Here is a 112,560-nt window from a genome sequence, read left to right as displayed (position 1 = left end):
TTCGGGTCACCGTTCTACATCTTCCTGTTCCGCCAGTTCTTCGCCCGGATGCCCTCCGAACTGGCGGACGCCGCGGTCGTCGACGGTTGCGGGTGGTTCCGCATGTTCCTCTCGGTCTACCTACCCCTGGCCCGGCCTGCGGTGGTGGCGGTCTCGATCCTGCTGTTCATGGGCTACTGGAACAACTTCCTCGGGCCTGCCATCTACATCAACTCCGACCAATGGAAGACCCTGCCCCTGGCCCTGGCCGGCTTCCAATCCGTCAACGGCACCGACACCCCCTTGCTGATGGCAACCTCAGTCCTCATCACCCTCCCCTGCCTGGCCATCTTCTTCTTCGCCCAGAAACAAATCACCAACGGCATAACCTTCACCGGCGGCCGCTAGGTACGACGCCCCGCGTCGCCGCCGTTGATCAGGCGAGTTCGGCGCAGATGTTGTGGGCGATGGTGCCGTGGTGGGACTCGATGGTGTTGGCGGGGGTGAAGGTGACGCGGCCGCGGGTCACGATCAGGAAGGTGCTGCCGACGTTCTGGCTGGCGGGTTGTCCGACGAGGGCGGTCCCGGTCAGAACCAGCCGGCCGGTCTCGGCGTCGATGAAGGTCGGGCCTGAGATGTTGTAGCGGCGCGATTCGTTGGTCTCGAGGTTCGTCACCGTCGCGGTCGCCGCCCCGGTGACGATCAGGTTGCCGCTCGCCGTACCGGGCCTGACGGTCGAGGAGCTGACACCTGCGATCCGGAGGGCGAACGGGCAGAACTCGCCGGCAGGTGCGACGACTTCGAAAGACGTTCCGTGCTGCCGCCGTGCTCATAGCTCGTTTGGCGAGTCAATGCCTCGTACTCCGCGCGGGCGATGCGGAGTACGAGGCATCGTCGCTGCAGCGGGTCAGTCTGTGGTGGCTTGTTCGCGGGCGGCGAGGATCTCCAGGTAGTGGGGGTTGTGCATGATGCCAAGGACGTTGCCGAAGGGGTCGACGACCGAGGCGGTGGTGAAGTCGCTGTCGCCGTGGGAGGTGATGGGGAGGTACTCCTTGGCGCCCATCGCCAGGAGCTTCTCGAAGGTGCGGGCGAGGTCGTCGACGTGCCAGTGCATCACCGCGCCGCCGGGGGCGTTCGACGCGCCGGGCGGGGCGTACTTGCGGTCGATGAAGCCGAGTTCGTCGCCGTCGTCGCCCACCCGGAACTCCATGTACGCCGGGGTGGCGGGCGCGGCCGGGAACGCGTAGTACGGCTCCTGTCCGAGCAACTCGGTGTACCAGTCCCGCGCGGCGGCGAGGTCGTCGGCGTAGAAGCTGATGGTGGCGAATCCTCGGAACATCGGCACTCCCTGAGTCGGTCTCGAGGCGGTGTTTCCACCTCGGTGAACACCATCATCACCCGCAGAAGTGCTCACCCAATGAGCACTTTTCCAGGCAATTCTTCAAGTCCTCCCGTCTTGAGCTCGCGCGCCTACTCGCAGTGGCTCTACTAGTAGTAATACATCAACGGCTCCCGCTTCCGCGTGTGAAGTTTCCCCTTGTGGATAACGAGAATCGAGCCTTTGGTTGAGTTGCGATCGGGTCATCACTCAGGGTAGTGTCGAACGCATGTTCGACAGGGATGTGGCTGAGTTGGGTGCGACCGAGACGCTGACCTCGGCCGCCGAGCTACATGGGCTGCGCACGCGGGCCGAGGTGCGGCTGATCGAGCTCGCGCAGCACTTCGCCGACCTGCACCCCGACCCCGCGACGGTGCCCGGCCGGGTGTTGTTGGCCGGTGGCGAACGCGGTGTGGTGTATGGCGGTGCGGGGTGTCCTGGTGTCGCGGAGTTCGCGGTCGCCGAGTTCGGGGCGGTGATCGGCCGCTCGGCGGGTTCGGCGGCGGTCTTCATCGGTCAGTCGCTCGCGTTGCGTCATCGGCTGCCGCGGATCTGGGCCCAGGTCAAGGGCGGTCACGGTGAGCCGTGGAAGGCCCGCACTGTCGCGACGGCGTGTTTGGCGCTGTCGGTGGAGGCCGCCGAGATTGTCGACCGTCGGGTCGCGGGGATTATCGATACCGTGACGCCGGTGCGGTTGGACAGGATCGTGAAGGCGGCTGTCCAGCAGGCCGACCCGGACGCGGCGCGGGCTGCGGCCGAGGCCAGAGCCAAGGAGCGCGGTGTCTGGGCGGGTCGCGCCGACGATCACGGCACCACCACGCTGTATGTCCGGGCGGCCACCGGCGACGTGATCCATTTCAAGGCGACCATTCGCCAGATCGCCGATGCGCTCGCGCAACTCGGCGATACCGACACCTTGCCGCTGCGCAAGGCCAAGGCGATCGGGATCATCGCCGACCCGGCCCTGACCAACGAACTCCTCACCGTCGCCCACCACCTCACCCCAACCACCACCACAGCCGACGGCGGAGCCGAGGCCGGAGCCGTCGGGACCACCGCACCTGCATCAGCAGAGGCAGAACCAGCCAAGGCCGGCACAGGTGCCGCGGCCAACCCCACTCCAGATACCACCGACCAGCCCGCGCATCCCGCCGACCTCCCGGTCCCGTTGGCAGACGAGACCGCGGATTTTGCGGGTGGTGGGGAGGATGGGGCGGCGGGACGGTTCGTTGTCGATGAGCCTGGCGAGCACGATGAGGCCGACCGGGAACCGCCGCACCCCAGTGACCCGGACTACGACCGCCAGTCTTGTTCGGCTGGTCTACCTGATCCAGAGTCGGTGGACGACCGTTGCGCGGAGTCCGCTGAACCTGCTCGAGTTGCTGGTCCAGAGATGGACAGTGCCGCGCGCCGGGAGGTCGCGAGGAAGCTGGCGGCGATCAGACAAGGTGCCTACAGCAGCCAGGGTTCCGGGGTGGCTGGGCGTGGGCCTGCCCGCACGACGGTCTATGTGCATATCACCGACGAGACGCTGTTGGCCGGCGGTGGGGTCGCGCGGGTGGAGCGCTTCGGTCCCGTGTTCGCGGCCCGGCTGGAGGAGTTGCTCGGCCATGACCGGATCGTCGTCAAGCCGGTGATCGATCTGAACGGCAAGGTCGGCGTCGACGCGTACGAGATTCCGCGCCGGATCCGGGAGCGGGTCAAGCTCACCCATCCGGTCGAGCAGTTCGTGTTCGGCGCCGCCGAGACCACCGACAGCCTCGATCTGGACCACATCGCGCCGTTCGACTTCGGCGCGACCGGGCCGCCACGGCAGACCAGCACCGACAACCTCACCCCGCTGCGGCGCTACAGCCACCGGGTCAAGACCCACGGCGGTTGGCGGGTACACCGCCTGGACGACGGTGCACTGGAGTGGACCACCAAGCACGGCTTCAAATTCCGCGTAGACCCCACCGGAACCCATCCACTCGCGAACCCCACCGGAACCCATCCACTCGTGGACCCCATCGGTACCCATCCACTCGTGGACCCCATCGGTACCCATCCACTCGTGGACCCCATCGGTACCCATCCACTCGTGGACCCCATCGGTACCCATCCACTCGTGGACCCCATCGGTACCCATCCACTCGCGGACCCCACCGGCACCTCCCGTCCACTCGGGGGTCGGTAGCGGCAGGCGGACCGGTAGCGCTTGTACGGCGACGGCCCGGATGATCGCGAACGTGCCGGCATCGGAGTCGAGGCCCGGGGGACAGCGTCCGGGCGACAGCTTGGAACGGCATCAGCGCACCTGAGTAGCGGGCGGGGTCTGGTCCCGCATTAGCAGGGCAGCTGAGTCGTGAACCTGGGTGCAGCTAGGTGCCGGGCTCGGTGGTCGGATCGTCAAGACCTGTGAAGCAAAGGGCCCGGTTATCGGTGCTGTTCGGCCAGTCGGCGGCGGGCGGCAGCACGAACCCGGCGCGTTCTTCCCTCGTCGGCGAGCAGGTGCAGAGCAGCAGATGAGGTCAGCACCTGCGCAGCTGTGCGCTGGAACCAGTCGGAGGCAGCGAGGAGATCCTCTGCTGACCAGGAGTCGTTGATGGCGATCGACCTCAACAACGTCCATTCCCGTAGCCGGTGGACCAGGAACTCTCTGTCTACGATCACGGTGGACAGGGCATCGGACCAGCCAGGAAATGCCGCGTCGGAAAGCAACTGGGCCGCTCGTCGATCCAGATGACGGACGACCGCCGACTGCGCCATCGTCTTGTCCGGATCACGCAGGACCGTCCGCACCAGGCCGGCTTCGTCCTCGGGGAGGACGTCGGCCAGTTCCTGCAGATAGCGACCGAACCGCAGATGCTCGACAGGTACTTCCTCCGTGGTCTCGCTCCCGCCGTGCATGCCGTGGCTCCCTCGGGTCGTTCAACAAGCCGGGAGCTTAAGGGAGCGGGGGATCGTCCTGGGGGATTAGGGAGTGGCAGGCGGCTCGAGGGTGAGGTCTCGCTGCATCGTCTGAGCGAGGTCCTCCAGCGCGTGGTCGACGCGGGGACGGACGAACTCGCCCCTCGCCGACACGATCGGGGTCGCCGTGCCCCCCGACATCACCGAGCGCGTGGCGCTGGCCGCCAAGCTCGCGGACGACCTGCCGCTGCGGCTTCACCTGCACGACACCCGCGATACCGGCGTCGCGAACGCCGTGGCCGCAGTACAGGCCGGCGTCACAACGCTGGACGCCAGCATCGGCGGAGCCGGTGGCTGCCCATTCGCCCCGGCAGCAACCGGCAACGTCGCCACGGAGGATCTCATCTATCTCTTCAACCGCATGGGCCGAACCACTGGGCTCGACCTGACGCAAACCATCGCCGCTGCCGGCTGGCTCCAACACCAACTCGGCAAACCCCTGCCCAGCGCTCTACTCAGCGCCGGCGACTTCCCCTCCTGACCGCCGCCAGTCGCGTGGGGTCATGCCGTAGGCGTGGCGGAAGCGGCGGGTGAAGTGGCCGGGATCCGCGAAGCCCCAGCGGGCGGCTATCGCGGCGATCGGTAGGTGCCGGGCAGCGGGGGAGGTGAGGTGGCGGCGGGCGCCCTCGAGGCGTTCGTTGATGAGCCACTGCTCGAAGCTGAGGTGGTGGCTGGCGAACAGCTTGTAGAGGTACCTCAGCGAGATGTAGTGCTCCGACGCCACCCGCGCCGGGGTGAGATCCGGATCGGCCAGGTGCTGACGTACGTACCAGGTGATCCGCGTGAAGAGGACGTCGGCCATCGCCGGGCGATGGTTTCGGTCGTCGTCGGCCGCTGAGGCGAGCAGAGCACGGACGAGATTGGTGGTCGCGGCGCCGAGCATCGGTCCGGAACGAGTGCCTTGCAGTGCGTCACTGATCGGTGGCAGCCCGCTCAGGTGGTGGAGCATCAGGTCATACACCGGGCTACTGGGCAGCCGCGAGGCCGCGGCACGGACGGTCTCGACACTCAACCCGAGATCGCTGTAGTCGATCTGGAACGCAAGAGACGCTCCGTGACCGCTCCAGGCGAATTCGTAAGGAGAGGTCAGGTCCACCAGCATCAGTTCACCGGTGTGCACCTGTTGAACGTGCTTGTCCTGACTGAATGCGCCGGTGCCGATCACTTGTACTGCGAGGGCGAGACGCTCGGGGGCTCCCTGCCGTACGTGCTTGGTGGTGCGGACCAATCGGATGCCGGAGCCTTCGTTGCGGAACAGATCCGGCGCTCCGAGCTGCCAGAAATCCATCCGGGCATGGACATCGCCGTGCCGATCCTCGTGCTCCACCCGCGACGGGACGCTCGCGGACATCATCGCCGCGTAGAAGGCCTCGGCGCGATCCTGGGGCGGCAGGTCGGTCGTGTCGAGGATGACCGCCATCGCCAGCCTCCGCTTCAGGGGGTAGGCGAACTGTGCACCAGCAGCCCGGAACCGTGCAGTCAGATCCTATGTCGGGCCGCTTTCCGCTGGCTATGTTTGCGCCCACGGTGCCTGGGGGGCCCTCACGTTCCCTTGCTCGAAGGAGAGTCATGTTCCTGCGCAAACGGCGTCTAGCCCACCTTCTCCTCGCGGTCGCGATGATCTTCGGCATCGCCGGATCGGCGTCCGCGGTCTCGCAGCACGGCCCGAAACCGACCATCGTGCTCGTGCACGGCGCTTTCGCCGACGCCTCCGGCTGGAACGACGTGATCCGCAATCTCCAGCGCAAGGGCTACCCGGTGCTGGCGCCCGCGAACCCGCTCCGCGGCGTCGACCCCGACTCGGCGTACCTGCGCAGCGTTCTCGCGACGGTGAAGGGCCCGATCGTGCTGGTCGGACACTCGTACGGCGGGTTCGTGCTGACCAACGCGGCCACTGGCAACAAGAACGTGAAGGCGCTGGTCTACATCGCCGCCTTCGCACCGGATCTGGGTGACACCGTCGGCGGCCTGTCCGGGCAGTTCCCCGGCAGCCAATTGACCCCGGACGCGCTGGACATCCGGCCGTACCCGGGTGGTGCCGACGGCTATATCAAGCTCTCGCTGTTCCGGAAGGTGTTCGCGGCCGACGTGTCCGCGTCCACCGCCGCCGTGATGGCGGTCTCGCAGCGCCCGGCCGATCTGGGCACGCTGGAGCAGCCCTCCGGAGTACCGGCGTGGAAGACGATCCCGTCGTGGACCCTCGTCGCCGCGAACGACCAGGTCATCCCGCCCGCCGCGCAGCGCTTCATGGCGAAGCGGGCCGGCGCCCACATCGTCGAGGTGAAGGCGTCGCACGTCGCGATGATCTCGAAGCCCGGCCCGACGACCGACCTCATCCTCGCCGCTGCCAGGAGAACCTCCTGATGCCGCGCCGCACCGACACACGCCGTCCTGACCGAAAGGGATTCTGATCATGGCTGCTCCGGACACGATCGTCTTGGTGCACGGCTTCTGGATGACGCCGCGAAGCTGGGAGAACTGGGTCAAGCACTACGAGGAGCGCGGCTTCCGCGTGCTCGCGCCCGGGTACCCGGGCTTCGAGGTGGAGGTCGAGTCGCTGAACGCCGACCCGACGCCGATCCTCAAGCTGACCGTGCCGATGATCATCGAGCACATCGAGTCGGTGATCCGGGAACTGCCCTCGCCGCCGATCATCATCGGTCACTCCGCGGGTGGCGCGTTCACCCAGATCCTGCTCGACCACGGCTTCGGCGCGGCCGGCGTGGCGATGAACTCGGCGCCGACCGAAGGCGTCCGCGTCGTACCGCTGTCGCAGGTGAAGTCGACCTTGCCGGTGCTGAAGAGCCCTGCGAACCGGCACAAGGCGATCCCGTTGTCGCTGGAGGAGTTCAAGTACGCCTTCACCAACACCTTCACCGACGAGGAGTCGAAGGCCCTGTACGAGCGGTACGCGATCCCGGCGAACGGCGGGATCCTGTGGGGGAGCGTGCTGGCGAACTTCCAGCCCGGGCACCAGGACACCTGGGTCGACTACCACAACGATCACCGGGCGCCGCTGCTGTTCGTCTCCGGCTCCGAGGACCACATCATGCCGCCCCACGTGCAGCGCTCGAACGCCAAGCACTACAAGTCGGACACCGTGACCGAGGTGAAGTTGTACGAGGGGTACGCGCACCTGCTGCCCGCGCAGGCCGGCTGGGAGACGATCGCCGACGAGGTCCTCGACTGGGCCCTGAGCCACGCGGCGACCGACAAGCCGTGACCGACGTCCGAATCACGCACATCGGCGGCCCGACCACCCTGATCGAGGTCGAAGGTTGGCGTCTCCTCACAGACCCGACCTTCGACCCGCCGGGCCGCCGGTACTCGTTCGGCTGGGGTTCGGCCTCCACCAAGGTGGTCGGTCCGGCCGAGCCTGCGGCGGACCTGCCGCCGGTCGACGCAGTACTGCTGACCCACGATCACCACGCCGACAACCTCGACGACGCCGGCCGGGCCCTGCTGCCTGGTGTCGGTGCTGTCGTGACCACCGTGGCAGGCGCCCGTCGGCTCGGCGGTAGCGCCGTGGGTCTTTCGCCCTGGTCGGTCCACTCGCTGGCGAAGCCCGGCCTGCCCACGCTCGAGATCACCGCGACTCCCTGCCGCCACGGCCCTCCGCTGAGCCGCCCGATCACCGGAGAAGTCACCGGCTTCGCCCTTCGCTGGCCCGGCCAGCAACACGGCGCCTTGTGGATCTCCGGCGACACAGTCCTGTACTCCGGTGTGCGCGAGGTCGCCAGCCGCGTGAACGTCGGCACGATGTTGCTTCACCTAGGCGCGGTCCAATTCAACGTCACCGGGCCTCTGCGCTACACGATGTCCGGACCCGAAGGCGTCGAACTCTGCGAACTCCTCCGGCCGCACACGGTCATCCCCGTCCACTACGAAGGCTGGAGCCACTTCACCCAGGGCCGCGACACCATCGAGAAGGCCTTCGCCGCGGCTCCTCCCGATGTCCGCGACTCGCTGACCTGGCTCACTTTGGGGGCCCCGAAGACGCTGGCGGTCTGATCCCCTGGCTGGTTCTGCTGGACCTAGGTTGAGGGCGGCCTGGTTCGATGCGACATGCTGCGCGAGGCTCGGTCGCATGACTGATTGGGAACTGGGCAAGGTCCGTCTCGGCATCGACGGACCGGTGGTGGGCCGGCAGGGCTTCGGCGCGATGGCGATGAACACCGGGTACTACGGGCCGACCGACGAGGCCGCCGCGCGGGCGACGCTCGAGCAGGCGCTGGAGGTCGGGATCACGCTCTTCGACACGGCGGACGCCTACGGCGACGGCGCGAACGAGCAGTTCCTCGCGCCGTTCCTGGCCGCGCACCGCGACGAGGTGGTGATCGCGACGAAGTTCGGCCTCGCTGATCGGGCGCGGGGAATCGTGAACGACCCGGCGTCGATCCGCGCTGCCGCCGAGGCCAGCCTGCGCCGGCTGGGTGTCGACCAAATCGACGTGTACTACATGCACCGCCGCGACGTGAACGTGCCGATCGAGGAGACCGTCGCCACTATGGCCGAGTTGGTCAAAGCCGGCAAAGTAGGTCACCTGGGCCTCAGCGAGGTGACCGCCGACGAGCTGCGCGCCGCGTACGCCGTACATCCGATCGCTGCTGTGCAGTCGGAGTGGTCGCTGTTCAGCCGCGACATCGAGACCCAGGTCGCGCCGGCGGCTGCCGAGCTCGGTACTGCGCTCGTCCCGTACTCGCCGTTGGGCCGAGGCGTCCTCACCGGCGCGGTGCCCTCGACGGACCACCTCGAGAGCAACGACGTACGCCGGAGCATGCCGCGGTTCTCTGGAGGCAACGACACGGCCAACCACGACCTGCTGGCTCCACTGCGGGCTATTGCCGCTGCGCGTGGTGCGACGCTCGCGCAGATCGCGCTGGCCTGGTTGCACGCGCAGGAGCGGGTGTTCGGCCTTCCCGTCGTACCGATCCCCGGTACGCGCAGCAGCGCGCGGGTGGTCGAGAACGCGCGCGGCGCGCTCATCACGCTGACCGACGAGGAACTGGCGCAGCTCGAACCGCTCGCCGACAGCGTGGCGGGCAGCCGCTACGCCGACATGACGTTCACCTCGGCTGGACGCGAGTAGGTCTGGCAGGGCCAGGCTGAGTTGGGCCGCCGGGCATACGGTGGAAGGGTGAATGCTCAGCTCGGCGACTTCCTCCGGTCCCGGCGCGCTCGCCTCAATCCGGGCGATGTCGGCCTGGTGCAGCACGGACAGCGACGCGTGCCCGGTCTGCGGCGCGAGGAGGTTGCGCAGCTCGCTGGCGTGAGCAGCGACTACTACACCCGCCTGGAGCAGGGGCGCGGTCGGCAGGTGTCGGACGCGGTGCTGGACGCGATCAGCCGCGCGCTGCGGCTCACCACCACTGAGAACGCGTACCTGCACGACCTCGCCCGGCCCCAGCGCTCCGACGGCGGGTCGCGGCCGATCATCCGCGCCAGCGTGCACCAGTTGCTCGACAGCCTGCGTGATGTCCCCGCGATCGTGGTCGACTACCGGATGGTGATCGTCACGGCGAATGCCCTCGGCAACGCTGTGTTCAGCCTCACCGAGGATCCGCGGACGCGCGACCGGGCCCGGAAATTCTTTCTTGATCCGGCGTCACGCGACTTCTTCCCCGACTGGTCGGCTGATGCCGAGACCGTGACCGCCGAGCTCCGGGTCCAGACCGCGCGCCACCCACATGACCGCTGGCTCGCGGAATTGGTGGGTGACCTGAGCATCAACAGCCCTGAGTTCCGCGCGCTGTGGGCCGACCACACGGTCAAGGAGAAGACGTTGGGCCGGAAACGCCTCAACCACCCGCTGGTCGGCTCGCTCGAACTCACCTACGAGCGCTTGTCCATTGCCCAGGACAACGAACAGACCCTGATCACGCACCTCGCCGCCCCGGACTCGCCGACCGCCGAACGCCTCGCGATGCTGGCCAGCTGGACCGCCGCCGGGGATCTGCCGGTCAGGCCCGGGCGAGAACCTGCTCATCGGCCGTCTTCTTCTCGGCGTCCGGAGGCGCGTCCGTGATCGCACGTTCGCGCCGGGCCAGGAGGATGAACGGCAGAACGAGCAACTGGATGCCGGCGCCGACGACGTACGCCGGGCCGAAGCCCCAGACATCGGCCGCCTTGCCGAGCGCGGGCTGGATGACGACGCCACCGCCAGAGGCGAGCAGGTTGTCCGAGGACAGTACCGTCGCGCGCTGGTCCGACGGGATCAGGCCGTTGAGGAATGCCTGCCTGACCGGCATGGCGGCCGCGAACATGGTGGCCCAGATCGCCAGCAGCACGAGCGCCGCCCAGAAGTTCGACACCAGACCGATCAGCACCAGCGACACCGCGATGAGCACGGAGGTGATCAGCAGTACCGAAGTACGCCGCCGGAACGCCCGGCTCACCAGCGATGCCGAGGCGCCACCGGCGATCTGTGCCCCGGCGACAAGTGCAGCGGCCAGCCCGGCAATCGCGTACGAGTCGCTGCTGCCATAAAGCTCGAGCAGGTAGGGCTGGGCGGCGTAGAACCCGTACCCGCTGACGCCCGCGGCGAAGGGGGCGGCGAGCATCAACCACCGCACCGGCGGATTGCCCAGTCCGTGACGCATGGACGCCCGCAGGATCCCGCGCATCTCGGCGGTCACCGACACCCGCGGCTTCGGCGCGAAGCCGACATCATGCATCGCCCGCCACGCCACCACGAAGGTGAGAGCGAGCAGCACCGCCCGCACGACGTACGGCACACCGAGGTTGGTCGTCTGAGCCAACACCCCACCGGCGATCGTGCCACCCATCATGGCGACCCCACCAGCTACTTGGCCCTTGGCGAAGGCCGCCTCCAGCGACCCTTGATACCCAGTGGCGTTCAACCCATCCACAAGCCACGCCTCGGTGGCCCCACTGAAGAACGTGAACCCCAGCCCCAACAACACCGACGCCCCCGCCCAGGCGGCAAACGGCGCCTGCGTCTGCCACAGCAGCAGATACAACAACGTCGCCCCCACCAACGTGGCCGCCCCCAGCAGATACGACATACGCCGCCCGACGGTGTCGGCAACGACGCCCGTAGGCACCTCGAACAGCACCATCCCCGCAGTGAAGAACGCATTGGCCGCAAACGCCTCGCCCACACTCAACCCGGCATCAAGCAGGAAGAGCGTATTGATGCCCCAGATCATCGACGAAGCACTAGTCGACACCACCACGAGCACCAAATACGTCCGCATAACCCGCTCCGCCGGACCCTTCATCACGAGCCTCTTCCGTCGCATAGCCACCACCCAGAACTGGGCTGTCACCTGCAACGTCGGAGCAGGGACGTTCCCCTCGACGTCCCTGTTCAGAGGCAGCGCGTTTACAGCGACATGATGCGGTCGCACGAACCCGGGGTGGGTGGGTCGAGCGGCGACGCAGGAGTCGCGAAGCGGGCCGAAGTACCAGCTACTTCTGGTAGAGGGCTTCTACGTCTGCGGCGTGCTTTTCCATCACGATGTGGCGGCGGAGGGAGAGTTTGAGGGAGAGTTCGCCGTTCTCCTGGGTCCAGTCGGTTTCCAGGATGGTGAACTTCTTGATGCCTTCGGCCTTCGAGACCGCGGTGTTGGCGTCGTCGACGGCGGACTGGATCTCGGCGATCAGGTCCTTGTCGGTCGCCAGGGTGGACATGTCGTTGGGCTTGCCGTTCTTGGCGGCCCAGGCGCCGATCGTCTCGGGGTCGATGGTGACGAGGGCGGCGATGAAGGGTTTGCCGTCGCCGACGACCATGCACTGGCTGACCAGGGGGTGCAGGCGGATGCGGTCCTCCAGGACGGCGGGGGCCACGTTCTTGCCGCCGGCCGTCACCAGGATCTCCTTCTTGCGGCCGGTGATCTTGATGAAGCCGTCGACGTCGAACTCGCCCAGGTCGCCGGTGTGGAACCAGCCGTCGGCGTCGATCGCGGCGGCCGTGGCCTCGTCGTTCTTCCAGTAGCCGAGCATCACCTGGCCGCCCTTGAAGCAGAGCTCGCCGTCCTCGGCGACGCCGACGGTGACGCCGGGCAGCGGCTTGCCGACGGTGCCGATGCGGATGTCGTCGGGCAGGTTCACGGCCAGCGCGGCGGTGGTCTCGGTGAGGCCGTAGCCCTCCAGGACCGGTACGCCGATGCCGCGGAAGAAGTGGCCGAGGCGGTCGCCGAGGGGAGCGCCGCCGGAGACGGCATAGTCGACCTGGCCGCCCAGGACGTTGCGGAGCTTGGCGTAGACGAGCTTGTCGAACAGGGTGTGCCTAGCCTTCAGGCCGAAGCTCGGGCCACCCTTGTCGAGCGCATGGGAGTACGCGATCGCGGTCTCCGCGGCGGCGTCGAAGATCTTGCCCTTGCCGGATGCGTGCGCGGTCTGGCTGGCGGTGTTGAACACCTTCTCGAAGACGCGCGGCACGCTGAGGATGAAGGTCGGCTTGAACTCGCCGAGGTCCGCGACCAGGTTCTTGACGTCCGCGGTGTGGCCGACCTTGACCCGCATCATCACGCAGCCGACCTGGATGATCCGGGCGAACACGTGCGCCAACGGCAGGAACAGCAGGGTGGAGGCGCCCGTCAGCTTGAACAGGCCCGGCAGTACCTTCACCGCGGTGCCGAGCTCGTCCATGAAGTTCGCGTGGCTGAGCTTGCAGCCCTTGGGACGGCCGGTGGTGCCGGAGGTGTAGATCAGCGTCGACAGGTCGGAGGGGACGACCGCGGTACGGCGCTTGTCCAGTTCGGCGTCGGAGATGTCCTGGCCGAGCACGGTGAGCTCGTCGACCGCGCCGGACTCGATCTGCCAGACCTCTTGCAGCGAAGGCGCCTCGGTCCGGGCGGACTCGACGACGGCGCCGTGCGCGGCGTTCTCGACGATCGCGACGACGGCCTCGGAGTCGGTCAGGATCCACTGGATCTGGGACGCGGAGGACGTCTCGTAGATCGGCACAGTGGCCGCGCCGACGCTCCAGATCGCGTAGTCGATCAGGATCCACTCGTACCGTGTGGCACTCAGCAGCGCGACGCGGTCGCCGTGCTTCACCCCGGCCGCGATCAGGCCCTTCGCCACCCCGCTCACCTGGCGGGCGAACTCGGCCGCCGAGATGTCCAGCCAGCCGCCTTCGACCCGGCGGCTGAAGACCGCGGTGTCAGGATGGGAGGACGCGTTCGCCCAGACGGGATCGCTCAGGCTGCCGGTGGTCGGTGGCTCGATCACCGCGGGGGTGGTGTACTCACGCATTCCGCGTCTCCTCAGTCGGTCACGAATAGTCGACTCCGGCGCACGCTACAGTCACCTACCCGGAAGTAGCCAGATGAGAGTGACCCAGGGAACTAGCTATGCCATCGCTCGACATCAGTTGCGACGACTTGGTCGTTGCTGATCCAGCCTACGTCGCGGATCGTCTCGGTGAGGACACCCTCTGGCGCGAGTGGTGGCCCGAGCTGACCCTGACCCCGTCGGAGCGCCGCGGCCTGGAGGGCGTCCGGTGGGCCGTCACCGGCGCCGCGATCGGTACTGCGGAGTGGTGGCTCGAGCAGGTCCGCGACGGCGTGGTGGTGCACTGGTACCTCCGGGTCGACCCGGTACGCCGGACCGGCCGCCGGGGGCTCGCGAAGCTGCAGGAGCAGTACGTCGCGCGGTACCGGGACAACATCTGGCAGTTCAAGGACGAAGTCGAAGGTGGCCGCGCCGCGGGCGAGCGCAGGTCCGGCTGGGAACCCGCGATAGTCTCCGGGGAGGGCGGCGGCGCCCCTTCCAAGTCCCGGCAGCGGAGAGGTGAATCGATGGCAGAGCAGACCACCTCGACCATCGTCGTGAACGCGACCCCGAAGGCGATCATGGCAGTGATCGCGGACTTCGAGGCGTATCCGGAGTGGGCCGACTCGATGCGCGAGACCGAGGTGCTGTCCACCGACGAGGCCGGCCGGCCGAAACAGGTGCGGTTCAAGGTGGATGCCGGGGCGATCTCCGACGAGTACACGCTGGACTACGTGTGGTCCCGCAACGAGGTCACCTGGACGCTCGTCCAGGCCAAGATGGTGAAAGGCATGGACGGCGCCTATGTGTTGCGCGACCTGGGCGACGAGGGCACCGAGGTGACGTACCGGCTCGCGGTCGACGTGGCCATCCCGATGATCGGGATGCTCAAGCGCAAGGCCGAGAAGGTCATCATCGACACCGCCCTGAAGGGGCTCAAGAAGCGCGTCGAGTCCTGACCCGTGACCCGGGTTCTGCTGTACACAGGGAAAGGCGGCGTGGGGAAGACCACGTCCGCGGCCGGCACCGCCACGCTCGCCGCGCTGCGCGGCCTGCGCACGCTGGTGCTGTCCACCGATGCCGCGCACTCGCTGTCGGACGCGTTCGACAGCGCCGTCGGCCAGGAGCCGACCGAGATCGATGACCTGCTGTTCGTCCAGCAGATCGACGCGCAGCGCCGGTTCGAGCGCTCCTGGGGCGACATCCAGGCGTACCTGCGCTCGGTCCTGCACGTGGTCGGGGTCGACCCGATCGAGGCCGACGAGCTGACCGTGTTGCCGGGCGCGGAGGAGGTCCTCGCGCTGCTCGAGGTGCGTGACCACGTCCGCTCCGGCCGCTGGGACGTGGTCGTGGTCGACTGCGCCCCGACCGCCGAGACGTTGCGGCTGCTCGCGCTGCCGGAGGCGCTGAACTGGTACATGGACCGGATCTTCAACGTCGAGCGCAAGGTGGTCCGCACCTTCCGGCCGTTGCTGAGCAAGGCCGCCGGCATCCCGATGCCGGACGACAACGTGTTCGACGCGTTGCGCCGGTTGCACCGCGACCTGGCCGACATCCGCGCGCTGCTGGCAGGGCCTGACGCCTCCGTGCGGCTCGTGCTGACCCCCGAGGCGGTCGTGGTCGCCGAGGCGCGCCGCTCGCTCACAACCTTGTCCCTGTACGGCTACCGCGTGGACGGGGTCGTGGCGAACCGGGTGTTCCCGGCCGCCGGCGCCGACAACTGGCGGCGGCAGTGGGTCGCTGCCCAGCGCGGGATCCTCGAGGACGTCGCCGACTCGTTCCGCCCGCTGCCGATCTGGGAGTCGCCGTACCGCGCCTGCGAGCCGGTCGGTGTCGAGGAGCTCGCGGCCTTCGCCGTGGAGATGTACGGCAAGGACGACCCGTTCGCGCGGGCCACCGACGAGACCTCGCTGTGGGTGGATCGCCACATCGACACCGACGGCCGGACCTACACGCTGACCATGCCGTTGCCGCTGGCATCCGCCAGTGACCTGGAGCTGGCCCGGCACGGCGACGAACTGATCATCACGATCGGCTCGTACCGCCGGGTGCTGCCGCTGCCGGCCGCGCTGGCGCGGGGTGTCGTCGCCGGGGCACGGCTGGAGGACGGACGCTTGCAGGTGCGGTTCGCGCCTCGCGAGCCGTTGCCGAAGCCCTCCGAGCTGCCGCTCGGGACTGGCCCGCTGGAGTCGGCGCAGGGACTGGCCCAGCAGGAGCTGCTGCCGGAGGGGTTGGCACAGGAGATCCGGGAACAGATGAGCCAGCAGCTCGATCCCGGCCCGGCCGCGATCACGGAGGGAACCAGGTGAGCAAGGAGCCGGTGGGAACCGTCGCCGAGGAGGCCGCGAAGCTGTTCGCCGTCCTCCAGCAGGCCGCACGCCAGCAGGACCCAGCGCCGCCGCGGGAGGAACCCGAAGCGGACGAGCCGGCTGCGGCCGAACCCGGAGTACAGGACGAGCAGGAGCACGGTACGGCGCGCTGTGGTGCGGCTGAGTGCCAGTGGTGTCCCGTCTGCCAGCTGATCGCGAAGGTGCGGCACACCAGCCCGGAGACGATCGATCAGCTGTCGATGGCGGCTGCCGGGGTGCTCGGATCGGTGCGGTCGTTGCTGGAGGCCGCCGCGGAGGCTGCGCGACAGGCCCGTGCGGACGCGGAGGCGCGGACAGCCGGGGCACAGGACACGGAACGGCCCGCCCGGTCCCGGGTGGACAGGATCGACGTGAGTGAGGACCCCGAACCATGGGACTGAGCATCGGCATCGACGTCGGTGGTACGAAGATCGCCGCCGGTGTGGTGGGTGCGGACGGCAAGATCGGCGCCCGCGCGTACCGCGACACCCCGGCGGACTCCACCGACGAGACCGCGCAGGCGATCTGCGACGCGGCCGCCGAGCTGATCAAGGACCACGAGGTCGAGGCGGTCGGGATCGGCGCCGCCGGGTTCGTCTCCTCGGACCGCTCGACGGTGCTGTTCGCCCCGAACCTTGCCTGGCGAGACGAGCCGCTGGGTCAGCGCGTCAGCGAAGTACTGAAGGTGCCGGTCGTGGTGGAGAACGACGCGAACGCGGCGGCCTGGGGTGAGTTCGCCTTCGGCGCCGCGAAGCACGTCGAGCACATGGTCTGCGTGACGGTCGGTACCGGCATCGGCGGCGGCGTCGTGATCGAAGGCGAGCTGCTGCGCGGCGCACAGGGCGTGGCGGCCGAGCTCGGGCACATGCGGGTGGTGCCCGGCGGGCATCGCTGCGGCTGTGGCGCGCGGGGCTGCTGGGAGCAGTACGCCTCCGGCCGGGCGCTGGTCCGCGAGGCCAGGGCGCAGGCGGAGTCCGGCTCGCTGGCCGCGGCGCAGATGCTCAGCGTCTGCGGGATCACGGACCCGGCGGAGCTGACCGGCCCGATGATCACCGAGGCCGCTGCGATCGGCGACCCCTGTGCGGTCGAGCTGCTGGACGACCTCGGCCGGTGGCTGGGGGAGGGCCTGGCGAGTATCGCGACGCTGTTCGACCCGAGCACGATCGTGATCGGCGGCGGGGTCAGCGCGGCGAAGGAACTACTGTTGAAGTCGGCGCAGGTCGCGTTCGAGAAGAACCTGCCGGCCAAGTCCAACCGGCCGCACCCCAGCTTCGGCCTGGCGGAACTGGGCAACGACGCCGGCATCATCGGCGCCGCGGACCTGGCCCGCCGCCCGGCCGGCCGTTAGGAGGGTCGATGGCTCTGACACAGGCGTTGACGATCGGGATCGACATCGGTGGCACCAAGGTGGCCGCCGGAGTGGTCGACCCGGAGGGCAACATCCTGGACCGGTTACGCCGGGACACCCCGACGAAGGACCCCCGGGAGACCGAGGACGCGATCGCCGAGATCGTGCACGACCTGGAGTCGCGGCACGACGTGATCGCGGTCGGGATCGGCGCGGCCGGGTTCGTCGACGGCACCCGGTCGTCCGTGCTGTTCGCCCCGCACCTCGCCTGGCGGCACGAACCGCTGCGCGACGCGGTCGAACGTCGCCTCGGGCTGCCCGTAGTGGTCGAGAACGACGCGAACGCGGCGGCCTGGTCGGAGTGGCGCTTCGGCGGCGGCCAGGGGGAGAGTCACCTGGTCTGCGTCACGCTCGGCACCGGGATCGGCGGCGCGATCCTCAATGACGGCGCCCTGCAGCGGGGCAAGTTCGGCATCGCCGGCGAGTTCGGGCACATGCAGGTCGTGCCCGGCGGGCATCGGTGCGAGTGCGGCAACCGCGGCTGCTGGGAGCAGTACGCCTCGGGCAACGCGTTGACCCGCGAGGCCCGGGAGCTGGCCCTGTCCGGCTCCCCGGTCGCGCACAACCTGCTCCGCGCGGCGGACGGTGATCCCCGCAAGATCAACGGTCCGATGGTGACCGAGCTGGCGAAGGACGGCGACCCGGTCGCGGTCGAGCTGCTCGAGGATGTCGGCCGCTGGCTGGGCATCGGCCTGGCGAACCTCGCGGCCGCGCTCGACCCCGGCACATTCGTCATCGGCGGCGGCGTCTCCGATGCCGGCGAGTTGCTGCTCGCTCCCGCCCGGGAGGCGTTCAAGCGCACGCTGACCGGCCGTGGATTCCGCCCGGAGGCGCGGATCGTGCGCGCCGTACTGGGTCCGGAGGCCGGCATGGTCGGGGCCGCGGACCTCGCCCGCGAAGAGGCCACCTGGCTGCGGCGGGTGCGGGTCAAGACGACCGCGGTGACGGCGAAGACCGCAGCCCGCAGCGGCCGGTCCACCCGGCTGGAGCGGGCCGCCCGCAAGTCGGTCGGCCGACGTACCGGGATGCGTACCGCGGCACCGGAGCCCGAGCGGGAGTTGCAAGACGAGTCTGAGGTATGACGGCAGGCCCGTCGCTGCGGGTGCTGTCGTACAACGTGCACCGCTGGGGTGATGATCGCGACGCGCTAGCCCGGGTCGTTCGCGCCTGCGCGCCCGATGTCGCACTGATCCAGGAGGCGCCGACCTGGTGGGGGACCAGGCGCAAGCGCGAGGCGATGGCGGCGACGTTCGGCCTCCGGTACGTCGCGGCGTCCGCGCGCAACGCGATCCTGGTTGCCGACGGCACCGAGCTTGGGGATCCCTTGCACTGGCGGGTCTGGCGGCCGTTCGTACGCCGCCGCCTCCGGCTGATCGCCACCCAGCTCCCGGGCGGAGCGGTCGGCGGCCGGGTCAACCTCGGCGGCGTGGACCTCGCGATGGTTGTGTGTCACCTCGGACTCCACATCGGAGGTCGCCAGCGCGAACTCGAGCAGGTGCTGAAGGGCTGCAACTCCTTCAACCTGCCCTACCTCCTCGTCGGCGACCTCAACGAGGAACCGGACGGCCCGGTCTGGGAACGCCTTGCGGCTGAGGGACTGACCGACCTCGGCGCCGAGGCCGGCCCGACGTACCACTCGAACAACCCCGTCAAGCGAATCGACGGCGCGCTGCTCTCCCCGGGCCTCGACGGTCACGTGATTCCGCTCGACTCGGTCGAAGGGGTCACCCGCGACGACCTGGCCGCGGGCTCGGACCACCTGCCGATGCTGCTCGAGATCAGCCCGGCTGGAACTCCAGCAGCGGATCGCTGACAGCCTCGCGCCAGTCATGGAGGCAAGTGCAGCAAGCACTGCTTCCGCACCGCAACTGGTTATCGGAAACCCTTTGTGTGCTGGGGATCCCGGCGGCAGGATGGCGGGATGAGCGAGCTGAAGAGACCGGTTGTGCTGGTGACGGGAGTGGGTCGCCGGGTCGGCATCGGGGCCGGGATCGCGGAGCGGCTGGCGGCGACCGGGTGGGACGTCGCCTTCACCTACCTGAGCCGGTACGACGACCGCATGCCGTGGGGCCAGGACACCGCCGCCCGCGACGAGATCACCGAGGTGCTCGAGACGCATGGCGCGCGGGTGTTCACGGTCGAGGGCGACTTCGAGAACACCGCCGCGCCGGCAGAGGTGTTCCGCGCGACCAACAAGGCCCTGGGACCGGTGCAGGCACTGGTGATGTCGCACTGCGAGTCCGTGGACAGCGGGATCCTCGACACCACGATCGAGAGTTTCGACCGGCACTTCGCGGTGAACGCCCGGGCCGGCTGGCTGCTGATCAAGGCATTCGCCGAGCAGTACGCCGCGCCGTACGGGGACGGCCGGATCGTGGCGCTCACCAGCGACCACACGGTTCACAACCTGCCGTACGGCGCGAGCAAGGGCGCGCTGGACAGGATCACTCTCGCGGCAGGTCAGGAGCTCAGCCACCTTGGCATCACCGCCAACGTGATCAACCCCGGCCCGATCGACACCGGCTGGATGACGCCCGAGATGGTCGAGCAGTTCACCGCCGAGAACCCGCTGAAGCGAGCCGGCCGGCCCACTGACACGGCGAATCTGGTCGCCTTCCTCTGCTCACCCGAAGGCGGTTGGATCAACAGCCAGCTCCTGACCAGCAACGGCGGCTGGCGGGCGGGCTAGGCCTTCCTGCGGTTCAAGAAGGCGAGCATCGCCTCCTGGGCGGCGGGGGAGCCGAACAGTCCGGCGGAGAGCTCGGCCAGGTCGGTGCCGCGGGCATCGATGTCGGCGAGGAGCTCCCGGTTGAGCAGCTTCTTGGTCTCCCTGAGCCCCTGCGGCACACCCTTGAGCAGTGACTTCAGTACTGCGGCCAGCGCGGCGTCCAGGTCGTCGTCCGGGACGGCGCGGGTGACCAGCCCCAGCCGGGCCGCCTCGGCGCCGCCGAATCCGTCGCCGGTCAGGAACGTCAGAGACGCGGCGCGATCGGTCAGCCGGGGAATCACGGTGAGGGAGATCGTGGCAGCGACGAGCCCGAGCCGGACCTCGGTCAGGGCGAATGTGGAACTCTCACCGGCGACACTGATGTCGGCGGCCGCGACGATCCCGATCCCCCCGGCACGCACCGGCCCGGCCACGCGAGCCACCACGGGCTTGGAGTTCGCCACGATCGCCCGCTGCACGTCCACCATCCGCTGGGCGCCGACCCCCATCCCGACCGTCGTCGCCTCGGACAGGTCGGCACCTGAGCAGAACACGTCGAGCGCGGAGCGGATCACGATCACCCGCACCGCGTCGTCGGCGTCAGCGGCCGCCAGGTGAGCGAGGAGCTCGCTGGTCAGCTGCTGGGAGAGCGCGTTCTTGTTGTGCGGCGAGTCCAGCGTGATCGTCGCAACGCCCTCGTCGACACCCAGGTGCACCAGTACGGTCATACCGACATCCTGCCCGCTGCAGGTCCGCGTCGCCGTAACCAGCCCCACACGCGGCTAGTCGACGTACAGGCAGAACGGATGGCCGTCCGGGTCGAGCATGACCCGCACGTCCTTCTGAGGCTGGTACGCCGCCAGTTCGGCGCCGGCCTCGACCGCGTGCGAGACCGCCTCGTCCAGGTCGTCCACCTCGAGGTCGAGGTGGATCGACATCTGCGGCTTGCCCTGCTCGGCGGGCCACACGGGTCTCTCGTAAAGCTCCTCGCGCTGGAAGGCCAGGTTGTACCCCGCCTCCTTGGACGGTGCCAGGGTCACCCAGTCGGGTTCGTCGGCATGCAGCGTCCAGCCGAGCAACCGCTGGTAGAAGCGGCCGAGCTTCTGTGGGTCCGGCGAGTTGAGCGCGACGCCGAACCAGTGCGCCTTCGTTCTCAGTGCCATGCCCCCAGCCTGGACCAGACCACCGACAGTTTGGCCGCCAGAGAACTACTTGCTGTCTCCTGTGTAGTCGGGGGCCAGTTCACGGGCGAGGTGCTCGATGAACAGGCCGACGTCGGTGACGATGCCGCGGGCCTGCGAGGAGCCGCGGTCGGCCAGCTTCGTCACGGTCGCCGGGTTGATGTCCACGCAGGTGAGCGGGATCGAGGCCGGCAGGATGTTGCCGGTAGCAACGGAGTGGAGCATGGTCGCCGCCATCAGGCAGTAGCCGACGCCGGGCAGTTCGGCCCGCATGGCGCGCTGGCCCTCCAACACGTCGGTGTAGACGTCCGGCAGCGGGCCGTCGTCACGCACCGAGCCGACCAGCACGAAGCTCTTCCCGTTCTTCACCAGCGAGTGCATCACGCCCGAGGTCAGCACGCCCTTGTCGACGGCCTCGGCGATCGAGCCGGCCTTGCGGATCGTGTTGATCGCGCGGATGTGGTGCTCGTGACCGTGCTCCACCCCACGACCGCGGGCCAGGTCGACGCCCAGCGACGTACCGTAGAGCGACGACTCGATGTCGTGCGTCGCGAGCGCGTTCCCGGCGAACAGCACGTCGACGTACCCGGCTTCGACCAGGGCGACCATGGCCGGCGCGGCGCCGGTGTGGACGATGCCGGGACCGCCGACCCAGAGCACCTTCTGGCCGTTCGCCTTGGCCTCGCGCATGCCGTCCGCGACCTGCATGACGAGCACCCGCTGGGGCTTCTCGCTGGACACGTCGGACTCCATGAAGCCGAACGACTCCTCGGTGTTCGCGACCAGCGGGGGAGTGACCTTGACGCCCTGCGCGCTCGAGATGATCCTCATCCCGGCCTTCACCTCGGACATCGGGATGGTCCGGACCGATTCGCCCTCGACCAGCAGGCCGCAGTCCATCTCCGGGTTCCGCACCTGCACCCAGTGGCCGCTCAGCCGCACGCTGGTCGGCAGGTTCGTGGTGGAGTAGAAGCCGTCCGGGAAGACGCCGTCCTGGGTCACCTCGGAGATCTCCGGCGTGCCCGGGTCGACCAGGTTCGCGCCCTTGGTCTGGATCCGCATCAGCAGCCGCTGCAGGGCTTCCTCGTCCTCCGCGCCGACCGTCATCCGGACCGTCGACGGGTCGTCCTTGTCGTAGCCCAGGTCGAACCGGTCCAGCGTGTACTCGCCGCCGTACCCGCGGATGTCGTCCAGGACGCGGGACAGCAGCCCGGAATCCATCAGGTGGCCGGTGATCTCCACCGTCTCGGTGACCTGCACGGGTGCCTCCTCCGCCTCAGCTCGTCGGATTGTCCGACGATCCGAACTCTAGCGTCAGACGACCGCGCCGTCGTCGGGCGTGTCATCTGGTGGAAGGCGGTCCTTCATCCGGATCACCAGGGTGAGGAAGCCGGCGATGAAGCCGACCACCGCGATCGTGGTGATCCGGCCGGTGCCGAAGTCCAGCAGCGCGGCCAGGATCAGCAGCACCGGGCCGCCGAGCAGGCCGAGCCAGGCGGCCCGGCTGATCCAGTCCAGCTTCGGTCCGCGCGGCGGTTCCGGCGGGACGAAGTGGTCGTGCGGGTCCTCGGTCCGGCGGGCCGGCGGTTCCTCGGGCGGGTCCTCGTCGGTGTCGCCGACGACCAGCCCGGCCGGTACGTCGATCAGCGGCTCGTAGTTCTCGTCCACGTCCTCGCTGGCCGGCCACCGCGGTTCCGGGTTCGCGTCGTGCCCCGGCGCGGACGGCGCGTTGAACTGCTCGACCAGCGACGCCCGCTCGGCGTCCTCGGTACTGCGCTCGATCACCGCGCGAGCGTCGTCCTCAGCACCAGAGGCGACGAAGATCTCCTCGAAGCCGGCCGGGATCTTCGCCGCGGCCTCATCCGCCTTCGCGGGCGCCGGACTCGGGGTCTCGGCGGTCGACGTGCCTTCGCCGGCGGGCTCGGCCTGGGCCTCGGCGGCCGACGGACCGGGCTCGCCCGGCGCACCGGAGTACGCGGCGATGCCGGCCTCGGCCAGCGCGGCGAGGACGGGCTCGGCGACGAGCGGATCGATCCCGCCCAGCGACGTGTAGGCCGAAGCGGTCAGGCCGTTGTCACGCATCGGTACCGACCCGCCGGATGAAGGCCGTCGAGTCGGCGAAGATGCGCGGTGCGTCGTTGTCCAGAGTGGCCACGTGATAGCTGTCCTCGAGCAGGGTCTCGGTCACGTCGCGGGACGAGATCGACGCCAGCACCGTCCGGCCCGAGCTCGGCTCCACGACGTGATCGACAGTACTGCGGAACAGAAGAACCGGCTGCGTCACCTTGCCCAGATCGTCCCGGGTGAGCTGCCAGAGCTGCGACAGCGAGTGGAGCGCGCGCAGCGGCATCCGGTCGTAGGCGCCCTCGTCGACACCGGGTTTCTTGATGTCGTTCGAGATGCCCGGGAAGGACGGGACCAGCCGCTGCAGCACCGGGAGCAGCACCAGCCGCTTGTCGTCGGTGCGCACGGACGGGTTGACCAGGATCAGCCCGGCGATGTCGGCGCCGTGCTCCTCGGCCAGCCGGAGTGTCAGGCAGCCACCCATCGACAGCCCGGCGACGAACACCCGATCGTGCTCCTTGCGGAGCCGCTCGAGCTCGTTGTCGAGGACGGCGTACCAGTCCTGCCAGCGGGTGGTGTTCATCTCCCGCCAGTGAGTGCCGTGCCCAGGCAGCCGCGGTACGGCGACGCCGTACCCCTCGGCGGCGAGGTGCTCGGCGAATGGGCGCATCGACCGCGGTGATCCGGTGAAGCCGTGGCTCAGCAGGATCCCGGTCGAGGCGTTCTCACCGGATCCTGGGCTGCGGAACTCTTCCGCATGAGCTTGCACTGGCACGGGTGCTCCTAGACGGTCGCGGACATCCTGAGACGCCAATGGTCGCAGCCGCGGAGCCACCCGCCCACCCCGGCGCGGGTGTCGTTCGGGTCTCGTGACCGACGTCGCACCCAGTCTGCAACCAGATGCCAACACAGAGTGCTACTCGCGTATTCCTGGCGGTGACGTTGCCCGAGGAGGAGAGTGGAACGTAGGGTGTCGGCCGAGTGACGGAGGTGAAGGCGTTGCTGTACCTGTTCCTCAGGCGGTTCTTCGTCGGACCGATTACGAAGCTCCTCTTCCGTCCCAGGGTCGAGGGGCTGGAGAACATTCCCTCGTCAGGGCCGGCGCTGCTGGTCAGCAATCACCTGGCCTTCTGCGACTCGGTGTTCCTGCCGGTCGCGGTGCCCCGGCAGATCGTCTTCCCGGCCAAGTCGGAGTACTTCACCGCGCCCGGGCTGAAGGGCCGGCTGGTCGCCACCTTCTTCCGCTCGGTCGGGCAGATCCCCATCGACCGGTCCGGCGGCCGGGCCTCGCTGGCCGCGCTCAACACCGGTCTGGAGATCCTGCAGAAGGGCGAGCTCTTCGGCATCTACCCCGAGGGCACCCGCTCACCGGACGGTCGGCTCTACAAGGGCAAGACCGGCGTGGCCCGGATGGCGATCGTGGCCGGCGTGCCGGTCATCCCGGTCGCGATGATCGACACCGAGAAGCTGAACCCGCCCGGCACGGTCTGGCCGCAGTGGCTGATCCGCGAGCCCGGCCGGCGGCTGCCGCGCCTGGTCCGTCCCGGCGTCTCGATCGGCAAGCCGCTGGACTTCTCCCGCTACGAGGGGATGGAGCGCGACCGGTTCGTGCTGCGCTCGGTCACGGATGAGATCATGTACGCGCTGATGGAGCTGTCCGGCCAGGAGTACGTCGACATGTACGCCGAGAAGGCCAAGGAGCTCATCAAGGCCGGCGAGTCCGTCGACGACCACATCAAGCCCCGCCACGGCGACACCAAGGCCTCCTGACCGTACCGGTGGAGACCGATCTGAACGTGCTCGGCGAGCCGTTGGAGGAGTGCGGCACCGACCCGATCACCGGGTTCTTCCGCGACGGGTGCTGCACCACCGGCCCCGAGGACCTCGGCAGCCACACGGTCTGCGCGGTGATGACCACGGAGTTCCTCGCCCACCAGAGCGCGGTCGGCAACGACCTGGTCACCCCGCGGCCCGAGTTCGGCTTCGCGGGGCTCAAGCCGGGCGACCGCTGGTGCGTAGTCGCTGCGCGCTGGCTGCAGGCGTACCACGCGGGCGCCGCCGCTCCGGTGGTCCTCGCCTCCACCCACGCCCGATCCCTCGAAACCATCCCGCTGACGGTCCTCCGCAGCCACGCGGTCGACGTACCGCCGGATCCCAGCTCGCTGGCCAGGTGAGACGGGAACGCGGGCCTGGGGACGGCTGGAATAGGGTTGGGCCATGCAATTTGCCACGTTGAGTGCGGGGGTCGTGCCCGGGGTTCCGAGTCTCGAGGAGCTGCGGGCGCTGAAGCCGCTGCAGCAGCCCGAGTGGCCGGATCCGGTGGCGCTGGACCAGGTGATCGGGCAGCTGAGGAAGTTGCCGCCGCTGGTGTTCGCCGGTGAGTGCGACGACCTGACCACCAAGATCGGGGCCGTCGCGCGCGGTGAGGCGTTCATGCTGCAGGGCGGGGACTGCGCCGAGACCTTCGACGGGGTGACCGCCGAGAACATCCGGGCCAAGCTCCGGGTGCTGCTGCAGATGGCCGTGGTGCTCCAGTACGCGGCGAGCGTGCCGGTGGTGAAGGTCGGCCGGATCGCCGGTCAGTACGCGAAGCCCCGCAGCTCCGGCGATGAGACCCGCGACGGCGTCACCCTCCCGTCGTACCGGGGTGATGCGGTCAACGGGCTGGAGTTCACCGAGGAGTCGCGGATCCCGGATCCGGAGCGCCTGCGCGGCGTCTACAACGCGGCCGCCGCCACGCTGAACCTGACCCGCGCGTTCACCACCGGTGGGTACGCCGACCTGCACCAGGTGCACGCCTGGAACACCGACTTCGTGAAGTCCTCCCCGGTCGGGCAGAAGTACGAGCGGCTCGCCTCCGAGATCGAGCGGGCGCTGGCCTTCATGCGGGCCTGCGGAGCCATCGCGGACGAGTTCAAGACGGTCGACTTCTACGCGTCGCACGAGGCGCTCATCCTCGAGTACGAGCACGCCCTGACCCGGATCGACTCCCGCACCGAGCAGCCGTACGACGTGTCCGGCCACCTGCTGTGGGTGGGGGAGCGCACCCGGCAACTGGACGGGGCGCACGTGGAGTTCCTGGCCTCGCTGACCAACCCGCTGGGCGTGAAGATCGGCCCGACCACGACCCCGGAGTACATCCGGGCCCTGATCGACAAGCTGAACCCGAAGGGCATCGAGGGCCGGCTGACCTTCATCACCCGGATGGGCGCGGGCAAGATCCGCGACGGGCTGCCGCCGCTGCTGGAGGCCGTCCGCGACCACGGCTCGCCGATCGCCTGGGTCTGCGACCCGATGCACGGCAACACCTACGAGACCCCGAACGGCTACAAGACCCGCAACTTCGACGACGTGATCAACGAGGTACAGGGCTTCTTCGACGCGCACGAGCAGGTCGGCACCTGGCCGGGCGGCATGCACATCGAGCTCACCGGCGACGACGTCACCGAGTGCCTCGGCGGCGGCGAGGCATTGGTCGCGGAAGACCTGGTGAACCGGTACGAGACGGCCTGCGACCCGCGGCTGAACCGGCACCAGTCGCTCGAGCTCGCCTTCCTGGTGGCCGAGCGGCTGCGGAGCGCCCAGGCATGATCGACCTCCGCTCCGACACCGTCACCAAGCCCTCGGCGGGGATGCTGGCCGCGATGACCAGCGCCCCGGTCGGCGACGACGTGTACGGCGAGGACCCCACCGTCACCGAGCTCGAGAACGAGATCGCCGCGCTGCTCGGGCACGAGGCCGGGTTGTTCACGGTGACCGGCTCGCTGGCCAACATCCTCGGCGTCCGCGCCCTGGCGGCTGCGGGCACCGAGGTGCTCTGCGAGGCGAGCGCGCACATCGCCCGCGCCGAGCTGGGCGCCCACGCCGCGATCAGCGGCATCACCACTCGCACGTGGAGCGCACCCGGCGGCCAGATCGACCTCGACCAGATCCGCGCCCTGATCGCCCCCGACCTCGGCCCGTACTTCGTGACGACGTCCGCCGTGTCCGTCGAGAACACGCACAACTTCGGCGGCGGCACGATCCAGACCTCATACGACTTACTCGCTGACGAGCTGGAGGTGCTCGGTCTGCCGCTTCACCTGGACGGGGCTCGGCTGTGGAATGCGTCGGTGGCGTCCGGAGTACCGCTGTCGGCCTATGCGTCTCGCGCTGCGGCTGCGAGTGTTTGCCTGTCGAAGGGACTCGGTGCTCCGGTCGGCTCCGTTTTGGTCGGCTCTACGGAGCTGATCAAGGAGGCGCGGGTCTGGCGGAAGCGCCTGGGCGCGGGGTGGCGGCAGGCCGGCGTACTGGCTGCCGCGGGTCTCTACGCGGTACGGAACAACGTCGAGCGCCTGGCCGAGGACCACGCCCACGCGCGGCAGATCGCCGAGCTGCTGGCAGACGCCGCACCCGGCTCGGTCAAGCCCGACCAGGTGGACACGAACATCGTCGTCGCCGACATCGCAACCACCGGCAAATCAGTCGCCGAGGTCATCGAAGCAACCAAAGCCCAGGGAGTCCTGATCGGCGGAGTAGGCGCCACCCAACTCCGCCTGGTAACCCACCTGGACGCCTCAGCGGCGGACTGCCGCCAGGCCGCCGAAACCATCGCCCGCCTCCTCCAGTAATCCGCGCCGGCAAGGTTGGTCTCGGGCTGGCAAGTCCCGCGGGCTAGCTGCGGTTGATTGTGGCGAGCCAAGCTGGTGCGCCGTTGTCGTCGTGGAATCTCGTCTGGACTCGGTCTGGTTTGATGGCGGCGAGGTTCCATCCCGTGCTGGAGTTGAAGGCTGTTCTCAGGTCTTCCTGAGTGACGGGGTGCGGGCCGGTGTCGGGGCCGTCGTCGCTGAAGCACAACACGTAGAGGGTCCCGTCGTGCTCGGTCACCGACGCGAGACTCGCGACGTATCCAGGTCGCTCGTCGCTGATGAAGGTGTGGAACAGCCCGCAGTCCAGCACCGTCTCGAACCGGCGCCCCAAGCGGTCCAGGTGGAAGGCGTCAGCCGTAGCGAACTCAGCCTCGATCCCACGGTCCTCGGCCTTCGCTCGGGCCATCGCCACTGCCGTCTCAGCCACATCAACGCCCAGAACCTTGAATCCCAACCCGGCGACATGGAGGGCGTTCTCACCGGTCCCGCAGCCTGCATCTAGGACCGCTCCGGCGATCGCGCCTTCGGATGCCAAACGCACTATCGCCGGCTGCGGATGGCCGACATCCCAAGGCGCAGGGTCATCGTCGTGGTACGACGCGTCCCACGGCCGTCCCGTCAGTCGTTCGTGACTGGTCGGCTGCCGCCCGCCGAACGGATCGTCAGCGAGGTTCCCTGATCGCTCAGACAACGTCGTCCCCTTCCTCCACCCGAGCTTGCTTCCCCATCGTGGCACGCAAACTGAGTGTTGGCTCAGTCGTGGATTCCGGTTGCTGGCAATCGGTTTCCTCTGGCCGGGATCCACGAATGAGTGACCGCTCATCGGCAAGGCTCCGATGTCGTTCACCCCGGGAGTGGGAGCCCGCCGGGCACTTTGGTGTAGCCGAGTTGCTCGATGACGCGTCCGCCGCTCACGCGGCTCACGTTCACGCCGAGCACTGATTCCGCGTCCGTGGGCCCGAAGCGGTAGCGCCACCGGACCGTTGCCCAGGCGCCATCGGAGAAGACGTGGTCGACCTCGAAGGTGCTGGCCTCGTCGGCCATCAGCTCCGCCCAGAAGTCCACGCACGCCTCCTTTCCGACGTACGCGGTGCCGTCCGGTGCCGGTTGCGCCGACACCATCAGGCACTCGTCGTGGACCAGCGCGGCCATCGCCTCGGTGTCGCGGCGCCGGAAAGCGTCGTTGAACAGGCGGATGGTTTCGGCGGTCTCAGTGGTCGAAGGAGCGTCCGGTGCAGTCATTTCGAGGATCCTCCAGGAGTAGACTGATTGGTCTATCGGTACCGTATAGACCGATCGATCTACTTTGCAAGGGGAGAGAGCCGAATATGAATGGCAAGGCCGAGACCGCGGGGCCTCGGGAGCGACTGCTCCTCGCTGCCGAGAGACTCCTCTACTCGCGTGGCGGCTCGGTGGGCGTGAGCGCCTTGCTGGAGGAGGCGAACGTCGCCCGTAGATCGCTCTACGAGCACTTCGGCGGCAAGGACGGCCTGGTGGCCGCTGTGCTACGTCGTACCGCCGATGAGGATCTGGCGTGGTACGAGAGCGCTCTGGGTGACGGTGATTCGCCCCGAGGCCGGCTCCTGGCGCTGTTCGACCGGCTGGACGAGCTTGTGTCGAACGCGGACTTCCGCGGCTGCCGGTACCTTGCGATCGACCTAGCCTTCGCGGATCAGGACCATCCGGCCCATGCCGAGACGGATGCGTACCGGGGGCGGATCCGTGCCCTGCTGGTCCGCGAGCTCGAGGCCCTCGGTCATGCCCGGCCCGAGCACGCTGCGGAGCAACTGCACCTGCTGATCGAGGGAACACTGGTCATGGGCGCCACCCAGAATCAGCAGCACCCCGCCCGGGCCGCCCGAGACCTCGCCGCGATCGTGCTAGACGGCTAACCTCGTCGACACTTGTTGCGTACACCCGGGTGAGTGTTGGCTCAGTCGTGGATTCCGGTGGCTGGCAATCGGTTTCCCCAGGCCGAGATCCACGAATGAGTGACCGCTCATCGGCATGGCCGCCGATGAGCTGCCGTCGCCCCTCGAACGCGTCGAGCAGCGTGAGCGGCCCGTCGGGCCCGATCAGCGGGGTCTTGGCGTCCATCTCGACCATGGTTAGGCGCCGCCGGGCCGCGGCGCACTGCCGCGAGATAGGCTGCGGTTGTCGGGTCGGAGCGTTCGGGGAGAGCCGTGCGAGAGATCGTCGTGTTCAGCGGAAGTGCCCATTCCAGTCTTGCCGAGCAGATCTGTAGGGATCTCGGCGTGCGGCTGTCTCCGGTGGAGATCCATCGGTTCAGCAATGACTGCTTACAGGTTCAGTTGCAGGTGAATTGCCGCCAGCGCGACGTGTACATCGTCCAGCCGCTGGTTCCGCCGACGCAGGAACACTTGATGGAGTTGCTCCTGATGATCGATGCGGCGCGCGGCGCGTCGGCCGCGCAGATCACGGCGGTGATCCCGCACTACGCATACGCGAGATCCGACAAGAAGGACGCCTCGCGGATCTCCATCGGCGCCCGCCTGGTCGCCGACCTGCTGGTCGCGGCCGGGGTCGACCGGGTGCTGACGATGACGCTGCACGCGCCGCAGGTGCACGGGTTCTTCTCGGTGCCGGTGGATCACCTGACGGCGATCGGCGTACTGGCGGAGCACTTCCGCGGTACGGACCTCACGAACACCGTCGTGGTCAGCCCGGACCTGGGCAATGCGAAGACCGCAACCCAGTTCGCGCGGCTGCTCGGGCTGCCGGTGGCGGCGGGTAGCAAGCAGCGGTTGTCCGACGACCGGGTCGTGATCGACGCGATCGTCGGCGACGTGGCCGGCAAGCGGGCGATCATCCTGGACGACGAGATCGCCACCGGTGGGTCGATCATCGAGCTGCTCGACCGGCTGAAGGATCTCGGTTGCACACAGGCGGCGGTGGCGACCACGCACGGCCTGTTCGCGGGCAAGGCGGTCGAGCGGCTGCGGTCGCACCCCTCGATCACCGAGGTGATCAGCACCGACACGGTGCCGCGGCCGGACGGTTTCCCCGAGCTGCAGGTCAGCTCGGTTTCGGGCCTGTTTGCCGAGGCGATCAAGCGCATCCACGAGGGCGAGTCCGTCAGCAGCCTCTTCGACGGCGTCGACCCGACGCACGCGCCACCACAGCCCAAACTGCCCTTCTAGAAGTCGATCCGCATCACATAGCGCCTGAGCGTCGGATGGCTGACCTCCAGGAAGCCGGCCTCCTCGAAGACGCTGTAGCTGCCTACGTACAGCTCGCCCCAGGTCACCTCTTTGCCGGCCGGCGGCATCATCGGGTACGCCTCCAGCGCCTTGGCGCCGCGTTCACGGGCGAAGTCGATGGTGGCCCGGGCCAGGCCGTAGGTGACCCCGCGGCGGCGGTAGCCCACCCGGGTGACGATGCACGAGACGACCCACACGGAGTCGTCCTCCTTGTCCTCGTTCCGGCCGGCCCACGGCACGCGGGTTCGCCCGAAGTACTTCGGGTACGCCGTCCGCGGCTCGACCGCGCCCCAGCCGACGGGTTCGTCGTCGAGGTAGGCGACGATGCCGCTCGTAGTACGGGCGTCCGGGTTGTCGCAGTTGGTCTGTTCGCGCAGGGATGCGGCGCGTTCCGCCTCGGTGGTGGTCTGCCACATCCAGCCCGGCGCCTTGAACCGCTGGCAGTGGCATTGCCCGGCATCGCTGGTGCCGAAGACGGCCCGCAACTCCTCCCAGGTCGCTTCGTTCGCGGGCTTGAACGTGAGCTTGTCGTCGATCACGTCCGGCAGATTACTATCGAACGCGGACGATCCCCTTCCGGGAATGCGGGTTTACTAGTGATCGTGGACGAGACGAGCCCCACTGCCAAGGCGTTGCTGGCGCTCGAGTTGATCCAGAACAGCCCGGGCGTCACCGGCGAGCGGTTGGGCCGACGGCTCGGCGTCACCGACAGAGCGGCCCGCCGGTACGTCGGGATCCTGCGCGAGGCCGGCATCCCGATCGAGTCCACCCCCGGCCGGTACGGCGGGTATCGCGTCGGCCGGGGATTCCGGCTGCCGCCGCTGATGTTCTCCACGGCAGAGGCGCTCGGGTTGATGATGGCCGCACTCGAGGGACACCACCGGGCGTCGGACCCGGCCGATCCGGCGGGCAGCGCGCTCGACAAGATCATCCGGGTCCTGCCGACCGCCGTCGCCGAATCGGCCGAGGCGATCCGCCAGTTGATCGCCACGCCCAGAGGCGACGAGACCGCCTATCCCGACCCGGAGACCACCGCCGCGCTCGTCCAGGCCTGCGTCAACCGCCACCGGCTGCGGCTCGGCTACCGCCGCGGAGACGACGACCTGGCAATGGAGGTCGACCCTTGGGCGGTCTCGATCCGCCACGGTCGGTGGTACCTGCTGTGCTGGTCCCACACGAAGAACGCCCGCCGCGTACTGCGGGTCGACCGCGTCACCACGATCGACGTCCTGCCGGACACGTTCGTCCCACCGGCGGACCTCGATCCGATCCGGGCGATCCTGGAGCACTTCTCGGAGGGCTGGAAGTACCAGGTCGAGGTCCTCATCGACGCGCCGATCACGGACGTCGAGCGATGGATCGCCCGCAACCTCGGCCGCCTGGAGGAGGTGGACGCCACCCACACCCGCCTCTTCGGCAGCACCGACGAACCGGACTGGTACGCCTACCGGTTAGCAGGAATCCCGGTCGCCTTCCAGGTAGTCAACCCACCCGAACTCCGCGACGCCATGCACACCCTCGCCCAGAACCTGCTCAACGCAGCCGGAACAGCGGGCGGACGCTAGCCAAGCTCGAATGTCGTGGTCCCGAAGATCCCGTCCTGGTCGACAACGGGAGCCGGTCCCGCGTACATCCGGGCGCACTCGAAGACCGGCTCGAACCCGAGCCCCTCGACCAGCCTGATCGCCTTCCGATTGACGTCAGGAACATCGATCGCCACCTCGACACCCGACGCGAGACCGCTCACCAGCGCCAGCGCGATCTCATCCGAAGCCGCATAGAGCGGGCCGATGCGCATCCCCGACTCGGCCGCCCGAAGCACCCCGAAACCAACCAGCCGACCATCGCGCAAAGCCGCCAGCGACGTATGACCGGGCAGGCCCACCCACAGAGACAGGAACGCGTCCCGCTCAGCAGGAAAGAACCGCCGATCGTAAGCGGCCAACTCCCGGAACGGCACCGACCGGCCGTCGACCAACTCGACGTCGCTGGAGCCGGCGTCCGCTGCGGGCACCCCGGCGTACCGGACATGCGTGAAGGCCCGTCGGAATCCCGACTTCTGGTAGTTGTCCTGCTGGTCGACGACGCCGTCCAGCCCGACGGTCCGCCCGGCGAGCAGTTCCATCACCGCCTGCCACAGCCGGAGGCCGTAGCCCCGAGCACGCAGATCCGGCCGAACGAGGTAGAACCCGAGGAAGCCGTAGTCTGCGCCGTACCGAACGCCAGAGCATGAGGCAACCAGTTCATCGTCCAGCCGGCCGACGAGGTAGCCGGCGGGATCGGCCGCCGCGAAGGCCAGGACGTCGGACTGCCCTGGGTTCCATCCCTCGTCGGCGGCCCACTGCCGCAGGGTCAAGAGGTCGGCTGTACTCGCCGTCGATATCCGGAGATCGCCCACCTCTCGACCCTAGCGGTCACCCTTCACAGCAGAGCCGGTGCAGCCACTCCGGCTCGTGCCACCAGTACTCCGAATCGTGGGCGTGCGCCTTCTCCCTGGTCAGTGGAACCGGTGCCGTCGCGGCCAGGACCGCAGGAGCGGACGTGGTCTTTCCGGCGAACGGTGCAAGGAGTTCCTCGACGGTGTGGAGTCTGCCGGCGACCATCACCTGCTGTACCGCGGCCGCGTGGCGGATGTCGGCCAGCGGGTTGCCCCGCACGAACGACAGATCCGCCTGCGCCCCTGGCCGCACGACGCCGAGTTGGTCCTCGACGTTCAGCCACTTCGCCGGATTGCGAGTGGCCGTGGTCAGCGCCTCGTACGGGGTGAAGCCGCCGCCCACCATCGCGCGGAGGTTGGCGTGCAGCGAGACGGCGACGTTGTCCAAGGGAGCGTCCGTGCCGGCGATCACCAGCCCACCGCCCCGGTGGATCCGCAGCACCATGTCGACGTTGCCCGCGAGTTGGGTTCGGGTGGTCGCCCCGGCCGGTCCCGCGGCCGTGGCCACCTCGGTCCTGAGGGCGGCGTACTCCCACGACGGGTAGAGCGTCGTGGTCCGCGGGTCGTCGAGCAGGGACGGGTCGTCCACGTGCACCATCGTCGACGTGAACAGTGTCGGCATGACGGACAGCCCGGCCTTCGTGAAGAGCGTGATCACGTCGGCATACGCCCGGCCGAGTCTGCTGACGGTGTGCGAGTAACCGAGGCGGTTGGTGGCACCCGTGTGCTCCATCCCGTCCATGCCGAGATGCTCGGCCGGGTAGAGGTAGTGCGACGACAACTGCAGACCGAGGCGATGCACCGCCGCGATCGCCCGGCGCTGGTACTCGATCGGCAGCCGGACGTAGGTCTTCACCAGGTCGTAGGCGAGCCCTTCGACCCGGTCGATCTCGAGTGCGAGTTGCTCGAGGGACAGCGTCGGCCGCATGAAGTTGTAGTAGACCCGCGACCCGTCGATCGCCTCGCCGGTGGCGAAGTACCGCGGGCCTAGCAGAGACCCGTGCGAGAGCGCTTCCCGCGTCTCCTGCATCTGGTAGACGGGATCGCCGGGAGAGCGCGTACTCGTGATCCCGTAGGACAGCCAGAGGTTGCCCTGGCGCGCACCCCAGGCCCGCCCGCGCAGGTGCCAGTGGTTGTGCGCGTCGATCAGCCCGGGCATCACCGTCAGCCCGGACGCGTCGATGTCCGCCTTGCCGTTGTGCGGTCGGACCGCCGCGATCTTGCCGCCGTCGAGTACGACGTCAACGTCCTCGCGGAGGTCCTTCGCCCGACCGTCCCAGAGTGCTCCGGCATGGATGGTCACATGCTGGTTCACCGACGCCCGTTGCCAGTGCAGGTCGACCTTCACGGTCTTCGGACGTGATCCGTGCAGGTCGGTACGGCGCAACTGCCCGTTGTGCAGGTAGAGCAACGTCCGCTCGTCCTGCCAGACCGGCGAGTCCGTCACCTCGGAGGTGACCGCCCGGGGTTTCCCGGTGAACCGGCCGCGCCGATCCACCGGAACGACGTACAGGAGACTCTCGACGACGAAGGCGAGCCACTTGCCGTCGGGGGAGAACGCGGGCCCGTCGTCCCCCCGGGTGGCGAGCGACCTGAACGGCATCGGCTCGACGTACTCGAAGGCGGTGCTCGCGACGTCGACATACAGGAGTTGGCTGGTGCCTTCGCGGAAGCGCTTGGAGAACGGCTTCACCGCGGCCAGCACGATCGTGCGGCCGTCGGCTGACCAGCTCACCCGGCCCGGCTGGAACAGCGTCGGGGTGAGCTGGCGGACCTGACCCGAGCCCAGGTCGAGCACCCAGGCGATGCCGTCCTGGTCCTGGTACGCGACCTGCCGGCCGTCCGGGGAGTAACGCGGCGCGGTCTGTGCCCCGGGCAACGACGAGAGCTTGGAATCGGCGCCTGTGGCGAGGTCATGCAGCCACAGGTCGGCGGTGCCGTCCCGATCGCTTGCGTAGAGCAACTTCTTGCCGTCCGGCGAGAAGTCCGGGTCCGAGTTGAAGTAGCCGTCGGCAACGAGCTTGCGTGGTTGCCCGCGGCCGCTCGTTGCTGCGAGCCACAGTGCGTTGAGCGCGCGGAACGCGAGCCACCGCCCGTCCGGCGAGACCGTCGGACTCGCGATGCCGAGCACCGGACGGCGCTTCGTCGAGTCGAGATCCCGCGCCTTCGGCCGCGGTCGCCGCGATGTCACGGGTACTACGGCGGTGAACGCGACGACGGTGTGTGCGCCGCCGACGCGATGCTTCAGCACCTTGCCGTCCGCGGCATAGAAGATCTCCTCGGCCGAGGACCAAGAAGGCGGTACCGCGAAGACATCCTTGCCGCTGGTCACGGCGGTGTCGCCGATCACCAGGTCCACGGTCGGACCACCGAGCCGGACGTAGGCGAGTTGTCCGCTGGGGGAGTAGGCCGGCCCGAAGAGCGTGATCCCGGCCTTCGCCGCGACCGTGGTACGTCGCTGGCCGGTGGTCAGGTCAAGCTCGATGATCGCGGTCGTATCGGTGGTGAAGGCGATCTTCCTGCCGTCCGGGGACACCGCCGGCTCCGCCTCCTCTGCCGGGTCGTCGGTGAGCGCGACGATCGCGGCCGTGCCGACGTCCAGCCGGTGGATCCCGTAACTGCCGTTGCCGCCGCGATCCGAGGAGAAGACCAGGGATCGTCCGTCCGGCGTGAAATGCGGTTCGCGGTGGTCGAAGCGCCCGGTGGTCAACTGGTGCAACCCTGTGCCGTCCGGGCGGATCGACCAGAGGTGGAAGTTGCCGTCCCGGTAGGACTGGAACACGATCTGCCGTCCGTCCGGCGACCAGCACGGCCGGGTGGCGTCCTGCAGGTCGTCGGTGAGGCGCTTGGACGAGCCGCCGGTGGCAGGCGTCACCCAGATCGCGGTCACAAGGTCGAAGGCGAGCCACTTGCCGTCGGGGGAGACGGCGACCATGAGGTTGGTGCCCTCGGTCAAGGTGGCCTGCTGGGCGGTCGTAGTACTGGCTTCGGTACTGCGGACGCCGGCGGTCGCTGAGGTGGCGGGCAGGGTTCCGGCGGCGGCCAGGCCGCCGGTGAGTTGGAGGGCGCGGCGTCGGGAAACGCTCCACGCGTTGGGGCGCTCGATGTCGTCGTGGTGGTTCACAGTGGATCCAATCCCTAGGGGCGGTGGGACGGGACAGAATCTGCCAGTAGCGTCGAGGCCTGTTGAGACTGTCGCACAGGCCGGTCGGTGAACGGCTGGTGCGCTGCGACGAACGGCCGCGCTCTATCGTCAGCGCCATGAATTCTGTGTCGCCCCGCCTCCGCGCGGGCATCGCGGGCGTGGCCTGCCTGGTGATCGCGCTCGCCGCCGCACTCGCGGTCGACAGCCGGCTCGACCGGCACTGGGTGCTGCGGGGGATCACCTTGCTGCTCGCGTTGGGTTGTGTCGCGGTGCTGGCCGACCGAAGTGGGCGAAAGGCCCGGCCGATCATCGGGTTCGTCGGCGTGCTGATGTTCGGCCTGGTGTTCCCGGTGACGTCGACGACCTGGGCGACGCCGCCGGAGATCGACTTCGCGCTGGCGGTCGCCGACGACGCGACCGCCGCGGCAAACAAGGACGCCCGGAGCATCGTGTCGGTGGAGGATGTGCGGGTCGCGGCCGAGGCGCGGGGCGGCGCGGTCGGCTCGCTCAAGACCGACCGGACGCCCGAGGTCCGCGGGGCCGACGCCTATCCGCTGATCGTCCGCCCGAAGAAGGACCAGGGCCGCCCGTGGGCCTGCCTCTCCTTCGACAACGGCATCGAGGCCAAGATCCGCTCCTGCTAGCTGCTGTACTCCGCGGCGAGTTCCTCGGCTCGTTCCGCGCCTGGGCCGGAGCTGCTGGGTCCGAGTTTGACCACCAGGTGAGAAATCGATTTCCATTCCACCAATCCAGCCGTCGCGGAACCTAGGCTCTCCCGCATGACTCTTGGGAACCTGTCCGGAATCAGCGCGGTCGTCGACGTCCAGACCCGCTCCATCAGCGCCGAGAACCCGACCGGGGAGCCCGGTCAGGGCGGCCGCCGGACCGAGGGGACCGGCGCCCGTGCGGCGCGTGACCTCGGCCTCGGCTGGAAGGTGTCGCCGTCCATCGAGATCGCCCCCGGCGAGACCGTGACCCTGGCCGACATCGCCGGCCCGGGCTGCATCTCCCACATCTGGCTGACCACCCACACCGACCACTGGCGCCGCCTGGTGCTGCGCGGCCACTGGGACGGGGACGAGGCGCCCGCGATCGAAGCGCCGGTGGGGGACTTCTTCTGCTCCGGCTGGGGCCGGTTCGCACAGGTGAACTCGCTGCCGGTCGCCGTGAACCCCAACGGCGGCTTCAACTGCTACTGGGAGATGCCGTTCCGCTCGCAGGCCCAACTGACGCTGGAGAACACCCACGACGAGGCGGTGATCGTCTACTTCCAGGTCGACTACTGGCTCGGCGAGGTACCCGAGGGATCGGCATACCTGCACACGCAGTGGCGGCGGAGCAACCCACTGACCGCCAAGACCGTGCACACGTTGCTCGACGGCGTGGAAGGACCCGGGCACTACGTCGGGACGTACCTCGCGTGGGGTGTGAACAGCACCGGCTGGTGGGGCGAGGGCGAGGTGAAGTTCTACCTGGACGACGACGAGGAGTTCCCGACGATCTGCGGCACTGGCACCGAGGACTACTTCGGCGGCGCCTGGAACTTCGACCTCGGCCGGGACCGCGGCGGTTACACCGAGTTCAGTACGCCGTACCTCGGTCTGCCGCAGGTGATCCGCCCGGACGGGCTGTACCAGAGCCAGCAGCGGTTCGGGATGTACCGGTTCCACCTGCCCGACCCGATCCGCTTCCGGACCAAGCTGCGGGTGGACGTCCAAGCGCTCGGCTGGCGCTCGGGTGGTCGCTACCTGCCGTTGCAGGACGACATCGCCTCGACCGCGTTCTTCTACTCGACGGCGACGAGCACGACCAGGCCGGAAGCGCCGACCCACGACGTGATGGAGATCTGCTGATTCTCTAAGGGATGGGCAGCGGGTGGTTCAAAGCGGAGGCGGTGAGGATCACCAGCGAGGTGGTCCACGCCAGCGGCGCCTCGCCGGCGGGGGAGAGGTCGCGGTTCACCTTCTCCGGCAGGGCTCCGGTGGGAGTCCGGTGCTCATCCAGCCAAGCAAGCAAGGCTTCTGCGGTACTACGGTCGCCCCGGGCCGCCGCGCTCAACGCGAACAGCGCGGTCTGGGGCGTCCAGGAGACGCCGTCCGTCCGCCACTGCTCGCCTGGGGTGACACCTCCGTTGGGCTGGGTCAGAACCTGATGAGCGCGCTCGATCGCCGCTGTCACCGCGTCACGCCGCGGCGCGAACGGCGGGCCGAGGATGGTCACGATGGCGTCTGCTCCGCCTTCGAGGCCGATCGGCTCGACTCCTGGCTCGACGAAGCTCACGGCCTCGGCCGGAGTCCGCGGGTAGTCGGGGCCGAAGTGCCGATCGGTCGCCGCTGACAACCTGTCCAGCGCGGCCTGCCAGGAGCTGACCTCGTCCGTGTGGCCCAGCTTGGTGGCGATCGCTACGCCGGAACGAAGGCCGGTCAGTAGGGGAGCGATGGTGCCCAAGGTCACCTCGGACTCGGGCCGCTCCCAGTAGTCCGGCGATGCCGCCGGCAGATCGTCCGGTCCGAGCTCGGCGACGATCTGGTCGCCGGACTCCTTCACCATCGGCCAGTACTTCGCCAGCTCGATGCCGTCGGCACAGAACCACGTTGCCCACAGCACCCATCCGGACCCGTCGAGCTGCGGTTCCCGCCCGTCCTGGAGCTCGCCGCCCTCCGGTGCGGAGTACCGGGCGCCCCACCGGCCGGCGGTCGGCCTGATCCGGTCGAGGAATCCCAGCACCCGGCCGGCCTCGGAGTACTGCTTGACCGAGCAACGGGCGGCGGCGACGAACGACGCGTCCCGCGGCCAGACGTACCGCCAGGGTCCGTCCCAGCCGGCCAGGGTCGCGCCGTCCGGCAGAGTCAGCGCGTCCAGGTCGGCCAGTGCGTGCCGGACCAGGTCGTACGGGACGCCGGTGGCCGGCATCTGACGCCCAGGGACGCCCTCGGCGACGAGCTGGGGTTGCGGGTTGCGCTCGAGGTTCGACAGCGTGCCGGCCGCGAGGAACGCGAGCAGGACGGCGATCACGGCAAGCGGGAACCACCGCACCCGCCGCGCGCTGTCGTCCCGCATCTCCGGCCCTCTCCTGCTACTGGACGAGGTGCTGGACCTCGGCCTCGATCTTGCGGCGAGGGGCCAGTTCGACCAGGTACATCGCCGACATCACCAGCGCGCCGCCGATCAGCATCCGCGCGGTCACACTCTCCGATCCGAAGAGTACGGCGAACGCGGAGGCGAAGACGGGTTCCATCGTCATCGCGATCGCGGCCCGGGTCGGGGTCAGGTGCGCCTGGGCCCAGGTCTGCACGATCAGCGCGAGCGCTCCGGCGATCAGCGCCATGTAGATCACCCGGAGCCAGTCGCCGCTACCACTGGGCAGGGTGAAGCCGCCCGGGAGCGCACCGATCGCACAGACGACCGTGATCACCACCATCTGCAGGGCGGACAGGCCGAAGGCGTTCGAGGGCGTCGACCAGGCACCGAGACCGATGATGTGCAACGCGTAGAGGCCTGCGGAGGCGAGGGTGAGCAGCTCGCCCGTGCCCATGCTGAAGCCGTTCAAGGACAGGACGCCCAGGCCGACCGTCGCGAGGGTGACCGCTACCCAGGCCCAGCGCCCGATCTTGTGCCGCAGGATGACCGCGGCCAGGAGCGGGGTGAACACGACGTACATGCCGGTGACGAAGCCGGAGACGCTGGCCGAGGTGTGCCGCAGGCCTTCGGTCTGGACCAGCTGCGCGATGCCGTAGGTGATGCCGAGGGCGATGCCCCGGCCGCGATCCAGCCGGCTGAGCCGGGAGATCGCGGGCGGATGGATGGCGATCAGGGCGATCGACGCGATCGCGAACCGCAGCGCCAGGTAGTCGGCGACGTCCATCCGCGTGAGCAGATCCTTGGTCAGGAAGAACGTCGAACCCCAAGCCGCGGCCACCGCGAGCAGGGCCAGTACGGCGATGCGGGGGTGAGTCACCCGCAAAGCTTCTCAGACACCTGTCTGGCTCAGGTCGTCTGGTGCTCCACCACACAGTCGGGGCCCGGGAAGACCAGCGCTTCATGGCCGTCCTCGAACCGGATCAGGTAGGGCGGGGCGCCGTTCTCGCCGCGGACCTCGAGTACCTGGCCGAGCCGGTCGTGGTCGCCGACCTTCCGGCCCCGGACGTGCAAGCGGTCACCGATCTCGGCATGCATCTCCGATCACCTCCAGGTCGTTCAGCCTAGGCCTGAAGTCTCTTCGCCGGTAGACGCCAGGAGCCCGATGAGGAGGTGGATCAGACGATGGTCACGATGACCGTGCTGCCGGGCTTCGCCTTCTTCCCCGCGCCCGGGTTCTGACCGGCCACCAGGTTCAGCCCGAGGTGGTACGGCGCCTGCTCGACCTTCACCTGGAACCCCGCCTCGGTGAGGATCTTCTGCGCCTCCGCGAGCCCCTTGCTCCGCACGTTCGGTACTTCGCGCTCCGCCGGGCCCTTCGAGACGACCAGCCGCACCTTGTCCTTGGCGAACAACGTGCCGCTGCTCGGGGTCTGGCTGATCACCTGACCCTCGGGGATCTTCTCGTCGGTCTGGTCCGTCCGGGCGACCCCGAACCCGGCCTTCCTCAGCGTCCGGGTGGCTTCCTTGACCTGCTTGCCGACGGTGTTCGGCACGTCGATCGGCTTCTTGCCCAGGCTGACCCAGAGGTTCACCGTCGCGCCGGGCTTCACCACCGTGTCGAACTTCGGCGTGAAGGTGACCACTCGGCCGGCCGGCACGCTCTCGTTGTAGTTCTCGGTGATCTGCCCGGTGACGAGCTTGATCGAGTCGAGCGCGCGCTTGGCCGCCTCCTGGTCGAGCCCCGCGAGCTGCGGCACGCGGTACCGCTCGGGGCCCTTGGAGACGGTGAGCCCGATCTCGCCCTCCTTGCGGACCCTGGCTCCGGGCGCCGGGTCGGTGTCCATCACCTGTCCGCGCGGCACGTCCTCCGAGAAGTCCTGGTTCGACAGGGTCGTGGTCAGCCCGACCTCGGCCGCCTTGGCGTTCGCCTGTGTAGCGGTCAGCCTGAGCAGCTCCGGGGTGGACGTGTAGCGGTGAACGCCGTAGTACCAGGCGGCCGAGCCGACGCCGATCGCGAGCGCCAGCACGGCGATCAGCGCGATCAGCCCGCGGCCCTTCGGGCGTTGCCGCGGCTGCGGTCGCTGGTTCAGTCGCATTGCCGGCTGTGGCTGCCGTGACGGCTGCTGAGGCGGCTCGAACGGTACGACGATCGTGTCGTTGCGCGGTGGATCGAAGTACCCGTTGTCGCGGGAGTACCCGTCGTCGTACCCGCTGTCCTGGCGCATCTGCTGGATCGGCACGGTCAGGTCGCCGGTCAGCTCCGGGTCGTCCGGCAGCCCTTCCTCGAGCGCGCTGCGGACCCTGTGCACCTGGCGGCTGAACACCCGGGCGTCCGCCGGCCGGAGATCCCGGTCCCGCGCGGTCGCCCGCTGCACCAGCGCGTCGACGTACGGCGGGATGCCCGGGCAGAGCTTCGAGGGCGGCGGCACATCGGCATGGACGTGCGCGTACGCGACCTGGATCGGGGTGTCGCCGGTGTGCGGCTTGCTGCCGGTGAGGAGTTCGTAGAGCAGGATGCCGGCCGAGTAGACGTCGGAGCGGGCGTCCGCGCTGCCGTCCGTGACGAGCTCGGGTGCGAGGTAGGACACCGTGCCCATCAGAAGACCCTGGGTGGCGGTGTTGCCGGTCGTGGTGACGGCCCGGGCGAGCCCGAAATCGGCGACCTTCACCGTGCCATCGTTCGAGATCAGCACGTTCTCGGGCTTGATGTCGCGGTGCACGATGCCCGCGTCGTGCGCGGCCGACAGCGCCGACAGCACCGGCGCGAGCAGGGCCAGCGCCCGGGCGGGGGACAGCGGAGCCTGCTGGCGGATGACGTCACGCAGCGTGCGACCGGGCACGTACTCCATCGCGAGGAACAGCGTCCCGTTGTCGTCGCCCTGGTCGAACACGGCGACCACGTTCGGGTGGGACAGCCGTGCGGCGGCCCGGGCCTCGGCCACGAACCGGCGGCCGAACTCGGCGTCGTCACCGAGGCCGAGGTGCATCACCTTGAGCGCGACGAGGCGGTCCAGCCGCATGTCCAGCGCCTCGTAAACGGTCGCCATGCCGCCCTTGGCGACGCGCGCACCCACGCGGTACCGTCCGTCGAGCACTCGCCCGACAAGGCGGTCGCCGACCTGGGTGTCTACGTCATCCGTCACGTGCGGTGAGCCGCCTCTCGAAGCCTGTCTGCTCTGAGAGTGTAAATAAGGGGTCAGGCAGTGGCTTCGTCGCCGCGCCGGGACCACCCTCGGTCACGGCTCATCCACGCTCAGGCGGCCGGGTTCCAGCCCTTCTCGAGCTGCGCCTTCAGCCGCAGCACGTTCTTCACGTAGAGCTTCGTATCCGGGTACATCCCGTTGCGGCGGACCCCGCCGAGCCCCTGGTAGTAGCCGGCCACGGCGATGTCGAGCTTGACCGCGGCGGTCAGCCGGCTGAGCAGCACCACCCCGGCGGTCACGTTGTCCTGCGGTTTCAGCAGATCGAGCCTGCGGCCGACGATGCTGGACGCGAACTGGCCGGTAGAGGGGATCACCTGCATCGCCCCGATCGCGTTCGCGGGAGAGACCACCCGGTGCTTCCAGCCGGACTCCTGCCAGGAGACGGCCAGCGCGAGCTCCGGGTCGACGCCGTACCGCTTCGAGGTGGAGATGATCACTGTCCGCAGCTGCCCGCGGGTCGGCAGCTTCCGCTTCTTCAGCGTGGCCCGGTTCCGGTTCGCCGCGGCGACCACGTGGTCGGCGTACGTGCGGCCCGCGAAGGTGTTGTCCTTCGTCTTCTTCGCGACGGGCTTCGCGACCGGCTTCGGCTTGAGCTTGACCGGCACCTGCAAGGGCTTGCCCGCATAGATGTGATCGGTCGCCTTCAGCCCGTTCGCCGCCAGCAGGCTGGCCTGCGAGCACCTGTACCGCTTGGCGATCTTGCTGATCGTGTCACCCGGCTTGACCACGTAGGTGACCCGGCCGAGCCGCGAGCGCTTCGTCGTCGGCTTCGGCTTCGGCCTGCCTGTCGAGGCCTGGCCCGGAAGCTTCAGCGTCTCACCGGCGTAGATGGCGTTGCCGTTGCCGGGCAGGCTGTTCAGCGCGACCAGTGCCTTGACGGTCGTGCCGTACCGCGCGGCGATGTGGCTGAGCGTGTCGCCTTTCTTCACCTTGTAATGGCTGAAGCCCGGCGAGCCGGCGGTGATCACCCCGGCGGCGAGCAGCGGGACCGCGATCCCGGTCAGTACCTGGACGACGGTGCGTCGCCTGCTGCGGGATCGGCTGCACGGTCGGCTGGGTGGCCGCTGGTTCTGGACGTCGTGCTCGGGTTCGGGTGGTCGGGCGTGCGTGGTACTCATATCCATCTCCCCGTGTGAACGTCCCCTGACGGTAAGTGGTGGTACAGATGTGACAACAGGGGCGCGGGGGTCAGTTGTTACGGCTGTGATCCAATGTTTACAATTCAACGCTGAACTACACGGTTGTGGTTCACAATCTCAGCACGCAGCGCGTTCGGATGCACGCGGAAACCGTTCAGCTGCGAGCCTTCCGGCTCAGTCATTTGCTCCCGGCAACTGGTGCCCCGGGCAACTGAGGCCGGGTCGCGACCGGGTCAGAACGAGGCGCGGCCCTCCAGTGGGGACGAGGCCTGGGCGGTGTGGTGTCGCCGCGGGATCCGGCCGGCCAGGCGAGCGTTCCGGCCGGCGGTGACGGCGTCCCGCATCGCGGCGGCCATCAGCGCGGGGCGCTCGGCCCGGGTGACAGCGGTGGCGAGGAGGACTGCGTCACAGCCGAGCTCCATCGCCAGCGCGGCATCGCTGGCGGTCCCGATCCCGGCGTCGAGCACGATCGGCACCTTGGCGGCTTCGACGATCATGCTGATGTTGTGCGGGTTGCGGATGCCCAGGCCCGAACCGATCGGCGAGCCGAGCGGCATCACCGCGACACAGCCCACCTGCTCCAGCCGGCGGGCGAGGATCGGATCGTCGTTCGTGTAGGCGAGAACCGAGAAACCGTCCGCGGCCAGGATCTCCGCCGCGTCCAGGAGTTCGACCGGGTCGGGCAGCAGGGTGTGGTCGTCGGCAACGACCTCCAGCTTGATCAGGTCGGTCTCCAGGGCTTCACGGGCCAGGCGTGCCGTCAGCACGGCCTCGCCGGCGGTGAAACACCCGGCCGTGTTCGGCAGCACGGCGATGGCGTGCTTGCGCAGTACGTCGAGGACGGAACCCTGCTGGCTCGGGTCGAGCCGCCGGAGCGCCACGGTGGTGAGCTGCGTCCCGGACGCGACCAGCGCTTCCTCCAGTACTTCGAGGCTCGGCGCGCCGCCGGTTCCCATCACCAGCCGGGAGGTCAGCTCGCGTCCCGCGATCACCAGGGTGTCGTCACTCATCGGGTCTCCTCAACCGCCCTGGACCGCGGTGAGGATCTCCACCCGGTCGCCTTCGCCCAGTGTGGTCCCGGTCCAGTCGGCCCGGGTCACCACCGCCTCGTTCACAGCGACAGCCACTCCGATCGGGCTGCGGGCCCAGCGGTCGACCACCTCGGCAACAGAGGTACCTGCCGCGATCTGCTCGGTCCTGCCGTTCACGAGCACCTTCACACCGCTGTCCATGGCCTCACTCACCTGGCTACCTTAGGCATCTCGCCGTCGGTGTCCGCACGCCGGGCATCCGCATGCTGGGCAGGGCCGAATCTGGCGGCCAGGAACGGCTGTGCCAACTCTGGAAGTACCCCAGTACGAATAGTTTCGGCTATCAACTGGGCCGTGATCGGAGTCAGCAGTACTCCGTTGCGGTAATGCCCGGTGGCCCACAGAAGCCCGTCGAGCCCGGAGGCGCCCAGGATCGGCGCGTTGTCCGGTGTGGCCGGGCGAAGGCCCGCCACCGTCTCCACGAGTTCCAGCTCGTCCGTGATGGGCAGGACCGTCCGGGCGTCACGCAGCAGGGCGAACACCCCGCCGGCCAGGACGCGGGTGTCGTAGCCGAGCTCGGAGGTGGTCGCGCCGACCACCAGCTCGCCACCTGGCCGGGGGACCAGGTAGACGGAGAACCCTCGGGCGGTCGCCCGTACTGTGTGGTGCAGGGCAGGGCGGTAGGCCTCAGGGACCCGCAGGCGCAGGATTTCGCCCTTGAGCGGCCGGACCGGCACTCGGAGTTCCTGCGGGATCCCTTCCAGCTGCGAGGACCACGGACCAGCCGCTGCAACGATCCGGTCCGCCATCAGCGACTGGCCGTCTTCCAGTTGCACGCCGACGGCCGCAGTACCGGAGGTGAGGACGCGGGCGACTCGCTGGCGGATGAAGGTGACGCCGACCAGCTCGGCTGCGCGCAAGAGGGTGGCGACGGCCTGGCGGTTGTCCACCGAGTGGTCGCCGGGCACCCAGACGCCACCGGAGACCCCTGCGGCCAGCAGTGGTTCCCGTTTGCGTGCCTCGCGGCCGGAGAGCTCCTCGACGTCGAGTCCGAGCCGGCGCTGGTAGTCCGCGAGCCGGTGGAGTGCCGCCGCGTCGTCGACGTCGTACGCGACTGAGAGGGTGCCGGTGCGGTTGAGCCCGGCGGACTGGCCGGTGAGGGCTTCGAGCTCCTCCGCGAAGGAGGGCCAGGCCGCGACGCCGGCCAGATTCAGGGCCAGCAGGGCGTCCTCGCCGTACTCGACCTCGGTGACCGGCGCGAGCATGCCGGCCGCGACCGAGGAGGTCTGACTGCCGGGTGTCGGGTCGCATACCGTCACCTGGATACCGTCTGCCGCGAGTCGCCAGGCGGTGGCCAGACCGATCAGTCCGGCGCCGATGATCACGACATCGGAGGATTTCTCAGCCATGCGCCAACAGTACGGCCGGTCTTCCATGGCAGGCTGGGCGGTGTGACTGAGCACACCGCCGACGCAGGATTGCGTGACCGACTGGCCGATGCCCGGCTCTACCTGTGCACCGACGCACGGGAGAAGCAGGGCGACCTCGAGCAGTTCCTCGATGCCGCTCTGAGCGGTGGCGTCGACATCGTGCAACTCCGTCAGAAGGACCTGGAGGCAGCGGACGAACTCGCCGCGCTGGAGGTGTTCGCGGACGCCTGCAAGCGGCACGGCAAGCTCCTGGCCGTCAACGACCGTGCCGACATCGCCTTCACCGCCGGAGCAGACGTGCTGCACCTCGGCCAGCGAGACCTCCCGGTCCAGGCCGCGCGTGCGATCACCGGGCTCGAGCCGGTGATCGGCCGCTCGACCCACACCTTCAGCCAGGTGAACGCAGCCATCGCCGAACAGGGCTCGGACTACTTCTGCGTCGGCCCGACCTGGGAGACGCCGACCAAGCCCGGCCGGAGCGCCGCCGGCCTTGAACTCGTCTCGTACGCCGCCAGCCGGCCGCCGGTGAAGCCCTGGTTCGCCATCGGCGGGATCGACCTCGGCAGGCTCGACCAGGTGATCGAGGCCGGCGCGGAGCGCGTGGTCGTCGTACGGGCCATCACCGAGGCGGACGACCCGGCCGTGGCGGCCGGCGAGTTCAGCAGGCGCCTGCGAGGTGCCGGGTGATGAACAACCCGAAGGTGGCGCGGATCATCGCCGCCGTGGTGATCGCGATGCTGGTGATCACCCTCGCCGCCGCGCTGTTCGGCTGCAGTGCGAGTAAGCCGGCCACCAGCGCGCCAAGCACCGACCCGGACAGCGGCCTCGCCGTCGTGGCCGTGGCCGGTCTTCCCCAGGAAGCGCAGCAGGGCGATGAGCGTTATTACACCGACGATCACTACAAGTCGTTCCGCCGGATCGCGGCGGACGGGGGAACGCCCAATGACTGACCTGCGCGCCCTGCTGGACGCCGGGCTGCCGCCGGGTGTGTACCGCAGGCGCTGCGATCTGCCCTCCGACGAGGTACGGCGCGTCGTGGTGAAGGAAGGCTGGAACTTCGTCCTCCTCGACACCACCCAGGTGCACGACAAGGCCGGGTTCCTGGACGTCTGCGCCACCGCGTTCGATCTGCCGCGCTGGTTCGGCCGGAACTGGGACGCCCTGGCCGACTCGCTGAGCGACAGGTCCACCGGCGAGCCCGAGGTGGTGCTGTGGGACGGCTGGCGCGAACTGCTCGACCACGACCACGAGACGGTCGACGTAGTCCTCCAGATCTTCGCCGAGGACGCCAACGAGTCAGGCCAGCTCCGAGTCTTCCTCCGCGAAGCTGACGACGTCCCGGACCTCCTCAGCGCAGTACAGATCGTCTAGGTCCGGTGGGTTCCTCGATGAGCCAGCCGGCGTTCTCAGTGGCGGGAGTGAGTCAGGCGCTCGGCGTACCGGTGGCAGGCGTGGACGTGGTCGAGACTTTTGCGGCGTCGTCCGCCGAGGTGGCGCGACTCCGCGTCGAGTTGGCCAATGGTCGCGCTCTCACCGTGATCGGCAAGCACGCGACGGGCGCCGGGGCGGTCGGGGCCCGCCGCGAGGTCCGGTTCTTCGAGCAGCTCGCGCCGCAGTGGGACCACCCGGCGCCGCACTTGCTGGGTGTCACCGACACCGGCGAGGATCGCATCCTGTTGCTGACCGAGGACCTGGACGCGGCCGGCTATCGCCTCGTCGGAGGTGGCGTCTCGGAGGATCAGATGCGGGGCACGATCGAGACCTTGGTCGGCTTGCACGCGCGATTCTGGGACGACGTCCCGTTCGAGCTGCTCGACGCTGCCCACCCGGAGCCGTCGGCGACCCGGTCTGTCCAGGCCTGGCCGCCGGAAGTGATCACGATGCATGCCGCGGCCGTGCGGTCGGAGGCGGCGAGCTTCTTTGCCGAGGCCATTGAGCTCACGGCCGCGGAACGCACGCTGCTCGAGGAGATTCTCGACGCCTGGGAGCCCCAGTTCCTCGCGCGCGTCGCCGGCGGCCGGGCGATCACCCTGATCCACGGCGACTTTCACTTTCTCGGCAACGTGTTCTTCGCGCCCGACGATGCGCGGCCGAAGGTGATCGACTGGTCGGAGCTGAAGCCCGGGCTCGGGCCGCACGATCTCGCCTTCTGCCTGACCGTGGTGCCCTGTGACGATCGGCTCGCGCGGGACCGGGTGCTGCTGCGGCACTACTGGGACGGCTTGTGCGGCGCCGGTGTCCAGAACTACAGCTGGGAGCTCTGCGAGTGGGACTTCCGGTTCTCGGTGATCAGCAATCTGTTCCAGTCGGTCTTCCAGCACAGCATCGGGTGGTACCGGAAGTCCGTGGCCGCGATCGAGGCACTCGACTGCCGCACGGTGCTCGCCGAGCCACCGCCAGTGCGCTGACGGCCGGACGTCCTCAGCGCAGTACCGGTGGTCTCGGCGTTGAGGCGAGGGTCGGGCGGCCGAAGCGAGCCGGTACGCCGTCGCTGAAGGCCAGGTGGTCGGGCGGGCGCTTGCTGAGCTCGCCTAGTCCGACAGAGGCGAGCAGGCCGTTGTCCTCGAATCGCTCCTGCGCAGCCTCACGCAGTACCCAGGCGGGGTGTTCGTTCGGCAGGTACCAGGTGCGGCCTGCGCGGGCCACGTGCAGGCCCCAGCGAGCGGTCAGGAAGTGCTCGAGCGGCCCTGGCTCCAACCTGCGGCCTATTCGCGTCACGACCGTGCTGCTCGCGGTCGTTCCGGGCCAGCGCAGGGTCGAGGTGTAGGTGTGCAGGTCGCCCCGCTGCTCGTGGCGCATCCGGGCCCAGCGGTAGGGAAGTCCGAAGGTACTTCGGGCTGCCGCCACCACTGCCGCTCGATCGGCGTCCAGGCTGAGGAACACCACACCTCGGCGACCGGTCGTGTCGACTGAGTAGAGCCGGATGTTGGACTCCAGGAACGTGCCGAGCCAGGGGACCGGCGGTCCTTGCAGGAGTCCGCTGTCGACCATCCTGAACGGCACCAGCCCGACGTAGGTCAATCCCTCGAAAGTGTCCGGCCTGGTGCCGGGCGGGAAGAACCTGGCGATCTCGTCCGGATCGACGGCCCAGTGCAGGAAGGAAAGATCTCGCCAGTCCTGCCTGATGACGTGGGGCCGGGCCAGCTCAGGCGCCCGCGCCGTCACTTCCTCCGCCATACCGAGAATCTAGCCGCTCGTCGAAGGCCGCCAGGTCAGGCACGAACCAGAGGCTGCGGCCCTCGTTCGTCTCCCGGACCCAGTCGCGGAACGCCTCGCTGGCGTGCTCGTGCACCGACACGTCCCCGACGATCGCCAGCTTCATCCGGTAGTTGACGAACTTCTGCGCGATGGCGCCCGCCACCCCGGTCTGGAGCCGGAAGAAGTCGGCTGGCAACAGGTCGACCGGCAGCAGGACCCATTCCGCCTGGTGCTCGTAGTGCGCCTCGGCGATCAGGTCGACGGCGTCCCGGTCGTCGTGCATGACTTTGCCGGCGGTGAAGGCGATAGGCAGCGTGGTCATGGGCTGTAAACTACCTCAAACGTCCCTATCGAGTCATTTATAGGGAATTCTAAGGAAGGCGAGCGGAATCTAGTGGCGCAGGAGTTGTACTCGGTCGAGCAAGTGGCGGACCGGCTCGGGCTGCACGTGCGGACGATCCGGAACTACGTCCGCGATGGTCGCCTGAAGGCCGTCCGGATCGGCAAGCAGTACCGGATCTCCCGTGAGGATCTGGAGGCCTTCACCGGTACCAGTACCGCGGCGTCCGACGCCGAGTCCGGCCCACGCCACGTCGAGGTGTCGAGCATCGTCCAGGTGGACGCGATCGACCGGGCCGGCGTGGATCGGATCACCACCCACGTGATGGCGTCCCTCAACCAGGGTGGCATCGGCCACCTGCGCGTCGAGGCGGCGTACGACGAGGACCGCGCCACGCTCAAGCTGATCGTGCTGGGCGAGCCGGAGGCTTCCGCCGATCTCCTCCGGCTGATCGCCCTGCTGGCGAAGGCCTCCTAGCAAAAGGCTCTTAGACGTGCCGGGCGGTGGCGGCGATGGCGAGGTCGGCCAGTGCCTTGCGCGAGGCCTCGTCGTCGATCGGTGACCGCTCGAGCGCGTCCAGGGCGTCCTCGGTGCGCTCGGTGATCAGGTTCTCGCAGGCCTGGACCGCGCGGCTGTCCTGCAGGATCTCGCGCAGCAACTGGATCTCGTCGTCATCGAGGTCCGCGCGGCCGAAGAGCCGGTCGAACTCGGTCAATTGGACCTCTGAAGCGTGCTCGACGGCGTAGGCGGTGAGCACGGTGCGCTTGCCTTCGCGCAGGTCGTCGCCGGCCGGCTTGCCTGTCACGGTGGGGTCGCCGAAGACGCCGAGCAGGTCGTCGCGCAACTGGAACGCCTCACCCAGCGGGAGCCCGTACGCCGACAGCGAGTCGACCAGGTGCTGCCCGCCACCACCGAGCGCGGCACCGATGTGCAGCGGGCGCTCGACCGTGTAGGTGGCCGACTTGTACCGGAGCACTCGCAGGGCCCGGTCCATGTCCGCCTCGCCGGAGGCCTGCGCGACCAGGTCGAGGTACTGCCCGGCCGTCACCTCGACCCGCACCGCGTCGAAGAACTTGGAGGCACTCGCCAGCGCGGCCGCGTCGAACCCGGAGGTGTGCATCATCTCGTCGGCCCAGATCAGGCAGAGGTCACCCAGCAGGATGGCCGCGCCGATCCCGAAGCCGACGGGATCCCCGCCCTTTCCGGAGGCCTCGGACCGGGCCTGCTGCAGCCCTTCGAACCGCCGGTGCGCGGCTGGCGCCCCGCGGCGTACGTCCGAGGAGTCCATCACGTCGTCATGCACCAGGGCGCTGACGTGCAGCATCTCCAGGCTGGCGGCGGCCTTCAGGATCGGCAGCTCGGGATCGCCGCCGGCGGCCCGGAAGCCCCAGTAGCAGAAGGACGGCCGCAGCCGCTTGCCGCCACTGGTCGCGTCGCGCGCGGCCTGGACCTGCTCGGTCAGCTCAGGCCCGATGGCGGCGAGCCGTTCCTGCTGGATGTCCAGGAAGCTGGTCAGGGCGCGCTGGATCTCGGTCGGGATGTCCGCGTCGGCATACACGTCTCGGAGGGTAGTCGGTCACGGCGCGGAGGCCCACGTCCCGGTAGTCTTGCCGAATGGCAACCGGTCTCCCGTCCACGCGTCCCGGCAACACGCCGACGATCCGTGAGCTGCTCTCGACCGGGCAGCCTTCGTTCTCCTTCGAGTTCTTCCCACCGAAGACGCCCGAGGCCGAGGAGGTGCTGTGGCGGTCGATCCGCGAGATCGAGCAGCTCCGGCCGACCTTCGTCTCGATCACGTACGGCGCCGGCGGGACCACGCGCGACGGCACCATCCGGGTCACCGAGCGGGTCGCGCAGGACACCTCGCTCACCCCGCTCGGGCATCTCACCTGTGTCTCGCACTCGCGCGACGAGCTGAGGTCCGTGATCGGCGCGTACGCCGGGTCGGGCGTCCGCAACATCCTGGCGCTGCGCGGTGACCCCAAGGGCGGACCTTCGCAGCCCTGGGTCGCGCACACCGAAGGCCTGAACCACGCGGTGGAACTGGTCGAGCTGGTCCGATCGCTCGGCGACTTCTGTGTCGGCGTGGCGGCGTTCCCCGACAAGCATCCCGAGGCGTCCGACCTCGAGGCCGACGCTCAGGTGCTCGCGGCCAAGGCAGCGGCCGGCGCGGACTACGCGATCACCCAGATGTTCTTCGGCGCGGACGACTACTTCCGGCTGATCGACCGGGCTGCTGCGCTCGGCTGCGACATCCCGGTCCTGCCGGGCGTCATGCCGGTCACGAACATCAAGCAGATTGAGCGGATGGCCGAGCTGACCGGCATGGCGCTGCCCAAGCCGGTGACCGACCGGCTGAACGCGGTTGCCGAGGACCCCGCGGCGGTCCGTGCCGTCGGCATCGAGATCGCCACCGAGCTGTCCGACAAGCTGCTCGCCGGCGGCGCACCCGGCATCCACTTCATAACCCTGAACCGGTCGACGGCGACGCGTCAGGTCTTCCGCAACCTCCAGTCCGCGGTCGTCTGACCTTCGCCGCACCATCGGGGCGTTCGACGCTCTATCCTGAGCCGATGGCTGACCCGTCGGACCTGCTGATCGACCGCACCCTGGTGCTGCTCCGGCATGCGAAGGCGGTGCCGCCCGAGACGATGCCCGACCTGGACCGGCCGCTCTCGGACCGCGGCCGGGCCGATGCCGCCGCGGCCGGCCGCTATCTGGTTGCTCAGGGCATCGAGCCGGACCTGGTGCTGTGCTCGCCGTCGACCCGCACCCGGGAGACCTGGGAGTACGCCGCCGGAGCCGGCGTGATCGCGACGGACGTCTGGTACGACCGTCGCATCTACAGCGCGGACAGCGAAGAACTCCTCGACGTCCTGCACGACGTGCCGGCCGATGTCCGCACCGTGATCCTGGTCGGCCATGGGCCGGGCGTCCCCTGGCTGGCCGACGAGCTCACGCTGGACGGCACGAGTCCCCAGCGGGTCGAGCTCACCCAGAAGTACCCGACCAGCGGCCTGGCCGTGCTGCACCACACCACTCGCTGGTCGGACCTGGCCGCCGACGACGCCGACCTCGTGGACTACGTCATCCCGCGTGGCTAGTGCCCTTACTGGGGCAGCCAGTGCGTTGTGCTGTTGACGGTGATCATCCGCTGGGTGGCGCGGGTCAGGACGACGTAGAGGGCGCGGACGCCGCCCAGGGTGTCGCTGACGATCCGGTCGGGCTCGACCACCACGACGGCGTCGTACTCGAGACCCTTGGACTCGAGGGGGCTCAGGGCAACCACCCGCGGGTCGCCGAGCTCGGCGAGCGACGGCTCGATCGAGGGTCGGAGTCTCGGCGGCACGATGACCCCGACGGTTCCCTCCACCAGTTGCAGGAGCTCGCCCGCCGCGTCGGCCGCTGCCTCGGCCACCTTGCCCGCGTCGAAGATCCGGTGCTCCGGCTCCACCCCGGTACGCCGTACCGCATCGGGCAGGTCCGCGTCCGGGATCTGGCGGCGGATCACCTCACCGGCGAAGGAGTAGATCTCGGCCGAGTTCCGGTAGTTCGTCGACAGCCGGAACGTGTGCCGCTGCAGGTGCGACAGCATCGAGTCCATCGCCGCGCGGGCCTCGTCCGGGTCGGGCCAGGAGCTCTGCGCCGGGTCGCCGACGATCGTCCAGCTCGCCTGCGGCCCCCGCCGCGTCACCATCCGCCACTGCATGGGGGAGAGGTCCTGCGCCTCGTCGACGAGCACGTGCGCGTACTCCTCGGGCTCGTCGGCCTCGGCGGCGGCAGTCGCCCGCGCGCGGCGCTCCGAGGTGGTCAGCACCTCGTTCACGCCGTCCGACAAGCCCTCGAGCCAGTCGAACTCCTCGTCCTTGCCGGCCTCCTGGACCGGCGGCCGCCCGAGCACGTTGGTGAGCTCGTCCAGCAGTGCCACGTCCGCGATGGTGAACTCGTCCGTACTACGAACAGCCGCTGCCAGCTGGTCGATCTCAGCCGGGGTGAAGTCGCCCCGGGACCACCGCTGCGCGCGCCGGGGGTCACCCAGCCAGCGCAGTACGGCGCCGGGCGTCAGGACGGGCCACCAGGACGCGAAGAACGTCTTGAAGGCCGGCAGATCCGTGACGATGTCGCCGAACGACTCGCGGTCGGCGTACACGCCGTTGCGCAGGTCCTCGGGGAAGCGGGTCCACAGCGCCGCGACGAGCGCCTTGCGAGCCTCCGAGCCGGCCCGGTTGCGCGGAGTACGGCGCAGGGCGTTGCGGCGGACGTTGTCGAGCTGGTTCGCGTCCAGCTCGACGGTGGCGCCGCCGACGAAGACCCGCAGGGTGGTCGGAGCACCGGGCACTCGGTCGCGTGCGGCTCGGGAGAGGAGGCCGCGCATCCGCAGGGAACCCTTGATCGCCGCGACCTCTGCCTCGTCCACAGCGGTGGCCCTGACGCCGTCCACGAGCTCACCGACGGCCCGGAGGGACACGGTGTTCTCGCCGAGGCTGGGTAGCACCCGCTCGATGTAGGCCATGAAGGCGGCCGACGGACCGACCACGAGCACGCCGCCGCGCTCGAACCGCCTGCGGTCGGAGTACAGCAGGTAGGCCGCGCGGTGCAGCGCGACCACCGTCTTGCCGGTGCCGGGGCCGCCGCCGATGACGGTGACGCCGCGGGCAGGTGCGCGGATCGCCTTGTCCTGCTCGGCCTGGATCGTGGCGACGATGTCGCGCATCGTGTGACCACGAGCACGCGACAGTGACGCCATCAGCGCGCCCTCACCCATCACCGGCAGATCCTCGGGAGCCCGCTCCGGAGCCAGCAGGTCGTCCTCGATGCCGACGATCCGCGGGCCCTTGTTGCGCAGCACCCGGCGCCGCACGACGCCGAGCCGGTCGGTCGAGGTCGCCCGGTAGAACGGTTCCGCGGCCGGTGCACGCCAGTCGATCACCAGCGGCTCGTACTCCTCGTCGCGGACGCCGATCCGCCCGACGTACAGCTTCTCCAGGTCCTCGGCGGTCGCGGCGGGCTCGTTCTCGTCGCCCTGGTCGGAGTCGAGCCGGCCGAACACCAGGCCCTCGTGCTCGGCGTCCAGCTCGGCGATCCGGCGGGCGGCGGCGAACACCAGCACGTCCCGCTCGTACAGGCCGGTCTGCTCCTCGTCACGGACCCGGCCGACGTTCTGCGCCTGACCGCGCTGGTGCCCTTCGACCGCGATCCGGGAGGCGGATCGAGCGGCTTCGGCGACCCTCGTGTACACCCGGTCGACGTGCTGCTGCTCAGCTTCGAGCTCAGCCCGTTCGACGTTCTCGAGATCGGTCGACGTGGGGGATTGATCCACCGGGGTCCTCTCTACTGCCGGGCCTGCCCACCTTCGAGTTGGCCCCGACACGGAACACATGAACGGTCAATCTTAGTGCGCCGGGTTCGCCGACCCCAGGCCGGTCAGGCTTTTCCGACGGCGTCGGCGACGATCGCCGCGCCCAGGGTGGTCGCCGGGACACCTGTGCCCGGGTGAGCGCCCGCGCCCACGCAGTACAGGCCCTTGACCGGGGAGACGTTCGCAGCGCGTCGCCGGGCGGTCCGGAAGCCCTCCCAGGCCACTCCGGCCAGCCAGGAGGCGGAGGTCTGTCTGGAGACCACCTTGTCCCGGATGTGCAGGCCACGAGCGACCAGGAGGTCCAGTACGTCGTCGGTGGGGTAGCCGTGGACCAGGACCGACCATGCGTGGTGTCCGGCCGGGGCTTGGCCGCCGGTACGAACCACGACGGTCGGGCTGCCGTGCAGCACCGTCTCGAACGGCAGGTCCGGTACGGGATCCTTCAGCCCCAGGTGGACGACGTACGCGGCCTGGGCCTGGTGGGTCGAGAGGACCTTGCGGCGGACCTTCTTGGCGGCCGGGTCGTCCACCAGTCGGCCGTAGAGGTCCTTGGGGTCGATGTCGCTGACCACGATCTCGGCGGGCAGTTCTGTGCCGTCCGCCAGCCTCACGCCGGTCACCGTGCCGCTGTTGGTGGTCACCGCGACCACCTCGGCACCCGTGTGGATGTCGATCTTGCGCTCGCTGGCTCGCTGCGCCAGGGCATCCGCGAGGACGCCGAACCCGCCCTGGACGGTCCACCGGCCGAAGGTGCGCTCGAGGTACGACCAGACCCCGACGTACGCGGGTGTGAGCTTCGGGTCGGACCCGTGCTGCGTCGCGTAGTACCGCAGTACTGTGCGCGCCCGCTCGTCGTCGAGGCTCCGTTGGGCGACGCGCTGCAGCGACTGCCAGGGTTTGAGCTGCAGGACCGCCTTGGGTGGGATGCGGTTGTGTAGCGGTGGTTCGAGCGAGGTCTTGCGGAGGATCTGCCAGGTCTCGCCATACCCGTCGACCAGCGAGGTCCATCGCTTCGCGGCCTTCTCCCCGGCAAGGTCGGTCCAGGCCGCAGCCTGGGGCGCGCGGTCGCCGATTGGCAGGTCGAGAATCGACCCGTCGCTGAACAGGTGCCGCCGCGGCTCGGTGATGGGCTCCAGCTGCACCAGCCTCTCGATCGGCCGGCCACTCTTGCGGAACAGGTCGCGGAGCGCGGCCGGCAGCGTAGTACTGGCTGCTCCTGCGTCCCAGCAGAAGCCGTCGGCCTCGACCCGGCCGATTGCGCCGCCGAGTCGGTCACTCTCCTCGCAGATGGTGACCTGATGCCCGAGCTTGGCCAGCCGTACGGCGGTGGCGAGACCGGCGAGGCCGGCCCCGATGACGATCACGCGAGCCATCAGACGGCACTGCTCCCGGTTGCTGGGGTGGTTCGTCGTTCTCGCCAGGCCCTGAACCTGGCCAGGCCGCGGCGGATCGCGCGGAAGGCGAAGTACACGCCGATCAGTCCGAGCAGCAGTAGGACGGCCGCGATGATGAGCGCCGCCGTCGGGTGGAACACGGCCAGCGACACCACGCCGATGACCGCGACGTCCTCGCCGGACGATGCCGCGATGTTGCTCGCGGGTTCGGGGGAGGTGTTGATCGCGAGCCGGAGGCTGGATTTCACCAGGTGTGACAGCAACGCGACCACACCGCCGGTGGCCGCGATGAACGCCTGGTTCAGGGTGCTCGCGTCGCCGGCTACCAGCAGGGCGATGATCGCCCCGACCGTCGGCCGGATCAAGGTGGAGATCCCGTCCCAGGCGGAGTCGAGGTAGGGGATCTTGTCGGCGACGAACTCGAAGACGAACAAGGCGCCGGCCGCGATCAGCACCGCGTTGCCGGTCAGCCCCACCGGGACCTCGTCGACGCCGCCGAAGCGGCCGAGCAGACCGAGGATCAGCACGCAGGCGTAGGCGTTGATGCCGCTCGCCCAGCCCGTCGTGAACGCCAACGGCAACGCTTCCATGGTCGTGCTCCGTAACCCTCTGTCGCTACCCCGATAGGACGCCGCGTGTGGTCAGAATCGAACCGCCCGACCCCAGTTTTGGTTAACCGTTGACATCCACGTTCCCACGACCCAAAGTAATGAGATTGCCGGTCTGAGTGACCGGCCTTCCCATCAGGGTCAGGGAGAACCACATGCGTCGTCGTTCGAAGATTCTCGCCGCACTGGCAGCGGTAGCGCTGCCCATGACCGTGACCGGCGTGTCGTCCGGCGGTCCGCCCGCGGCGGTCGCCTCCACTCCCGGACCTGCGTCCGCCGTCGCCGCCGGCGCCTTCAAGGCCGCCTCGCAGCAGTACGGCGTACCGGAGTCCGTACTGCTGGCTGTCTCTTATGCCGAGACCAGGTGGGACGACCACCAGGGCAAGGCGAGCACGTCGGGCGGTTACGGACCGATGCACCTCACCGCGGTCGCACCCGCCGAAGCGGTCGACCTGTCGGGCGGCGAGAAGGTCGCCAAGGGCGAGTCGCTGCGCACCCTCGACAAAGCTTCCGAGCTGACCGGACTCGACCCGGCGGCGCTGCGGAACGACACCGCCGCCAACATCGCCGGTGGCGCGGCACTGCTCGCGGAGTATCAGCGCTCGCTCAAGCTGCCCGTCGGCGCGAGCACGTCCGCAGCCGACTGGTACGGCGCGATCAGCTCGTACGCCGGGGCTGCGGACAAGACGAGCGCCTCCGCCTTCGCCGACGACGTCTACGCGATCATGGCGCGCGGAGCGGCCCGGACCACCAACACCGGCCAGCAGATCGTGATGCCCGCGCTGCAGGTGGCGCCAGCCAAGTCACAACTCGCCCGTACTGCGCTGCCGGCCGGAACCAAGGCCGCCGGGGCGACGGAGTGCCCCACGACGATCACCTGTGAGTGGCTGCCGGCTCCGTACCAGGTCACGACTCCTGGTGACTACGGCAACCACGACCTCGCGAACCGGCCGAAGACCGGCAAGATCGACTACATCGTCATCCACGACACCGAAGGCGGCTGGCAGGGCACGCTGAACCTGGTGCAGGACCCGACGTACGTCTCGTGGCAGTACACGATGCGCTCGTCCGACGGGCACGTCTGGCAGCACGTGAAGGCCAACGACGTCGCCTGGCACGCGGGCAACTGGTACGTGAACATGCACAGCATCGGGATCGAGCACGAGGGCTTCGCGGCCCAGGGCGCGACCTGGTTCACCGAGTCGCTCTACCGCAACTCGGCCAAGCTGGTCCGTTACCTGGCCGCCAAGAACGACATCCCGCTGGACCGCGCGCACATCATCGGCCACGACCAGGTGCCGGGCACGATCCCGTCCACCGTCGCGGGCATGCACTGGGATCCGGGACCCTACTGGGACTGGGAGCACTACTTCGACCTGCTCGGCGCGCCGATCTACGGCCACAACGTCTTCCCGGTCAAGGCCGGCTCGATCGTCACGATCAAACCCGGCTTCGCCGACAACGTGCAGGTCGTGACCAACTGCAACGCCGACGGCACCTGCGCCCCGCAGGGCACGAACTTCGTCTACCTCCGGCAGGCGCCGGACGACGCTGCTCCGCTGGTGAAGGACCTCGGACTGCGGCCTGGTTCGAGTGCCAGCACCACGCAGGTGTCGGACATCGGAGCACGCGCGGCCGCCGGTTCGCAGTACGTGGTGGCCGAGCGGTCGGGTGACTGGGTGGCCGTCTGGTACCTGGGCGCCAAGGGTTGGTTCAAGAGCCCGGCTGGTACGCCGGATGCTTTTGCCAAGCCTGGTCTCGTGGTGAAGCCGAAGGCTGGCAGGACGTCCGTGCCGGTCTACGGCCGGGCCTACCCGGAGCAGTCCGCTTACCCGGCCGGTATTCCGTACCAGACCGTCACGCCGCTGCAGTACACGATCGGCGAGGGTCAGGCTTACCCGGTGGGCGACGCGTCCATCGAGACGGACTACTACCGCGCCACGACCTTCGACGGACAGCCGCCGACGGACCACGTGCAGGTGCTCGGCAACGACCAGTACTACCAGATCTGGTTCGGCCACCGCATGGCCTATGTCCGCGCCGCCGACGTGGATCTGCGCCCGGCCGTCTAGCATCCGCCGCATGACCTCAGACGAAGCCGTCCAGCTCCTGCTGGACGGCTTCGTCGCTTCTGTCCGTGGGCTCCTGCCGGTCCGGGCTGTGTGGGTGCACGGATCTCTTGCTCTCGGCGACTTCCAGGTCGGACGGAGCGACTTCGATCTGGTCGCTGTGCTGGACGGGCCGATCGCGGATCCCTCGGCGCTGTGTGCTCTTCATCTGTCGCTGGAGAAGGTGCACCCGCTGGCGGAGAAGCTGCACTGCAGTTACGTGCAGGTCGACCAGTTGGCCGATGCTTCGCTGCGTCACCCGACCTGGGCGCAGCAGCGGTACTTCGATCGGCCAGTGGGCGCGGTGACCCGGCGTGAGCTCGCCCTCGGCGATCGGAGCCTCTTCGGCCCGCCGCCGTCGTCCTTGCTGCCGGCAACCACCGACGAGGAGCTGGCCGCCTTCATCCGCGACGACCTCGAACACTTCTGGTATCCGGCCACCCGCAAGCTGACCCCGTGGTACACCGACATCTGGGTAGACCTAGGCCTCATCACAGTCGCCCGCGCCGGCATAACCCTCACCACCGGCCACCTAATCACCAAACAAGCAGCCCTAGCCCTCCTCCCATCCCTAGGCGCCCCCCAGTCAGTAGTCACCGACATCCACCACCGCCGCTACGCCGCGCCCACCCAGCACGCCGCGCCCACCCAGCACGCCGCGCCCACCCAGGGCACCGGCCCGAACCAAGGCGCCGCCCCGACCGAGGGCATCGCGCCCACCCAGGGCGTCACACCTACGCGCCATCCGGCTCTCGGCCGGTACGCCGCACTGGCGCTACCCTCCCCGCTCTGGCGCCTGCGACGCGGCCAACTGGCCCGCTCCTTCGTACGCAGGCAGATCGCCGAGCTCCTCGACCTCTAGCTCTGCCCGCCCAGCCGTCGGCTCGCTCCCGGCCGAAGGGTGCCAGCGGTGGATACGGGCGCGGGCACACCCAATCGGGACTGCGGACACCCAATCGGGACCGCGGACACCCAATCGGGACCGCGGACACCCAATCGGGACCGCGGACACCCAATCGGGACCGCGGACACCCAATCGGGACCGCGGACACCCAACTGGGACCGCGAACAACTTGTGTCCTGTTCGAGGTCCCCAGACGATGTCCGAACCCAGCACAGGCGCTCGGCCGAGGAGGCACCGCGGGTGCGCGTGGTGGTCGGTCAGGCCGGACATCCACCGCTCACCAACCACGCTCGATCCTCAGGCATGCCGCCTGGCCACCCCAGGCTTTCGGCTATCGGGGCGAGGTTGCTGAGTGGTGGCCGTCCGCTCGATCAACCAACCCCGCCTACGCCGCGACCCGATTCCCGGGTAGACCTACGGCCCGACTTCCAAGCCCGCAACAGCCGCAACCGTCGCCCCAGCCTGATGTGCCACCAATCCCCTGGCCGAGGCCCAGGGTGGTCACACGAGTTGGTCGCACGAGGTACCTCTAGTGCGACTCTCCAGCTCAGCTGTGCCTTTGCTGGAGGCGCACCTTGACCTCTTCGCCGGCCTGGCTCTTGCCGATCAGCTTGCAGAGGGCAATCTTCAGCGGCATCCAGTGCGGCCCCTTGCCGGACGGCATCAAGGTGACGGCGAACGGATGCCCGTCGATCGTGCCACTCACCTTGACGGCCCGCCGGGTGCCGAGCAGCTCGGCGGAGTCCGGGACGGTCAGGAACGTCGCGAACGCCCCGTCCTTCTCCAGTGCCGCGGTGAACTCGGTGTCGAGCGGTTGAGGGGTCTGCTGCACAGCCATGCCGGTCTCCTGTCATCGGTTGCGATCGACAGGTAGGACTCCCGGCGCGAGCCGAACTCATCGCTCCCGGCTCGATTGGCCAGTTGCTCTCGGCCCAACTCGTCAGTTGACCGTGACCGGCGTGCCGTTCGTGAGGTCCAGGAGTTCCTTGTAGCTGGTCGGGAAGACCGAGTGGGGGATCCCCGCCGCGGCCCAGACCTCGCCGTACTGCTCGAGCGCCGTGTCGACCAGCGTTCGCACCTGATGCGGGTGCCCGACCGGCGCGACGCCGCCGATCGACTGGCCGGTGTGCTCCTTGACGAACTCCGGCGTCGCCCGGCGCAGCTTGGCGATGCCGAGCTCGGCCGCGATCTTCGCGGTGTCCACCCGGTGCGCACCCGAGGTGAGGATCAGTACAGGCGAACCGTCGCCGTCGAAGATCAGGCTGTTCGCGATCGCGCCGACCTCGCAGCCGAGCTCCGCTGCCGCGGCCGCCGCGGTCGGGACCGCCTCGTCGAGGATCTTGATCTCGCCGGTAGCACCGGCCGCGGCCAATGCATCGGCGACCCGCTGGACGTTGGGATGCTTGCTCACGCTCGAAACCCTACTTCTCGTAGATCTTGATCAGTCGTCGGTACGCGGCCGGGTTGCTGAGGACGTCCGTGTTGTCCGCGAACTGGTCGACCGACCCCACCAGTCCGAGCTCCATCACCCGGGGATCCCGCACCTTCGCCAGACACGCCTCGACGAACCGGTCCGCGCCGATCACCTGCGCCGGGCGATCGAAGAACTGCCTGGGCTGTGGGTCCAGCGGCTCGGTGAGCCCGAGGTCGTTGTGCCTGCGCGCGACCTTCTCGTACGCCGAGACCAGCGCGCGTTCGCGATCCGCCAGGGTGTCGGCGGCGAGGGTGGTCTCCAGGTCGCGGTCGAGCCCGTCGCCGTGGTCGAGCCCGGCGAACGCAGTACCGAGCCATTTCGTGTACGGCGCGTAGGTCCGCGCCATGAGCAGGGCGAGTCGCATCACGTCGCGGACCAGGCGTGCGGCGACGATCCGCGAGCCGAGGTGGTCGCCGACTTCCGCGGTGCGCTGGACGAACGCCTCCTCCTGCGCGATCCGGGACCACTGGCAGGCGAGCAGCCAGGTCCAGACGTCGTCCGGATACCACCTGAGAGCCTCACGGATCGGCCTCAGGCGGCCGTCGTCGGCGTACACGGGGCCGGCCACGACGCCGAGCAGTTTCTGCTGTGGGGTGATCAGCCAGTCTTCCGTGGTCATGCCGTTGTCGACGCCGTTGTCGATGCCCAGGTCGTCCTTCAGCCAGGCCTGGACAGTGGTGATGGTGACGTGGTGGGTCGGCTGCTGGGTGTCCCAGCCAAAGCGGACGGGATGACCGCGGTAATGCTCGGGGAGACCGTCTTCGATCAGCTTGGCGGCGCGGGGGACCTGCTCCTCGTCGACGAAGACGTGGAGTCGTGGACCCCAGCCGTGGTCCGTGGAACGGGCGGTGTCGTAGCCGAGCACATCGGAGCCCCAGCCCAGCAAGCCTGCTGCATAAGGGATTCCGGCCAGCAACGGACGGAGCACCTCGTCGTGGAACCCGGCGCTGAGGTCTCTCGCGGAGATGAAGTCGCTGTCTGTTGCCATGGACCGACACTAATTCGCGCGGTCGGTCGACAACATCCGGTTTTCCGCAGAGTCGGGGTGTGGTTCTCCTCAAACCTTCAGGAGTTCCGCGGCGCCGAAGGAGACGTTGAACCGGTTGCACCAGATCGAGACGCTGGTGAAGTCGGCGAGCTCGACTGAGGCGGGGATCGGGTAGTTCTGGTTGCCGCGATTGCCCTTGAGTTGGCCGAGGCTGCGATACCGGCCGTCGTCGAACACGTGCCAGCCGGCCTTCCCCTCCAGTACCGGCGCGTCGCTGAGCCAGACCTCGAGGTCAGGACCGTCGGAGGTGTCGAGGCCCTCCAGTCGCAGGACCCGGCTGCCGTCAGCCAGCCGGACGATGGACGCGATGCCCTGAGTGTCGTGTTCATGGGTGATGAAGCGGCCGGTGGAGAGGCGTTCGGGGCCCCGGGGCTGGGGCTGGGCGGATGTCTTGGCAGGTGCCTCGGTCGGATTGGCGGAGGGGGTGCCGCTCCGCTCGCCGGAAATTGTCGGTGGCGCCGCAGAGGATGTGGTCATGGAGATTGGATCGGCGCCAGGCAGCGCTTCGTCGACCACCGTGTCGGTGAAGAGCCGCCACGGCTGGAAGAGCGGCAGCGCGACGGCTGCGACCACGGCGGCGACCGCCACCGCGGTCACGGCGACGGCGCGTCGGCTCGGCGTCGGCATCGGTCTCCTCGCCTCGATTCGGTCGGTGCGACCAGTCTGGCGGCAGGACCGCCCGCGCAGGGTCGTCCCGGGCTTACGGCCCGTTGACGATTGTCGGCGGGCAGGGTTAGGCTTCAAGCGTTCGAACAGATGTTCGATTGCCACCGAGTCGGAATCGTCGGGAGACCGGCCACGGGCGATCAGAGCAGCTGGAGGACTCCGGTGCGGAGTTGCGGCCGCATCGGTAACCGGTGGTCCCGGTGGGCCGGGCGCCGAGGTGGACCTCGACCCCCACCTCGCGTCCACCCACCGGGCCGCTGACCAGGGGAAGAAGTTCGCGCACAGGAGGCGATGGAGCATGTGGGAGTTCGACGAAGCCGTTGAGGTGCGTTCAGGCGTAGTGGACGGCATCGAGACTCCAGAGCAGTTCCTGTGGCGCGGGCGGTTGTGGCGGGTTTGCGCAGTCGAAGCCCACTGGGTGGAGACGGCGGCCTGGTGGGAGCGCGGCGTGATCGGTTCCGGTGTCGGCGTCGCTCCGGCCGTGGCGGGATCTTCGACTGTCGCGGGATCATCCGCGGCCGTCGGTGTGTTGGATGCAGATTGGGGGCCGCAGCGGGCGGTCTACCGAGTGGAGGCGGGGTGCGGCCGGCACGGTCGGCGGGAGATGTTCGATCTCGCGCACGACCCCGACTCCGGACGCTGGCAACTGGAGAGGGTGACGGACCGATGACAGTTTCACCGGTTGCACCGGCGGCCGCTGGTTCGGCCAGCCGCGATCTTTCCCGGGCCCGGATGGCGCTGTCCGAGGCGCGGGAGACCGACGACCACCTGATCCGCTACTCGAGCGCCCACGTGGCAGCCCTACGGGTGGCCGCCGCGGTCCTCGCGGTTCGTGCCCGCCCGGTCCGTTCCGGCCCGCGTCGCCGCGTCCAGCGCAACGCCTGGGTGCTGCTGGCCGAGGTTGCCCCCGAGTTCGGCGAATGGGCCACCTTCTTCGCCGCCGGCGCCACCCAACGCGCGGCCGCCGAAGCGGGCCTGGAGCGAGCAGTCACCATGCGTGAAGCCGACGATCTGGTCCGAGCCGTGGAAACCTTCTACGCCCTGGTCGAATCCAGCCTCCACCTGACCACCCAGTCCGTCCTCCCCGCCTCCTCCGACCCCCAATCAGTCCTAGCCCAGCCCTGGATGCAAGCCAGCTAGCACTTGGGTCCGCCCAATCGCCACTTGCCCGGCGTCCACCTGCCTCCAGCTCTTCCGGCTGCCCTGTGCCCGGCTCAGCGCCCGGCTGCCGCTCGTTTGGTCCAGTCGGGCCGGACCTCGTCCTGCTCTGGGAGGAGGTCGGCCGGACGGTGCAGGTCAGCTGCTGGGGAAGCGACTTGGTGGGTGGGGTTGGCGGGTGGGGGAGTTGGGGTTGGTGGGAAGTAGGGTGTTGCCCGCAGCGGATCCGTAGCCGAGGAGGGCATTCACGATGGTCGACCGACGTCGCCGCTCGGTACGTACGGCGCTGGTCGCCGAGGCCCTCCGCGTGGCACTCGCCGGCAGGGCGCGTACCGATCCCGGAGCAGGTCTCGACATCGTCGACCTCGGCGGTGGGACCGGTGGGTTCGCAGTACCGCTCGCAGTCGAGGGTCACCGCGTCACCGTCATCGATCCCAGTCCGGACGCATTGGCGTCTCTGGAGCGGCGCGCGAGTGACGAAGGCGTGAGCAAGCTCGTCCGTGGTGTCCAGGGTGATGCCAATGAGCTCCCTGGGCTGGCGGGGGACTCGAGTGCTGATGCCGTCTTGTGCCATGGAGTTCTCGAGGTTGTCGACGATCCCGCCCAGGCGCTTCAGGCGATGGCTTCCGTACTGCGAGAAGGTGGCGTGCTCAGCCTGTTGGTTGCCCAGCGCAACGCTGTGGTCCTGGCTCGCGCCCTCGCCGGTCACCTGACCGAAGCCCGCGTCGCACTCCAGGACGCCAACGGCCGCTGGGGCCCGAACGATCCCATGCCCCGCCGCTTCGACGAAGCCGGCATCACCGCTCAGCTGGCAGAAGCCGGATTCATGGTCCACACCATCCACGGAGTCCGCACCTTCGCCGACCTCGTCCCCTCGGCCTTCGTCGACTCCGAGCCAGGAGCCCCCGAAGCCCTCGCCGAACTGGAACGCGCCGCCAGCCAACACCCCGCCTTCCGGGCCCTAGCCCCCCAACTCCACATCCTCGCCACCCGCTAGACCCCCTTGCCCAACCTGCGGGCATCCATCTTTACCTCGAGCACCGCGTCTCCAGCCGAGCTCACCAGCTGACCCACCCGGCTGCCGCCTGGCCCCGTCGGGGCAGTCGGGTCTGGTGATGGCAGCAGTGGTTGGGTGCCGTCCGCCGGGTGCAGCGGCCGGGTGGTCGTTGTGGGGGTGCTGCAGTGGGGGCTTGGGTGGGACAGATGGTTACTGACTGTGGTCAGAAGGGGATGGGGCGACACGCCGGGGTGGTGGGTTGGTGGGGGCGGGGAAGGGTGGGAATTGGGGGTTTGGGCGGGTGGGGAGGGGTGGTTACGGGGTGGAGTTGTGCGACCGTGACGCGCGGGACAGGCGGTCAGGGTTTCGTGGACCGCACGGGCGGCCTAGACTGGACTCGGCCTATCGAGATCGCGCTCACCATGGAGGGATCGACGGTGCCCCTCTCGGAAGAAGAGCAGCGCCAGTTCGAGCAGCTCGAACGTGCCCTCGCTGCGGAAGACCCGAAGTTCGTCTCCGCCATGCGAGGCACAAATGTGCGCTTGTATTACAAGCGCCGGGCAGTGCTTGCCGGCGTTGGATTTGTGCTGGGCATCGGAATCCTGATGGCCGGCGCGATCATTCCCAACACCATCATCGGAGTCATCGGCTTCATAGTGATGGTTGCCTGTCTGTACATCGCGGCGCTGAGCATGAAGCGCCTGAGCGGTACGAGTGAAGACGATGACATGCCACCGCCTCCGCCGCCGTCCAAGCGGCACAGAACCAGACATGAGTCGTCCGGCAGCTTCATGGAGCGGATGGAAGACCGTTGGCGGCGTCGCCGCGACGAGGACCTCTGACGCGCCCCACAGTCTGACCTGAGTATCACCCGAACCACACCCACGCCCCGGCGCAGGGTGTGGTTCTGCTTTCCCCAGTACTCCGACACGCAGCGTCGCCAAGCGCCGTTCTGATCTCCCCGGTACTCCGACCCGCAGCGCCGCCGTCAGGCTGAGCCCTCCGAGGCGCCTGCCGGTGAGTGCTGCGTCCCTGAGGCCGACGTGAGAGTCCCTGGGGTCCGCTCGGGTCGTTGAGCTGATCGCCCGCGCGACTGCTCGTCCGGCTAGCGGATCTCGCGGTGCCCCCGAAGGGTGTCGGCTAAAGTACGCGGATGCCTGGGCGCGGCTCCGGCACCCCCGGCTGGCGGGGCAGCGGCCGGTTCTCGGTGGCCAGGTTGCCTGCGTCAGGGGGAAAGCAGCAGCCCCGCTCCGGTGGGAGCGGGGCTGCTTTGGGTCTGGTTAGCTGGCTCGGCGGGGGAGCAGGGCGGAGCGGATGCGGGCTAGGAGGAGGTCGAACTCGTCGAGGAGGTCGGAGGCCTCAGCGCTGCCTCGGTTGAGGTACCAGCGCCACGAGGGAGGCAGGATGCGGGCTCGCCAGCGGCGGGAGAGCTTGGCCTGACTCCACAGGGCCTTGCGGACCGCGGCGGCCTCTGTGCGGAGGTCCACCTCCGCGTCGGCCTGGCCGGCGTACCGGATGGACTCGACGCCTCGGGCCAGTTTCAGCGCCTGCGCGTGGTTCTCGGCGGGGAGCTTGGTGGTCAGCCAGATGCCGAGTTGCCGCGGGGTGGCGATCTCGGACCAGTCGAGTCCCAGGTCGCGCGACGTGTCGCGGACCTCGGCCCACAGGCCTTCCACCCCGATGCGACCCGGTAGGCGGGCGAAGCGGCGGCGGCGGGTCAGGCTACGGATCAGCCAGGGGATGCACAGCAGCGCGATCGCGCCGACGCCCAGGCCGACCGCTTTACCGCCACCGTTGGTCCACCAGTTGCCGGGGTCGATCACGCCGATGCCGTTGTCCTCCGGCAGTTCGCGCGGGTTGGCCGGCTTGCTGATGCCCGGGTCCTCGCTCTGGCCCGGGGACACCGGTCCGGTGCTCGGCGAGATGCTCGGCGTGTTGGTGCCCGGCGGTACTGCGTTCGTCCAGGTCGGGGGATTGGCCACTCGGGCCGACGGCGTCGGCTCGAAGCGGATCCAGCCGTAGCCCTGGAAGTACAGCTCGGGCCAGGCGTGCATGTCGTGCATCTTGACGGTGTTCTGGTTGTCCTTGCCGGGCTGGCCTGGCAGGAAGCCGATGCCGACCCGGGCAGGAATCCCGAGGATGCGGGCCATCAGCGCCATGCCGGTCGCGAACTGCTCGCAGTACCCGGTCTTGTTGTCCGTCAGGAAGGCTTCCAGCGCGCGCATCCCGCTCTCGCTGCTGGCCGCCGTGCTGTAGGTGAAGCCGCCGCTGGTCCGGAACCACTCCTGCAGCATGGCCGCTTCCTGGAAGTGGTTGCCGTTCGAACCCCGCGTGACCCGGCTCGCCAGATCCCTGATGCTCCTGGGCGTCCGGCTCGGGACCGAGCTGGTGAACTGGTCCGGCGCGGTGCCGTTGATGGCGTCGTTCAGCTGCTGGGCGGTCGGCGCCAGCTCGTAGTAGCTGAGCTCGTACTTCTGCCCGCCGACGACCTGCCCGTTCGCGGAGACGACGTCCAGCGAGCTGGTGTCGAAGCGCCACCGGTTCTTCAGCGAGATCGTCCGCAGCGGATACGGCACCGGCGCGAACTGGGAGCGGAAGTTCCGGGTCACCTCGATCTTCATCTTCGTCTGCCCCAGCTTGCCGAGGTCGCCGGAGAAGCCGGGCGGGGGGCTCAGCGGCGAGTTGGTGATCTTCTGGCCCTCCTGGCGCGGGGAGAGCCGCCAGGTCCGGCCGTCGAACAGGTCGAGCGAGGTGAGACGCAGGTACGTCGGCTTGCCCGTGTAGGTCAGCGCGGTCACGTTGTCGCCGCGCTTCAGGTTCTTGCCCATGTCGAGCATCGGGTCGGCCGTCGTGATGGAGGCGCCGATACCGCCCCCGGCTCCACCACCGGCCAGCCCGTTCCCGACCACACCTTCCGGCAGTGCGGGGAGCAGGGCCGGCAGCAGGGTGGCAAGGGCAACCACGGTCAGGCCGATCCGGCGGCCGGCCTGCCCGAGCGCCGAGGCCTCGATCGGCTCGGACGCGTCGAGGTGTGAGACACCGGAGATCCGGCGACCCCAGCGACTGAGTCTGGTCCGGCCCTCGGCCGACAGGAGCACGATGTAGCCGACGGCCGGCGGGATGAACAGCAGAGCCGGCAGTCCGCCGTGCACGGTCGCGGCAGGCACCGTGTACATGGTCAGCAACAACAGCCCCGCCCACGCCGCCTGCTTGAGCTGTACTGCGACCAGGTGGATCAGCAGCCCGGCGGCCGCGATTACGGAGGCGGCGAACAACGTCAGGTGCGAGTCCGGCGGCAGCGGCGCGCTGAAGCGGTTGATCGAGTCCATGGCGTTGACCATCTGGTCGTTGAACTCGATCACCGTCGCCTTCCAGGGGAACAGCCCGAACTTCAGCGTGTCCCGCAGGAAGAAGAAGGAGATCAGCTCGACCAGGACGGCCAGCTGCACGACCGGTACGACGAACCGGGGGACGCGCCAGTTCTGCAGCAGGATCCCTGTGCCGGTGACGGCGCCGCAGAGGAACGCGCTGATGAAGAGGAACGGTCCGGAGAAGACCGGGGTGAGCACCAGGGCGCCCAGCACGGTCGCCACCCAGGCGGCGAGGGAGATCCTGACGTGGCCGGTCATGCGATCCTTCCGCTCCGCAGTCCCAGGGTGGACCACACGGTCGGGAGATGGTCACCGCGCTGCACTCTGGCGACCCGCCAGCCGTTGCGGCGCAGTTCGTTCTCGGTGGCGTCGGTCTGAGCGGTCAGCCGGGCCGACTTCTCGGTTCCCTCCGCACCTACTGCCCAGCTTGCCGCATCGAGCAAGAGCGCCACCCCGGTCGCCTGGCTGGTCCGCCAGCGGTTGAGCGAGGTGATGTCCTCGGAGCCGCAGGCGCCGACGATCGCGACCACCAGGCTCGGCTCCTGGTAGTGCCGGTCGACGGTCAGCAGCGGACCGATCTCGGCGTACTTGTGCTCCTCCACCGTCGCGCACTCGGTCAGCAACTGCTGGGTGGTGAGCGGCTGGTGCACTGCGGCCGAGCTGCGGTGGCTGATCGCGGAGAGCGTGGTCGGTCCGCCGAGCAGGGTGGTCGCGTAGCCGCGGCGGATCCGGTCCGCGCCGACCGAGGCGGCCGCGCTGACGGCCCACTCGAGGCTGGACGACGGACCGTGCCCGTGGTGCGAGATGGTCCGCGCGTCCAGGAAGATCGAGCACCGACTCTGCCAGGGCTGCTCCTCCCGGCGGACCATCAACGAACCACGGCGTGCGGTCGACCGCCAGTGCACCCGGCGCAGGTCGTCGCCGTCGCGGTACTCGCGAACAGTGGCGTCCTCCTCACCCGCGGACGCGATCGCCCGCGGCCGGTTCTCGCCGGACCCCGCGCGGTCGGCGCCGAGCCGTACCTCGGGCAGCTTGAACACCCGCGGTGTCACCAGCAGGTGCTGGCTGCGGGTGAACGTCCGGCTGGTCTCCACCAGCCCGAAGGGGTCTGCGACCGTCAGCATCAACGGCCCGACCTGGAACAGGCCCCGGACGTCGGACTTCACCGGGTAGGAGACCGTACGCCGCCAGTTGGGGCTGACGCGGTCGACGACGAACCGCGGCCGGTGGCCCAGGACATAAGGGATGCGGTCCTCCAGCAGCAACAGCCCGGCGGGCATCCGGCCCTGGTTGCTGAGGGCCAGCTCGACGGTCGCCTGGCTGCCCACCGAGACCTGGTCCGGGGTGAGGCTGCGCCGGACCTGAAGCCGCAGCCGGGTCCGGCCGACCACCAGTGCCGCGATGATCGGCAGGGCCACCAGCAGGATGCCGACCCGCAGCAGGTCCTTCTGGCCGAGCAGGAGCGCACACAACGAAGCGGTGATCCCGGCTGCGACGAATGCCCGCCCCCGGGTGGTCAGTCCGCGCAGTGCCTGCCGCATGTCTCAGTCCCGACGAGTGCGGGGCAGCGGCACCGAGGCCACCAGCCCGGAGATGATGTCGGCGGCGCCCCGCCCACCGAGGTGGGCTTCGGCCGCCGGCAGGACGCGGTGAGCCAGCACCGGTACGGCGAGCTCCTGGATGTCGTCCGGGAGCACGAACTCGCGCGAGTCGAGCGCCGCCGCGGCCCGGGCGGCCCGGACCAGGTGCAGCGTGGCTCGTGGGCTCGCGCCCAGCCGCAACTCCTGCGACCGTCTGGTAGCCCCGACCAGGGCGACGGCGTACTCCTTGACCGACTCGGACACGTGCACCGAGTGCACGGTCTTCACCAGGCGCAGGATCTCCTGCCCGTCGGTCACCGGCTGGAGATCATCGAGGGGCTCGTTGGCGGCGTGCCCGTCGAGCATCCGCAGCTCGGCGGCCGGCTCGGGGTACCCCATCGAGAGCCGGGCCATGAAGCGGTCGCGCTGGGCCTCGGGGAGGGGATAGGTGCCCTCCATCTCGATCGGGTTCTGCGTCGCGATCACCATGAACGGCGCCTCGAGGTGGTACGTCGTGGTGTCGACGGTGACCTGGCGCTCCTCCATCGACTCCAGCAACGCGGCCTGGGTCTTGGGCGAGGCGCGGTTGATCTCGTCACCGACGACGATGTTCGCGAACACCGCTCCCGGCTTGAACTCGAAGTCGCGGACCTCCTGGTTGAAGACCGACACGCCGGTGATGTCCGACGGGAGCAGGTCCGGCGTGAACTGGATCCGCCGGACCGTGCAGTCGATCGACCGGGCCAGCGCCTTCGCGAGCATCGTCTTACCGACGCCCGGTACGTCCTCGATGAGTAGATGTCCTTCGGCCAGCAGCACGGTCACGGCTACTTCGACCACGTCGGGTTTGCCCTCGATCACTGTCTCGATGGCTCGGCGGACCCGTCCCGCCACCTCTGTCAGCTCGTCGAAATCCATGGCCGAGCTGGTCGCGGTGGTGCTCACCCTTGGTCCTCCCCATTGGTTGATGGCCGACTCATTCTCACCTGGCTCAGGGGTCCGGCCTAGATCTCCGCGCGTTTCGTTACCAGTCGTTTCGGCGTTCATCGAAATGGCCCTCACCCGTTGTTGCTGATCTGTGACCTCCAGCGTACGGGGGAGCGAAACGGGGCGTATTTGGTTGACGGTGGGGCAAAGTGGAGTAAGGTGGAGCGCAGTGGTACTGGAATGGTGGACAACAAGCTCGACCTGAGTCGGAGGGTCCGCAACGGGGAGGTGGAGCGTGTTCCTCGGAACTCACTTCCCCAAGCTCGACGACAAAGGCCGGCTGTTCCTGCCGGCGAAGTTCCGGGACGAACTGGCGGAGGGTCTGGTGATCACGCGCGGGCAGGAGCGGTCGCTGTTCGTGTGGCCCGAAGTGGAGTTCGTCCAACTGACAGAGCAGTTGAAGCAGGCCCCGATCACCAACAAGGGTGCGCGGGACTACCTGAGGATGTTGTTCGCCGGCGCCTCGAACGAGGTGCCGGACAAGCAGGGCCGGGTCACCATCCCGCCGATGCTGCGCGATTACGCCGGACTGGATCGCGATTGCGTCGTCATCGGGGCGATGAACAGGGTGGAGATCTGGAACACGGAGAACTGGAACAGGTACTCCGCGGAACAGGAGCAGGCATTCGCCGACCTGTCCGAGGAGGTACTGCCCGGCATCTTCTAGAAGCTGCCCGCGAGCAGAGCCGGAGCGTCCGGTGAGATCACGGGTCCGACTTCCGACCTCCGGACTTGGCGTCACTTCCCCGGCGCCAAGCCGACGAGGTACTTCCCCGGAAGGCGTACCCGCGATCTGACCGGACGACGCACCGCTCCACCGCGACGGCCGCTCAGCCGCCCAGCACCACAACGCACCACCCGGCACCACCCAGCCGGATCCAGGCCCGCCGCACACCGGGCCCAGGAACCGGTCACCAGCAGGACGCAGTGCAAGAGAACCCGCGGGGGCTGGGTCGCTCCCGCGGCTATGGAAGGGTCGAGATGGACGGTGCTGAGCGCGGTGCGAAGGGTTCGGTGGGCTGACGCCATGCCGACTCCCGAGCCCTCCTCGCGCCACGTCCCGGTGATGCTCGACCGCGTCGTCGCCATCCTCGCTCCCGCCCTCGCACACCCCGGTGCCGTCCTCGTCGACGCCACCCTGGGGCTCGGCGGTCACTCCGAGGCCTTCCTGCGCACTTGCCCCGAAGCCCACCTGATCGGGCTCGACCGCGACCCCGAAGCACTCCGCCTGGCCGGCGAGCGCCTCGCGCCGTACGCCGAGCGCACCACGCTGGTGCACGCCGTGTACGACGAGCTGCCCCAGGTGCTCGAGCGGCTGGGCATCCCCGCGATCGACGGGATCCTCTTCGACCTCGGTGTCTCCTCCATGCAGCTGGACGAGGCGGACCGCGGCTTCGCCTACGCGCAGGACGCGCCGCTCGACATGCGGATGGACAGCACCGCGCCGACCACGGCCGCGGACATCCTGAACACCTACAGCGCGGCCGACCTGGCCCGGATCCTGTTCCAGTACGGCGAGGAGAAGTTCGCCCGCCGGATCGCGGACCGGATCGTCAAGGCCCGTGAGGCCGAGCCCTTCACCAACAGCGCCCGGCTGTCCGAGCTGGTCCGCGACGCGATCCCGCAGGCGGCCCGCCGGACCGGGGGACACCCGGCCAAGCGGACCTTCCAGGCGCTGCGGATCGAGGTCAACGGCGAGCTCGAGGTACTGCGGCGCGCGCTGCCCTCGGCGATCGCGGCGCTCGCGCTGCACGGCCGGATCGTGGTGATGAGCTACCACTCGCTGGAGGACCGGATCGCCAAGCAGACGCTGGCGGCCGGCACCAAGACCGACGTGCCCGATGACCTGCCGGTGATTCCGGCCGGTCACGAGCCCTACCTCAAGCTGCTGACCCGTGGAGCCGAGCGGCCCACCGACGAAGAGCTCGCGGAGAACCCGCGCTCGGCCTCGGTCCGGGTGCGGGCGGCCGAACGCGTTCGCGAGAAGGGCTTGGTGGCCTGATGAGCACAGTGTTCAGCCCGTCCAAGGCGCGGGTCACCCCGGCGCCGGCTGCGAAGGCGGAGCCGAAGCTCAGGGTGGTGTACGGCGCGCCGTTCCGGCCGCCGCGGATGCCGTTCGTCATCTTCGTGCTGTCGCTGCTCGCAGCCGGCCTGGTTGGCCTGCTGCTGCTCAACACCGAGTTGCAGCGCGGCACGTTCCAAGTGACCAGCCTGAACCAGCAGGCGGACCACCTGCGCGACCAGCAGGAGCAGCTGGAGCGGCAGGTCCGCACGCTCGAGTCGCCGCAGAACCTGGCCGACCGCGCCCTGAAGATGGGCATGGTTCCGAACCCGAACCCGGTCTTCCTGCGGCTGTCCGACGGGCAGGTGCTCGGCGTGCCGGCCGAGGGCAAGGCCGGCACCGGTACGGCGATGTTCGGCCCGGGTACGCCGACCGGCGCCACTCCCTCCACACCGGTGGTCCCGAAGCCGCCTGCCGTCACGCCCAAGCCGCCCGCCACCGGCACCACGAACCCGCCCGCGAGCACCACCACGCCGAACACGGGGACCGCCAACCGGGCGAACAAGCCGCCGCCCAGCACGACCACGAAGCCGCCGGCCGGCACGACCACGAAGCCGCCGGCCGGTACCACCAAGAAGCCGCCGGCCAACAAGCCGCCCGCGACACCAGGAACCACGACATCGGGAAACACGACAGGGGCAGGCGCCAACACAGCGACCGGGGGCTGATCGGATGACGGAGCGACGGGGCAACGAGCCGCCACGCAGACGTGGCGGTGATCCGGAGCGGGGCGACCCGCTCCGGCGGGCCTCGCCCCGCCGTCCGGCCGCTACGGAGAGCGGGCGGTCCAATGCGCAGCGTCCCGCTCGCACCGGCGAACCCGGCAAGGGGGAGCCGCGGAGGCGCACCGGGGAGCCGCGCGGGGAAGCACCCCGCGTCCCACGGAAGGCGGCCGATGGCAAGGCAGCCCCCAGGAAGACAGCACCGCGTGCTGATGGACCGCGCAAGGCCACGGGAGAGCCTCGCAAGTCCGCAAGCCGCGCAGGTGAGCCCCGCAGGAACCCGAACGCCCCGCGGAATACTGCCGCCCGGAAGGCTGCGGATCCGAGGAAGAGCGCCGCGGCGAAGAAGGCTGCTCCGGGGCGTCCACGGAAGGCCGCGACTGGTGCGACAGGCAACGGCCGCGCCGCGCCGCGCCGTGCCGGGGGCCAGCCGCCCAGGAAGCGTCCGCCGCAGAACAGGCGGCCACCGCGCGAGCCGAGGCCGAAGCGTCCGCCGCGGACGCTGAAGCTCGGTCGTCCCGCGCTGCGGTTGCGGGTGACCTTCGGCGTGATGGCGTTCGTGCTGTCACTGTTCGCGGGTCGGCTGATCCTGCTGCAGGGTGTCGACCCCGACTCGTACGCGCTGGCGGCGACGAAGGAGAACACCAAGCCCTTCGTGCTGCACGCATCCCGTGGCGCGATCCTGGACCGCAACGGCGTGCCGCTGTCGGTGTCGGAGGACGCGGTGGCGGTCACCGCCGACCCGACCCAGACGACCGCCGTCGCACCTCAGCTCGCGTCCCTGCTGGCGGGCAAGATCGCCGGTACGTCGTACACCAAGCTGCTGGCGGACCTGACCCGCAAGGGCCGCTACGTGCTGCTCGCGCACCAGGTCAGCCCGCAGACGTGGAACCAGATCGAAGCCGAGCTCAAGGCCCGCAACGTCAAGATCAACGAGGCGAACAAGGGGCTTCCGAAGGAGCAGAAGGCGCCGCTGCTGGCCGGCCTCTACACCGAGTCCGACCCGATTCGCAGCCACCCGAACGGCACGATCGCCGCGAACGTGGTCGGCATCGTCGGCGCCGAGGGCAAGGGTCTGGCCGGGCTCGAGTACGGCCTGAACGACAAGCTGTCCGGCCAGGACGGCAAGGCGATGTACGAAGTGGATGCCAAGGGCAACAAGATCCCGAACGCGGACCACACCGTGGAGGAGCCGAAGCCGGGCGTCACCGCGCAGCTCACCCTGGACGCCGACCTGCAGTGGTTCGCGGAGAAGCGGATCGAGCAGGCGGTCAAGCAGTACAAGGCGGCCTCCGGCACCGTGGTCACCATGGACGTCAAGTCCGGTGAGGTGCTCGCGATGGCCAACTACCCGACCTACGACCCGAACAAGCCGGTCAAGGCGGCGGCGCTGAAGAACCCCGCGCTCGAGCAGGTCTACGAGCCGGGCAGCGTGCAGAAGGTCGTCACGATGGCCGCACTGGCCGATGCCGGCAAGATCTCGCTGGACACCAAGCTCAAGGTGCCCGGCAGCATCTCCGTGCAGCGGCGGACGATCCGGGACCACTTCGACCACGGCACGCTGAACCTCACCATCGCCGGCGTGATCGCCAAGTCGTCGAACATCGGCACGATCATCGCGTCGCAGCAGATGCGGATCCCCGAGTTCGTGCACTATCTGAAGGACTTCGGCTTCGGCGAGCCGACCGGGCTGAACTTCCCCGGCGAGAGCCGCGGCCTGATGCCCCCGGGTGACGAGTGGAGCGAACTGACCCGGTCGAACGTCGCGTTCGGTCAGGGTCTGTCCGCGAACGCCGTGCAGATGACCGCCGCGGTGAACGCGGTCGCCAACGGCGGTGTCTACATGCCGCCCAAGCTGGTGAAGAACTACGTCGACGGCAACGGCACCACGATCCCGAACACGGTCGCGCCGCCGCGCCGGGTGGTCAGCGACTCCGCGGCCAAGCAGGTCTCGATGATGATGGAGGCCGTCACCGCCAAGGGTGGTACGGCGACCCAGGCCGCGATCGACGGCTACCGCGTGGCCGGCAAGACCGGTACGGCGCAGGAAGTGGACTCGGCCTGCGGCTGCTACCGCAAGTGGGCGACTTCTTTCGCCGGATTCGCTCCGGCCGACAACCCGCGCTTCGTTACGTACGTCGTACTGCAGAACCCGACGAACGGGCGCAGCGGTGGTGGTCAGGGAGGTCCGGTGTTCCGCGATGTGATGAGTTACGCCCTGCAGAAGTACGTCGTCCCGCCGACCGGTGCGAAGCAGCCTGTCGTGCCGCTGACCTGGTGACGCTGGGTCAGGTAGGTGTGACAAGGCCCGGAGCGGTAGCCTCTGGGCCCGTGTCCACCCCAACCGCCGCAGGCGGAGCCGTTGCGGCGATCAGGCCTCAGCGGACCGTACCTGTCGGCCTTGCCGAGCTAGCCCGAACCGCCGGAGCCCACGTTCCGACGGACATCTCTGACGTCTCAGTGACCGGCGTGTCGCTCGACTCCCGCTCGATCCTGCCGGGAGACCTGTACGCCGCGCTGCCGGGCGCGATCACGCACGGAGCGGGCTTCTCGGCCAACGCGCACGCCGCGGGAGCGGTCGCGATCCTCACCGACCCGGCAGGCGAGGAGCGGGCGCGGGCCACTGGCCTGCCCGTGCTGGTCGCGGCCAAGCCGCGCGAGGTGCTCGGCGCCGTCGCCTCGAAGATCTACGGCGAGCCGACGAAGGAACTGCGCCTACTCGGCGTCACCGGCACCAACGGCAAGACCACCACCAGCTACCTGCTCGACTCGGTACTGCGGAACGTCGGCCGGACCGCGCTGATCGGCACGATCGAGACGCGGATCGGCGACGAGGTGGTGAAGAGCGTCCGCACCACGCCGGAAGCCACCGATCTGCAGGCGTTGTTCGCGGTGATGCGGGAGAGGGCCGTCGCCTCCTGCGCGATGGAGGTGTCCAGCCACGCGCTGGCGATGGGCCGGGTGGACGGCGCGCGCTACGCGGTCGCCGGGTTCACCAACCTGACCCAGGACCACCTGGACTTCCACAAGACCTTCGAGGAGTACTTCGCCGCGAAGGCATCGCTGTTCACGCCCGAGCGCTGCGACCTGGCCGTCGTGAACATCGACGACGAGTACGGCCGCCGCCTCGCCACGCAGACAGTGGTTCCGCTCGTCACGGTGTCGACCACCGGTGACGCCGACTGGACCGTCAGCGGGACGCATCAGTCGGAGCACGGCACCACGGTCGTCGACATCCAAGGGCCGTCGGAGTCGCTGACCGTCGAGATCGGGCTGCCGGGCGACTTCAATGTGGCGAACGCGCTGCTGGCGGTGGCGATGCTGCGGCAGCTCGACGTACCGGCTGAGGTGATCGCCGCGGGGCTGCAGCACGCGGCGGTGCCGGGGCGGATGGAGACCTTCTCCCGCGCCGACGGACTGTCCGTGATCGTCGACTACGCGCACACGCCGGATGCCGTCGAGTTGGCGCTGGTCGCTGCGCGCACGGCCACCAAGGGCCGGTTGTTCGCCGTGGTCGGCTGCGGCGGGGATCGCGACCCGTGGAAGCGGCCCGCGATGGGGGCGGCGGCGGCCCGGGCTGCGGACGTGGTGATCGTGACCGACGACAACCCGCGCAGCGAGGACCCGGCGGCGATCCGCGCGGCGGCGATCGAGGGAGCGCGAGCGGCGGTGCCGGACGTAGATCTGCGTGAGGTGGGTGACCGTCGGCAGGCGATCGCCACCGCGATCGAGCTGGCCGGCCCGGGCGACACCGTGGTGGTGCTCGGCAAGGGCCACGAGACAGGGCAGGACGTCGGCGGCGTGATCCACCCGTTCGACGATCGCGAGACCGTGCGTGAATTGATGGCGGCGACCCAGGAGACAGCACTGTGATCCCAGTCAGTTGCGGCCAGATCGCCGAAGCGGTGGGCGGTGAGCTCGCCGGTGTCGATCCGGCGGCCGTCGTCGACGCCGCGGTGGTGATCGACTCCCGCAAGATCGAGCCGGGCGGCCTGTTCGTCGCGCTCCCGGGCGAGCACGTCGACGGGCACGACTACGTGGCCGCCGTGGCCGAGGCAGGCGCGACCGTCTCGATCACGGCCCGGCCGATCGATGGCAGCCCGTGCATCGTGGTGGACGACGTACAGATCGCGCTCGGCGAGCTGGCGAAGTACGTGATCGCCCAGCTGCCGGACCTGACCGTGATCGGGCTGACCGGATCGCAGGGCAAGACCAGCACCAAGGACCTGATCGCCCAGCTGCTCCAGCCGTACGGCCCGACGGTTGCGCCGGTCGGCTCGTTCAACAACGAGCTCGGCCACCCGCTGACCGCGCTGCAGGCGGACGAGAACACCCGGTACCTGGTCGCGGAGATGGGCGCCCGGCACGTCGGCGACATCACCTACCTGTGCCGGATCACCCCGCCGAAGGTCGGCCTGGTGCTGAATGTCGGCTACTCGCACATCGGCGAGTTCGGCAGCCAGGACGCGATCGCCGTCGCCAAGGGCGAGCTGATCGAGGCCGTCGCGCCGGGCGGGACCGCGGTACTGAACGCCGACGACCCCCGGGTCGCCGCGATGGCGAGCCGGACCGAGCAGACGGTGATGACCTTCGGCGAGGCGCCCGCGGCCGACGTACGGGCCGGTGAGCCGAAGCTGGACGGCGACGGGCGGGCCGCCTTCACGCTGCAGCTCGACGGGGAGCAGCACCTCGTTCAGCTGCAGCTGGTCGGCGAGCACCACGTGGCGAACGCGCTCGCAGCCGCGACCGTGGCGCGGGCGCTGGGCCTCACTCCGCAGCAGATCGCCGACGGCCTCAACGCCGCCACTCTGGTGTCCAGCGCCCGGATGGAGGTCACCCGGCGGGCGGACGACGTGACTGTGATCAACGACGCCTACAACGCGAACCCGGACTCGGTCCGGGCCGCGCTCAAGTCGCTGGTCGCCATCGGCCGGAGCCGGGGCGCCCGGACCTGGGCGGTGCTCGGCGAGATGCTCGAGCTCGGCGACACCAGCAAGCAGGAGCATGACGCGGTGGGCCGGCTGGCCGTCCGGCTGGACGTGAACCGCCTGGTCGCGGTCGGCGAGGGGGCCCGGCCGATCCACCTGGGCGCTTCACTGGAAGGATCGTGGGGCAACGAGTCGGCCTTCGTGGAGACCATCGACGATGCGCTGCAGCTGCTCCGGACGGAATTGCGGCCGGGAGACCTGGTTCTGGTGAAGTCGTCGAAGGCGGCCGGCCTGAGACGGCTGGCCGACGCCCTGCTCGAGGAGGACTCGCAGTGATCTCCATCCTGCTCGCGGGCGCTGTGTCGATGGCGCTCACGCTGCTCGGCACCCGGCTGGCGATCAACCTGCTGGCCAGGCGCGGCTACGGCCAGCTGATCCGCGACGACGGCCCGACCTCGCACCACACCAAGCGCGGCACGCCCACGATGGGCGGCGCGGTGTTCATCATCGCCACCATCGTCGGGTACTTCGCGGCGAAGCTGTTCACGATGACCACGCCGAGCGCCTCGGCGCTGCTGGTGCTGTTCCTGTTCGCGGGGATGGGCGCGGTCGGCTTCCTGGACGACTTCATCAAGATCGTCCGGCAGCGCAGCCTCGGCCTGCGCAGCAAGGCGAAGCTGGCCGGCCAGACGGTGGTCGCGGTCGCGTTCGCCGTACTGGCGCTGCAGTTCCCCGACGACCGCGGTCAGAGCCCGGCATCGCCGTTCATCTCGTTCATCCGCGACATCCCGTGGCTGCACCTGGCGCCGGTGCTCGTGGTGATCTGGATCCTGCTGCTGATCGCCGGTATGTCGAACGGCGTCAACCTCGCCGACGGTCTGGACGGCCTGGCCACGGGCGCCTCGATGATGGTGTTCGGCGCCTACACCCTGATCTGCATCTGGCAGTTCAACCAGAGCTGCGCGACCGCCCCGGGCTCCAAGTGTTACGAGGTACGAGACCCGCACGACCTCGCCGTTGTCGCGGCGGCGCTGACCGGCGCCTTGTTCGGCTTCCTGTGGTGGAACGCGTCACCGGCCAAGATCTTCATGGGCGACACCGGATCGCTGTCGCTGGGCGGCGCGGTGGCCGGCTTCGGCGTGATGACCCGGACCGAGCTGCTGGTCCTGCTGCTCGGCGGCCTGTTCGTCATCATCACCGCCTCGGTGATCCTGCAGGTCGGGTGGTTCAAGATCACCAAGCACACCTCCGGCGTGGGCAAACGGCTGTTCCGGATGGCGCCCCTGCAGCACCACTTCGAGATGCTCGGCTGGGAACAGGTCAACGTGGTGATCCGGTTCTGGATCATCTCCGGCCTGTGTGTCGCCACCGGGCTCGGCTTGTTCTACGCGGAATGGGTGGCCGGATGACAGACCTGCGGGACCGGAACGGCAGGGGCTGGGCGACCACCCGGTTCGTCGTTCTCGGCTTCGGTACGGCGGGCTACGCGTGCGCGGACTCCTTGCTGCAGGTGGGCGCGGAGTACGTCACGGTCCTCGACGACCGGGACAACGAGGCGCTGCGCGAGAAGGCGCAGATCCTCGAGACCCTCGGCGCCACCATCAAGCTGGGCCCGGGCAGCACCGCCGAACTCCCGGCTGAGGTGGACGTGGTGGTCACCTCACCTGGGATCCCGCCGCACGCCCCGCTGCTGGCCGCCGCAGCCGAGCGGGACCTCCCGATCTGGAGCGAGATCGAGCTGGCCTGGCGGCTCCGTGATCCCGCCAACGCCGCCCCCTGGCTGTGTGTCACCGGGACCAACGGCAAGACCACCACGGTCCAGATGCTCACCTCGATCCTGACCGCGGCCGGCAAGCGAGCGGTTGCCGCCGGCAACGTCGGGCTGCCGCTGCTCGAGGTGGTGATGGACCCCGAGCCGTACGACGTGATCGCGGTCGAGCTGTCCAGCTACCAGCTGCACTTCACGCACTCGATGTCCGCGCACTCCGCGGTCGTGCTGAACCTCGCTCCGGACCACGTCGACTGGCACGGTTCGATGGATGCCTACGCCAAGGACAAGGGCCGGATCTACGAGAACTGCCAGGTGGCCTGCGTCTACAACGTGGCTGACCCGGCGACCGAGCAACTGGTGATGGACGCCGACGTGATCGAGGGCTGCCGGGCTATCGGCTTCACCCTCGGCACGCCCGCCATCTCGATGGTCGGCCTGGTGGACGAGCTCCTCGTCGACCGCGCGTTCGTCGAGCAGCGGGCCTCCTCCGCGCTGGAGCTGGCCACCGTCGAGGACATCACCCCGCCGGCTCCGCACAACGTGGCGAACGCGCTCGCGGCGGCCGCCCTGGCCCGGGCGTACGGCGTACCGGCGTCGGCGGTGCGGGAAGGGCTGCGGGCGTTCCGGCCGGACGCGCACCGGATCGCGCATGTCGCCGAAGTTGCCGGGGTCAACTATGTCGACGACTCCAAGGCCACCAATCCGCACGCGGCGCAGGCCTCGTTGCTCGCTTACGAGCATGTCGTCTGGATCGCCGGCGGGCAGGCGAAGGGAGCCACCTTCGACGGACTGGTGACCGCGGCGAGGGACCGGTTGCGGGGTGTCGTGCTGCTCGGCCAGGACAAGCAGGTGATCGCCGAAGCACTTGCCCGACACGCGCCGGATGTGCCGGTGATCACCGTGGAGGCAACGGACACTGGAGCCATGGAGATCGTGGTGGGGGAGGCGACGAAGCTGGCTCGGGTGGGTGACACCGTGCTGCTCGCGCCCGGCTGCGCATCCTGGGACATGTTCGCCAACTATGGAGCCCGCGGAGACGCCTTCGCGCAAGCCGTACACCGGCTGGGCGACCACTGATCCGGAGGTGATCGCATGACGACGATCACGGATCAGCCGAACACCGGTCAGTCGAAGGACGGGCCGGGCTCGAGCACCGAACGCCCTTGGCTGGCGGCGATCCGGGACGTGCTGGACCGCCCGCTGACGTCGTACCACATCCTGCTCGGCGCGACCGGGCTGCTGCTGGTGCTCGGGCTCCTGATGGTGCTGTCCGCGTCGAGCGTGCTGTCCCTGAACGCCAACGGGAACAGCTACACGATCTTCTACCGCCAGCTGATCTGGGTCGGCGTCGGCCTGCCGATGGCGTACGTCGCCTCCCGGATGACGCCGCGGCACTTCCGGATGCTCGCGTACGTCGCGCTGCTGGGGTCGGTGTTCCTGCTCGTCCTCACCTACGTGCCGGGACTCGGCGTCGGCGTCAAGGGCAACACGAACTGGCTGAACCTCGGCGGTCCGCTGCAGATCCAGCCGAGCGAGTTCGCCAAGCTGGCGCTGGTGATGTGGTGCGCGGACCTGTACGCCCGCAAGCAGAAGCTGCTGACCCAGTGGAAGCACCTGCTGGTGCCGATGGTGCCGGTCTGCGGCCTGGTGATCGCGCTGATCGTCGGCCAGCACGACCTCGGCACCGCGCTGGTGCTGATGGCCGTGATGATCGGGATGATCTGGGTGGTCGGCGCGCCGACCCGGCTGTTCGTCGCCACCATCGTGGTGGTCGGCACGATCGCCGCGTACTTCGTCACCACGGCGCAGCACCGGATGGATCGGCTGATGAACTTCACCAACCCGCTCTCGGACCCGTCCGGGATCGGCTGGCAGGCGTACCACTCGTTCTACGCCCTGTCCACCGGTGGCTGGTGGGGCGTCGGGATCGGCAACAGCCGGCAGAAGTGGGGCAACCTGCCCGAGGCGCACACCGACTTCATCTTCTCGGTGATCGGTGAGGAGCTCGGCCTGATCGGCTCGCTCACCGTGCTCGCGCTGTTCCTCACCCTGGCCTACGTCGGAGTCCGGATCGCGACCCGGAACACGGACCCCTTCGTCCGCTATGCGAGCGCCGGCATCACCGTCTGGCTGATGGCCCAGACGCTGGTCAACCTGGGCGCGGTGATCGGCCTGCTCCCCATCGTGGGTATCCCGCTCCCGCTTTTGTCGTACGGTGGGTCCGCACTGCTGCCGACGCTGATCGCGATCGGCATGCTGCTGTCCTTCGCGAAGGCCGAGCCCGGCGCGCAGGCCGCCCTCAAGGAGACCCGGCGGCCTCGGTTCGGGTGGATGTCCTCGTGGCGCACACCTGGCCGAACCGGCCGTGAGAACACGCGGGAGCGTTGAAAGCTGTGCCCAGCATCGTCCTGGCCGGTGGCGGTAGCGCCGGTCATACTTCCCCCCTGATCGCCACCGCCGACGCCCTGCGCCGGATCGACCCGACGGTCGAGATCCTCGCTCTCGGTACCGAGCGTGGTCTCGAGACGCGGGTGGTGCCCGAGGCCGGGTACCGGCTCGAGCTGATCCCGCCCGTCCCGCTGCCGAGGAAGCCGACGCCCGCGCTGTTCGCGGTACCCGGCAAGATGCTCAGTTCGGTGAACGCGACCCGCAAGGTGCTCGACGAGGCGAAGGCCGACGTGCTCGTCGGCTTCGGCGGCTACGTCTCGACGCCTGCGTACGTGGCCGCGTGGCGCCGCAAGACGCCGATCGTCGTGCACGAGGGCAACGCAGTACCGGGGATCGCGAACAAGTTCGCCGCTCGCTACTGCACCCGCAACGTCATCACCTCCTTCCCCGGCACAGACCTGCCCCACGCCCAGTACGTCGGGCTGCCGATCCGCCGGGCCATCTCCACGCTGGACCGGGCGGCTCTGCGGGCCGAGGCCAGGCAGTTCTTCGGGCTGGACCCGGACGCGCCGACCCTGTTCATCACGGGTGGCTCGCAGGGCGCGCAGCGGCTGAACGAGGCGTTCGCCGGTGCGGCCGCAGATCTGCAAGCCGCCGGGATCCAGGTGCTGCACGCGATCGGGCCGAAGAACTCGCTCGAGGTCGCGCAGACCGGCCCATACCCGTACAAGGTGCTGTCGTACGTTGACCGGATGGACTACGCCTATGCGGCCGCCGACCTGGTGGTCTGCCGGGCGGGGTCGAACACCGTCACAGAGGTGTCCGGCGTCGGACTGCCCGCCATCTACGTTCCGTTGCCGCACGGTAACGGTGAGCAGAGGCTGAACGCCAAGCCCGTGGTCGATGCGGGCGGCGGCCTGCTGGTCGACAACGCCGCCGTGACGCCGGACTGGGTCCGCGCGACGGTGCCGCAACTTCTGCACGACCGTGAGCGTCTGACAGCCATGTCCACCGCAGCGCAAGGCGTGATCCGCACCGACGCCGACGACCGGTTGGCGAAGATAATCCTCGATGTGGTGAGGTCTGCTTCGTGATCGTCACCGCACCTGACACGAATCTGCCCGCGGAGAAGTTGGGCAAGGTCCACTTCGTCGGTATCGGCGGCGCCGGGATGTCGGGCATCGCCCGCATCATGGCCGCTCGCGGTATCGAGGTCTCCGGCTCGGACGCCAAGGACGGCAAGGTGCTCGCCGCACTCCGTGCCCTCGGCGCGACCTGCTGGGTCGGCCATGCCGCGGAGCACGTCGCCGAGGCGGACACCGTCGTCGTCTCGACCGCGATCCGGGAGACCAACCCCGAGGTGGTCGCCGCCCGCGAGGCCGGGATCCCGATCCTGCCCCGGGCCGCCGCGCTCGCGTCGGTGATGGTCGGCCGGCGGACGATCGCCGTGGCCGGCACGCACGGCAAGACCACCACCACGTCGATGCTGACCGTCGCGCTGCAGCACTGCGCCGCCGACCCGTCGTACGCGATCGGTGGCAACCTGAACGAGTCCGGCTCGAACGCCCACGACGGCAGCGGCGACCTGTTCGTGGCCGAGGCCGACGAGTCCGACCGCTCCTTCCTGACCTACAGCCCCGAGGTGTCGATCGTCACCTCGGTGGAGCCGGACCACCTGGACAACTACGGCGACGAGGCCAGCTACCGGCTCGCCTTCGAGGAGTTCTGCGACCGGGTCATCCCCGGCGGCTTCATGGTGATCTGCTTCGACGACCCGGGCGCGCGCCGGCTGGCCGAATTCGCCCGCGCCCGCGGCATCGACGTACGGACGTACGGCGAGTCCGAGGACGCGGACACCCGGGTCACCGAGATCACCGCGACCGGGGCTAACCAGTCGTTCGTGCCGGTGTTCCACGGCCGCAAGCTCCCGGTGGTCGACCTGCAGCAGGCCGGCAAGCACAACGCGCTGAACGCAGCGGCCGCCCTGACCGTCGGGCTGGGCCTGGGCTTCTCCGCGGCCGACCTGGCCGAGGGCCTCGCCTCCTTTACCGGGACCGGCCGGCGGTTCGAGTTCAAGGGCCTGGAGGACGGCGTCCGGGTGTTCGACTCCTACGCGCACCACCCGACGGAGCTGGCGGTCGACCTGACCGCCGCCCGGCAGGTGGCGGGGGAGGGCCGCGTGATCGCGTGCTTCCAGCCGCACCTGTTCAGCCGGACCCGGATCTTCGCGACCCAGTTCTCCGAGGCGCTCGCGCTCGCCGACGAGGTCGTGGTGATGGACGTGTTCGCGGCCCGCGAGGACCCCGAGCCGGGCATCACCGGTGCGCTGATCGCGAACCACGTGCCGCTCAAGCCCGACCAGGTCCGGTTCGAGCCGTCCTGGTCCGTGGTACCGCGGCTGGTCGCGGACCTCGCCGAGCCGGGCGACCTGGTGGTCACCCTCGGTGCGGGCGACGTGACGCTGATCGGGCCCGAGGTGGTCGGTCTGCTGGCCGAGCGGGCGACCGCAGCGGCGGCGGCCGCGGAGTGAGCCGGTGGTGAGCGGGGGATGAGTCAGAGCACTGACCTGGCCCGGGCACAGCAGCGGTTCGCGCGCCGGCAGCGGTTGGTGCGATGGCGCGGCTGGCTGCCCTGGGCGGTCGGCGGCCTGGTCGTGGTGCTCGGCGGGATCACCGTCTGGTTGTTCTACTTCTCGTCCGTGTTCGCCGTCTCCGGGGTGAAGGTGTCCGGTGCCGATACGGTGCCGGTGGCAACCATCACCCAGGTGGCCGAGGCGCCGACCGGAACGCCGCTGGTGAGGGTCGACCTGGGCGCGATCGCCGAGCGGGTGCGGACCATCCAGGCGGTGGCGGACGCGCAGGTGACCCGGGCCTGGCCGAACCAGCTGAAGATCGTGGTGACCGAGCGGGTGCCGGTCGTGGTGGTGACGGACGGCAGCAACTTCGAGCTGGTCGACGCCACCGGGGTCGCGTTCAAGACGGTGCCGGCCAGGCCGGAGGGTTTGCCCGAGGCGCTGGTGGTCGGCAGCCGGCGCGATGTCACGATCCGTTCGGTGGTGACGGTCTCGGCCGCGCTGCCGGTCAAGCTGCGGTCGGAGGTGGAGTCGATCTCGGCCGCCTCGCCGGACTCGATCACCCTCAACCTCGGCTCCAAGGTGAAGGTCGTCTGGGGCAGCGCCGATGACAGCGCGCGCAAGGCCGAAGTACTGAGCGTGCTGATGCGCCGGGAGGCGAAGGTCTACGACGTGTCGGCACCCGATCTTCCTGTCACCAAAGGCGAAAAGAAGTGACTGCCGACACAACCGCACACATCGCGGGACGGGCGGCGAGGCGCGTGGACATTGCCGGATCGGGTCCCGTAGCGTTCGAATCAATCTACAGTTGAGATAACTCTAACCATCCACTTGAGGTTCAGGCTTTTCCGTGCCGGACAACGGGGATCGGTGCGCGGAAGGGTCCGAGGCAGGCGCAGCTCGGACGGCCAACCGGCCATAACGGGACAGAACGAGGCGAGAGGCGCGGACGTGGCGGCACCGCAGAACTATTTGGCACTCATCAAGGTCGTCGGCATCGGCGGAGGCGGCGTCAATGCCGTGAACCGGATGATCGAGCACGGTCTGAAGGGCGTTGAGTTCATCGCCATCAACACGGACGCGCAGGCGCTGTTGATGAGCGACGCGGACGTCAAGCTCGACATCGGCCGCGAGGAGACCCGCGGACTCGGTGCTGGTGCGAACCCCGCCATCGGCCAGAAGGCCGCCGAGGACCACGCGGAGGAGATCGAGGAGGCGCTGAAGGGCGCCGACATGGTCTTCGTCACCGCGGGCGAGGGCGGCGGCACCGGCACCGGTGGCGCGCCGGTGGTGTCTCGCATCGCGCGCTCCCTCGGTGCGCTGACGATCGGTGTGGTGACCCGGCCGTTCTCGTTCGAGGGCAAGCGCCGTGCGACCCAGGCGGAGGACGGTATCGCCGCCCTCCGTGAAGAAGTCGACACCCTGATAGTCATCCCGAATGACCGCCTGCTGACCATCTCCGACCGCGCCGTCTCCGTGCTGGACGCTTTCAAACAGGCCGACCAGGTGCTGCTGCAGGGTGTTTCCGGCATCACCGACCTGATCACGACGCCTGGCCTGATCAACGTGGACTTCGCCGACGTGAAGGCGGTCATGTCCAACGCCGGCTCCGCGCTGATGGGCATCGGCTCGTCCCGCGGCGAGGACCGCGCGGTCGCGGCCGCCGAGGCGGCGATCTCCTCGCCGTTGCTGGAGGCAAGCATCGAGGGCGCGCACGGCGTGCTGCTGTCGATCGCGGGCGGCTCCGACCTCGGCCTGTTCGAGATCAACGAGGCGGCCCAGCTCGTCTCGGAGTCCGCGCACACCGACGCGAACATCATCTTCGGCGCGGTCATCGACGACGCCCTCGGCGACGAGGTACGGGTGACGGTGATCGCGGCCGGTTTCGACGGCGGGATGCCGAAGCGCCGCGAGCAGGCGATGAACAGCGCCCGTCCGCAGAATCGCCTGCCCACTGTCGGCGGTGACGTGGCCACCCAGGGGGTGCCGCGCTCCACCCCGTCCGAGACGCAGGCATCCACCCCGCCTGCTCAGCAGCAGACGCCCAACCAGCAGTCGCCGTACGGCACGCCGCCGGCTCCGAGCCAGCCCGACGCTGGCTCGGCTGGTCAGGGTGGCGTCGGTGGCCCGGTCACGCAACAGACTCACCAGCCGCCGGCCGGTACGCCGGTGATGGATGACACGGTTCCGGTGCCGAACACGGACCAGAACCGCGGGACCACTCACTCTGCACGTCCGCAGGCGGGCGAGCCGGTCCGAACCGGGCAGCCTCAGACCAACCAGCCGCCGGTCCCGCACTCTCCGACTCCGACGCCGTCGGCACCGACGCAGCACACCTGGCCGACCACGGGCCCGTCGAACTCACCGTCATCGCAGCCGGCTCCGCAGCGCCAGCCGCGCAAGCCCGACAACGATGACGACGACCTGGACATCCCCGACTTCCTCAAGTAGTCCCGGCGACCGGCAGGTAATTCGGGAGACGCCTCGTCTTGGCGGTGCTTCACTGACCGCCATGCGCACAGACGAGATCAAGGCAGTCATCGATCAGGTCGCGGCCTTGATCCGCGAGCACTATGTGTTTCCCGACGTCGGCCAGGCGGTGGCCGACAGGTTGATAGCCGACCAGCTCGCGGGCAGGTACGACGAGTTCACCGAGCCGGTGCGGCTCGCCGAGCAGGTGACCACCGACCTCCAGGTGGGTAACGGCGACAAGCATCTGCGCCTGATCCACCACATCGACGAACTGTTCGAAGAGGACGAGGACCCGGTCGCGGAGGAGGCGGCCTGGGCACGCCATGTCGAGTTGACCGCCGCCGGGATGGCCCGGGCCGAACGTCTGGCCGGCAACATCGGCGTGCTGGCGATCAAGCCGACGCTCTACGACCCGAAGTACGCCGGTGCCGCGCTGGCCGGAGCGATGACGCTGCTGTGGGGCACCGACGCGCTGTTGCTGGATCTGCGCGGATGCCGCGGTGGATCGCCGGAGATGGTCGCTCTGGTGTGCAGCTATCTCCTGGACGGCGAACCGGTGCACTTGAACGACCTGGTCACGCCATCCACAGGAGCGGTCCGGCAGCACTGGACGGTCCCGGTGAGTGGGCCCCGCTTCGGCGGTACCAAGCCGATCTGGGTGCTGACCAGCTCGACCACGTTCTCCGGCGCCGAGGAGCTGACCTACAACCTTCAGCAGTTGGGCCGTGCGGTGGTGATCGGCGAGCGCACCCGGGGCGGCGCCCACCCGCGGGAGGGCTTCACCGTCCACCCGCACCTGGAGGCGTCTGTGCCGATCCAGCGCGCGCTCAATCCGATCTCCGGAACGAACTGGGAAGGAGTCGGCATCTCTCCAGAGGTCGAGGTGGACGCTGAGACCGCCTTCAGTGAGGCGTATCGACGGGCGCTCGAGCACGTGATCGCACTGCCGGTCGCCCCCGGCCGCCGCGAGGTCACCGACGAAGCGCGGGTGGCCGCCGGACTTGTTGCCGTCGCTGGATAACCTTCGGGTGTGTTCGGCTATGACGAGGTACTCGATGGTGTCCGCTTCGCCTTCACCGATCGCTACGGAGGAGCCAGCACAGCGCCGTACGGCGAGCTGAATCTGGGCAGTGCCGCGGGGGACGAGGCGGACGCGATCGCGGAGAACTTCCGCCGGCTGGCCGATGCCTTCGAGGTCGACCCGACGGCTGTGATCCGAGTCAGTCAGGTGCATGGACCCGATGTCCACGTCGTCCGGCCCGGCGACGAACTCCCGGTCCAGCCGAACCCGATCGCCGACGCGCTGGTGACCACCCGGACCGATGTGGCTCTCTGCGTCCGCGCGGCCGACTGCTTGCCGGTGCTGCTCGCGGACCGCGTCAACGGAGTCATCGGCGCCGCCCACTCCGGCCGCCGCGGCCTGTACGTCGGGGTCGTCCCGGCCACGGTGGAAGCGATGCGGGCACTCGGGGCCGAGCAGATCACCGCCGTGCTCGGGCCGTACGCCTGCGGCCGCTGCTACGAGGTCCCCGAGGACATGCGCACCGAGGTCGCTGAGCGCGTGCCCGCGTCGTACGCCGAGACAAGCTGGGGGACACCATCCATCGACGTGGCGGCGGGGGTCACGGCTCAGCTGAACGAGCTGGGGTGTGGCGTCATCGACGCGACGAGATGCACCATCGAGTCGGAGGACCTGTACTCCTACCGGCGCGAGGGTGCCGTCAGCGGCCGGCTGGCCGGCATCGTCAGGCTGGCCCCGTGACAGACGCCGTGAACCCCGAGATCGCCGTGGGCCGGGAGAATCAGCTGCGGGACAACCTGCGGGCCGTGCGGGAGCGGATCCAGACGGCCTGTGTGGCCGCTGGGAGGGCCGAGGACGCGGTGACCCTGGTCGCGATCACCAAAACCTTCCCGATCAGCGACGTACGGGCTCTGGCGGCGTTGGGAGTGCGTGACCTGGGGGAGAATCGCGAGCAGGAGCTGAAGGTGAAGGCTCCGGACTGCCAGGACGTCACCTGGCACTTCGTCGGGCAGTTGCAGTCGAACAAGGCCCGCTCGGTGGTCCGGTGCGCGGCCGCCGTGCACTCGGTCGACCGGTCGTCGCTGGTGAAGGCGTTGTCCCGGGCGGCTGTGGAGGAAGGGAAGACGCTGCGCTGCCTGCTGCAGGTGAGCCTCGCGGCGTACGGATCCGCGGACGCTGCGACCGGGATGAGCCGGGGTGGCGTGGGGCCGGACGACGTACCGGTGCTGGCGGCGGAGGTCGCGGGGGCGGACGGGCTGGAACTGGGTGGCGTGATGGCGGTGGCGCCGCTGGGGTCGGACCCTGACGAGGCGTTCGCCGGACTGGAATCCGTAGCGTCGCGGCTACGCTCCGAACATGCCGGCGCGGACTGGATCTCGGCGGGCATGAGCGGCGATCTGGAAGCCGCGATCAGGCACGGAGCGACACACGTTCGGCTCGGGCGCGCATTACTCGGTACGCGTCCTCCTCTGGGCTAGTGTCGACATCGAGCAGGTTTTCGACCCGCTCGCGTTGTCGTTGGACAGGACTGGACCGAGGGGCTGGAGGGCCATGAGCGGCGCGTTGCGCAAGATGGGTGTGTACCTCGGCTTGGTCGAGGACGGCGAGCGCTACAACGCGCGCTACGACGACGAGTTCGACGACGGCTACGACGATTACGAGGACGAAGCCGTCGACGGGGAGTCCCACGAGACCGAGTCGGTGCCGGCCCGGAGCAGCAGCTCCGAGGAGCAGGTCGGCACGGTCAGCAAGTTCCCAGATCGACGTGGCGTCACAGCTTCCCCGGAGGTTACCGAGTTGGCCCGCATCACCACCGTGCACCCGCGCAGCTACAACGAGGCGCGCGTGATCGGTGAGCACTTCCGCGACGGCACGCCCGTCATCATGAACCTGACCGAGATGGACCACGCGGACGCCAAGCGTCTGGTGGACTTCGCGGCCGGCCTGATCTTCTGCTGCCGTGGGTCGATCGAGCGGATCACCACCAAGGTGTTCCTGGTCTGCCCGCCGAACGTGACGCTGGCCGCGGAGGAGAAGGAGAAGATCGCCGCGGACGGGTTCTACAACCAGAGCTGACGCCCGGCTTCCCCGGTCTTCTACACTCTTGTCTGACTATGACTGCTCTCCTGCTCGTCCTCAGTGTTCTCAGTTGGGTGCTGCTCGCCTTCTTCCTGATGTTGGTGGCGAGGTTCGTGCTCAGTCTGATCGTGATGTTCGCGCCGCAGTGGCACCCGAAGGGGCCGATGCTGTTGCTGTTCGAGCTGATCTACTCGGTCACCGACCCGTTCCTACGGCCACTGCGGCGGATCCTGCCGCCGATCGGCGCGGGCGGCATCCGGATCGACCTGTCGATGCTGATGCTGTTCGTGCTCGTCTCGCTGGCGATGTCGATCAACTCGACCGCGATCAGGTCACTGTGATCACAAGCGTGAGGACGCGCACACCTGGGTAGGAGCAGACCCGAGAAACGGGGACACGGGGACCGTTATCGCCCGCCCGGATTCCGCCAGAACACAACGAAGCGATAACGTGATCTACTGAGTCGCCGAGGTCTAGGCCACGGGGACTCCGCCAAGACACAGACAAACGAGGTGAAAGATGCCGCTGACGCCGGATGACGTCCGCTCGAAGCAGTTCACGCCCGTCCGATTGCGGGAGGGCTACGACGTCACTGAGGTCGACTCCTTCCTCGACGAGGTCGAAGCTGAGCTCGAGCGACTTCTCGCCGAGAACGAGGAGCTGCGCGCGAAGCTTGCGGCGGCTCAGCGTGCCGGCGGTGGACAGGACCGCCCGATGGTCGACCAGACCGCCGCCCTACCCCCAGTCGTGCAACAGCCCAAGCCGGCTCCAGTCGTTGTGGAGAAGCCCGAGGAGAAGCCACCGCCAGTCGTTGCGCCCCCTGTAGCGGCCGCGGGTGCTGCCGCGGCAGCAGGAACCGTCGGCGACGCCTCCAGCTCCGCTGTGCGGCTGCTGGAGATGGCCACGAAGCACTCCGACGACCTGGTCCAAGAGGCGAAGGACACCGCCGACAAGATCATCGGTGAGGCCCGCGCCAAGGCCGAGCGCCTGGAGAACGAGGCTCGTGGCAAGGCCGACCGGATGACCGGCGAGGCCCGTGCCCGCGCCGAGAAGCTGGACGGCGAGATCGCCGAGCGTCGCGCGCAGATGCTGGGCACGCTGGAGAAGCAGAAGGGTCAGCTCGAGCGCACCATCGACGACCTGCACGCTTACGAGCGCGAGTACCGCAGCCGGCTGAAGACGTACTTCACCGAGCAGCTGAAGGCACTCGGCAACGGCGATGACACGCTGAGCCCGCGCAACGGCTTCCGCCCGGAGGCCCGCGCCCAGGCTCACGGCCACGGCGTTTAAGAACTACCTCGCTCTAGTTTGTCTGGCCTCTGACAGAGGCGGTGCTAATCCGGCAGCACCGCCTCTTCGTCATGTCTGGACAAATCTGACTGACTGTCGCCCCTTCGTGACGTTGGGTCCCCATCGGCCGCCGGATACTACGGCCAGGTGAGCGGGGCTTTCGTCCGCTGAGGGTGTCGGCGTCCTGACCTCGCGGGGTGAGCAGGTGATCGCGTCCGCGCGGCGGGTTTCCCCGCCGCGCTGAAGGCCTTCTGCCGGCAGAACTTCTCGCTCAGGCCTTGGTCAGCCAGTAGCTGAGGCCGAGCTCCTCGTCGGAGCCGGCGCTGAGCTCATCCGTTGCCGAGGGCGCCGACTGGGTCAGCTCGGTGGCCAGTACCTCGCGAGCGATCTCGTCGGCATGCTTGCCAAGGGCATCGGCCAGCTCACCGGACGCGGACAGCCAGACCGTGATCCGGTCCGAGACCTCCAGGCCGGCGCTCTTGCGGGCCTCCTGCAAGGTCCGGACGACCTCACGGGCGAGGCCGGCCTGCCTGAGCTCCGGTGTCACCTCCAGGTCGAGCGCGACCGTCTCGCCCTGCTCGTTGACCACGGACCAGCCCTCGCGCGGGCGTTCCGACAGCAGCACCTCGTCCGCGCCGACCTCGACGTTCTCGCCGTCGACCACCACGGTCGCAGTACCGGAGGCCTTGAGTGAGGCGGCCAGACCGGCGGCGTCCGCGGCGGCGATCGCGCCCGCGACCACCGGCGTCTGCTTGGCGAACCGCTTGCCGAGCTCGCGGAAGTTGCCCTTCGCTGAATACTCGACCAGGTCGGCGCCCGCGGAGGACAGCGGTTCGACCGAGCCGACGTTGAGCTCTTCCGCGATCTCCTTCAGCAGTTCGTCGTCGAGATCCGCGATCGCGGCCGACCCGACCAGCGCGCGACCGAGCGGCTGCCGGGTGCGGACCTTCGCCTCGGCCCGGGCCGACCGGCCCAGCTCGACGACCCGCCGGGCCATCGAGACGTGCGTCGCCAGCGTGTCGTCGATCAGCCCCTCGTCGTACGTCGGGAACGCGGTCAGGTGGACCGACTCGGGCAGGCCCGGGGTGACCGGGCGGAAGACGTCCTGCCAGACCCGCTCGGTGACGAACGGGGTGAGCGGCGACATCAGCCGGGTGAGCACGTCCAGCGTCTCGTGCAGCGTCGCCAGCGCGCCGGCGTCACCCGCCCAGAAGCGGCGGCGCGAGCGGCGGACGTACCAGTTCGACAGCACGTCGACGAACTGGCCGATCAGCGCGCCGAGCCGCTGGGTGTCGAAGGACGCGTAGGCCTCGTCGGTGTCGCGGACCAGCCGGTTCGTCTCGCTGACCAGCCAGCGGTCGAGCACCGACCGCTCCGCGACCGGCGGCGCCTCGGCCGTGGGTGACCAGTCGGCGAGCCGGGCGTAGAGCGCGTGGAAGGCGACCGTGTTCCAGTAGGTCAGCAGCACCTTGCGGACGATCTCGTTGAGCACGTTCGGCCCGATGCCGCGCGACTTCCACGGCGAGCCGGAGCAGGCCATGAACCAGCGCACCGCGTCCGCGCTGTGGTTGTCCATCAGCGGGAGCGGCTCGAGGATGTTGCCCAGGTGCTTGGACATCTTCCGGCCGTCCTCGGCCATGATGTGCCCGAGGCAGACGACGTTGCGGTACGACGACTCGTCGAACACCAGCGTGCCGATCGCCATCAGCGTGTAGAACCAGCCGCGCGTCTGGTCGATCGCCTCGGAGATGAAGTCCGCCGGGTAGGCCTGGTCGAACCGCTCCTTCGACCCCTCGACCCACGGGTAGCCCCACTGTGCGAACGGCATCGAGCCCGAGTCGTACCAGGCGTCGATCACCTCGGCGACCCGGCGCGACTCCTCGCCGCAGGTCGGGCAGGCGAAGGTGATGTCGTCGACGTACGGCCGGTGCGGATCCGTCGAGCTGACGTCGCGGCCGGCCAGCTCGCTCAGCTCGGCGAGCGACCCGACGCAGACCTGGTGGTCCTCGGCGCAGCGCCAGATCGGCAGCGGAGTACCCCAGTACCTGGAGCGGGAGACGGCCCAGTCGATGTTGTTGCGCAGCCAGTCGCCGTACCGGCCCCACTTGACCGACTCGGGGAACCAGTTGGTCTTCTCGTTCTCCCGCAGCAGCGCGTCCTTCACCTGGGTGGTGCGGATGTACCAGGACGGCAGCGCGTAGTACATGACCGGCGTGTGGCAGCGCCAGCAGTGCGGGTACGGGTGCTCGTACGGCACGTGCCTGAAGAGGACGCCGCGCTCCTGCAGGTCCTTGACCAGGTCCTCGTCGGCCTTCTTGAAGAACTGCCCGCCCACCAGCGGCACGTCGGCGGCGAAGTGGCCGTCCGACTCCACCGGGTTCACTACCGGCAGGTTGTAGGCCCGGGCGACCTGGAGGTCGTCGGCGCCGAACGCGGGGGACTGGTGCACCAGACCGGTGCCGTCCTCGGTGGTCACATACTCGGCCAGTACGACGTAGTGCGCCGGCTCGGGGAACTCCACCAGGTCGAACGGGCGCTGATAGGTCCAGTGCTCCATGTCCCGGCCGGAGAACCGCTCGGTGACGCCCCAGCCCTCGCCCAGCGCGCTGAGCAGCGGCTCGGCCACGACCAGCGACTCGTTCCCGTCGGTCGCCACTACGTAGGTGACGTCCGGGTGCACGGCGACGGCCGTGTTGGAGACCAGCGTCCACGGAGTGGTGGTCCAGACCAGCAGGGACGCCTTGCCCCCCAGCGGACCCGAGGTCAGCGGGAAGCGGACGTAGACCGACGGGTCGACGACCGTCTCGTACCCCTGGGCGAGCTCGTGGTCGGACAGGCCGGTGCCGCAGCGCGGGCAGTACGGCGTGATCCGGTAGTCCTCGACCAGCTGGCCCTTGTCGTGGATCTGCTTGAGCGACCACCAGACGGACTCGACGTACTGCGGGTCCATCGTCCGGTACGGGTGTTCCAGATCCACCCAGTAGCCCATCCGGGTGGTCAGCTCGGCGAACTCGTCGACGTACCGCAGTACCGACTCGCGGCACATCGCGTTGAACTCCGCGATGCCGTAGGCCTCGATGTCCTTCTTGCCGTTGAAGCCGAGCTCCTTCTCGACCGCCACCTCGACCGGGAGCCCGTGGCAGTCCCAGCCCGCCTTGCGCTCGACCCAGTGACCCTTCATGGTCCGGTAGCGCGGGAACACGTCCTTGAAGACGCGGGCCTCGATGTGGTGGGTGCCGGGATGGCCGTTCGCGGTCGGCGGGCCCTCGTAGAAGGTCCAGGGGGTGCCGCCGGCCGACTGCTCGAGGCTCTTGGCGAACGTGTCGTTGTCGTCCCAGTAGCCGAGCACGTCCCGCTCGATCGCGGGCAGATCGACCTGAGCCGGGACCTGCCGCCACGGGGTGCTGGGGTTCTCCGCCATTTTCCTGCGTCCTTCGTCGAGCCAGTTGCCTGCTGGACGAAGGGACGAGGCGCCGGCGCTGTCGCCGGGCTCCGCGGTACCACCCTTCTTGGTGACCCATTCGCGGCCACCCACTTCGTTGCGCGTCGCTGCCGGTTCTACTGGGTCCTGGCGGACTGTTCTTCCGGCGACTCCGGGGTGATAGCCCCATCAACGCCTTGCGGGTCGCGTTGGGAAAGTGTACGACTCCGCACCACGCGACTACGAATCGTTAATCGGTGGTCAGGAGAGAATTCGTCCATGAGAATTCTCGTGCGGGTGAAACCGGGCGCTTCCCGGACCGCGGTCGGGGGCCGGTACGACGGACCCTCGGGTGTGGCCCTGGTGGTCGCGGTGGCGGCCCGCGCGGTGGAGGGACAGGCGACGAAGGCTGTTCTGCAGGCGGTGGCGGAGGCACTGGGGGTGAGACGCTCCGCGGTGACGCTGGTACGCGGCGCGACCAGCCGGGACAAGCTGCTGGAGGTGGCGGGGAGTGAGGCTGAGATCGGGCCGAAACTGAAGCAATTGCTTGTCTGAACGGTGTCCGGCATGTGGCTGTAACGCGCGGAACATCGAGTGGGCTTGAAGAACCGACTACCGTATGTCCACGGTCTGCGCGTCGGGCTGGCACGTGGCCTTCGCGTGTCCTACTGTCTTGCGACCAGTCCGCTTCAGTCTCCGACGAAGGCAGGGGGTAGCCGACCATGGCTACATCGGCTCCGAAGAAGTCCGCCCCCAGACGAAAAGCCGCGGCCGAGAAGAGCGCCGCGAATTCCACTGATGCTCCGGTCAAGAAGACTGCTCCGGTCAAGAAGACCGCGGCGAAGAAGACCCCTGCCAAGCAGACATCGACGAAGAGGGTGGCTATGAAGACGAACGAGAACCGCACCCCGGCCACGGCGCCGCCCAAGTCGCCCGTGAAGAAGGCCGAGACGCTCACCGTCAGGGAGGGCGAGACTCCCTGGACCGCGGCCGAGATGGAAGAGCTGCGCGGTGAGCTCGAGGCGGACGCGGTGCACCTGAAGGAAGAGATCCGCGACGCCGAGCAGGAGATCGTCGGTCTGCTCCGCGACGGTGGCGACGGGGCCGGCAACGACCAGGCCGACGTCGGCTCGACCACCCTCGAGCGGGACCACGAGATGTCCCTGGCGAACAACGCCCGCGACATGCTGGACCAGATCGAGCGGGCGCTGTCTCGGATCGACGACGGCACCTACGGCGTCTGCGAGAGCTGCGGCAAGGCGATCGGCAAGGGGCGGTTGCAGGCGTTCCCGCGTGCGACACTGTGCGTGTCATGCAAAGAACGCGAAGAACGCCGCTGAGCGAATCAGAACCGTCCCACCTGCCAGGGGACGCGTCAGCTGACCCCCAGACCGAACCGGCCGACCTCGAGTCGGCCGGTTCTCCGTCATCCCCGCCTCCGGAGGACACCGGCTCGACTGACGAGAACGGTGGTGGCCGCACGCCGCGATCGTGGCGGCTGGTTGCGCTGTTCGGGGCTGTCGGGGTGCTGGTGCTGGGGCTGGATCAACTGACCAAGGCGCTGGCGTTGCAGCATCTGACGCCTGGGGACCCGGTGAACGTGATCGGTTCGCTGCTCAAGTTCAACCTGATCCGCAATCCCGGGGCCGCGTTCAGCCTGGGGTCCGACTTCACCCCGGTGATCAGCGCGATCCAGATCATCGTCGCGGTCGGCGTCGTCTGGTTGTCCCGGCGGCTCGGCTCGATCGGCTGGGCGGTCGCCTTCGGCTTGCTGTTCGGTGGCGCGGTCGGCAACATCACCGACCGGGTCTTCCGCGCGCCGTCGCCGTTCCACGGTCACGTGGTCGACTTCCTGCAGACCCCGCACTGGGCGATCTTCAACGTCGCCGACATGGCCGTCACCTCGGCAGCGGCGCTGCTGGTGATCCAGACCCTGCGGGGTATCAAGCTCGACGGCACCAAGGACGTGGGCAAGAAGTGAGCGGCGACTCTCGCACGGTGATGGTCCCCGACGGCCTCGCCGGTGAACGGCTCGACGCCGCGCTGTCGCGGTTGTTCGGCGTCTCGCGGACCAAGGCGGCCGAGCTGATCGAGTCCGGGCTGGTCCAGATGGACGGCTCCCCGGCGCTGAAGTCCGCCCGGGTGTCGGCCGGCGTGATGCTCGATGTCGAACTGCCCCCGCCGCCCGGCGAGATCACCGTCGTACCGGAGACCGTCGACAACCTGCGGATCGTGCACGACGACGACGAGATCATCGTCGTCGACAAGCCGGTCGGCGTGGCCGCGCACCCGTCGCCGGGCTGGACCGGGCCGACCGTGATCGGGCACCTGGCCGGCGCGGGGTTCTCCATCTCGACCAGTGGTGCCGCCGAGCGCAAGGGCATCGTGCACCGGCTCGACGTCGGTACTTCGGGCCTCATGGTGGTCGCCAAGACGGAGTACAGCTACACCGTGCTCAAGCGTGCCTTCAAGGACCGCACGGTCAAGAAGATCTACCACGCGCTCGTGCAGGGCCACCCGGATCCGTTCACCGGCACCGTGGACGCGCCGATCGACCGGCACCCGAACCACGACTACAAGTTCGGCGTCGTCGCGGGCGGCAAGCCGAGCGTGACGCACTACGAGACGCTCGAGGCCTTCCGGTTCGCGACGCTGCTCGAGATCACCCTGGAGACCGGCCGGACGCACCAGATCCGCGTCCACATGTCCGCCATCGGGCACCCGTGCTGCGGCGACCTCACGTACGGCGCCGACCCGGTGCTCGCCGAGCGCCTCCAACTCTCCCGCCAGTGGCTCCACGCGATGCGCCTCGGCTTCACCCACCCGGGCTCCGGCGAGTACGTCGAGTACACCTCGGAGTACCCGGCAGACCTCGACCAGGCCCTCGACCAACTGGCCGCCACCCAGTAAGCGAGAGCCGCGAACTCGTCTGGGCCCGTCGTGCTCGACTAGCTCACGGGGTTGTGGCGACCTGGTCGGCGAGTTCGACCACGGCCGCTACCAGTGCGGGGCCATGCCCGAGGACAGGGTCGTTGTGGTCCGCGCCTGGTATCTCGATCAGATTCTTGAGCGTGGGCGCTGCGGCTGCCACAGTTCGGCTCTGCTCGGGCGGGACGATGGAGTCGTCGGCTCCGAGTACCACTGTCACCGGCGCTCTTACTGTTCCCAGTTGATCGGCGAGCGGGTAGTCATCCCGGAGTAGCAGACTGACCGGGAGGAACGGGTAATGGGCCCGCCCCACCGCGGCGAGATCGACAAAGGGTGAGCGCAGTAGCAGTCCGCCCGGCGCGATCTCGGCGGCGAGCTCGGTGACGACCGCTGCCCCGAGGCTCTCGCCGTAGTACAGGATGCGGCCGGGTGGTAGACCGGCCTGGTGGACGAGGTACCGCTGCGCCGCGCGGACATCCCGGGCGAACCCGCGCTCACTGGGACCTCCTGCATTGCCGCCGTAGCCACGGTAGTCGAACAACAGGACCGTCAGCCCTTCAGCAGCTAGAGCTCGCGCCAGCGGCGCTCTGGACGCTCGGTTGCCCGCGTTGCCGTTGGCGACCAGTACCGCGATGCCGCGGTCCGGCTCGCCGGCCGGCATCAGCCAGGCTCCGAGATGGACGCCGTCGTCGGCCTCGAGCACGACGTCGCGGGCACCGGGCAGTACCGTCGCCGCCGACGAGACGCCGGCCGTGTCAGGCAGGTAGATGAGGCGGCGCTGAAATCCCCAGATCACGGCGAGCACCAGCAGCACCACCGCTGCCACGACCACCGCGAACCGGACCACGCTCTCAGTGTGCCGGATGCTCCGGCGACCGGATATCGGGCGGCCCGGTCCCGCATCGGAGCGCCGGTTCAAGGACTGTCGGAGGGCCGACATAAGGTGGGCTGGTCCCGCTCACTCACGCCTCTGGGAGGTCTGCGAAGACATGGCGTCCAGCGACAGTTTCGTGCATCTACACGTGCACACCGAGTACTCCATGCTGGACGGCGCCGCGCGGATCGACGAGTTGTTCAAAACCGCCCAGGAGATGGGCATGCCGGCGATCGCGACCACCGACCACGGGTACGTGTTCGGGGCCTACGAGTTCTGGAAGACGGCCCAGAAGTACGACGTCAAGCCGATCATCGGCGTGGAGGCGTACCTGACGCCGCACACCCACCGCAGCGAGCGGAAGCGGGTCAAGTGGGGCGACGCCAACTCCGGTCGCGACGACGTCTCCGGTAGCGGTGCGTACACCCACATGACACTGCTGGCGAAGAACACCAGCGGCATGCACAACCTGTTCAGGATGTCGTCGCTGGCCAGCCTCGAGGGCTACTACTTCAAGCCCCGGATGGACCGCGAACTGCTGCAGACGTACGGCAAGGGCCTGATCGCGACCACCGGCTGCCCGTCGGGCGAGGTGCAGACCCGGCTGCGGCTGGGGCAGTACAAGGAGGCCGTCGAGGCGGCCGCGGAGTTCCGCGACATCTTCGGCGCGGAGAACTACTACTGCGAGCTGATGGACCACGGGCTCGGCATCGAGCGCGACATCCAGCAGGACCTGCTGAAGCTGGCCCGCGAGCTCGGCCTGCCGCTCGTCGCGACGAACGACCTGCACTACACCAAGCCCGAGGACTCGGTCGCGCACGCGGCGCTGCTCTGCGTCCAGTCCGGCTCGACGCTGTCGGACCCGAACCGGTTCAAGTTCGACGCGAACGAGTTCTATGTGAAGACCGCCGCGGAGATGCGCGAGGTCTGGAAGGAACTGCCCGAGGCGTGTGACAACACGCTGCTGATCGCGGAGCAGTGCGACGTGTCCTTCACCGAGGGCGAGGGCCGGTTCATGCCGCGCTTCCCCTGCCCCGAGGGTCACAACGAGGAGTCCTGGTTCGTCGCCGAGGTGGAGACGGGTCTGCACAAGCGGTACCCGGAAGGCGTCCCGGACAACGTCCGCAAGCAAGCCGAGTACGAGATCGAGGTCATCGTCTCGAAGGGGTACGCGGGCTACTTCCTGGTCGTCGCGGACTTCATCAACTGGGCGAAGAACAACGGCATCCGGGTCGGCCCCGGCCGTGGTTCCGGCGCCGGCTCGATGTGCGCGTATTCGATGCGCATCACCGACCTGGACCCGCTGCGCCACGGTCTGATCTTCGAGCGGTTCCTGAACCCCGAACGCATGTCGATGCCCGACTTCGACATCGACTTCGACGACCGCCGCCGCCCCGAGGTGATCCGCTACGTCACCGAGAAGTACGGCGACGACCGGGTCGCGATGATCGTCACCTACGGCACGATCAAGGCCAAGCAGGCGATCAAGGACGCCGGCCGGGTGCTCGACTACCCGTTCGCGATGGGGGACCGGATCACCAAGGCGATGCCGCCCGCGGTGATGGGCAAGGACGTGCCGCTGTCCGGCATCTTCGACCCGCAGCACAAGCGGTACTCCGAGGCCGGCGAGTTCCGCCAGCTGTACGAGTCCGACCAGGACGTGCGCAAGATCGTCGACACCGCCCGCGGGCTGGAGAACCTGAAGCGCCAGTGGGGCGTTCACGCGGCCGGCGTGATCATGTCCAGCGAGCCGCTGATCGACCTGATCCCGATCATGCGCCGCGACCAGGACGGCCAGGTCATCACCCAGTTCGACTACCCGAGCTGCGAGACGCTCGGCCTGGTCAAGATGGACTTCCTGGGTCTGCGCAACCTGACGATCATGGACGACGCGATCAAGAACATCGAGGCCGCGCACGGCTTCACCGTCGACCTGGACGGACTGGGTAACACCCTCGACGACAAGGCGACGTTCGAGCTGCTGGGCCGGGGCGACACCCTCGGCGTCTTCCAGTTCGACGGCGGCCCGATGCGGGCGCTGCTGCGGCTGATGAAGCCGGACAGCTTCGAGGACATCTCCGCGGTCGGCGCGCTCTACCGGCCCGGCCCGATGGGGGCGAACTCGCACACCAACTACGCGCTCCGCAAGAACGGGCAGCAGGAGATCACCTACCTGCACCCCGAGTTGGAGACGGCGCTGGAGCCGATCCTGGGCCCGACGTACGGGCTGATCGTCTACCAGGAGCAGGTACTGAAGATCGCCCAGGAGCTGGCCGGCTACAGCCTGGGCAAGGCGGACCTGCTCCGCAAGGCGATGGGCAAGAAGAAGAAGGAAGTACTCGACGCCGAGTACGTCGGCTTCGAGGCCGGGATGAAGGACCACGGCTTCAGCGCCGCCTCGATCAAGGCGCTGTGGGACGTCCTGGTCCCGTTCTCCGACTACGCGTTCAACAAGGCCCACTCCGCGGCGTACGGGCTGGTCTCGTACTGGACCGCCTACCTGAAGGCGAACTACCCCGCGGAGTACATGGCCGCTGTTCTGACGTCCGTGAAGGACGACAAGGACAAGATGGCCATCTACCTGAACGAGTGCCGCCGGATGGGCATCAAGGTATTGCCGCCGGACGTGAACGAGTCGGACTCGAACTTCACCCCGGTCGGCACCGACATCCGCTTCGGCCTGTCCGCGATCCGCAACGTCGGCGTCAACGTGGTAGCCGAGATCGTCGGCGCGCGGGAGTCCGAGGGCAGGTTCACCGACTTCGTCGACTTCATCGACAAGGTGCCGCTGCCGGTCTGCAACAAGCGCGTGATCGAGTCGCTGGCCAAGGCCGGCTCGTTCGACTCGATGGGGCACGCCCGCCGGGCCGTCGTCGCCGTGCACGAGCAGGCGGTGGACGAGGCGATCGACCTCAAGCGGAACGAGGCGCACGGCCAGTTCGACCTGTTCTCGATGGGCGACGACTCCGACGAGGGCGAGGGCAACAGCCGGCTCACCGTGACGGTGCCCGAGATCGAGGAGTGGGACAAGGCGACCAAGCTCGCGCACGAGCGCGACATGCTCGGTCTGTATGTCTCGGACCACCCGCTGTTCGGTGTCGAGCACGTGCTGACCAACGGCACCGACTGCACCATCGGTCAGCTGCTCGCCGACGAGGACCGCCCCGACGGCACCCAGGTGACGATCGGCGGCCTGGTCACCGCGGTGCAGCGCAAGGTGAACAAGCGCGGTGACATCTACGCAATCGTCACCATCGAGGACCTCGAAGGTTCGATCGAGGTGATGATGTTCTCGTCGGCCTACCAGCTGGCCGCGCACCTGCTCACCAACGACGCGATCATCCTGATGAAGGGCCGGCTGCGTCGCCGCGACGACCGGGTGGAGCTGAGCGGCTCCGACGTCACCGTGCCCGACCTGACCGAGGGCCCGAGCGGGCCGGTCGTGATCACCATGCCGGTCAACCGCTGTACGCCGCCGCTGGTCGAGCAGCTGCGCGACGTGCTGCAGTCGCACCCGGGCATGACCGAGGTGCAGCTGCGACTCCAGGCCCGGCAGAAGACGACGGTGATGCGGATCGGCGACCGGTTCCGGGTCACCCCGACCTCGTCGCTGATGGCAGACCTGAAGGCGCTGCTCGGCCCGTCCTGTCTGGCCAGCTGAGGCACCCGGTGAGCGATGGTCCTTTGCCTGACCAGGGCGGTCGGCCGAGAGTTGCGGGAATGAGCCAGACTGGCAACGTGACACAGCAGCCAGGTCAGCAGCAGCAGCCGTACAGCCAGCAGCCCGAGTACGGGCAGCCCGCCCCTGGGCAGTACTCCTTCGGACAGGCGACGCCGGTGTTGCCGGATCCGAAGATGCCGTGGAGCAAGGCGATCGCTGTGACGATCGCGGTGTTCCTCGTCGCGGGAGTGGTGGCCGGCTGGGCGTGGCAGCAGTTCGCCCCGCTCGCGCAGTACGCGGTGGACGACCGAGGTGGGTCGCTCGGCGAAGAGCAGATGACCAAGATCTTCGGCCCGGACGGCACCTTCACGGCGATCGGCTTCCTGGCCGGGCTGGTGCTCGGGGCCGCTGTCTTCTGGTGGTTGCGCAACTACGGTCCGTGGGCAGTCGGGATCGTCGTGCTCGGTTCGGCGCTCGGCGCGGGCATCGCCTGGGGCGTCGGCATGCTGCTGGGGCACGATCGGCTGCAGCCGCGGCTGGAAGCCTCCAAGCCGGGTGACCTGCTCGCGGCGCCGCTGGAACTGCACACTTGGACTCCGCTGGCCTCCTGGCTGGTCGGAGCGGCCCTCGCAGCGGCAATAATCGCCGCTACCACTTGGCGGGCAGAACCGGTTGCAACCAGTTCGTCATCTGCCGCGTCACAAACCTCGCCGCAGGTGCACTAGCCTGTCCCGTCCGGTGGTGAGGCCATCGGCAACGCGAGGGGAATCATGTCCGACTACACCAATCCGCCGTCGGGCGAGCGCCACCAAGGCGCAGCCGGCGGACCACAGGGCCCGTACGGCGGCCCACCGCAAGGCCCGGGCTACCCGGGGCAGGGCCAACCGGGTCAGGGGCACCCGGGGCAGTACCCAGGGGATCAGGGTCAGCCGGGGCAGCATCAGCCGCAGCAGGGGCCGCAGTACGGGCCAGGGCCGCAGCAGGGGGCCGGGTCGTTGTGGCCGCAGCCTGGTTCGCCCGACTACCCGCAGAACAGCCAGCAGGGCGGTTACCAGCAGGGTGCCCCCGGCAACTACCAGGGCGGCCCTCAGCAGGGTGGCTACCAGCAAGGTGGTTACGAGCAGGGCAACTACCCGCCTGGCGGTCAGCCGCCGTACGGGGGCTTCCCGCAGGCGCAGCAGTGGCAGCCGGAGCCGAAGAAGAAGCGCGGCAAGCTGATCCCGCTCGTCGCCATCGTGGCGGTGCTTGCGGTGATCGGCGGCGGCGCGGTCTTCGCCTACGGGCGGTTGGCCGGCGGTGACCAGCCCGCCGCGGTGCTGCCGGGTACCGCCGTCGCGTACGCCCGGATCGACCTGAACCCGTCGGCCGGTCAGAAGGTGGCCGCGCTGCGGTACCTGATGAAGTTCCCGTCCGCCAAGGAGAAGATCGGCCTCAACAGCGACCAGGACGACCTGCGTCAGAAGCTGTTCGAGCTGATCAAGAAGGACGCCGGCGACGACCTGGCCGACGTCGACTTCGACAAGGACATCAAGCCGTGGCTCGGTGACCGAGCCGGTCTCGCCGCGGTCCCGGGCAAGGACGGCGAGGAGCCGGACGCCGTGGTCGCGGTCCAGGTGAAGGACGAGGGCAAGGCCACCCAGGGGCTGGACAAGCTGTTCGCGGACGAGAAGGACAAGCCGGGCCGGGCGTTCAGCAACGGCTACGTGATCCTGTCCGACGACCAGCCGACGGTCGACGCGGCCGTTGCCGCCAGCAAGGACAGCCCGCTGTCGGAGAACGCGAAGTTCAGCAAGGACATGTCCGACCTCGGCGAGCAGGGGTTCGCCTCCTTCTGGGCCGACACCAAGGGCATCGCGCTGGCCGCGGGCAAGCGGCTGACCGACGACCAGCGGGCGGCGCTGCCCGAGGGAAGTGCGGCCGCGGCGCTGCGGTTCGACTCGCAGTACGTCGAGCTGAAGGGCGTCGTGCACGGCGACCAGAGCATCAAGGTCAACGCGTCCGACGCCGGTGACCTGATCGGCAAGCTGCCCGACACGACCGCCGGGGCGGTCGCTCTGTCCGACGGCGCGAACCTCGTCGGCACGATCTGGACCCAGCTGGAGAAGTCCTCCTCCGGGCTGAACCTCGGTGAGCTGACGAAGCAGTTCACCGCGGAGACGGGGCTGGTGCTGCCGGACGACCTGAAGCCGCTGCTGGGCAAGAACCTCGCCATCGCGGTGGACAAGGAGACCTCGAACGGCCCGAAGATCGCCGCCCGGATGGAGACCGACCCGGGTAAGGCCGAGGCGGTGGTGGACAAGGTGAACAACCTGATCCGCACCCGCTCGTCGGTCAACATCCCGATCGAGAAGGCCAAGGACGGCGACACCCTGGTGATCGCCACCGACAAGGCGTACGCCGACCAGGTCCTGCAGGGCGGTAACCTCGGCCAGACCGAGAGCTTCAAGCAGGCGGTTCCGGACAGCTCGGGCGCCGTGACGGTCGGGTACGTCGACTTCGAGGCGGTCAAGTCGCTCAGCGACCGGGTCAGCTCGAACAAGGACTACGACGCGCTGCGCTCGGCCGGCTACTCCATCCGCGTCACCGGTGACGGCGAGGCCGACTTCACCCTGCGAGTGGTCGCGAAGTAACCCGCTCCACGAAGAAGACCCGGACGGCTGCCGCACAGCCGTCCGGGTCTTTCGTCGTCCACACGAGCAGCCCGGCCACCCCCGCCGGCACTGACACCGGCATCCGTCTGGTCACCCCCGACGCCGCCACCACCCACGCCACACTCACCGCCTCCGGCGTCTCCACCGACGACCTCCTCGTCTGGCCGGGCGTCCCGCCCATGTTCACCTTCCGCGACCCCGACCAGAACCAGCTCTACCTGGTCGAGGAGTGAGCTCAGGCGGTGAGCTCGACGCCGGTGAGCTGCTGGCAGGCTTTGAGGAAGTCGGTTTGGAGCTTGTGGTCCGCGGCGGCGCGGTCGTGGCGGTACGGGCGGAGGTGGTAGAAGTAGCCGCCCGTTGGTGGGTCTGGGGTGGTTGCCAGCCAGACCTGGGTTTCGGGGCCGTGGGACAGGTCGCCCGGCGCGCCCGCGCCGCCCATCTTGGTGGGAACCCAGCCGGGGTCGACGGCGTTCGAGGAGACGTCGGGCCAGAGACGGGCGACCGCGAAGGCCAGGATCACGTCGTAGAGCTTGGAGTCCGAGTAGGCCTGGGATCCGTTCCAGCGACGGCGTACCCACTGCAGGTCGTCGAGGGCGACCTCGCCGCCGAGGTGCATCCCCGAGCTGAGGTAGACCAGGCGGCTGGGGCGATCGATCAGCGCGGTGAGCAGGTACGGCGCGAGCACGTTGATCGCGAAGACATGCTCGAGGCCGTCCACCGTCTCGATCCGTGGCTCGCGATACCCGACCGCGACGTTGTGCACGACGACGTCGAACCGCCCGGACGCGTTCGCCTGGCCGGCCAGGTCCTCCGTCTCCGCGATGCTCGAGACGTCGCCGGTCAGCACCCCGCTCGCACCGGGGAGGGCGGTCCGGGCATCGCTGGCTCGGGACTCGTTGCGGGCATGTAGGACGACCTCGTGGCCCTCTTCCAGTAGCCGTTCGGCCACCATCAGACCCAGACCGTCGGCGGAACCGGTGATCAGAATGCGCGACACGTCGTCGCTCCTTTCGCTGTACGCCCTCCACTCTGCGCGGTCGGGCGGCCTGCGTCCAAGACCCGCTTCAGGCGCTGTCATACCCTGGGGGTATCAGGGAGGTGGCGTGGACATCGATCTGCGGAAGGTCCGGTACTTCGTCGCCGTGGCCGAGGAGTTGCACTTCGGGCGCGCGGCTGAGCGGTTGCACATCGCCCAGCCGGTGTTGTCGCGGCAGATCCGGGCCCTGGAGGACGAGCTCAAGGTCCAGTTGTTCGTGCGGACCAAGCGGGCCACCGAGCTGACCGGGGCCGGGCGTCAATTGCTCGAGGACGCGCGTCCGTTGCTCGCCTCGGCGGAAGCGGCGAGACGGCGGGTGGTGCGAGCGGCGCGCGGCGCGAAGACGTTCACCATCGGTTTCATGCCCGGGATCACCGTCACGGCGGCGGTGCGGGCGTTCACCGCCGAGCATCCCGGGCTGACGATCGAACTACTCCGGACCACTTGGGACGACCAGGTCGAGGTGCTGCACGACGGAAGGGCCGACGTGAGCATCGTGCGGCTGCCGATCGACCAGCAGGGCCTGACCGTCCGCCCGCTGTTCGACGAACCCCGGCTGGCGATGCTGCCGGCGGACCACCGGCTGGCAGGCAAACCGTCGATCGAGATCAGCGATCTCGCCGACGAGCACCTGCTGCAGCATCCGGACGCCGTACCGGAGTGGCGGGACATCGCGAGCGAGCTGCGCGACGGCCGACCCCGCCCCGTGCCGACCCTTCACAATGTCGAGGAGAAGCTCGAATACGTTGCTGCAGGCAACGGTATCTCGATCCTCCCGCTGTCCACGGCGAGCTTCTACACCCGCCCGGACGTGGTCAGCGTTCCCGTCGACGACCTCGGCCCGAACCACGTCTGCCTGGCCTGGACCGCCACTCGCCGGTCCAAGGTCGTCCACGACTTCGCCGACATCGCGGTCAGGGTGCTGAACGGTTAGCCCGTCCAGGCCGAGGATCTCCCGAGCAGGGCGATGATGTGGTCGAAGGTCTCTGCCGTGCTGACCGAGAGGCCGGGTTGGAACGCCGCGCCCGGTGCTGTGCGGTTGGCGCCGTCGGGTACGGCTTCGGCGATCGGCAGTGCGGCGGCCAGGACGTCGTCCTCGAAGGACACCGGTACGTCGATCGCGCGGGCCACGTCCCAGCTGTGCACCACGTAGTCGATGAAGTGGAAGCTGACCCCGGTCTCGGCGGGCAGCGTCACGCCGCCGCGGATCTCGGGTAGCCAGAACTGTCGCTCGTACAGGTCGTCCGCAGCGAAGGCCGACACCACCCGCTCTGCCGACGCCGCGTACTCCTTCGCAGGGTCCTCCACGACCGGCCGGTCCGCCCAGACGGAGCGGTCGCTCGTCTCGCCGTCCGCCACCGCGGCGAACCCGTGGTTCTGGCCGATCATGTGAGCCAGCAGTTGTCCGAGGTCCCACTCCGAGCAGGGCGTGCGCAGGTCGAGCTGATCCGGCCGGACCCGGGCGACCACTGAGGTCGAGACGTCCATCACCCGGCGATGCAGCTCACGCAGATCGTTCATGCCCGCCACGCTAACCGCCGGGCCCGACAGTTTTCGCGGTCGCATGACCCCCGGGACCCGGCACCATCAGGGAATGGCGAGGTCTGGGGTGAGAACGACTGTCGCTGTGCTGCTGCTCGCACTGGCCGGATGCTCGTCCGGGACGGACACCGCGATGCCGCCCAACGGGTCTCCTATCGACCTGAAGCTGCCCGATCCCGCCACCACGCCGCTCGATCCGGCCAAGGCGTCCGCGCTGCAGGCGGTGCTGGACAAGGTGGTCAGCCAGGGTGCCGCGACGCCGGACAGCGAATCCGCCTCCCGGGGAGTCACGGCCGCCCTGGTGAGTGACCAGTGGACCTGGCAGGGCGCCGCCGGTAAGGACGCCGCCGGGACGACGCTGACCCCGCGGACGAGCATGGGGGTCGCCAGCATCACGAAGACCTTCGTCGCCGCGGAGGTGCTCCTGCTCGCCAAGGCCGGGAAGATCGACCTCGACGTCGCGCTCTCGACGTACGTGAAGCACAAGCTGACGGCGAACAACGCGACCGTGCGGCAACACCTCGCCATGCGGTCCGGAGTACCGAACTATCTGCCCGACGACTATGCCAGGATGGACAAGGCGATCGCGGCGGCGCCGGGGAAGCACTGGACGGCGGAGCAGGTGCTGTCCTACGACACGGCCGAGCCTACGCAGGCAGACAGCCCGTACAACTACAGCAATCCCAGTTATGTGCTGATCGAGAAGATGACCGGCAAGCCGCTGGCGACCGTACTGCGCCGCGACCTCGCCAAGCCGTCCGGGCTAGAGCGGGCCGCCTTCCAGGACGGGGAGAAGCCACAGCCGCCGCTGGCCGAGGACCGCAATCCGGTGTGCGGCAAGGCTGTCGACGGGTTCACTCCCTGCCGCGATCGCCAGCCTGTCCGCGGCGAACGCGGGCCTGGCGGCGGATGCGCCGACGGTCGCTCGCTGGGGCTACGAGCTGTACGGGCAACGGGTGCTGCCGGCCGAGCTGGTCAAGCAGATGACCGGGGGCGAGGGGGAGTACGGGTTGGGGACGATGCTGTTCTCGCAGGCGTTCGGCCTGGGGACGGCGTACGGTCATCGCGGCGAGCTGCCCGACTACTCCAGCATCATGGTCGCCGTGCCGGAGAAGAAGGTTGCCGTCGCCGTTCTGCTTGCCAACGGCAACAAGAACTCGGACACGGTGGTCGCCGAACTCCTCGCCGCGGTCCAGCCGCTGCTAGGCGGCTAGCGCCTCGAGCACCCCTTCGCCGTACTTGGCGAGCTTGTTCTCGCCGACGCCGCTGATCTTGCCGAGCTCGGAGAGCGTGTCGGGCAGATCTGTAGCGATCTGCCGCAGCGTCGCGTCGTGGAAGATCACGTACGCCGGGACGCCCTGCTCCTTGGCGACGGCGGCCCGCCAGGTGCGCAGGCGCTCGAACACCTGGGTGGCCTCGGGGGAGAGGTCCACCGCGGCCTTCTTCTTGCCGCCACTGCTGGACCGGGAAGACCTCAGCGCACGCTCGGGCTCACGGCGCATCATCACCTCGCGGCGTCTCCCGAGCACCTCGGAGCTGGCCTCGGTGAGCAACAGCGTGCCGTAGTCGCCTTCCACCGTCAGCAATCCCTGCGCGAGCAACTGGCGGACCACGCCACGCCACTCGGTGTCCTTCAACTCGGTGCCGATCCCGAAGACCGAGAGTTCGTCGTGCCGGAACTGGGTCACCTTCGGCGTCGTCTTGCCGAGCAGGATGTCGATCACCTGGCCGGCGCCGAACTTTTGATTGCGTTCGTGCTGCAGCCGATAGACGGCCGAGAGCAGCTTCTGCGCCGGGATCGTGCCGTCCCAGGACTCCGGCGGGATCAGGCAGGTGTCGCAGTTGCCGCAGGGCTCGCCCTTCTGGCCGAAGTACGCCAGGAGTTGCTCGCGACGGCACTGCACGGTCTCGCAGAGCGCAAGCATTGCGTCGAGGTGGGTGCCGAGCCGCCGGCGGTGCGCGGCGTCGCCCTCGGACGTGTCGATCATCTTGCGCTGCTGCACGACGTCCTGCAGGCCGTACGCCAGCCAGGCGGTCGACGGCAGCCCGTCACGTCCCGCCCGTCCGGTCTCCTGGTAGTAGCCCTCCACTGATTTCGGCAGGTCCAGGTGCGCGACGAACCGTACGTCGGGCTTGTCGATGCCCATGCCGAACGCGATCGTCGCCACGACCACCAGCCCGTCCTCACGGAGGAAGCGGGACTGGTTCTGCTGACGGGTCCGGCTGTCCAGACCGGCGTGATACGGCACGGCCTCGATCCCGTTCTGGGTCAGGAAGACCGCGGTCTTCTCGACGCTGTTGCGGGACAGGCAGTAGACGATGCCGGCGTCGCCCGCGTGCTCGGTGCGCAGCAGGTCGAGCAACTGCCGCTGCGGGTTGTCCTTCGAGACGATCCGGTACTGGATGTTCGGCCGGTCGAAGCTGGCGACGAAGTGCTTGGCGTCGGTCAGGTTCAGCCGGGTCGCGATCTCCTTGTGCGTCGCCTCGGTCGCGGTCGCCGTCAGCGCGATCCGCGGTACGTCGGGCCAGCGCTCGTGCAACTCCGAGAGCATCAGGTAGTCGGGCCGGAAGTCGTGACCCCACTGGGAGACGCAGTGCGCCTCGTCGATCGCGAACAACGAGATCTTGCCCTGGTCGAGCAACCGCGTGGTCGACTCGACCCGGAGCCGCTCGGGGGCCAGGTAGAGCAGGTCGAGCTCGCCGGACAGGAAGGCCTGCTCGACCTCGCGGCGCTGCTCGTAGTCCTGGGTGGAGTTGAGGAATCCGGCGCGCACACCGAGCGCTCGCAGCGCGTCCACCTGGTCCTGCATCAGGGCGATCAACGGCGAGATCACCACGCCGACGCCGGGCCGGACGAGGGCAGGGATCTGGTAGCACAAGGACTTGCCGCCGCCGGTCGGCATCAGCACCAGGGCGTCACCGCCGCCGACGACGGTCTCGATGATGTCCCGCTGCTCACCACGGAACGAGGCATACCCGAACACCCGGTGGAGGACCTCCAGGGCCTCGCTCGCGGTGTCGTCCAGTGGCTGGCTCGTCTCGGTCACCCGGCGATTCTACGGAGATTGCCCAGTCACTGCTGCGCCCCTGTGGATGACGCGCCGATCTCGCCGCGATACGTGCCGATGCTCCACACGTTGCCCTCCGGATCCGTGACGCTGAACCCGCGCGAGCCGTAGTCCTCCTCGCGCATCTCCCGGACCACGGTCGCGCCCGCGGCCATCGCCTTCGGGAACAACGCGTCGGGGTCGTCGTGCACCAGATACACCGCGGACTTCTGGTCGGCGAACGCGTCGAACTCGTTCGGCTCGGCGTTGCGGTCGACCGAGCTGACCATCACCCCACCACCGACCGGCCAGGCCAGCTCGGCATGAGCGATCG

General features: G+C 69.0%; 108 protein-coding genes and 3 pseudogenes (2 of these 111 running past the window's edge). 66 read left to right on the top strand and 45 right to left on the bottom strand.

Going from position 1 to position 112,560, the window contains the following annotated elements; all coding sequences use genetic code 11:
• A protein-coding gene (locus tag ACFPJ1_RS19145; RefSeq protein ID WP_380105598.1) for a carbohydrate ABC transporter permease crosses the window boundary here: on the top strand, positions 1-387 show its final stretch. It extends 510 nt beyond the left edge of the window; only the last 387 of its 897 coding nucleotides appear in the window; its start codon lies beyond the left edge, outside the window; it ends in the stop codon at positions 385-387.
• Positions 388-415: 28 nt separating this feature from the next.
• Here ACFPJ1_RS19145 and ACFPJ1_RS19140 read toward each other — a convergent pair whose 3' ends face one another.
• Both ACFPJ1_RS19140 and ACFPJ1_RS19135 read right to left on the bottom strand, forming a co-directional pair.
• The gene (locus tag ACFPJ1_RS19140) at positions 416-655 is read right to left on the bottom strand and encodes a hypothetical protein (RefSeq protein WP_380105596.1); all 240 of its coding nucleotides are present in this window, start codon (positions 653-655) and stop codon (positions 416-418) included.
• A 231-nt stretch (positions 656-886) separates the two neighbouring features.
• Positions 887-1,318 (bottom strand): VOC family protein, encoded by a 432-nt coding sequence (locus ACFPJ1_RS19135; protein ID WP_380105595.1) that lies wholly within the window; start codon positions 1,316-1,318, stop codon positions 887-889.
• Between the two features lie 268 nt (positions 1,319-1,586).
• On the opposite strand from ACFPJ1_RS19135, the gene ACFPJ1_RS19130 reads away from it, so the two are divergent.
• Entirely contained in the window at positions 1,587-3,533 is a 1,947-nt protein-coding gene (locus ACFPJ1_RS19130; RefSeq protein ID WP_380105594.1) for a hypothetical protein, read from the top strand.
• 239 nt (positions 3,534-3,772) lie between these two features.
• Here ACFPJ1_RS19130 and ACFPJ1_RS19125 read toward each other — a convergent pair whose 3' ends face one another.
• Positions 3,773-4,246: a hypothetical protein gene (locus ACFPJ1_RS19125; protein ID WP_380105593.1), complete on the bottom strand. Its 474-nt coding sequence runs from the start codon at positions 4,244-4,246 to the stop codon at positions 3,773-3,775.
• Between the two features lie 163 nt (positions 4,247-4,409).
• Between ACFPJ1_RS19125 and ACFPJ1_RS19120 the strand changes: the two are divergent.
• Positions 4,410-4,787: pseudogene (locus ACFPJ1_RS19120) on the top strand (beta/alpha barrel domain-containing protein); the annotation flags it as partial.
• Here the strand turns inward: ACFPJ1_RS19120 and ACFPJ1_RS19115 are convergent.
• Entirely contained in the window at positions 4,758-5,726 is a 969-nt protein-coding gene (locus tag ACFPJ1_RS19115) for a helix-turn-helix domain-containing protein (RefSeq protein WP_380105592.1), read from the bottom strand. The pseudogene ACFPJ1_RS19120 and the gene ACFPJ1_RS19115 sit on opposite strands and share 30 nt — an antisense overlap.
• Positions 5,727-5,875: 149 nt before the next feature.
• On the opposite strand from ACFPJ1_RS19115, the gene ACFPJ1_RS19110 reads away from it, so the two are divergent.
• From ACFPJ1_RS19110 to ACFPJ1_RS19090, 5 genes are all read left to right on the top strand, one after another.
• Positions 5,876-6,670: an alpha/beta fold hydrolase gene (locus ACFPJ1_RS19110; protein ID WP_380105590.1), complete on the top strand. Its 795-nt coding sequence runs from the start codon at positions 5,876-5,878 to the stop codon at positions 6,668-6,670.
• A gap of 49 nt (positions 6,671-6,719) precedes the next feature.
• Positions 6,720-7,529 (top strand): alpha/beta hydrolase, encoded by an 810-nt coding sequence (locus ACFPJ1_RS19105; RefSeq protein ID WP_380105588.1) that lies wholly within the window; start codon positions 6,720-6,722, stop codon positions 7,527-7,529.
• Positions 7,526-8,317: an MBL fold metallo-hydrolase gene (locus tag ACFPJ1_RS19100; protein ID WP_380105586.1), complete on the top strand. Its 792-nt coding sequence runs from the start codon at positions 7,526-7,528 to the stop codon at positions 8,315-8,317. Before ACFPJ1_RS19105 ends, ACFPJ1_RS19100 begins: the two co-directional genes overlap by 4 nt.
• A gap of 76 nt (positions 8,318-8,393) precedes the next feature.
• A complete protein-coding gene (locus ACFPJ1_RS19095; protein ID WP_380105584.1) occupies positions 8,394-9,395 on the top strand; it encodes an aldo/keto reductase in 1,002 nt (333 codons plus the stop codon).
• A gap of 48 nt (positions 9,396-9,443) precedes the next feature.
• Positions 9,444-10,331, top strand: coding sequence for a helix-turn-helix transcriptional regulator (locus ACFPJ1_RS19090; RefSeq protein WP_380105582.1), 888 nt, complete (start codon positions 9,444-9,446; stop codon positions 10,329-10,331).
• Here the strand turns inward: ACFPJ1_RS19090 and ACFPJ1_RS19085 are convergent.
• Both ACFPJ1_RS19085 and ACFPJ1_RS19080 read right to left on the bottom strand, forming a co-directional pair.
• Positions 10,267-11,523, bottom strand: coding sequence for an MFS transporter (locus ACFPJ1_RS19085; RefSeq protein WP_380105580.1), 1,257 nt, complete (start codon positions 11,521-11,523; stop codon positions 10,267-10,269). The genes ACFPJ1_RS19090 and ACFPJ1_RS19085 overlap by 65 nt on opposite strands.
• Positions 11,524-11,737: 214 nt before the next feature.
• A complete protein-coding gene (locus ACFPJ1_RS19080) occupies positions 11,738-13,528 on the bottom strand; it encodes an AMP-dependent synthetase/ligase (RefSeq protein WP_380105579.1) in 1,791 nt (596 codons plus the stop codon).
• Between the two features lie 98 nt (positions 13,529-13,626).
• Here ACFPJ1_RS19080 and ACFPJ1_RS19075 point away from each other — a divergent pair, with 98 nt between their 5' ends.
• The 7 genes from ACFPJ1_RS19075 (at position 13,627) to ACFPJ1_RS19045 (ending at position 19,991) form a co-directional block, all read left to right on the top strand.
• Positions 13,627-14,505, top strand: coding sequence for an SRPBCC family protein (locus ACFPJ1_RS19075; protein ID WP_380105577.1), 879 nt, complete (start codon positions 13,627-13,629; stop codon positions 14,503-14,505).
• Between the two features lie 3 nt (positions 14,506-14,508).
• Positions 14,509-15,855, top strand: coding sequence for an ArsA family ATPase (locus tag ACFPJ1_RS19070; RefSeq protein WP_380105576.1), 1,347 nt, complete (start codon positions 14,509-14,511; stop codon positions 15,853-15,855).
• Positions 15,852-16,295, top strand: a complete 444-nt coding sequence (locus ACFPJ1_RS19065; RefSeq protein WP_380105574.1) for a hypothetical protein — start codon at positions 15,852-15,854, stop codon at positions 16,293-16,295. The genes ACFPJ1_RS19070 and ACFPJ1_RS19065 overlap by 4 nt, the downstream gene beginning before the upstream one ends.
• On the top strand, positions 16,286-17,242 hold the full coding sequence (locus tag ACFPJ1_RS19060) for an ROK family glucokinase (protein ID WP_380105573.1): 957 nt from the start codon (positions 16,286-16,288) through the stop codon (positions 17,240-17,242). Before ACFPJ1_RS19065 ends, ACFPJ1_RS19060 begins: the two co-directional genes overlap by 10 nt.
• 8 nt (positions 17,243-17,250) lie before the next feature.
• Positions 17,251-18,384, top strand: coding sequence for an ROK family glucokinase (locus tag ACFPJ1_RS19055; RefSeq protein ID WP_132187946.1), 1,134 nt, complete (start codon positions 17,251-17,253; stop codon positions 18,382-18,384).
• On the top strand, positions 18,381-19,115 hold the full coding sequence (locus tag ACFPJ1_RS19050; RefSeq protein WP_380105571.1) for an endonuclease/exonuclease/phosphatase family protein: 735 nt from the start codon (positions 18,381-18,383) through the stop codon (positions 19,113-19,115). The genes ACFPJ1_RS19055 and ACFPJ1_RS19050 overlap by 4 nt, the downstream gene beginning before the upstream one ends.
• A gap of 108 nt (positions 19,116-19,223) precedes the next feature.
• Positions 19,224-19,991 (top strand): SDR family oxidoreductase, encoded by a 768-nt coding sequence (locus tag ACFPJ1_RS19045; protein ID WP_380105569.1) that lies wholly within the window; start codon positions 19,224-19,226, stop codon positions 19,989-19,991.
• Here the strand turns inward: ACFPJ1_RS19045 and ACFPJ1_RS19040 are convergent.
• From ACFPJ1_RS19040 to ACFPJ1_RS19020, 5 genes are read right to left on the bottom strand one after another with little or no spacing between them, the layout of a single operon-like run.
• On the bottom strand, positions 19,988-20,737 hold the full coding sequence (locus ACFPJ1_RS19040; protein WP_380105567.1) for an enoyl-CoA hydratase-related protein: 750 nt from the start codon (positions 20,735-20,737) through the stop codon (positions 19,988-19,990). The two genes, ACFPJ1_RS19045 and ACFPJ1_RS19040, sit on opposite strands and share 4 nt — an antisense overlap.
• A gap of 54 nt (positions 20,738-20,791) precedes the next feature.
• Positions 20,792-21,172, bottom strand: a complete 381-nt coding sequence (locus ACFPJ1_RS19035) for a VOC family protein (RefSeq protein ID WP_380105565.1) — start codon at positions 21,170-21,172, stop codon at positions 20,792-20,794.
• Between the two features lie 45 nt (positions 21,173-21,217).
• Positions 21,218-22,450 (bottom strand): ornithine cyclodeaminase, nickel-pincer nucleotide-dependent, encoded by a 1,233-nt coding sequence (locus tag ACFPJ1_RS19030; RefSeq protein WP_380105563.1) that lies wholly within the window; start codon positions 22,448-22,450, stop codon positions 21,218-21,220.
• A gap of 54 nt (positions 22,451-22,504) precedes the next feature.
• On the bottom strand, positions 22,505-23,272 hold the full coding sequence (locus ACFPJ1_RS19025) for a hypothetical protein (protein WP_380105561.1): 768 nt from the start codon (positions 23,270-23,272) through the stop codon (positions 22,505-22,507).
• Positions 23,265-24,029 (bottom strand): alpha/beta hydrolase, encoded by a 765-nt coding sequence (locus ACFPJ1_RS19020; RefSeq protein WP_380105559.1) that lies wholly within the window; start codon positions 24,027-24,029, stop codon positions 23,265-23,267. The genes ACFPJ1_RS19025 and ACFPJ1_RS19020 overlap by 8 nt, the downstream gene beginning before the upstream one ends.
• A gap of 206 nt (positions 24,030-24,235) precedes the next feature.
• Between ACFPJ1_RS19020 and ACFPJ1_RS19015 the strand changes: the two genes are divergently transcribed.
• From ACFPJ1_RS19015 to ACFPJ1_RS19000, 4 genes are read left to right on the top strand one after another with little or no spacing between them, the layout of a single operon-like run.
• The gene (locus tag ACFPJ1_RS19015; RefSeq protein WP_380105557.1) at positions 24,236-25,024 is read left to right on the top strand and encodes a lysophospholipid acyltransferase family protein; all 789 of its coding nucleotides are present in this window, start codon (positions 24,236-24,238) and stop codon (positions 25,022-25,024) included.
• An 8-nt stretch (positions 25,025-25,032) separates the two neighbouring features.
• Positions 25,033-25,428, top strand: coding sequence for a DUF2237 family protein (locus ACFPJ1_RS19010; protein WP_380105555.1), 396 nt, complete (start codon positions 25,033-25,035; stop codon positions 25,426-25,428).
• Between the two features lie 43 nt (positions 25,429-25,471).
• Positions 25,472-26,845 carry a class II 3-deoxy-7-phosphoheptulonate synthase gene (locus ACFPJ1_RS19005; protein WP_380105553.1) on the top strand — a complete coding sequence of 458 codons (1,374 nt, stop codon included), beginning with the start codon at positions 25,472-25,474 and terminating at the stop codon, positions 26,843-26,845.
• Positions 26,842-27,864: a threonine aldolase family protein gene (locus ACFPJ1_RS19000; RefSeq protein WP_380105552.1), complete on the top strand. Its 1,023-nt coding sequence runs from the start codon at positions 26,842-26,844 to the stop codon at positions 27,862-27,864. Before ACFPJ1_RS19005 ends, ACFPJ1_RS19000 begins: the two co-directional genes overlap by 4 nt.
• Before the next feature lie 43 nt (positions 27,865-27,907).
• Here the strand turns inward: ACFPJ1_RS19000 and ACFPJ1_RS18995 are convergent, their stop codons facing one another.
• Positions 27,908-28,705 carry a class I SAM-dependent methyltransferase gene (locus ACFPJ1_RS18995; protein WP_380105549.1) on the bottom strand — a complete coding sequence of 266 codons (798 nt, stop codon included), beginning with the start codon at positions 28,703-28,705 and terminating at the stop codon, positions 27,908-27,910.
• Between the two features lie 20 nt (positions 28,706-28,725).
• Positions 28,726-29,124 carry a nuclear transport factor 2 family protein gene (locus tag ACFPJ1_RS18990; protein WP_380105547.1) on the bottom strand — a complete coding sequence of 133 codons (399 nt, stop codon included), beginning with the start codon at positions 29,122-29,124 and terminating at the stop codon, positions 28,726-28,728.
• 86 nt (positions 29,125-29,210) lie between these two features.
• On the opposite strand from ACFPJ1_RS18990, the gene ACFPJ1_RS18985 reads away from it, so the two are divergent.
• On the top strand, positions 29,211-29,774 hold the full coding sequence (locus tag ACFPJ1_RS18985) for a TetR/AcrR family transcriptional regulator (RefSeq protein ID WP_380105545.1): 564 nt from the start codon (positions 29,211-29,213) through the stop codon (positions 29,772-29,774).
• On the opposite strand, the gene ACFPJ1_RS18980 is transcribed toward ACFPJ1_RS18985, so the two are convergent.
• Complete coding sequence (locus ACFPJ1_RS18980) at positions 29,698-30,027, bottom strand: DUF899 family protein (RefSeq protein WP_380105707.1); 330 nt, start codon at positions 30,025-30,027, stop codon at positions 29,698-29,700. The genes ACFPJ1_RS18985 and ACFPJ1_RS18980 overlap by 77 nt on opposite strands.
• A 38-nt stretch (positions 30,028-30,065) precedes the next feature.
• Here ACFPJ1_RS18980 and ACFPJ1_RS18975 point away from each other — a divergent pair, with 38 nt between their 5' ends.
• The gene (locus ACFPJ1_RS18975; protein ID WP_380105543.1) at positions 30,066-31,043 is read left to right on the top strand and encodes a ribose-phosphate diphosphokinase; all 978 of its coding nucleotides are present in this window, start codon (positions 30,066-30,068) and stop codon (positions 31,041-31,043) included.
• On the opposite strand, the gene ACFPJ1_RS18970 is transcribed toward ACFPJ1_RS18975, so the two are convergent.
• On the bottom strand, positions 31,040-31,642 hold the full coding sequence (locus ACFPJ1_RS18970; protein ID WP_380105541.1) for a GNAT family N-acetyltransferase: 603 nt from the start codon (positions 31,640-31,642) through the stop codon (positions 31,040-31,042). The genes ACFPJ1_RS18975 and ACFPJ1_RS18970 overlap by 4 nt on opposite strands.
• Positions 31,643-31,705: 63 nt before the next feature.
• Here ACFPJ1_RS18970 and ACFPJ1_RS18965 point away from each other — a divergent pair, with 63 nt between their 5' ends.
• Complete coding sequence (locus tag ACFPJ1_RS18965; RefSeq protein WP_380105539.1) at positions 31,706-32,668, top strand: helix-turn-helix transcriptional regulator; 963 nt, start codon at positions 31,706-31,708, stop codon at positions 32,666-32,668.
• On the opposite strand, the gene ACFPJ1_RS18960 is transcribed toward ACFPJ1_RS18965, so the two are convergent.
• Both ACFPJ1_RS18960 and ACFPJ1_RS18955 read right to left on the bottom strand, forming a co-directional pair.
• Complete coding sequence (locus tag ACFPJ1_RS18960; protein ID WP_380105537.1) at positions 32,665-33,501, bottom strand: GNAT family N-acetyltransferase; 837 nt, start codon at positions 33,499-33,501, stop codon at positions 32,665-32,667. The genes ACFPJ1_RS18965 and ACFPJ1_RS18960 overlap by 4 nt on opposite strands.
• Positions 33,502-33,517: 16 nt before the next feature.
• Complete coding sequence (locus ACFPJ1_RS18955; protein ID WP_380105535.1) at positions 33,518-36,664, bottom strand: amidohydrolase family protein; 3,147 nt, start codon at positions 36,662-36,664, stop codon at positions 33,518-33,520.
• Positions 36,665-36,801: 137 nt separating this feature from the next.
• Between ACFPJ1_RS18955 and ACFPJ1_RS18950 the strand changes: the two genes are divergently transcribed.
• Both ACFPJ1_RS18950 and ACFPJ1_RS18945 read left to right on the top strand, forming a co-directional pair.
• Positions 36,802-37,329: a hypothetical protein gene (locus tag ACFPJ1_RS18950; RefSeq protein ID WP_380105533.1), complete on the top strand. Its 528-nt coding sequence runs from the start codon at positions 36,802-36,804 to the stop codon at positions 37,327-37,329.
• A 135-nt stretch (positions 37,330-37,464) separates the two neighbouring features.
• A complete protein-coding gene (locus ACFPJ1_RS18945; protein ID WP_380105531.1) occupies positions 37,465-38,538 on the top strand; it encodes a glycoside hydrolase family 172 protein in 1,074 nt (357 codons plus the stop codon).
• Positions 38,539-38,542: 4 nt separating this feature from the next.
• On the opposite strand, the gene ACFPJ1_RS18940 is transcribed toward ACFPJ1_RS18945, so the two are convergent.
• From ACFPJ1_RS18940 to thiO, 8 genes are all read right to left on the bottom strand, one after another.
• The gene (locus ACFPJ1_RS18940; RefSeq protein ID WP_380105528.1) at positions 38,543-39,745 is read right to left on the bottom strand and encodes a glycoside hydrolase family 15 protein; all 1,203 of its coding nucleotides are present in this window, start codon (positions 39,743-39,745) and stop codon (positions 38,543-38,545) included.
• 16 nt (positions 39,746-39,761) lie between these two features.
• Complete coding sequence (locus ACFPJ1_RS18935) at positions 39,762-40,643, bottom strand: DMT family transporter (RefSeq protein WP_380105527.1); 882 nt, start codon at positions 40,641-40,643, stop codon at positions 39,762-39,764.
• Between the two features lie 29 nt (positions 40,644-40,672).
• A complete protein-coding gene (locus tag ACFPJ1_RS18930; RefSeq protein ID WP_380105525.1) occupies positions 40,673-40,861 on the bottom strand; it encodes a DUF1918 domain-containing protein in 189 nt (62 codons plus the stop codon).
• Positions 40,862-40,941: 80 nt separating this feature from the next.
• The gene (gene pknB / locus ACFPJ1_RS18925) at positions 40,942-42,909 is read right to left on the bottom strand and encodes a Stk1 family PASTA domain-containing Ser/Thr kinase (protein ID WP_380105523.1); all 1,968 of its coding nucleotides are present in this window, start codon (positions 42,907-42,909) and stop codon (positions 40,942-40,944) included.
• Between the two features lie 110 nt (positions 42,910-43,019).
• Positions 43,020-44,087, bottom strand: a complete 1,068-nt coding sequence (locus tag ACFPJ1_RS18920; protein WP_380105520.1) for a lytic transglycosylase — start codon at positions 44,085-44,087, stop codon at positions 43,020-43,022.
• A 254-nt stretch (positions 44,088-44,341) separates the two neighbouring features.
• On the bottom strand, positions 44,342-45,118 hold the full coding sequence (locus ACFPJ1_RS18915; RefSeq protein ID WP_380105519.1) for a thiazole synthase: 777 nt from the start codon (positions 45,116-45,118) through the stop codon (positions 44,342-44,344).
• Between the two features lie 9 nt (positions 45,119-45,127).
• Positions 45,128-45,352, bottom strand: a complete 225-nt coding sequence (thiS, locus tag ACFPJ1_RS18910) for a sulfur carrier protein ThiS (RefSeq protein ID WP_380105516.1) — start codon at positions 45,350-45,352, stop codon at positions 45,128-45,130.
• The gene (gene thiO / locus ACFPJ1_RS18905; protein WP_380105514.1) at positions 45,349-46,548 is read right to left on the bottom strand and encodes a glycine oxidase ThiO; all 1,200 of its coding nucleotides are present in this window, start codon (positions 46,546-46,548) and stop codon (positions 45,349-45,351) included. The genes thiS and thiO overlap by 4 nt, the downstream gene beginning before the upstream one ends.
• A gap of 42 nt (positions 46,549-46,590) precedes the next feature.
• Between thiO and thiE the strand changes: the two genes are divergently transcribed.
• From thiE to ACFPJ1_RS18885, 4 genes are read left to right on the top strand one after another with little or no spacing between them, the layout of a single operon-like run.
• Positions 46,591-47,256: a thiamine phosphate synthase gene (thiE, locus tag ACFPJ1_RS18900; RefSeq protein WP_380105513.1), complete on the top strand. Its 666-nt coding sequence runs from the start codon at positions 46,591-46,593 to the stop codon at positions 47,254-47,256.
• Positions 47,256-47,519, top strand: a complete 264-nt coding sequence (locus ACFPJ1_RS18895; RefSeq protein WP_380105510.1) for a hypothetical protein — start codon at positions 47,256-47,258, stop codon at positions 47,517-47,519. Before thiE ends, ACFPJ1_RS18895 begins: the two co-directional genes overlap by 1 nt.
• Positions 47,512-47,940 carry a barstar family protein gene (locus ACFPJ1_RS18890; RefSeq protein WP_380105508.1) on the top strand — a complete coding sequence of 143 codons (429 nt, stop codon included), beginning with the start codon at positions 47,512-47,514 and terminating at the stop codon, positions 47,938-47,940. The genes ACFPJ1_RS18895 and ACFPJ1_RS18890 overlap by 8 nt, the downstream gene beginning before the upstream one ends.
• A gap of 17 nt (positions 47,941-47,957) precedes the next feature.
• Positions 47,958-48,977, top strand: a complete 1,020-nt coding sequence (locus ACFPJ1_RS18885) for a phosphotransferase family protein (protein ID WP_380105506.1) — start codon at positions 47,958-47,960, stop codon at positions 48,975-48,977.
• 13 nt (positions 48,978-48,990) lie between these two features.
• On the opposite strand, the gene ACFPJ1_RS18880 is transcribed toward ACFPJ1_RS18885, so the two are convergent.
• Together ACFPJ1_RS18880 and ACFPJ1_RS18875 are read right to left on the bottom strand one after the other, a co-directional pair.
• On the bottom strand, positions 48,991-49,746 hold the full coding sequence (locus ACFPJ1_RS18880) for a YqjF family protein (protein ID WP_380105504.1): 756 nt from the start codon (positions 49,744-49,746) through the stop codon (positions 48,991-48,993).
• On the bottom strand, positions 49,715-50,089 hold the full coding sequence (locus ACFPJ1_RS18875) for a DUF4180 domain-containing protein (protein WP_380105502.1): 375 nt from the start codon (positions 50,087-50,089) through the stop codon (positions 49,715-49,717). The genes ACFPJ1_RS18880 and ACFPJ1_RS18875 overlap by 32 nt, the downstream gene beginning before the upstream one ends.
• A gap of 72 nt (positions 50,090-50,161) precedes the next feature.
• Here ACFPJ1_RS18875 and ACFPJ1_RS18870 point away from each other — a divergent pair, with 72 nt between their 5' ends.
• A complete protein-coding gene (locus tag ACFPJ1_RS18870) occupies positions 50,162-50,584 on the top strand; it encodes a helix-turn-helix domain-containing protein (protein WP_380105500.1) in 423 nt (140 codons plus the stop codon).
• A gap of 10 nt (positions 50,585-50,594) precedes the next feature.
• Here ACFPJ1_RS18870 and ACFPJ1_RS18865 read toward each other — a convergent pair whose 3' ends face one another.
• Positions 50,595-51,665 (bottom strand): polyprenyl synthetase family protein, encoded by a 1,071-nt coding sequence (locus ACFPJ1_RS18865; protein ID WP_380105497.1) that lies wholly within the window; start codon positions 51,663-51,665, stop codon positions 50,595-50,597.
• Between the two features lie 56 nt (positions 51,666-51,721).
• On the opposite strand from ACFPJ1_RS18865, the gene metF reads away from it, so the two are divergent.
• Positions 51,722-52,636 (top strand): methylenetetrahydrofolate reductase [NAD(P)H], encoded by a 915-nt coding sequence (gene metF / locus ACFPJ1_RS18860; protein ID WP_380105495.1) that lies wholly within the window; start codon positions 51,722-51,724, stop codon positions 52,634-52,636.
• 44 nt (positions 52,637-52,680) lie between these two features.
• Entirely contained in the window at positions 52,681-53,211 is a 531-nt protein-coding gene (locus ACFPJ1_RS18855) for a SixA phosphatase family protein (protein ID WP_380105493.1), read from the top strand.
• Between the two features lie 5 nt (positions 53,212-53,216).
• Here ACFPJ1_RS18855 and ACFPJ1_RS18850 read toward each other — a convergent pair whose 3' ends face one another.
• The 3 genes from ACFPJ1_RS18850 to ACFPJ1_RS18840 form a co-directional block, all read right to left on the bottom strand.
• Positions 53,217-55,427, bottom strand: a complete 2,211-nt coding sequence (locus tag ACFPJ1_RS18850) for a HelD family protein (RefSeq protein ID WP_380105491.1) — start codon at positions 55,425-55,427, stop codon at positions 53,217-53,219.
• 104 nt (positions 55,428-55,531) lie between these two features.
• Complete coding sequence (locus ACFPJ1_RS18845) at positions 55,532-56,839, bottom strand: phytoene desaturase family protein (RefSeq protein ID WP_380105489.1); 1,308 nt, start codon at positions 56,837-56,839, stop codon at positions 55,532-55,534.
• Positions 56,839-57,450 carry a DUF4126 domain-containing protein gene (locus ACFPJ1_RS18840; protein ID WP_380105487.1) on the bottom strand — a complete coding sequence of 204 codons (612 nt, stop codon included), beginning with the start codon at positions 57,448-57,450 and terminating at the stop codon, positions 56,839-56,841. Before ACFPJ1_RS18840 ends, ACFPJ1_RS18845 begins: the two co-directional genes overlap by 1 nt.
• Positions 57,451-57,623: 173 nt before the next feature.
• Here ACFPJ1_RS18840 and ACFPJ1_RS18835 point away from each other — a divergent pair, with 173 nt between their 5' ends.
• Together ACFPJ1_RS18835 and ACFPJ1_RS18830 are read left to right on the top strand one after the other, a co-directional pair.
• The gene (locus tag ACFPJ1_RS18835; protein ID WP_380105484.1) at positions 57,624-59,540 is read left to right on the top strand and encodes an N-acetylmuramoyl-L-alanine amidase; all 1,917 of its coding nucleotides are present in this window, start codon (positions 57,624-57,626) and stop codon (positions 59,538-59,540) included.
• 10 nt (positions 59,541-59,550) lie between these two features.
• Positions 59,551-60,438: a hypothetical protein gene (locus ACFPJ1_RS18830; protein WP_380105482.1), complete on the top strand. Its 888-nt coding sequence runs from the start codon at positions 59,551-59,553 to the stop codon at positions 60,436-60,438.
• 589 nt (positions 60,439-61,027) lie between these two features.
• Here ACFPJ1_RS18830 and ACFPJ1_RS18825 read toward each other — a convergent pair.
• The 4 genes from ACFPJ1_RS18825 to ACFPJ1_RS18810 all read right to left on the bottom strand — a co-directional run bounded on the left by ACFPJ1_RS18825 (position 61,028) and on the right by ACFPJ1_RS18810 (position 63,629).
• A complete protein-coding gene (locus ACFPJ1_RS18825; protein ID WP_380105480.1) occupies positions 61,028-61,318 on the bottom strand; it encodes a DUF1905 domain-containing protein in 291 nt (96 codons plus the stop codon).
• A gap of 102 nt (positions 61,319-61,420) precedes the next feature.
• Positions 61,421-61,891 (bottom strand): YbaK/EbsC family protein, encoded by a 471-nt coding sequence (locus ACFPJ1_RS18820; protein ID WP_380105478.1) that lies wholly within the window; start codon positions 61,889-61,891, stop codon positions 61,421-61,423.
• A 10-nt stretch (positions 61,892-61,901) separates the two neighbouring features.
• Positions 61,902-62,942, bottom strand: coding sequence for a DUF4037 domain-containing protein (locus ACFPJ1_RS18815; protein WP_380105476.1), 1,041 nt, complete (start codon positions 62,940-62,942; stop codon positions 61,902-61,904).
• A gap of 69 nt (positions 62,943-63,011) precedes the next feature.
• The gene (locus ACFPJ1_RS18810) at positions 63,012-63,629 is read right to left on the bottom strand and encodes a DM13 domain-containing protein (RefSeq protein WP_380105474.1); all 618 of its coding nucleotides are present in this window, start codon (positions 63,627-63,629) and stop codon (positions 63,012-63,014) included.
• Between the two features lie 256 nt (positions 63,630-63,885).
• Here ACFPJ1_RS18810 and ACFPJ1_RS18805 point away from each other — a divergent pair, with 256 nt between their 5' ends.
• The 4 genes from ACFPJ1_RS18805 (at position 63,886) to ACFPJ1_RS18790 (ending at position 66,665) form a co-directional block, all read left to right on the top strand.
• Positions 63,886-64,338 (top strand): DUF6504 family protein, encoded by a 453-nt coding sequence (locus tag ACFPJ1_RS18805; protein ID WP_380105472.1) that lies wholly within the window; start codon positions 63,886-63,888, stop codon positions 64,336-64,338.
• A complete protein-coding gene (locus ACFPJ1_RS18800) occupies positions 64,335-64,808 on the top strand; it encodes an SAV_6107 family HEPN domain-containing protein (RefSeq protein WP_380105470.1) in 474 nt (157 codons plus the stop codon). Before ACFPJ1_RS18805 ends, ACFPJ1_RS18800 begins: the two co-directional genes overlap by 4 nt.
• Positions 64,809-65,076: 268 nt before the next feature.
• Positions 65,077-65,823, top strand: a complete 747-nt coding sequence (locus ACFPJ1_RS18795; protein WP_380105468.1) for a class I SAM-dependent methyltransferase — start codon at positions 65,077-65,079, stop codon at positions 65,821-65,823.
• 368 nt (positions 65,824-66,191) lie between these two features.
• Positions 66,192-66,665 (top strand): DUF3040 domain-containing protein, encoded by a 474-nt coding sequence (locus ACFPJ1_RS18790; protein ID WP_380105466.1) that lies wholly within the window; start codon positions 66,192-66,194, stop codon positions 66,663-66,665.
• A gap of 438 nt (positions 66,666-67,103) precedes the next feature.
• Here ACFPJ1_RS18790 and ACFPJ1_RS18785 read toward each other — a convergent pair whose 3' ends face one another.
• The 3 genes from ACFPJ1_RS18785 to ACFPJ1_RS18775 are packed head-to-tail and all read right to left on the bottom strand — an operon-like array spanning position 67,104 to position 71,677.
• Positions 67,104-69,452, bottom strand: a complete 2,349-nt coding sequence (locus ACFPJ1_RS18785) for a transglutaminase TgpA family protein (protein ID WP_380105464.1) — start codon at positions 69,450-69,452, stop codon at positions 67,104-67,106.
• Complete coding sequence (locus tag ACFPJ1_RS18780; protein ID WP_380105462.1) at positions 69,449-70,735, bottom strand: DUF58 domain-containing protein; 1,287 nt, start codon at positions 70,733-70,735, stop codon at positions 69,449-69,451. Before ACFPJ1_RS18780 ends, ACFPJ1_RS18785 begins: the two co-directional genes overlap by 4 nt.
• Before the next feature lie 3 nt (positions 70,736-70,738).
• Positions 70,739-71,677: an AAA family ATPase gene (locus tag ACFPJ1_RS18775; RefSeq protein ID WP_380105706.1), complete on the bottom strand. Its 939-nt coding sequence runs from the start codon at positions 71,675-71,677 to the stop codon at positions 70,739-70,741.
• A gap of 319 nt (positions 71,678-71,996) precedes the next feature.
• Here ACFPJ1_RS18775 and mraZ point away from each other — a divergent pair, with 319 nt between their 5' ends.
• The 19 genes and pseudogenes from mraZ (at position 71,997) to ACFPJ1_RS18680 (ending at position 93,066) form a co-directional block, all read left to right on the top strand.
• Positions 71,997-72,428: a division/cell wall cluster transcriptional repressor MraZ gene (gene mraZ / locus ACFPJ1_RS18770; RefSeq protein WP_132188004.1), complete on the top strand. Its 432-nt coding sequence runs from the start codon at positions 71,997-71,999 to the stop codon at positions 72,426-72,428.
• A 360-nt stretch (positions 72,429-72,788) separates the two neighbouring features.
• A complete protein-coding gene (rsmH, locus tag ACFPJ1_RS18765) occupies positions 72,789-73,763 on the top strand; it encodes a 16S rRNA (cytosine(1402)-N(4))-methyltransferase RsmH (RefSeq protein WP_380105459.1) in 975 nt (324 codons plus the stop codon).
• A complete protein-coding gene (ftsL, locus tag ACFPJ1_RS18760; protein WP_380105457.1) occupies positions 73,763-74,491 on the top strand; it encodes a cell division protein FtsL in 729 nt (242 codons plus the stop codon). Before rsmH ends, ftsL begins: the two co-directional genes overlap by 1 nt.
• A gap of 604 nt (positions 74,492-75,095) precedes the next feature.
• Positions 75,096-76,826 (top strand): peptidoglycan D,D-transpeptidase FtsI family protein, encoded by a 1,731-nt coding sequence (locus ACFPJ1_RS18755; protein WP_380105455.1) that lies wholly within the window; start codon positions 75,096-75,098, stop codon positions 76,824-76,826.
• Positions 76,827-76,876: 50 nt separating this feature from the next.
• Positions 76,877-78,418: a UDP-N-acetylmuramoyl-L-alanyl-D-glutamate--2,6-diaminopimelate ligase gene (locus tag ACFPJ1_RS18750; protein ID WP_380105453.1), complete on the top strand. Its 1,542-nt coding sequence runs from the start codon at positions 76,877-76,879 to the stop codon at positions 78,416-78,418.
• Positions 78,415-79,809 carry a UDP-N-acetylmuramoyl-tripeptide--D-alanyl-D-alanine ligase gene (locus ACFPJ1_RS18745; RefSeq protein WP_380105451.1) on the top strand — a complete coding sequence of 465 codons (1,395 nt, stop codon included), beginning with the start codon at positions 78,415-78,417 and terminating at the stop codon, positions 79,807-79,809. Before ACFPJ1_RS18750 ends, ACFPJ1_RS18745 begins: the two co-directional genes overlap by 4 nt.
• A complete protein-coding gene (gene mraY / locus ACFPJ1_RS18740) occupies positions 79,806-80,882 on the top strand; it encodes a phospho-N-acetylmuramoyl-pentapeptide-transferase (RefSeq protein ID WP_380105449.1) in 1,077 nt (358 codons plus the stop codon). The genes ACFPJ1_RS18745 and mraY overlap by 4 nt, the downstream gene beginning before the upstream one ends.
• The gene (murD, locus tag ACFPJ1_RS18735; RefSeq protein WP_380105447.1) at positions 80,879-82,321 is read left to right on the top strand and encodes a UDP-N-acetylmuramoyl-L-alanine--D-glutamate ligase; all 1,443 of its coding nucleotides are present in this window, start codon (positions 80,879-80,881) and stop codon (positions 82,319-82,321) included. Before mraY ends, murD begins: the two co-directional genes overlap by 4 nt.
• Positions 82,322-82,336: 15 nt before the next feature.
• A complete protein-coding gene (gene ftsW / locus ACFPJ1_RS18730) occupies positions 82,337-83,632 on the top strand; it encodes a putative lipid II flippase FtsW (protein WP_380105445.1) in 1,296 nt (431 codons plus the stop codon).
• Positions 83,633-83,637: 5 nt separating this feature from the next.
• Complete coding sequence (murG, locus tag ACFPJ1_RS18725) at positions 83,638-84,726, top strand: undecaprenyldiphospho-muramoylpentapeptide beta-N-acetylglucosaminyltransferase (protein ID WP_380105443.1); 1,089 nt, start codon at positions 83,638-83,640, stop codon at positions 84,724-84,726.
• Entirely contained in the window at positions 84,723-86,162 is a 1,440-nt protein-coding gene (gene murC, locus ACFPJ1_RS18720; RefSeq protein ID WP_380105442.1) for a UDP-N-acetylmuramate--L-alanine ligase, read from the top strand. Before murG ends, murC begins: the two co-directional genes overlap by 4 nt.
• Before the next feature lie 18 nt (positions 86,163-86,180).
• Complete coding sequence (locus ACFPJ1_RS18715) at positions 86,181-86,921, top strand: cell division protein FtsQ/DivIB (RefSeq protein ID WP_380105440.1); 741 nt, start codon at positions 86,181-86,183, stop codon at positions 86,919-86,921.
• 234 nt (positions 86,922-87,155) lie between these two features.
• A pseudogene (ftsZ, locus tag ACFPJ1_RS18710) lies at positions 87,156-88,394 on the top strand (cell division protein FtsZ); the annotation flags it as partial.
• A 322-nt stretch (positions 88,395-88,716) separates the two neighbouring features.
• Positions 88,717-89,697: a S41 family peptidase gene (locus ACFPJ1_RS18705; protein ID WP_380105439.1), complete on the top strand. Its 981-nt coding sequence runs from the start codon at positions 88,717-88,719 to the stop codon at positions 89,695-89,697.
• Positions 89,698-89,706: 9 nt separating this feature from the next.
• Positions 89,707-90,438, top strand: a complete 732-nt coding sequence (gene pgeF, locus ACFPJ1_RS18700) for a peptidoglycan editing factor PgeF (protein WP_380105437.1) — start codon at positions 89,707-89,709, stop codon at positions 90,436-90,438.
• Positions 90,435-91,175, top strand: coding sequence for a YggS family pyridoxal phosphate-dependent enzyme (locus ACFPJ1_RS18695; protein ID WP_380105435.1), 741 nt, complete (start codon positions 90,435-90,437; stop codon positions 91,173-91,175). The genes pgeF and ACFPJ1_RS18695 overlap by 4 nt, the downstream gene beginning before the upstream one ends.
• Before the next feature lie 73 nt (positions 91,176-91,248).
• Positions 91,249-91,773 carry a cell division protein SepF gene (locus ACFPJ1_RS18690; RefSeq protein ID WP_380105433.1) on the top strand — a complete coding sequence of 175 codons (525 nt, stop codon included), beginning with the start codon at positions 91,249-91,251 and terminating at the stop codon, positions 91,771-91,773.
• A 38-nt stretch (positions 91,774-91,811) separates the two neighbouring features.
• Positions 91,812-92,117 carry a YggT family protein gene (locus tag ACFPJ1_RS18685; RefSeq protein WP_132285829.1) on the top strand — a complete coding sequence of 102 codons (306 nt, stop codon included), beginning with the start codon at positions 91,812-91,814 and terminating at the stop codon, positions 92,115-92,117.
• 178 nt (positions 92,118-92,295) lie between these two features.
• Positions 92,296-93,066, top strand: coding sequence for a DivIVA domain-containing protein (locus tag ACFPJ1_RS18680; protein ID WP_380105431.1), 771 nt, complete (start codon positions 92,296-92,298; stop codon positions 93,064-93,066).
• Positions 93,067-93,337: 271 nt separating this feature from the next.
• Here ACFPJ1_RS18680 and ileS read toward each other — a convergent pair whose 3' ends face one another.
• Positions 93,338-96,487, bottom strand: coding sequence for an isoleucine--tRNA ligase (gene ileS / locus ACFPJ1_RS18675; protein WP_380105429.1), 3,150 nt, complete (start codon positions 96,485-96,487; stop codon positions 93,338-93,340).
• Positions 96,488-96,766: 279 nt separating this feature from the next.
• Here ileS and ACFPJ1_RS18670 point away from each other — a divergent pair, with 279 nt between their 5' ends.
• The 4 genes from ACFPJ1_RS18670 to ACFPJ1_RS18655 all read left to right on the top strand — a co-directional run bounded on the left by ACFPJ1_RS18670 (position 96,767) and on the right by ACFPJ1_RS18655 (position 99,397).
• Entirely contained in the window at positions 96,767-97,042 is a 276-nt protein-coding gene (locus ACFPJ1_RS18670) for a DUF167 domain-containing protein (RefSeq protein WP_380105428.1), read from the top strand.
• Positions 97,043-97,209: 167 nt separating this feature from the next.
• Entirely contained in the window at positions 97,210-97,827 is a 618-nt protein-coding gene (locus ACFPJ1_RS18665; RefSeq protein WP_380105426.1) for a TraR/DksA family transcriptional regulator, read from the top strand.
• Positions 97,800-98,468: a signal peptidase II gene (lspA, locus tag ACFPJ1_RS18660; protein WP_380105424.1), complete on the top strand. Its 669-nt coding sequence runs from the start codon at positions 97,800-97,802 to the stop codon at positions 98,466-98,468. Before ACFPJ1_RS18665 ends, lspA begins: the two co-directional genes overlap by 28 nt.
• Positions 98,469-98,488: 20 nt before the next feature.
• On the top strand, positions 98,489-99,397 hold the full coding sequence (locus ACFPJ1_RS18655; RefSeq protein WP_380105704.1) for an RluA family pseudouridine synthase: 909 nt from the start codon (positions 98,489-98,491) through the stop codon (positions 99,395-99,397).
• A 43-nt stretch (positions 99,398-99,440) separates the two neighbouring features.
• On the opposite strand, the gene ACFPJ1_RS18650 is transcribed toward ACFPJ1_RS18655, so the two are convergent.
• Complete coding sequence (locus ACFPJ1_RS18650; RefSeq protein ID WP_380105422.1) at positions 99,441-100,262, bottom strand: alpha/beta hydrolase; 822 nt, start codon at positions 100,260-100,262, stop codon at positions 99,441-99,443.
• 142 nt (positions 100,263-100,404) lie between these two features.
• Between ACFPJ1_RS18650 and dnaE the strand changes: the two genes are divergently transcribed.
• From dnaE to ACFPJ1_RS18635, 3 genes are read left to right on the top strand one after another with little or no spacing between them, the layout of a single operon-like run.
• Complete coding sequence (gene dnaE, locus ACFPJ1_RS18645) at positions 100,405-103,950, top strand: DNA polymerase III subunit alpha (RefSeq protein WP_380105420.1); 3,546 nt, start codon at positions 100,405-100,407, stop codon at positions 103,948-103,950.
• 59 nt (positions 103,951-104,009) lie between these two features.
• A complete protein-coding gene (locus tag ACFPJ1_RS18640) occupies positions 104,010-104,675 on the top strand; it encodes a hypothetical protein (protein WP_380105418.1) in 666 nt (221 codons plus the stop codon).
• 45 nt (positions 104,676-104,720) lie between these two features.
• Positions 104,721-106,580 carry a DUF3352 domain-containing protein gene (locus tag ACFPJ1_RS18635; RefSeq protein WP_380105416.1) on the top strand — a complete coding sequence of 620 codons (1,860 nt, stop codon included), beginning with the start codon at positions 104,721-104,723 and terminating at the stop codon, positions 106,578-106,580.
• Here the strand turns inward: ACFPJ1_RS18635 and ACFPJ1_RS18630 are convergent.
• Together ACFPJ1_RS18630 and ACFPJ1_RS18625 are read right to left on the bottom strand one after the other, a co-directional pair.
• Positions 106,555-106,746 (bottom strand): hypothetical protein, encoded by a 192-nt coding sequence (locus tag ACFPJ1_RS18630; RefSeq protein ID WP_380105415.1) that lies wholly within the window; start codon positions 106,744-106,746, stop codon positions 106,555-106,557. The genes ACFPJ1_RS18635 and ACFPJ1_RS18630 overlap by 26 nt on opposite strands.
• 90 nt (positions 106,747-106,836) lie before the next feature.
• A complete protein-coding gene (locus ACFPJ1_RS18625; RefSeq protein ID WP_380105413.1) occupies positions 106,837-107,598 on the bottom strand; it encodes an SDR family NAD(P)-dependent oxidoreductase in 762 nt (253 codons plus the stop codon).
• A gap of 106 nt (positions 107,599-107,704) precedes the next feature.
• On the opposite strand from ACFPJ1_RS18625, the gene ACFPJ1_RS18620 reads away from it, so the two are divergent.
• Positions 107,705-108,571 (top strand): LysR family transcriptional regulator, encoded by an 867-nt coding sequence (locus tag ACFPJ1_RS18620; protein WP_380105411.1) that lies wholly within the window; start codon positions 107,705-107,707, stop codon positions 108,569-108,571.
• Here the strand turns inward: ACFPJ1_RS18620 and ACFPJ1_RS18615 are convergent.
• Positions 108,568-109,158 carry a TIGR03086 family metal-binding protein gene (locus tag ACFPJ1_RS18615; protein ID WP_380105409.1) on the bottom strand — a complete coding sequence of 197 codons (591 nt, stop codon included), beginning with the start codon at positions 109,156-109,158 and terminating at the stop codon, positions 108,568-108,570. The two genes, ACFPJ1_RS18620 and ACFPJ1_RS18615, sit on opposite strands and share 4 nt — an antisense overlap.
• On the opposite strand from ACFPJ1_RS18615, the pseudogene ACFPJ1_RS18610 reads away from it, so the two are divergent.
• Together ACFPJ1_RS18610 and ACFPJ1_RS18605 are read left to right on the top strand one after the other, a co-directional pair.
• A pseudogene (locus ACFPJ1_RS18610) lies at positions 109,157-109,990 on the top strand (serine hydrolase domain-containing protein); the annotation flags it as partial. The gene ACFPJ1_RS18615 and the pseudogene ACFPJ1_RS18610 overlap by 2 nt on opposite strands.
• 13 nt (positions 109,991-110,003) lie before the next feature.
• A complete protein-coding gene (locus tag ACFPJ1_RS18605) occupies positions 110,004-110,393 on the top strand; it encodes a serine hydrolase (RefSeq protein ID WP_380105702.1) in 390 nt (129 codons plus the stop codon).
• On the opposite strand, the gene recQ is transcribed toward ACFPJ1_RS18605, so the two are convergent.
• Together recQ and ACFPJ1_RS18595 are read right to left on the bottom strand one after the other, a co-directional pair.
• Positions 110,382-112,226, bottom strand: a complete 1,845-nt coding sequence (recQ, locus tag ACFPJ1_RS18600; protein ID WP_380105407.1) for a DNA helicase RecQ — start codon at positions 112,224-112,226, stop codon at positions 110,382-110,384. The two genes, ACFPJ1_RS18605 and recQ, sit on opposite strands and share 12 nt — an antisense overlap.
• A 26-nt stretch (positions 112,227-112,252) precedes the next feature.
• Positions 112,253-112,560: the 3' portion of a VOC family protein gene (locus ACFPJ1_RS18595; protein WP_380105406.1), read on the bottom strand. The gene runs 163 nt beyond the window's last position; 308 of the gene's 471 nt are visible here — the last part of the coding sequence; the start codon falls outside the window, past its right edge; it ends in the stop codon at positions 112,253-112,255.

The sequence above is a fragment of the Kribbella qitaiheensis genome (assembly GCF_042657745.1).
GTDB classification, from domain to species: domain Bacteria; phylum Actinomycetota; class Actinomycetes; order Propionibacteriales; family Kribbellaceae; genus Kribbella; species Kribbella qitaiheensis.
The sequence above is the reverse complement of the archived record's forward strand: the minus strand, read 5'-3'. Positions and strand labels throughout refer to the sequence as shown.

Bases quoted from the DNA above. Each gene is read 5' to 3' on its own strand.
- ACFPJ1_RS18680 (WP_380105431.1), top strand. From the start codon at position 92,296: ATGCCGCTGACGCCGGATGACGTCCGCTCGAAGCAGTTCACGCCCGTC.
- ACFPJ1_RS18685 (WP_132285829.1), top strand. From the start codon at position 91,812: ATGACTGCTCTCCTGCTCGTCCTCAGTGTTCTCAGTTGGGTGCTGCTC.
- ACFPJ1_RS19110 (WP_380105590.1), top strand. From the start codon at position 5,876: ATGTTCCTGCGCAAACGGCGTCTAGCCCACCTTCTCCTCGCGGTCGCG.
- ACFPJ1_RS18810 (WP_380105474.1), bottom strand. From the start codon at position 63,629: ATGCCGACGCCGAGCCGACGCGCCGTCGCCGTGACCGCGGTGGCGGTC.
- ACFPJ1_RS19075 (WP_380105577.1), top strand. From the start codon at position 13,627: ATGCCATCGCTCGACATCAGTTGCGACGACTTGGTCGTTGCTGATCCA.
- ACFPJ1_RS18950 (WP_380105533.1), top strand. From the start codon at position 36,802: ATGAATTCTGTGTCGCCCCGCCTCCGCGCGGGCATCGCGGGCGTGGCC.
- ACFPJ1_RS18835 (WP_380105484.1), top strand. From the start codon at position 57,624: ATGCGTCGTCGTTCGAAGATTCTCGCCGCACTGGCAGCGGTAGCGCTG.
- ACFPJ1_RS18940 (WP_380105528.1), bottom strand. From the start codon at position 39,745: ATGCGGGACGACAGCGCGCGGCGGGTGCGGTGGTTCCCGCTTGCCGTG.
- dnaE (WP_380105420.1), top strand. From the start codon at position 100,405: ATGGCGTCCAGCGACAGTTTCGTGCATCTACACGTGCACACCGAGTAC.
- ileS (WP_380105429.1), bottom strand. From the start codon at position 96,487: ATGGCGGAGAACCCCAGCACCCCGTGGCGGCAGGTCCCGGCTCAGGTC.
- ACFPJ1_RS18635 (WP_380105416.1), top strand. From the start codon at position 104,721: ATGTCCGACTACACCAATCCGCCGTCGGGCGAGCGCCACCAAGGCGCA.
- ACFPJ1_RS19105 (WP_380105588.1), top strand. From the start codon at position 6,720: ATGGCTGCTCCGGACACGATCGTCTTGGTGCACGGCTTCTGGATGACG.
- ACFPJ1_RS18885 (WP_380105506.1), top strand. From the start codon at position 47,958: ATGAGCCAGCCGGCGTTCTCAGTGGCGGGAGTGAGTCAGGCGCTCGGC.
- ACFPJ1_RS18995 (WP_380105549.1), bottom strand. From the start codon at position 28,705: ATGAGCGGTCACTCATTCGTGGATCCCGGCCAGAGGAAACCGATTGCC.
- metF (WP_380105495.1), top strand. From the start codon at position 51,722: ATGGCAACCGGTCTCCCGTCCACGCGTCCCGGCAACACGCCGACGATC.
- ACFPJ1_RS19115 (WP_380105592.1), bottom strand. From the start codon at position 5,726: ATGGCGGTCATCCTCGACACGACCGACCTGCCGCCCCAGGATCGCGCC.
- ACFPJ1_RS19125 (WP_380105593.1), bottom strand. From the start codon at position 4,246: ATGCACGGCGGGAGCGAGACCACGGAGGAAGTACCTGTCGAGCATCTG.
- ACFPJ1_RS18985 (WP_380105545.1), top strand. From the start codon at position 29,211: ATGAATGGCAAGGCCGAGACCGCGGGGCCTCGGGAGCGACTGCTCCTC.
- ACFPJ1_RS19035 (WP_380105565.1), bottom strand. From the start codon at position 21,172: ATGGCACTGAGAACGAAGGCGCACTGGTTCGGCGTCGCGCTCAACTCG.
- ACFPJ1_RS18800 (WP_380105470.1), top strand. From the start codon at position 64,335: ATGACAGTTTCACCGGTTGCACCGGCGGCCGCTGGTTCGGCCAGCCGC.
- murD (WP_380105447.1), top strand. From the start codon at position 80,879: ATGACAGACCTGCGGGACCGGAACGGCAGGGGCTGGGCGACCACCCGG.
- ACFPJ1_RS18815 (WP_380105476.1), bottom strand. From the start codon at position 62,942: ATGGCAACAGACAGCGACTTCATCTCCGCGAGAGACCTCAGCGCCGGG.
- rsmH (WP_380105459.1), top strand. From the start codon at position 72,789: ATGCCGACTCCCGAGCCCTCCTCGCGCCACGTCCCGGTGATGCTCGAC.
- ACFPJ1_RS18755 (WP_380105455.1), top strand. From the start codon at position 75,096: ATGGCGTTCGTGCTGTCACTGTTCGCGGGTCGGCTGATCCTGCTGCAG.
- ACFPJ1_RS19005 (WP_380105553.1), top strand. From the start codon at position 25,472: ATGCAATTTGCCACGTTGAGTGCGGGGGTCGTGCCCGGGGTTCCGAGT.
- ACFPJ1_RS19135 (WP_380105595.1), bottom strand. From the start codon at position 1,318: ATGTTCCGAGGATTCGCCACCATCAGCTTCTACGCCGACGACCTCGCC.
- ACFPJ1_RS18780 (WP_380105462.1), bottom strand. From the start codon at position 70,735: ATGCGGCAGGCACTGCGCGGACTGACCACCCGGGGGCGGGCATTCGTC.
- ACFPJ1_RS19080 (WP_380105579.1), bottom strand. From the start codon at position 13,528: ATGCGTGAGTACACCACCCCCGCGGTGATCGAGCCACCGACCACCGGC.
- ACFPJ1_RS18875 (WP_380105502.1), bottom strand. From the start codon at position 50,089: ATGACCACGCTGCCTATCGCCTTCACCGCCGGCAAAGTCATGCACGAC.
- ACFPJ1_RS19060 (WP_380105573.1), top strand. From the start codon at position 16,286: ATGGGACTGAGCATCGGCATCGACGTCGGTGGTACGAAGATCGCCGCC.
- ACFPJ1_RS18890 (WP_380105508.1), top strand. From the start codon at position 47,512: ATGACTGACCTGCGCGCCCTGCTGGACGCCGGGCTGCCGCCGGGTGTG.
- thiO (WP_380105514.1), bottom strand. From the start codon at position 46,548: ATGGCTGAGAAATCCTCCGATGTCGTGATCATCGGCGCCGGACTGATC.
- ACFPJ1_RS18615 (WP_380105409.1), bottom strand. From the start codon at position 109,158: ATGAACGATCTGCGTGAGCTGCATCGCCGGGTGATGGACGTCTCGACC.
- ACFPJ1_RS19055 (WP_132187946.1), top strand. From the start codon at position 17,251: ATGGCTCTGACACAGGCGTTGACGATCGGGATCGACATCGGTGGCACC.
- ACFPJ1_RS19000 (WP_380105552.1), top strand. From the start codon at position 26,842: ATGATCGACCTCCGCTCCGACACCGTCACCAAGCCCTCGGCGGGGATG.
- ACFPJ1_RS18895 (WP_380105510.1), top strand. From the start codon at position 47,256: ATGAACAACCCGAAGGTGGCGCGGATCATCGCCGCCGTGGTGATCGCG.
- ACFPJ1_RS18670 (WP_380105428.1), top strand. From the start codon at position 96,767: ATGAGAATTCTCGTGCGGGTGAAACCGGGCGCTTCCCGGACCGCGGTC.
- ACFPJ1_RS19050 (WP_380105571.1), top strand. From the start codon at position 18,381: ATGACGGCAGGCCCGTCGCTGCGGGTGCTGTCGTACAACGTGCACCGC.
- ACFPJ1_RS19130 (WP_380105594.1), top strand. From the start codon at position 1,587: ATGTTCGACAGGGATGTGGCTGAGTTGGGTGCGACCGAGACGCTGACC.
- ACFPJ1_RS18640 (WP_380105418.1), top strand. From the start codon at position 104,010: ATGAGCCAGACTGGCAACGTGACACAGCAGCCAGGTCAGCAGCAGCAG.
- ACFPJ1_RS18825 (WP_380105480.1), bottom strand. From the start codon at position 61,318: ATGGCTGTGCAGCAGACCCCTCAACCGCTCGACACCGAGTTCACCGCG.
- ACFPJ1_RS19085 (WP_380105580.1), bottom strand. From the start codon at position 11,523: ATGCGGACGTATTTGGTGCTCGTGGTGGTGTCGACTAGTGCTTCGTCG.
- lspA (WP_380105424.1), top strand. From the start codon at position 97,800: ATGCAAAGAACGCGAAGAACGCCGCTGAGCGAATCAGAACCGTCCCAC.
- ACFPJ1_RS18855 (WP_380105493.1), top strand. From the start codon at position 52,681: ATGGCTGACCCGTCGGACCTGCTGATCGACCGCACCCTGGTGCTGCTC.
- ACFPJ1_RS18690 (WP_380105433.1), top strand. From the start codon at position 91,249: ATGAGCGGCGCGTTGCGCAAGATGGGTGTGTACCTCGGCTTGGTCGAG.
- ACFPJ1_RS18830 (WP_380105482.1), top strand. From the start codon at position 59,551: ATGACCTCAGACGAAGCCGTCCAGCTCCTGCTGGACGGCTTCGTCGCT.
- ACFPJ1_RS18795 (WP_380105468.1), top strand. From the start codon at position 65,077: ATGGTCGACCGACGTCGCCGCTCGGTACGTACGGCGCTGGTCGCCGAG.
- ACFPJ1_RS19040 (WP_380105567.1), bottom strand. From the start codon at position 20,737: ATGACCGTACTGGTGCACCTGGGTGTCGACGAGGGCGTTGCGACGATC.
- ACFPJ1_RS18915 (WP_380105519.1), bottom strand. From the start codon at position 45,118: ATGAGTGACGACACCCTGGTGATCGCGGGACGCGAGCTGACCTCCCGG.
- ACFPJ1_RS18880 (WP_380105504.1), bottom strand. From the start codon at position 49,746: ATGGCGGAGGAAGTGACGGCGCGGGCGCCTGAGCTGGCCCGGCCCCAC.
- ACFPJ1_RS18930 (WP_380105525.1), bottom strand. From the start codon at position 40,861: ATGCATGCCGAGATCGGTGACCGCTTGCACGTCCGGGGCCGGAAGGTC.
- ACFPJ1_RS18845 (WP_380105489.1), bottom strand. From the start codon at position 56,839: ATGGCTCGCGTGATCGTCATCGGGGCCGGCCTCGCCGGTCTCGCCACC.
- ftsW (WP_380105445.1), top strand. From the start codon at position 82,337: ATGACGACGATCACGGATCAGCCGAACACCGGTCAGTCGAAGGACGGG.
- ACFPJ1_RS18785 (WP_380105464.1), bottom strand. From the start codon at position 69,452: ATGACCGGCCACGTCAGGATCTCCCTCGCCGCCTGGGTGGCGACCGTG.
- ftsL (WP_380105457.1), top strand. From the start codon at position 73,763: ATGAGCACAGTGTTCAGCCCGTCCAAGGCGCGGGTCACCCCGGCGCCG.
- ACFPJ1_RS19045 (WP_380105569.1), top strand. From the start codon at position 19,224: ATGAGCGAGCTGAAGAGACCGGTTGTGCTGGTGACGGGAGTGGGTCGC.
- ACFPJ1_RS18920 (WP_380105520.1), bottom strand. From the start codon at position 44,087: ATGAGTACCACGCACGCCCGACCACCCGAACCCGAGCACGACGTCCAG.
- ACFPJ1_RS18945 (WP_380105531.1), top strand. From the start codon at position 37,465: ATGACTCTTGGGAACCTGTCCGGAATCAGCGCGGTCGTCGACGTCCAG.
- ACFPJ1_RS18655 (WP_380105704.1), top strand. From the start codon at position 98,489: ATGGTCCCCGACGGCCTCGCCGGTGAACGGCTCGACGCCGCGCTGTCG.
- ACFPJ1_RS19095 (WP_380105584.1), top strand. From the start codon at position 8,394: ATGACTGATTGGGAACTGGGCAAGGTCCGTCTCGGCATCGACGGACCG.
- ACFPJ1_RS18705 (WP_380105439.1), top strand. From the start codon at position 88,717: ATGCGCACAGACGAGATCAAGGCAGTCATCGATCAGGTCGCGGCCTTG.
- ACFPJ1_RS18990 (WP_380105547.1), bottom strand. From the start codon at position 29,124: ATGACTGCACCGGACGCTCCTTCGACCACTGAGACCGCCGAAACCATC.
- ACFPJ1_RS18840 (WP_380105487.1), bottom strand. From the start codon at position 57,450: ATGGAAGCGTTGCCGTTGGCGTTCACGACGGGCTGGGCGAGCGGCATC.
- ACFPJ1_RS19025 (WP_380105561.1), bottom strand. From the start codon at position 23,272: ATGCGTGACAACGGCCTGACCGCTTCGGCCTACACGTCGCTGGGCGGG.
- ACFPJ1_RS18715 (WP_380105440.1), top strand. From the start codon at position 86,181: ATGAGTCAGAGCACTGACCTGGCCCGGGCACAGCAGCGGTTCGCGCGC.
- ACFPJ1_RS18665 (WP_380105426.1), top strand. From the start codon at position 97,210: ATGGCTACATCGGCTCCGAAGAAGTCCGCCCCCAGACGAAAAGCCGCG.